Origin of the sequence: Acidisarcina polymorpha, assembly GCF_003330725.1 — a bacterium.
Classification (GTDB): Bacteria; Acidobacteriota; Terriglobia; order Terriglobales; family Acidobacteriaceae; genus Acidisarcina; species Acidisarcina polymorpha.
On record NZ_CP030840.1, the window covers coordinates 3055890 to 3171232 of the forward strand.

General features: G+C 55.9%; 98 protein-coding genes and 3 pseudogenes (1 of these 101 only partly in view). 50 read left to right on the plus strand and 51 right to left on the minus strand.

Features of this window, described 5'->3' with window-relative positions; translation table 11 throughout:
• Positions 1 to 195: 195 nt before the first annotated feature.
• From ACPOL_RS13005 to ACPOL_RS13030, 6 genes and pseudogenes are all read right to left on the minus strand, one after another.
• Entirely contained in the window at positions 196 to 1782 is a 1587-nt protein-coding gene (locus ACPOL_RS13005) for a ParB/RepB/Spo0J family partition protein (RefSeq protein ID WP_114207441.1), read from the minus strand.
• Between the two features lie 83 nt (positions 1783 to 1865).
• Positions 1866 to 2279 (minus strand): DUF6908 domain-containing protein, encoded by a 414-nt coding sequence (locus tag ACPOL_RS13010; protein ID WP_114207442.1) that lies wholly within the window; start codon positions 2277 to 2279, stop codon positions 1866 to 1868.
• Positions 2279 to 2583, minus strand: a pseudogene (locus ACPOL_RS13015) (DUF1738 domain-containing protein); the annotation flags it as partial. The gene ACPOL_RS13010 and the pseudogene ACPOL_RS13015, both read right to left, overlap by 1 nt.
• Before the next feature lie 17 nt (positions 2584 to 2600).
• Positions 2601 to 3026: a winged helix-turn-helix transcriptional regulator gene (locus ACPOL_RS36215; protein ID WP_114207443.1), complete on the minus strand. Its 426-nt coding sequence runs from the start codon at positions 3024 to 3026 to the stop codon at positions 2601 to 2603.
• Between the two features lie 176 nt (positions 3027 to 3202).
• On the minus strand, positions 3203 to 4075 hold the full coding sequence (locus tag ACPOL_RS13025; RefSeq protein WP_114207444.1) for an aldo/keto reductase: 873 nt from the start codon (positions 4073 to 4075) through the stop codon (positions 3203 to 3205).
• Between the two features lie 136 nt (positions 4076 to 4211).
• The gene (locus ACPOL_RS13030) at positions 4212 to 5105 is read right to left on the minus strand and encodes an SDR family oxidoreductase (RefSeq protein WP_114207445.1); all 894 of its coding nucleotides are present in this window, start codon (positions 5103 to 5105) and stop codon (positions 4212 to 4214) included.
• Between the two features lie 322 nt (positions 5106 to 5427).
• Here ACPOL_RS13030 and ACPOL_RS34090 point away from each other — a divergent pair, with 322 nt between their 5' ends.
• Positions 5428 to 5670 carry a winged helix-turn-helix transcriptional regulator gene (locus ACPOL_RS34090; RefSeq protein WP_414633372.1) on the plus strand — a complete coding sequence of 81 codons (243 nt, stop codon included), beginning with the start codon at positions 5428 to 5430 and terminating at the stop codon, positions 5668 to 5670.
• 44 nt (positions 5671 to 5714) lie between these two features.
• Here ACPOL_RS34090 and ACPOL_RS13040 read toward each other — a convergent pair whose 3' ends face one another.
• Positions 5715 to 6620 carry a LysR family transcriptional regulator gene (locus tag ACPOL_RS13040; protein ID WP_114207446.1) on the minus strand — a complete coding sequence of 302 codons (906 nt, stop codon included), beginning with the start codon at positions 6618 to 6620 and terminating at the stop codon, positions 5715 to 5717.
• A 110-nt stretch (positions 6621 to 6730) separates the two neighbouring features.
• On the opposite strand from ACPOL_RS13040, the gene ACPOL_RS13045 reads away from it, so the two are divergent.
• From ACPOL_RS13045 to ACPOL_RS13060, 4 genes are all read left to right on the plus strand, one after another.
• Positions 6731 to 7612 carry an alpha/beta fold hydrolase gene (locus ACPOL_RS13045; RefSeq protein WP_114210812.1) on the plus strand — a complete coding sequence of 294 codons (882 nt, stop codon included), beginning with the start codon at positions 6731 to 6733 and terminating at the stop codon, positions 7610 to 7612.
• Between the two features lie 114 nt (positions 7613 to 7726).
• A complete protein-coding gene (locus ACPOL_RS13050; protein WP_236657451.1) occupies positions 7727 to 8653 on the plus strand; it encodes a quinone oxidoreductase family protein in 927 nt (308 codons plus the stop codon).
• A 59-nt stretch (positions 8654 to 8712) separates the two neighbouring features.
• A complete protein-coding gene (locus ACPOL_RS13055; RefSeq protein WP_114207447.1) occupies positions 8713 to 9417 on the plus strand; it encodes an aspartate/glutamate racemase family protein in 705 nt (234 codons plus the stop codon).
• Between the two features lie 137 nt (positions 9418 to 9554).
• Positions 9555 to 10747 (plus strand): IS3 family transposase gene (locus ACPOL_RS13060; RefSeq protein WP_236656931.1). Its coding sequence is split into 2 segments (ribosomal slippage): positions 9555 to 9807 and positions 9807 to 10747, totalling 1194 coding nucleotides; the frame shifts between segments, so codons are not numbered across the junction.
• Between the two features lie 297 nt (positions 10748 to 11044).
• Here the strand turns inward: ACPOL_RS13060 and ACPOL_RS13065 are convergent.
• Positions 11045 to 11500, minus strand: coding sequence for a GNAT family N-acetyltransferase (locus ACPOL_RS13065; protein ID WP_114207448.1), 456 nt, complete (start codon positions 11498 to 11500; stop codon positions 11045 to 11047).
• Positions 11497 to 11967, minus strand: a complete 471-nt coding sequence (locus ACPOL_RS13070; RefSeq protein ID WP_201759196.1) for a rhodanese-like domain-containing protein — start codon at positions 11965 to 11967, stop codon at positions 11497 to 11499. Before ACPOL_RS13070 ends, ACPOL_RS13065 begins: the two co-directional genes overlap by 4 nt.
• A 74-nt stretch (positions 11968 to 12041) precedes the next feature.
• On the opposite strand from ACPOL_RS13070, the gene ftrA reads away from it, so the two are divergent.
• Entirely contained in the window at positions 12042 to 13031 is a 990-nt protein-coding gene (gene ftrA, locus ACPOL_RS13075; RefSeq protein ID WP_114207449.1) for a transcriptional regulator FtrA, read from the plus strand.
• Positions 13032 to 13080: 49 nt separating this feature from the next.
• On the opposite strand, the gene ACPOL_RS13080 is transcribed toward ftrA, so the two are convergent.
• Positions 13081 to 14043 (minus strand): GlxA family transcriptional regulator, encoded by a 963-nt coding sequence (locus tag ACPOL_RS13080; protein ID WP_114207450.1) that lies wholly within the window; start codon positions 14041 to 14043, stop codon positions 13081 to 13083.
• A 119-nt stretch (positions 14044 to 14162) separates the two neighbouring features.
• Between ACPOL_RS13080 and ACPOL_RS13085 the strand changes: the two genes are divergently transcribed.
• The 3 genes from ACPOL_RS13085 to ACPOL_RS13095 all read left to right on the plus strand — a co-directional run bounded on the left by ACPOL_RS13085 (position 14163) and on the right by ACPOL_RS13095 (position 16662).
• Entirely contained in the window at positions 14163 to 15176 is a 1014-nt protein-coding gene (locus ACPOL_RS13085; protein WP_114207451.1) for a zinc-dependent alcohol dehydrogenase family protein, read from the plus strand.
• Between the two features lie 189 nt (positions 15177 to 15365).
• Complete coding sequence (locus tag ACPOL_RS13090) at positions 15366 to 16094, plus strand: class I SAM-dependent methyltransferase (protein WP_161557327.1); 729 nt, start codon at positions 15366 to 15368, stop codon at positions 16092 to 16094.
• A 358-nt stretch (positions 16095 to 16452) separates the two neighbouring features.
• Complete coding sequence (locus tag ACPOL_RS13095) at positions 16453 to 16662, plus strand: hypothetical protein (protein ID WP_114207453.1); 210 nt, start codon at positions 16453 to 16455, stop codon at positions 16660 to 16662.
• Positions 16663 to 17449: 787 nt separating this feature from the next.
• Here ACPOL_RS13095 and ACPOL_RS13105 read toward each other — a convergent pair.
• Positions 17450 to 18811, minus strand: coding sequence for a M48 family metallopeptidase (locus ACPOL_RS13105; RefSeq protein WP_114207455.1), 1362 nt, complete (start codon positions 18809 to 18811; stop codon positions 17450 to 17452).
• Between the two features lie 577 nt (positions 18812 to 19388).
• Between ACPOL_RS13105 and ACPOL_RS36220 the strand changes: the two genes are divergently transcribed.
• From ACPOL_RS36220 to ACPOL_RS13115, 3 genes and pseudogenes are all read left to right on the plus strand, one after another.
• Positions 19389 to 19571: a winged helix-turn-helix transcriptional regulator gene (locus ACPOL_RS36220; protein ID WP_201759198.1), complete on the plus strand. Its 183-nt coding sequence runs from the start codon at positions 19389 to 19391 to the stop codon at positions 19569 to 19571.
• A gap of 1 nt (position 19572) precedes the next feature.
• Positions 19573 to 19824, plus strand: a pseudogene (locus ACPOL_RS36225) (hypothetical protein); the annotation flags it as partial.
• Positions 19825 to 20614: 790 nt separating this feature from the next.
• Entirely contained in the window at positions 20615 to 21001 is a 387-nt protein-coding gene (locus ACPOL_RS13115) for an HXXEE domain-containing protein (RefSeq protein ID WP_114207456.1), read from the plus strand.
• A 431-nt stretch (positions 21002 to 21432) separates the two neighbouring features.
• Here the strand turns inward: ACPOL_RS13115 and ACPOL_RS13120 are convergent, their stop codons facing one another.
• Positions 21433 to 22071: a TetR/AcrR family transcriptional regulator gene (locus tag ACPOL_RS13120; protein WP_114207457.1), complete on the minus strand. Its 639-nt coding sequence runs from the start codon at positions 22069 to 22071 to the stop codon at positions 21433 to 21435.
• A gap of 113 nt (positions 22072 to 22184) precedes the next feature.
• On the minus strand, positions 22185 to 23096 hold the full coding sequence (locus tag ACPOL_RS13125; protein WP_114207458.1) for a haloalkane dehalogenase: 912 nt from the start codon (positions 23094 to 23096) through the stop codon (positions 22185 to 22187).
• 334 nt (positions 23097 to 23430) lie between these two features.
• On the opposite strand from ACPOL_RS13125, the gene ACPOL_RS13130 reads away from it, so the two are divergent.
• From ACPOL_RS13130 to ACPOL_RS13140, 3 genes are all read left to right on the plus strand, one after another.
• Positions 23431 to 24264 carry an AraC family transcriptional regulator gene (locus ACPOL_RS13130; protein WP_150132993.1) on the plus strand — a complete coding sequence of 278 codons (834 nt, stop codon included), beginning with the start codon at positions 23431 to 23433 and terminating at the stop codon, positions 24262 to 24264.
• Between the two features lie 102 nt (positions 24265 to 24366).
• Positions 24367 to 25326 (plus strand): alpha/beta fold hydrolase, encoded by a 960-nt coding sequence (locus tag ACPOL_RS13135; protein WP_236657452.1) that lies wholly within the window; start codon positions 24367 to 24369, stop codon positions 25324 to 25326.
• A gap of 72 nt (positions 25327 to 25398) precedes the next feature.
• Positions 25399 to 26340, plus strand: a complete 942-nt coding sequence (locus tag ACPOL_RS13140; RefSeq protein WP_114207460.1) for a TolB-like translocation protein — start codon at positions 25399 to 25401, stop codon at positions 26338 to 26340.
• 206 nt (positions 26341 to 26546) lie between these two features.
• Here ACPOL_RS13140 and ACPOL_RS13145 read toward each other — a convergent pair whose 3' ends face one another.
• On the minus strand, positions 26547 to 26924 hold the full coding sequence (locus tag ACPOL_RS13145) for a hypothetical protein (protein WP_114207461.1): 378 nt from the start codon (positions 26922 to 26924) through the stop codon (positions 26547 to 26549).
• A 132-nt stretch (positions 26925 to 27056) separates the two neighbouring features.
• On the opposite strand from ACPOL_RS13145, the gene ACPOL_RS13150 reads away from it, so the two are divergent.
• From ACPOL_RS13150 to ACPOL_RS13170, 5 genes are all read left to right on the plus strand, one after another.
• Complete coding sequence (locus ACPOL_RS13150; RefSeq protein WP_161557328.1) at positions 27057 to 27614, plus strand: TetR/AcrR family transcriptional regulator; 558 nt, start codon at positions 27057 to 27059, stop codon at positions 27612 to 27614.
• 145 nt (positions 27615 to 27759) lie between these two features.
• Positions 27760 to 28959, plus strand: a complete 1200-nt coding sequence (locus ACPOL_RS13155) for a macrolide family glycosyltransferase (protein WP_114207463.1) — start codon at positions 27760 to 27762, stop codon at positions 28957 to 28959.
• Positions 28960 to 29292: 333 nt separating this feature from the next.
• Positions 29293 to 29658: an NIPSNAP family protein gene (locus tag ACPOL_RS13160; protein WP_201759202.1), complete on the plus strand. Its 366-nt coding sequence runs from the start codon at positions 29293 to 29295 to the stop codon at positions 29656 to 29658.
• A gap of 79 nt (positions 29659 to 29737) precedes the next feature.
• Entirely contained in the window at positions 29738 to 29986 is a 249-nt protein-coding gene (locus ACPOL_RS13165) for a hypothetical protein (RefSeq protein WP_114207465.1), read from the plus strand.
• Positions 29987 to 30088: 102 nt separating this feature from the next.
• The gene (locus ACPOL_RS13170; RefSeq protein ID WP_201759204.1) at positions 30089 to 31021 is read left to right on the plus strand and encodes an NAD-dependent epimerase/dehydratase family protein; all 933 of its coding nucleotides are present in this window, start codon (positions 30089 to 30091) and stop codon (positions 31019 to 31021) included.
• Here ACPOL_RS13170 and ACPOL_RS13175 read toward each other — a convergent pair.
• Positions 31001 to 31663, minus strand: a complete 663-nt coding sequence (locus tag ACPOL_RS13175) for a cupredoxin domain-containing protein (protein ID WP_150132994.1) — start codon at positions 31661 to 31663, stop codon at positions 31001 to 31003. The genes ACPOL_RS13170 and ACPOL_RS13175 overlap by 21 nt on opposite strands.
• A gap of 47 nt (positions 31664 to 31710) precedes the next feature.
• On the opposite strand from ACPOL_RS13175, the gene ACPOL_RS36230 reads away from it, so the two are divergent.
• Positions 31711 to 31956 carry an NAD(P)H-binding protein gene (locus tag ACPOL_RS36230; RefSeq protein ID WP_114207467.1) on the plus strand — a complete coding sequence of 82 codons (246 nt, stop codon included), beginning with the start codon at positions 31711 to 31713 and terminating at the stop codon, positions 31954 to 31956.
• 524 nt (positions 31957 to 32480) lie between these two features.
• Here ACPOL_RS36230 and ACPOL_RS36235 read toward each other — a convergent pair.
• Genes ACPOL_RS36235 through ACPOL_RS13195 form a run of 3 tightly spaced genes read right to left on the minus strand, consistent with a single transcriptional unit; the run spans position 32481 to position 34198 of the window.
• Positions 32481 to 32675, minus strand: a complete 195-nt coding sequence (locus tag ACPOL_RS36235) for an SDR family oxidoreductase (RefSeq protein ID WP_201759205.1) — start codon at positions 32673 to 32675, stop codon at positions 32481 to 32483.
• Positions 32672 to 33256 (minus strand): short-chain dehydrogenase/reductase, encoded by a 585-nt coding sequence (locus ACPOL_RS13190; protein WP_201759207.1) that lies wholly within the window; start codon positions 33254 to 33256, stop codon positions 32672 to 32674. Before ACPOL_RS13190 ends, ACPOL_RS36235 begins: the two co-directional genes overlap by 4 nt.
• Positions 33257 to 33274: 18 nt before the next feature.
• Positions 33275 to 34198 carry an SDR family NAD(P)-dependent oxidoreductase gene (locus ACPOL_RS13195; protein ID WP_114207469.1) on the minus strand — a complete coding sequence of 308 codons (924 nt, stop codon included), beginning with the start codon at positions 34196 to 34198 and terminating at the stop codon, positions 33275 to 33277.
• Between the two features lie 99 nt (positions 34199 to 34297).
• Between ACPOL_RS13195 and ACPOL_RS34745 the strand changes: the two genes are divergently transcribed.
• Entirely contained in the window at positions 34298 to 34888 is a 591-nt protein-coding gene (locus tag ACPOL_RS34745) for a TetR/AcrR family transcriptional regulator (protein ID WP_161557329.1), read from the plus strand.
• Between the two features lie 2 nt (positions 34889 to 34890).
• On the plus strand, positions 34891 to 35616 hold the full coding sequence (locus tag ACPOL_RS13205) for a hypothetical protein (RefSeq protein ID WP_114207471.1): 726 nt from the start codon (positions 34891 to 34893) through the stop codon (positions 35614 to 35616).
• A gap of 92 nt (positions 35617 to 35708) precedes the next feature.
• Here the strand turns inward: ACPOL_RS13205 and ACPOL_RS35490 are convergent, their stop codons facing one another.
• The 3 genes from ACPOL_RS35490 to ACPOL_RS13220 form a co-directional block, all read right to left on the minus strand.
• Positions 35709 to 36203, minus strand: a complete 495-nt coding sequence (locus ACPOL_RS35490; protein WP_114207472.1) for a glycoside hydrolase domain-containing protein — start codon at positions 36201 to 36203, stop codon at positions 35709 to 35711.
• On the minus strand, positions 36203 to 37900 hold the full coding sequence (locus tag ACPOL_RS13215) for a glycoside hydrolase domain-containing protein (RefSeq protein WP_275066515.1): 1698 nt from the start codon (positions 37898 to 37900) through the stop codon (positions 36203 to 36205). The genes ACPOL_RS35490 and ACPOL_RS13215 overlap by 1 nt, the downstream gene beginning before the upstream one ends.
• A gap of 444 nt (positions 37901 to 38344) precedes the next feature.
• Complete coding sequence (locus ACPOL_RS13220; protein ID WP_236657453.1) at positions 38345 to 40000, minus strand: alpha-amylase family glycosyl hydrolase; 1656 nt, start codon at positions 39998 to 40000, stop codon at positions 38345 to 38347.
• A gap of 415 nt (positions 40001 to 40415) precedes the next feature.
• Here ACPOL_RS13220 and ACPOL_RS13225 point away from each other — a divergent pair, with 415 nt between their 5' ends.
• From ACPOL_RS13225 to ACPOL_RS13255, 6 genes are all read left to right on the plus strand, one after another.
• Positions 40416 to 40796 carry a DoxX family protein gene (locus ACPOL_RS13225; RefSeq protein WP_114207475.1) on the plus strand — a complete coding sequence of 127 codons (381 nt, stop codon included), beginning with the start codon at positions 40416 to 40418 and terminating at the stop codon, positions 40794 to 40796.
• A gap of 78 nt (positions 40797 to 40874) precedes the next feature.
• On the plus strand, positions 40875 to 42413 hold the full coding sequence (locus tag ACPOL_RS13230; protein WP_114207476.1) for an FAD-dependent monooxygenase: 1539 nt from the start codon (positions 40875 to 40877) through the stop codon (positions 42411 to 42413).
• Between the two features lie 623 nt (positions 42414 to 43036).
• Entirely contained in the window at positions 43037 to 43744 is a 708-nt protein-coding gene (locus ACPOL_RS13240) for an MlaE family ABC transporter permease (protein WP_236657454.1), read from the plus strand.
• A complete protein-coding gene (locus tag ACPOL_RS13245; protein ID WP_114207479.1) occupies positions 43741 to 44481 on the plus strand; it encodes an ABC transporter ATP-binding protein in 741 nt (246 codons plus the stop codon). Before ACPOL_RS13240 ends, ACPOL_RS13245 begins: the two co-directional genes overlap by 4 nt.
• 2 nt (positions 44482 to 44483) lie before the next feature.
• Positions 44484 to 45368, plus strand: a complete 885-nt coding sequence (locus ACPOL_RS13250) for an MlaD family protein (RefSeq protein ID WP_114207480.1) — start codon at positions 44484 to 44486, stop codon at positions 45366 to 45368.
• A 1-nt stretch (position 45369) separates the two neighbouring features.
• Positions 45370 to 45849, plus strand: coding sequence for a hypothetical protein (locus ACPOL_RS13255; protein ID WP_114207481.1), 480 nt, complete (start codon positions 45370 to 45372; stop codon positions 45847 to 45849).
• Positions 45850 to 45957: 108 nt separating this feature from the next.
• On the opposite strand, the gene ACPOL_RS13260 is transcribed toward ACPOL_RS13255, so the two are convergent.
• On the minus strand, positions 45958 to 46884 hold the full coding sequence (locus tag ACPOL_RS13260; protein WP_114207482.1) for a Nif3-like dinuclear metal center hexameric protein: 927 nt from the start codon (positions 46882 to 46884) through the stop codon (positions 45958 to 45960).
• Positions 46885 to 46938: 54 nt separating this feature from the next.
• Entirely contained in the window at positions 46939 to 47802 is an 864-nt protein-coding gene (locus ACPOL_RS13265; protein ID WP_114207483.1) for a Nif3-like dinuclear metal center hexameric protein, read from the minus strand.
• 344 nt (positions 47803 to 48146) lie between these two features.
• On the opposite strand from ACPOL_RS13265, the gene ACPOL_RS13270 reads away from it, so the two are divergent.
• Together ACPOL_RS13270 and ACPOL_RS13275 are read left to right on the plus strand one after the other, a co-directional pair.
• Positions 48147 to 48353, plus strand: coding sequence for a DUF6582 domain-containing protein (locus ACPOL_RS13270; RefSeq protein WP_114207484.1), 207 nt, complete (start codon positions 48147 to 48149; stop codon positions 48351 to 48353).
• A 257-nt stretch (positions 48354 to 48610) separates the two neighbouring features.
• A complete protein-coding gene (locus ACPOL_RS13275; RefSeq protein ID WP_161557331.1) occupies positions 48611 to 49471 on the plus strand; it encodes an alpha/beta fold hydrolase in 861 nt (286 codons plus the stop codon).
• Positions 49472 to 49995: 524 nt separating this feature from the next.
• Here ACPOL_RS13275 and ACPOL_RS13280 read toward each other — a convergent pair.
• The 6 genes from ACPOL_RS13280 to ACPOL_RS13305 all read right to left on the minus strand — a co-directional run bounded on the left by ACPOL_RS13280 (position 49996) and on the right by ACPOL_RS13305 (position 55615).
• Entirely contained in the window at positions 49996 to 50997 is a 1002-nt protein-coding gene (locus tag ACPOL_RS13280) for an SDR family NAD(P)-dependent oxidoreductase (protein ID WP_201759209.1), read from the minus strand.
• A 43-nt stretch (positions 50998 to 51040) separates the two neighbouring features.
• Positions 51041 to 51499, minus strand: a complete 459-nt coding sequence (locus tag ACPOL_RS13285; RefSeq protein ID WP_114207486.1) for a cupin domain-containing protein — start codon at positions 51497 to 51499, stop codon at positions 51041 to 51043.
• 50 nt (positions 51500 to 51549) lie between these two features.
• Positions 51550 to 52935: a PQQ-dependent sugar dehydrogenase gene (locus tag ACPOL_RS13290; RefSeq protein ID WP_114210818.1), complete on the minus strand. Its 1386-nt coding sequence runs from the start codon at positions 52933 to 52935 to the stop codon at positions 51550 to 51552.
• 61 nt (positions 52936 to 52996) lie between these two features.
• A complete protein-coding gene (locus tag ACPOL_RS13295; RefSeq protein ID WP_114207487.1) occupies positions 52997 to 53884 on the minus strand; it encodes an aldo/keto reductase in 888 nt (295 codons plus the stop codon).
• A 55-nt stretch (positions 53885 to 53939) separates the two neighbouring features.
• Positions 53940 to 55091 (minus strand): aldo/keto reductase, encoded by a 1152-nt coding sequence (locus ACPOL_RS13300; RefSeq protein ID WP_114207488.1) that lies wholly within the window; start codon positions 55089 to 55091, stop codon positions 53940 to 53942.
• Positions 55088 to 55615, minus strand: coding sequence for a cupin domain-containing protein (locus ACPOL_RS13305; RefSeq protein ID WP_114207489.1), 528 nt, complete (start codon positions 55613 to 55615; stop codon positions 55088 to 55090). The genes ACPOL_RS13300 and ACPOL_RS13305 overlap by 4 nt, the downstream gene beginning before the upstream one ends.
• A 173-nt stretch (positions 55616 to 55788) precedes the next feature.
• On the opposite strand from ACPOL_RS13305, the gene ACPOL_RS13310 reads away from it, so the two are divergent.
• On the plus strand, positions 55789 to 56043 hold the full coding sequence (locus ACPOL_RS13310) for a hypothetical protein (RefSeq protein WP_114207490.1): 255 nt from the start codon (positions 55789 to 55791) through the stop codon (positions 56041 to 56043).
• A gap of 54 nt (positions 56044 to 56097) precedes the next feature.
• Here the strand turns inward: ACPOL_RS13310 and ACPOL_RS13315 are convergent, their stop codons facing one another.
• Positions 56098 to 56910 carry an NIPSNAP family protein gene (locus ACPOL_RS13315; RefSeq protein WP_114207491.1) on the minus strand — a complete coding sequence of 271 codons (813 nt, stop codon included), beginning with the start codon at positions 56908 to 56910 and terminating at the stop codon, positions 56098 to 56100.
• 335 nt (positions 56911 to 57245) lie between these two features.
• On the opposite strand from ACPOL_RS13315, the gene ACPOL_RS13320 reads away from it, so the two are divergent.
• Positions 57246 to 57866 carry a TetR/AcrR family transcriptional regulator gene (locus ACPOL_RS13320; protein WP_161557332.1) on the plus strand — a complete coding sequence of 207 codons (621 nt, stop codon included), beginning with the start codon at positions 57246 to 57248 and terminating at the stop codon, positions 57864 to 57866.
• 681 nt (positions 57867 to 58547) lie between these two features.
• On the opposite strand, the gene ACPOL_RS13330 is transcribed toward ACPOL_RS13320, so the two are convergent.
• Positions 58548 to 59108 (minus strand): TetR/AcrR family transcriptional regulator, encoded by a 561-nt coding sequence (locus tag ACPOL_RS13330; RefSeq protein ID WP_114207493.1) that lies wholly within the window; start codon positions 59106 to 59108, stop codon positions 58548 to 58550.
• Between the two features lie 85 nt (positions 59109 to 59193).
• On the opposite strand from ACPOL_RS13330, the gene ACPOL_RS13335 reads away from it, so the two are divergent.
• On the plus strand, positions 59194 to 60237 hold the full coding sequence (locus tag ACPOL_RS13335) for an aldo/keto reductase (RefSeq protein WP_114207494.1): 1044 nt from the start codon (positions 59194 to 59196) through the stop codon (positions 60235 to 60237).
• Between the two features lie 509 nt (positions 60238 to 60746).
• On the opposite strand, the gene ACPOL_RS13340 is transcribed toward ACPOL_RS13335, so the two are convergent.
• The 11 genes from ACPOL_RS13340 to galA all read right to left on the minus strand — a co-directional run bounded on the left by ACPOL_RS13340 (position 60747) and on the right by galA (position 80542).
• Positions 60747 to 61892: a two-component system sensor histidine kinase NtrB gene (locus ACPOL_RS13340; protein ID WP_161557333.1), complete on the minus strand. Its 1146-nt coding sequence runs from the start codon at positions 61890 to 61892 to the stop codon at positions 60747 to 60749.
• A gap of 326 nt (positions 61893 to 62218) precedes the next feature.
• Complete coding sequence (locus ACPOL_RS13345; RefSeq protein ID WP_114210819.1) at positions 62219 to 63010, minus strand: alpha/beta fold hydrolase; 792 nt, start codon at positions 63008 to 63010, stop codon at positions 62219 to 62221.
• A gap of 351 nt (positions 63011 to 63361) precedes the next feature.
• The gene (locus ACPOL_RS13350; RefSeq protein ID WP_161557334.1) at positions 63362 to 64897 is read right to left on the minus strand and encodes a family 43 glycosylhydrolase; all 1536 of its coding nucleotides are present in this window, start codon (positions 64895 to 64897) and stop codon (positions 63362 to 63364) included.
• Positions 64898 to 64953: 56 nt separating this feature from the next.
• Positions 64954 to 67308: a glycoside hydrolase family 2 TIM barrel-domain containing protein gene (locus tag ACPOL_RS13355; RefSeq protein WP_114207497.1), complete on the minus strand. Its 2355-nt coding sequence runs from the start codon at positions 67306 to 67308 to the stop codon at positions 64954 to 64956.
• A 5-nt stretch (positions 67309 to 67313) separates the two neighbouring features.
• Positions 67314 to 68327, minus strand: coding sequence for a sugar-binding domain-containing protein (locus ACPOL_RS34750; RefSeq protein ID WP_150132995.1), 1014 nt, complete (start codon positions 68325 to 68327; stop codon positions 67314 to 67316).
• A 285-nt stretch (positions 68328 to 68612) separates the two neighbouring features.
• Complete coding sequence (locus tag ACPOL_RS13365; protein WP_114207499.1) at positions 68613 to 69593, minus strand: NHL repeat-containing protein; 981 nt, start codon at positions 69591 to 69593, stop codon at positions 68613 to 68615.
• 2 nt (positions 69594 to 69595) lie between these two features.
• The gene (locus ACPOL_RS13370; RefSeq protein WP_114207500.1) at positions 69596 to 71485 is read right to left on the minus strand and encodes a PQQ-binding-like beta-propeller repeat protein; all 1890 of its coding nucleotides are present in this window, start codon (positions 71483 to 71485) and stop codon (positions 69596 to 69598) included.
• An 85-nt stretch (positions 71486 to 71570) separates the two neighbouring features.
• Positions 71571 to 74477, minus strand: a complete 2907-nt coding sequence (locus ACPOL_RS13375; RefSeq protein ID WP_161557335.1) for a glycoside hydrolase family 2 protein — start codon at positions 74475 to 74477, stop codon at positions 71571 to 71573.
• A gap of 82 nt (positions 74478 to 74559) precedes the next feature.
• A complete protein-coding gene (locus tag ACPOL_RS13380) occupies positions 74560 to 75666 on the minus strand; it encodes a serine hydrolase domain-containing protein (protein WP_201759216.1) in 1107 nt (368 codons plus the stop codon).
• A gap of 44 nt (positions 75667 to 75710) precedes the next feature.
• Positions 75711 to 77852, minus strand: coding sequence for a GH92 family glycosyl hydrolase (locus ACPOL_RS13385; RefSeq protein WP_114207503.1), 2142 nt, complete (start codon positions 77850 to 77852; stop codon positions 75711 to 75713).
• Positions 77853 to 77917: 65 nt separating this feature from the next.
• A complete protein-coding gene (gene galA, locus ACPOL_RS13390; protein ID WP_114207504.1) occupies positions 77918 to 80542 on the minus strand; it encodes a beta-galactosidase GalA in 2625 nt (874 codons plus the stop codon).
• A gap of 756 nt (positions 80543 to 81298) precedes the next feature.
• On the opposite strand from galA, the gene ACPOL_RS13395 reads away from it, so the two are divergent.
• The 3 genes from ACPOL_RS13395 (at position 81299) to ACPOL_RS13405 (ending at position 85925) form a co-directional block, all read left to right on the plus strand.
• Positions 81299 to 82315 (plus strand): LacI family DNA-binding transcriptional regulator, encoded by a 1017-nt coding sequence (locus ACPOL_RS13395; protein WP_114207505.1) that lies wholly within the window; start codon positions 81299 to 81301, stop codon positions 82313 to 82315.
• A 688-nt stretch (positions 82316 to 83003) separates the two neighbouring features.
• Positions 83004 to 83573, plus strand: coding sequence for a TIM barrel protein (locus ACPOL_RS13400; RefSeq protein WP_236657455.1), 570 nt, complete (start codon positions 83004 to 83006; stop codon positions 83571 to 83573).
• 45 nt (positions 83574 to 83618) lie between these two features.
• Positions 83619 to 85925 carry a GH92 family glycosyl hydrolase gene (locus ACPOL_RS13405; RefSeq protein WP_236657456.1) on the plus strand — a complete coding sequence of 769 codons (2307 nt, stop codon included), beginning with the start codon at positions 83619 to 83621 and terminating at the stop codon, positions 85923 to 85925.
• On the opposite strand, the gene ACPOL_RS36240 is transcribed toward ACPOL_RS13405, so the two are convergent.
• The 3 genes from ACPOL_RS36240 to ACPOL_RS13420 all read right to left on the minus strand — a co-directional run bounded on the left by ACPOL_RS36240 (position 85846) and on the right by ACPOL_RS13420 (position 87657).
• Positions 85846 to 86415 (minus strand): inorganic diphosphatase, encoded by a 570-nt coding sequence (locus ACPOL_RS36240; RefSeq protein WP_414633345.1) that lies wholly within the window; start codon positions 86413 to 86415, stop codon positions 85846 to 85848. The two genes, ACPOL_RS13405 and ACPOL_RS36240, sit on opposite strands and share 80 nt — an antisense overlap.
• Before the next feature lie 165 nt (positions 86416 to 86580).
• Complete coding sequence (locus ACPOL_RS13415) at positions 86581 to 87117, minus strand: hypothetical protein (protein WP_236657458.1); 537 nt, start codon at positions 87115 to 87117, stop codon at positions 86581 to 86583.
• Between the two features lie 153 nt (positions 87118 to 87270).
• Positions 87271 to 87657 carry a hypothetical protein gene (locus ACPOL_RS13420; RefSeq protein ID WP_114207507.1) on the minus strand — a complete coding sequence of 129 codons (387 nt, stop codon included), beginning with the start codon at positions 87655 to 87657 and terminating at the stop codon, positions 87271 to 87273.
• Between the two features lie 5 nt (positions 87658 to 87662).
• Between ACPOL_RS13420 and ACPOL_RS13425 the strand changes: the two genes are divergently transcribed.
• The 5 genes and pseudogenes from ACPOL_RS13425 to ACPOL_RS13450 all read left to right on the plus strand — a co-directional run bounded on the left by ACPOL_RS13425 (position 87663) and on the right by ACPOL_RS13450 (position 92673).
• Positions 87663 to 87938 carry a hypothetical protein gene (locus ACPOL_RS13425; RefSeq protein WP_114207508.1) on the plus strand — a complete coding sequence of 92 codons (276 nt, stop codon included), beginning with the start codon at positions 87663 to 87665 and terminating at the stop codon, positions 87936 to 87938.
• A pseudogene (locus tag ACPOL_RS13430) lies at positions 87886 to 88008 on the plus strand (integrase core domain-containing protein); the annotation flags it as partial. The gene ACPOL_RS13425 and the pseudogene ACPOL_RS13430, both read left to right, overlap by 53 nt.
• A 565-nt stretch (positions 88009 to 88573) precedes the next feature.
• Positions 88574 to 89899, plus strand: a complete 1326-nt coding sequence (gene ltrA, locus ACPOL_RS13440; protein ID WP_114207509.1) for a group II intron reverse transcriptase/maturase — start codon at positions 88574 to 88576, stop codon at positions 89897 to 89899.
• Positions 89900 to 90104: 205 nt separating this feature from the next.
• Positions 90105 to 91133, plus strand: a complete 1029-nt coding sequence (locus ACPOL_RS13445; protein ID WP_114207510.1) for an IS110 family RNA-guided transposase — start codon at positions 90105 to 90107, stop codon at positions 91131 to 91133.
• Positions 91134 to 91564: 431 nt separating this feature from the next.
• A protein-coding gene (locus tag ACPOL_RS13450) for an IS3 family transposase (protein WP_414633346.1) occupies positions 91565 to 92673 on the plus strand; the annotation gives its coding sequence in 2 pieces (ribosomal slippage) (positions 91565 to 91817 and positions 91817 to 92673; 1110 coding nt in all).
• A 222-nt stretch (positions 92674 to 92895) separates the two neighbouring features.
• On the opposite strand, the gene ACPOL_RS13455 is transcribed toward ACPOL_RS13450, so the two are convergent.
• Both ACPOL_RS13455 and ACPOL_RS13460 read right to left on the minus strand, forming a co-directional pair.
• Complete coding sequence (locus tag ACPOL_RS13455; RefSeq protein WP_150132996.1) at positions 92896 to 93246, minus strand: IS110 family transposase; 351 nt, start codon at positions 93244 to 93246, stop codon at positions 92896 to 92898.
• Positions 93247 to 93282: 36 nt separating this feature from the next.
• Positions 93283 to 94191, minus strand: coding sequence for a helix-turn-helix domain-containing protein (locus ACPOL_RS13460; protein ID WP_114207513.1), 909 nt, complete (start codon positions 94189 to 94191; stop codon positions 93283 to 93285).
• A gap of 232 nt (positions 94192 to 94423) precedes the next feature.
• Between ACPOL_RS13460 and ACPOL_RS13465 the strand changes: the two genes are divergently transcribed.
• From ACPOL_RS13465 to ACPOL_RS13475, 3 genes are all read left to right on the plus strand, one after another.
• A complete protein-coding gene (locus ACPOL_RS13465) occupies positions 94424 to 95194 on the plus strand; it encodes an SDR family oxidoreductase (RefSeq protein WP_114207514.1) in 771 nt (256 codons plus the stop codon).
• A 290-nt stretch (positions 95195 to 95484) separates the two neighbouring features.
• A complete protein-coding gene (locus tag ACPOL_RS13470; protein WP_114207515.1) occupies positions 95485 to 96084 on the plus strand; it encodes a TMEM175 family protein in 600 nt (199 codons plus the stop codon).
• A gap of 23 nt (positions 96085 to 96107) precedes the next feature.
• Positions 96108 to 96368 (plus strand): hypothetical protein, encoded by a 261-nt coding sequence (locus tag ACPOL_RS13475; RefSeq protein ID WP_114207516.1) that lies wholly within the window; start codon positions 96108 to 96110, stop codon positions 96366 to 96368.
• A gap of 351 nt (positions 96369 to 96719) precedes the next feature.
• On the opposite strand, the gene ACPOL_RS13480 is transcribed toward ACPOL_RS13475, so the two are convergent.
• On the minus strand, positions 96720 to 97937 hold the full coding sequence (locus tag ACPOL_RS13480; protein ID WP_114207517.1) for a PAS domain-containing protein: 1218 nt from the start codon (positions 97935 to 97937) through the stop codon (positions 96720 to 96722).
• A 625-nt stretch (positions 97938 to 98562) separates the two neighbouring features.
• A complete protein-coding gene (locus tag ACPOL_RS13490; protein ID WP_114207519.1) occupies positions 98563 to 100587 on the minus strand; it encodes a 3-keto-alpha-glucoside-1,2-lyase-like domain-containing protein in 2025 nt (674 codons plus the stop codon).
• Between the two features lie 689 nt (positions 100588 to 101276).
• On the opposite strand from ACPOL_RS13490, the gene ACPOL_RS13495 reads away from it, so the two are divergent.
• Positions 101277 to 102530 carry a multiheme c-type cytochrome gene (locus ACPOL_RS13495; RefSeq protein WP_114207520.1) on the plus strand — a complete coding sequence of 418 codons (1254 nt, stop codon included), beginning with the start codon at positions 101277 to 101279 and terminating at the stop codon, positions 102528 to 102530.
• On the opposite strand, the gene ACPOL_RS13500 is transcribed toward ACPOL_RS13495, so the two are convergent.
• Both ACPOL_RS13500 and ACPOL_RS13505 read right to left on the minus strand, forming a co-directional pair.
• On the minus strand, positions 102459 to 104330 hold the full coding sequence (locus ACPOL_RS13500) for a tetratricopeptide repeat protein (protein ID WP_161557337.1): 1872 nt from the start codon (positions 104328 to 104330) through the stop codon (positions 102459 to 102461). The genes ACPOL_RS13495 and ACPOL_RS13500 overlap by 72 nt on opposite strands.
• A gap of 246 nt (positions 104331 to 104576) precedes the next feature.
• The gene (locus ACPOL_RS13505) at positions 104577 to 105926 is read right to left on the minus strand and encodes a hypothetical protein (protein ID WP_114207522.1); all 1350 of its coding nucleotides are present in this window, start codon (positions 105924 to 105926) and stop codon (positions 104577 to 104579) included.
• Between the two features lie 596 nt (positions 105927 to 106522).
• On the opposite strand from ACPOL_RS13505, the gene ACPOL_RS13510 reads away from it, so the two are divergent.
• The 4 genes from ACPOL_RS13510 to ACPOL_RS13525 form a co-directional block, all read left to right on the plus strand.
• A complete protein-coding gene (locus ACPOL_RS13510) occupies positions 106523 to 110116 on the plus strand; it encodes a carboxypeptidase-like regulatory domain-containing protein (protein ID WP_161557338.1) in 3594 nt (1197 codons plus the stop codon).
• Between the two features lie 385 nt (positions 110117 to 110501).
• Positions 110502 to 112691, plus strand: a complete 2190-nt coding sequence (locus tag ACPOL_RS13515; RefSeq protein ID WP_114207524.1) for an RICIN domain-containing protein — start codon at positions 110502 to 110504, stop codon at positions 112689 to 112691.
• A 190-nt stretch (positions 112692 to 112881) separates the two neighbouring features.
• Positions 112882 to 113298, plus strand: coding sequence for a LacI family DNA-binding transcriptional regulator (locus ACPOL_RS13520; protein WP_161557339.1), 417 nt, complete (start codon positions 112882 to 112884; stop codon positions 113296 to 113298).
• Between the two features lie 255 nt (positions 113299 to 113553).
• Positions 113554 to 115343: the 5' portion of a glycoside hydrolase family 31 protein gene (locus ACPOL_RS13525; protein WP_114207526.1), read on the plus strand. 382 nt of this gene lie beyond the right edge of the window; only the first 1790 of its 2172 coding nucleotides appear in the window; its start codon is at positions 113554 to 113556; its stop codon lies beyond the right edge, outside the window.

A 115343-nucleotide genomic window follows, 5' to 3' on the forward strand; every position in this document is an offset into this window, starting at 1 on the left:
AACTTGTTTCTTGTCACTAAGCGGCGTAGACGCAGCAAAGGGGGAGGTGCAGGAGGGGGAAAGTCTCCTGCCGCGCAGCCGCGGGCGGCACAAGCGGATGAGAGTGCAGGGAGAAACCAGCAAGGTTTCTCCCTGCGCGATTTTTGTGCGAAAAGACGAGGGACGGTGCAGCACCGCCCCTCGGTCGATGGAAAACTAGGCCGCTTTCTTCGCGGTCTTAGTGGGCGGCGGTGGAGTCTTCTTTGCCTTCTTCTTCGCAGCGAACTCCTGCTTCACCTTGGCGGCGATGGCGTCGGTGTCTACCTTGTACGCGGTGGCGGCATCCTTGAGGACACTAGATGGATTACCACGCGAGGACGCAAGCAAAATGCTTGTTTCCACAAGCAGCCGAGAGAGCGTGCCTTCATCCGCACGACGAACAAGCGCAGTCAGCGTTTTGCCGATGCCTCCATCGTCCCGCTTCTGCCGGATGCCATGCTGCCGCGCAAGCATCTCAACGCGGTTCTCGTCCATCACACTAATCAGCTTCTCCATGACGAAAAGCAGGTCACGCTTGAGCAACCGAACGGGGACGGCGGCGCTCACAGCGGCGAGGACACGAAGGCCAGTCGTATTGGCGATGGCCTGCTCCTTGCGCTGCTTGTCCTGCTCGGCCTTCCACTTTTCATCGTTACGGCTGGTTGACTGCTTCGGATGATGAACGGGGCAGGACGGATTGGCACACACCTTATGGATGGTGCCAACGTCCGAGCCTTCGGTGATGATGGCCTCGGTGGTGAATTTGCACACTTTGAATTCGGGCCGCTTCGCGTCGTCTTTCGACTTCGGCTTATCGTCCCGGATCGCTGTGTACTTGTTTCGCGGCAATACAGAGCTGCCTTCTTTCTGTCCACCGTAGGCCGTGCTGACCTGCACCAGTTCCGGCTTCGCGGCGACGGTCTGCGCGACGTGCGCTAAGACTTTGGCAGCGTAGCAATTGGGGTCGGTGCATCGGTCACCCTGTCTTCCGAGGTCATCGCCAAACAGCAGCTTGTTATGGCCTGTCCGCTTGGGGCAATCGGCACAACTGCCAGCGGTCGGGACAAGCTGCGTGTCGCGCTTGTTGAACGGCGCATCTTTCAGGACTAACAGAATGTTGCTGTCTGTCCAGAATTGCAGGTTGCGGACGGGCAGCAGGATACGGGCGGGCTTCGATGCTCCGTTGTAGACCTCTTTGAAGCAAGCCGAGAGCGCCCCTTCTTGCTGATCGGCGGGCAGCTTCGCCAGCAACAGCGCGTGGCCTACGCCAATCTCATCGGCGTAGAACGCATCGACCGCTGCGGGTACGAGGTCGCTCAGTTTCAACCTCGAAGCCACGAAGACGGGAGATTTGCCCACCTTCGCCGCGATCTGCTCGATGCTGTACTTGGGGTCTTCCAAGTCCAGCAAAGCGCGGCATCCCTGCGCCTCTTCCATCGGGTGAATTTCCGACCTGATAAGGTTCTCCACCAATTGAGCCTCCAACGCCGACGCATCGGAGAGATGAACGATGCGAACGGGCACAGCTGGGGCTTCGGCCATCTGGGCCGCGCGGTAACGCCTTGCTCCAGCGATGATCTCGAAGCTGTTCTCGGTCAGTGGCCGCACAAGTAAAGGGGAGAGAACGCCCTGGGTACGAATAGACTCTGCCAGTTCCTTCAAGGCGGTTTCCTCGAAGGTACGGCGCGGGTTGGTCTTGGACTCAGTCAAGAGAGCGAGAGAGACGTTGCGATATTCGGTGGCATTGACGATCTGCGTTTCCATGATGGTGTGCTCCTTTCGAGCGGTTGAGGATTGAAAGATAGCGGAGCGGAGACACGCTGGCTGTTCCACCCCAAGGGAGCGGACTAGCCACGAATGCACTTGTCCGTGAAAGCCTCTGCGAATCCCTGCAAACGCAGGTTGTTATCCCACGTCTCGGCGAAGCGTTTGTGCTGCTCGTGAAGCTGGACGAGATGCACGTAGTGGTCGCGCACGATGTTGCGGCTCCACTGCTCGACGGCAACGTAATCGTTACGCCAGTACCAAGGATCGAGATGCGCTCCTCCCGCCATGCCTAGCTCGAAGCACATCTCGGGATCGCGCATAAGGTCGCCGTTCTGTTCGCCATAGTGAGCAACGGAGAGGGCGGGAAGTCCCATCGGGCCGGACTCGTCCATCGCTTCGATGACAAGCTCCATGTACGGAACGTTGTCGATCTTGAGGTAGAGGCCGGGGTGCCACCCTCCGGCCATCTTGAGGATTCGAAGGATGGTCTGCATTACGCCACCTTCGCCAGTTCTGCATCGGGCATCGTCTCTTCGGCTGCGGACGATTCCAGTGCGGCAAGGATGACGGCGGAGGTTTGCTGAATGACTTCCAGCGATTCAATCAGCAACGAAGCGTTGCCATGATAGAGAGCCATGTAATCGGCGTTATGTTGAGCTCAACATAATCGGCACTCGCGGTTCCAACCTCAAGCCCTACGGCTTTGCCGACAACAAACGCGATGGCTTCGGCTTCTGTCTCGCGCACAACCTTGCTTGTGGTGGTACGCCGCTCGGCCTTGTGCAACATCTCGTGAGCTTATGTTGTGTTCGCAGTTATGTTGCGCGAAGAGGCGAGCGCCTGGGCCGAAAATTCCTTGTGTAGGTATCGCCCCACGATGTCAGCGCGTTGAGAACGGAGTCAATGCTTTCTCGAACGGACGGGTTGAAATCATATTCGACGTGTAACAGTACGTTGCTAAGGTCTCGCCGAATCACGATTCCATCTGCTTCTAACTTGCGCAGGTGCTGAGTCAATAGCTTCTTGGAGGCGCCGGGAATCTGTCGTCTGAGCTGTCCCAGGCGGACAGGTCCGTTCCGCATCGCAGAGAGCAGATGCAGGCGCCACTTGCCTTGCAAAAGTACCTCAAACCCGACGTGTGCGTATCGGAATTCGTTTGCACCGGTTCCTCCTGCAACATCCGACTTGGGGAGGTCTGGCGAAACGTGAATTGCTCTATGTTGATTTGCCACAGCTTTCATTCGCCGGTCATCCTTGCATGTCCGTCAACGTGGGGAACGATGCCCCACAGCCTGAGCGCGCTTCACCATTCACGCCTTCGAGCGCAACACTTGCTGAACATATTCCAGCATCGTGTGCTTCCTCTCCTGAGGTGGCGGGCACCCCAATCTGACCGCATGGGCAGAATCGTTCACCTTCATCTCAGCCTTACACCGAGTTCATCAAGCTCGAACCTGTCGTCCACTGAAAGTTCTAGTTTGCTGGCTGCAACGTTCTCTTCCAGATGTTCGATAGAGGAAGTCCCCGGGATCACCACTGTCACTTGCGATCTCTTGTACAGCCAAGCTAGCGCAACCTGTCGCGTTGAGGCAGACATTCTGGAGGCGATACGACACAAGGTTTCAGACAATGCGAAACCGTCGATATGTAGCGGGCAAAAGGGGATGAAGCCAATGCGGTTGCGCTCACAGTAGGTCAACACATCGTCGTACTGGCGGTGTGCCAGATTGAAGAAGTTCTGAACTGTCGCGATTTCGACGATGGCTCTCGCTCTCTCAATCTGGTTCACCGAGACCTGTGACAATCCAATGTGCCGCAACTTGCCCTCGTCTCTGAGTGCACGTAATACAAGCATGGTCTCTTCTAAGGGCGTCGAAGGATCAACACGATGGAGTTGGTAAAGATCGATGCAATCAACCCCCAGATTTTGCAGACTACCCTCGATCGCGGCGCGAATATGGGATTCGTTACCTTTAATTGAGATGCTGCCGTCTTTGTTCCGAACCATCCCAGCCTTCGTCCCAATCACAAGCGAAGAGGGATACGGAGCAAGCGCGTCGCGAATCAGACGTTCATTGTCGCCTGGGCCATAGACGTCTGCAGTGTCGATGAATGTCACCCCAAGTTCCACCGCGCGACGAAGTAGGGCTTTCGCGACTTCCGGATCGCGCGGCGGTCCCGCAGCCCTCGGTCCCGCAAGCTGCATCGCGCCGTAGCCCATACGATGGACAGGCATATCACCGCCAATGTGAAAAACATCATTTGAATCAGCCACAGTCACAGCACCCATTTCTGGTCCATGCTTCTCACTCGGTCCTTAGAACTAGTGTTGTGCCTCTCCGCCTGGACTGACGCCCTATTCAAATCCGTTCCCAGGCTTGCGTATGGGGCGGGACCCAGGTCCACGGCAAGAGAGGCGATACGGGTCATTGCAAGAACACTGCCCTGTTAGCGACTAGAAAGTCTTCCAACGATAGCGGTGGCCGCTGGATCAACGATTCAATGGTGTCGTTGAGGGAGTCCGCGAGTCCCAGCCGAGCGTTCGCATCCACCGCCGCCGCAAGGATGGCGAAGGGTTCGGGCACTCCGAAGGCCTTCAATTGTTCTGTCAGAGCTTCGTCCGATAGATCGACCAATTCGATGGGCTTTCCGAGTACTCTCGTTGCCAGCTCCGCTACCTCGGCATTGGTGTACGCGATACTGCCGGTTAATTGGAGCGTTTCACTCCTTTTCAAATCTGACGATAGATTTCGAGCGATGGCAGCGGCCATGTCGTCGCGCGAGGCATAGGCCGTGCGTCCTTCACCGGCAGAGGTGAACCAGAAGCCACTCTTGATGACGGTCGGAAGGGCCAGGACGAGATTCTCGTAGTACGCATTGTTTTGGTAGATCGTGTAGCTGAGACCGCTGGCCTTAATTGCCTCTTCCGTTCCGTAGTGATCGTTGGCGAACGGTATGGGTGAGCCAGGCTCCGGATGAATCATGGAGGTGTAAGCAAGATGCGAAGCCCCCAACGCTTTCGCTGCTCTGATTGCTCTCTCGTGTTGTCGCAGGCGCTTGTTGTCTACCAGGTCGAACAGATCGGTTGCGATGATGAGAATCTTGTCGGCACCGACAAATGCCTTCTCCAGAGAGGGCTCATCATCAAAGTCGACGTGCCTTACCGTAATTCCGCGCTCCGCATAGGCTGTAAGAGCCTCCGGCTTCCGCGTGGTTGCGATGATGCGTGACGGATCGACAGTGTTCCCGTCGATCAAGTGATCAAGTACCCGACGCCCAAGCTGACCGGATGCGCCGGTAATTAGAATGTTGTTGCTCATGAATCCTCTCTCCAAACTCTTGCGAAACCGGATTGTCACAATCTCCCCGTAAGGGAATATCCTGATTAGAGCGGGTAGATTCCGAGCCGTAAAGAAGGCAGTTTCCTGGAAGATAGGCAGGTTAAAGGAACTAACTATGATTGGACAGACGACACAATTCGACTCTCAAGTGGATAACAACATTGACGTTGGTGGGTGCCCGAGCGTCTGCCCTACGTTTGACATCGTCCAAGGAATCAGTGGTAAGTGGACCACATTTCTTCTCATGGCTCTCGCGGAACGCACGCATCGCTTTGGGGAGCTGCGTTGACTCTTTCCAGGTATTTCTCAGCGCATGCTCACGCAAACTTTGAATGACTTGCAACGCGATGGTTACGTCAAACGAGTCGTATTGCCCACCAAACCGCCAAGCGTCGAATACAGCCTGAGCCAACTCGGACAATCACTCTTTCGGCAGTTGCAGTTTGTTTTGAATTGGGCGCGGGCAAACCATGAAGAAGTCGCAGCGGCGCGATTGGCGTTTGATGAGAAGCGTGGCGTTGGCAAAAAAGTCTCGCTTCAGTAGGTTCGGTTTCAGACGGAGTTTTCGAGTTGCAGGAGAGTGTCGTTTCAGAGAGACACTCTGCTTGACGCTACTTTGAATGCCTCCAAAGTGACAGCGATTGCGCGGCGGCGCGTGCTTTCTTGCCTCCACAGAGCATAGACATGACGAACGAGTGCCGGCCTCACCGGAACAATCCGGAGCTGTCTAGGTACGGGGTCTCGGCCAAGGCGCGGGATGACGCAAACACCTAAACCTGCAGCTACGAGAGCGAGCTGGGAGGCGTGTTCGTTTGCCCTGTGACTGAAGGTCGGCTCGTGTCCGCACGATCTGAGAGCTTGAACGAGCCAGTCGTGGCATATGGACCCGTTATGCCAACTAATCCAGGAATCTGAAGCCAAGTCTTTGAGCCGGATCTCGTGTTGTTCAGCAAGTCTATGCCGCACTGGCACGGCGATGTCCGCAACGTCGTCCATGAGCGTCGCCTTTGAAAGCCCGTTGACCGTGGGAAGCGGAGCGTTCTTCCAGTCGGTGGCAATGACAAGGTCGATATCTCCACGGTCAAGGAGCGAAATCGCTGACGCAGGCTCCTGTTCGTGAACAATGACCTCTAACTGCGGGTGGTTCTTTTCGAGATACTGGAGTGCTAAGGGAGCCAGTCCGCGAAGCGCTGTTGCGAATGCAGCGACGGATATCTGACCGACGATGGCATCGCGTCGCGCATCGAATTCTGCTTCGGCGCGCTCTAGCATCGCAAAGAGTTGATCCGCGTGAGAGGCCAGCAGGGCGGCTGAGTCCGTGAGTTTCACGCCGCGACCACTCTTCGTGAGCAACGGTTCGCCGAGTTCAGCTTCCAGTTTGGCGATCTGCTGTGAAACCGCTGAGTTCGTCACATGGAGTGCTGCTGCCGCAGCAACGACCGAGCCGTGCTTGGAAACGGCGTGGAGCACTCGCAACCGCTCGAAACTGATCATGTAGCAATCCTACGAGGTTTGCTGCATTAAGTTTCACTTGTACTACTTCTCGATTCAAGGCACGCTTGGGTATGGTGTCGGATGCAATCAGAGTGAGCGAGGTGAAGTGCATGTCAAATGCTGGCGAAGTGTCACATGGGATGGCCCAGATCAGGGCCAACCCTCGCCTCCACTATGTGAGTGCTGGTGAGGGAGATCGAGTCATTGTGCTGTTGCATGGCTTTCCGCAGACCTGGTGGGAATGGCATCGTGTGATTCCATCCCTTGTGAAGGCGGGATACAGAGTGATCGCCCCCGACTATCGTGGGGCAGGACACTCATCTCGCATGCCTGCTGGCTATGACAAACGCACCCTGGCTGACGATGTTCGCATGCTGCTTCAGGATGAGTTGGAGATTCGACAGAAGGTAGTCATGGTTGGCCATGACATTGGACTGATGGTCGCGTATGCGTATGCGGAGCAATTCCGGGACAGCGTGTCGCACCTGGTCGTCATGGACGCCCCATTGCCGGGAACGAAAGTATTCGACGACATCCGGCTGGATCCCCGGGTGTGGCACTTCGCTTTTCACGGAGCGCGAGACATCGCTGAAATGTTGGTCGTTGGGCGCGAGCGGCAGTATCTTCAGGCTTTCTTCAACGCTCGCATCTATGACCCGTCTGCCCTGAGTCAAGATGATCTTGATCTCTATAAGTCCGCTTACAGCGCACCTGGAGCGATGCGCGCGGGTTTTGAACTCTATCGGGCGTTTGATCAAGACGTGCAGGACAACCGCGAAGCATTGGAACGAAACGGAAAGCTTGGTGTCCCTGTCCTCGCAGTGTACGGAGCAATCAGCAACACCGGTGCTCGCATTGAGGCAATGATGCTGGAGGTCGCGGAGGACGTGACGCCACTTCGCATCCCGGCTTCAGCACACTGGATTGCGGAAGAAAATCCTGCAGCGTTCGTTGAAGGCCTTCTGCAATTCCTGAATCAGCCGCAAGACTGAGATGCAAATAGACGGAGTGTGTGGACCCACATCCACTGTATTGAGCCGTGGCACCACAAGCCGGGAGGGCAGAATGAACGCGATTCAGAGAACGAAGTGGGAGGCCCTAACGTATTGCGTTTGGTTGACCTGCCCGTTCCCGCTCCCGCGTCCGGACAGGTATTGGTGAAGGTCACGGCAGCGGGCGTCAACTTTGTCGACACGTATTATCGGGAAGGCCGGTATAAGGCGGGGCTTCCACTGGTCTTGGGTCAGGAATTTGCCGGGACAGTTGAGCGCACAGGACCTGGAGTCGAAGGGCTCTCCCTGGGTGACAGGGTGGCATCCGCTTCCGGAATCGGTGCCTATGCAGAGTACGCGTTGGCCCCAGCCGCAACGGTCGTTCCAGTTCCGGATGGCTTACCACTCGAAACGGCCGCAGCGGCATTGTTGCAGGGCATGACCGCTCACTATCTGGTGTTCAGTACGTGTACTCTTGGGCCGGGAAAGACAGCTCTGGTCCATGCTGCAGCCGGTGGCACAGGCCAGTTGCTCGTCCAGATGGCGAAGCTCACGGGAGCCGCTGTGATCGCGACGGTATCAACTGAAGAGAAGGCAAGAGTGGCTCGGGATGCTGGCGCTGACCATGTGATCCTGTACGAGCAAGAGGACTTCGAAGTTGCGACGAGGACGTTGACAAAAGGCAAAGGTGTCGATGTGGTCTACGACTCAGTCGGCAGGACAACCTTTGATAGGTCTCTAAGATGTCTTCGTCCACGAGGATTGATGGTGTTGTTTGGCGCGTCCAGCGGTGCTGTTCCTCCGCTTGATTTGCTTCAGCTCTCCGCTCACGGCTCACTCTATGTGACACGGCCCACGCTCAAGGACTACGTCGCTTCGAGGAAAGAGCTGGAGCAACGAGCCGGCGAAGTCTTCGACTGGATCGTTGATGGCAGACTGCGGGTCGTGTCCCCCCGGGTATATCCACTCTCGGAAGCGGCACAAGCCCAGGCTGATCTGGCCGCCCGCGTCACTTCAGGGAAATTGCTCTTGTTCCCATAGACAGATGGAACGCAATTCATACTGTCAGTGTTCTGACAAGAAAGAAGGCATCAGCAACGATGGTAAATAAAACTGTTCCGCCCACATTTGGGCTCGTCGCCGGCCTCGGCGTTGGCGCGGGAATTTTCTACTACAGAAGTTTGGTCAAGGCGCTCCTTGCCGACGGCATCTCGCCACGCATCCTCATGGTTCACGCGGACGTAAAACGAGTCATGGCACACGCCCAGGCTCGAGAGACTCATGCATTGGCCACCTATCTCAGAGACCTTTTGCAGCAGTTGGCTGACGGTGGGGTACAGGTTGCAACCATACCGGCGTTCTCGCCACAAATCTGTGCCCAAGAGCTTGCGAACCTCACGCCACTGCCGCTGATTGACCTCTTGGACGCAATCGTGGCTGAGGTCAATCGACTTAATTGGATGAGGCTGGCCATATTCGGTGCGCGAGTCACAATCGAAACAAGACTTTTCGGCAGACTGGAAGCGATCGAAGTCGTTGATCTGGATCCCGCAGAGCTTGACGCTGTGAGCACAATCTACTCATGCATCGTGGAGAACGAACGAGCATCCGCAGAGGAAGAATCGACGTTGCAGACTCTCGCTCATTCGCTGATTGCTCGCCACCGGTTGGATGGAATACTGCTCGCCGGAACGGATCTATCGTTCGTCTTCACTCCTGAAAGGACGTCTTTCTCTCATATCGACGGCGCGCGAGTTCACATTGACGCTATTCATAAATCCCTGATAGCGTATCCCGTCCCGTAGCGTTCTGACAAGGAAGAAGGCATCGATAACGATGGCAAATAGACTGTTTCCCCCAGATTTGGGCTCGTCTCCGTGACCTGACCCCCTGAATTCGTCCAGTTCGGAATACGATTTGGACGAAGGAAAGGGGAAGTGCGATGAGCAAGAGTCGTCATACGGAGGCGCAGATCATCACCGCGCTGAAGCAGGTTGAGGCGGGGCGCACCGCCGAGGATGTTGCGCGGGAACAAGGTGTGAGTAAGCACACGATCTATGCCTGGAAGGCCAAGTACGGGGGCATGGAGGTGAGCGAGGCGGAAGAGGTCAAGCACCTGCGCGATGAGAACTCGCGGTTGAAGAAGCTGGTCGCCGATCTCAGCCTCGACAAGGACATGCTGCAATCGGTGATAAGAAAAAACTCCCTGGGCTCGTAGAACGAAGGGCAGAAGTGAGGCGCTTGCTGGCAGAGTTCAAGGCCAGCGAGCGCCAGGTCTGCGAGCTGATGGCGGTGCCGAGATCGAGTGGCCGTTATCGAAGCCAGAGAGATGACAGCCCGCTTCAGGAACGGCTGCGGGAACTGGCGCGGGAGCATCCGCGCTTTGGCTACCGGCGTCTGCATTTGTACTTGCATGAGGAGATGGGCGTGAACCACAAGAAGGTGCAGCGCGTGTATCGCGAGCTGGGTCTTACCGTGAAGCGGACACGGCGCAAGCATCTGCGGCGGACGCTTCAGCCACGGCCCGTGCTGACGGTGCCCAACCAGGAGTGGGCTCTGGACTTTGCCAGCGACGTTACGGCGGCGGGCCAGCGCATCCGCGTCTTGGGTGTCCTCGACAGCTTCACCCGGCAGTGTCTGGCGTTGGAGGTCGCTACCAGCTTCCCCAGCCGGCGCGTCACCCGCGTGCTCGAACGGGCGATCGCGGCATACGGAAAGCCGCAATCGATTCGCAGTGACAATGGACCCGAACTAACCTCTCGCCACTACCTGGCGTGGGCCATCGAATGGAAGATCGATCTGCTGCACATCCAGCCGGGCAAGCCGACGCAGAACGGAGCCATGGAGAGCTTCAACGGAAAGCTGCGCGACGAATGCCTCAACACAAGCTGGTTCTGGAACCTGTTCGATGCCAGGAGGAAGATCACGGCTTGGAGGACGGAATATAACTCGCGCCGCCCCCACAGCTCGCTTGGCTACAGAACGCCGGACGAGTTCGCGCGGCAGTGGCAGGCTGCTTCGCTTTCAGAAGCAAAGAGTATGGCTGTGGACCAGCCGTATCAAGGCGACCCTGACGGGCTCCGCTTCGCTCCGGCCCTGACACGGCTGCTCCACAGCCAAGAGATCTCTACCTAAGAAAGAAAAGCAGAAAAATGTGAGTTATGATTTCGTACACCAAACTGGACGAAGAATGGGGGCAGGTCATCCGGCCTCGGCGTTGGCGCGGAAGTTTTCAACTGCAGAAGTTTGGTCAAGGCGCTCCCTGCAGATGCGTTTCGTCTATCGCTGTTAATCACAGGTGTCGTCTGAACTCGGAAGGCGAGAGGCCGAAAGTTCCCGTGAAAGAATGACGGAATCGCGGCCACCGCCGGCGGGAATTACAGTGGTTCGACAGCGTGCGAGAGCGTTAGGGAAGAATTCTGGTTCAGGCTCTTACTCTGCTGAGGGCTTCCGGAAGAGCGCCCACTCTTGCTGTTCGTAGAACCCACAGCTCTCATAGAAGGTGCGTGCGGTATTGCTGCGTACGACGTACACATCCGTACGTCGACCGGGGAAGGCATGTGCGGCCTGTTGAAGAAGTTGGCGCCCAACCCCGCGAGATCTCGCGTGCTCTTCCACCCAGAGGTCTCCTATGTGAAGTGTGGGCCCTCCGGCCCAGCTCGAGAATGTCTCGAAGAAGAGGACGAAGCCAACCAATGCCGTGGTGCCTTCTGCCACGAGGACATGCGCGGCCGGCGAATCGCCAAACACATACCGTTGCAGAGATGACTCTGTAAGGGGCGGCGGTGTTGCCGCTCCTTCATAGCGTGCCAGTCGTTGCAGCATGGAGATGATCTCAGGGCCGTCGTTCAAAACGGCTGGCCGAATGTGAATGGATGCCCCGCTCACTCCGTCACCAGTTCAAAACCTTCATCCACCCAGCCAAGCGCGCCGCCGATCATCTCCTTCACCGAGCGGTTCAATGTTGCAAGCCGCAGTGCCGCCTTGTTCGCACCATTGCAGTGTGGGCCGGCGCAGTAAACCACGAAGACAGTATCAGAGATGAACTCACTGAGACGGGCTTCGGTCAGGTTCAGCGTGGGAATGTTGATGGCGCCTGGGAGATGCCCCTTGGCGAAGCTTTGTGCGTTCCGTACGTCCAGCAGCACAAAGTCGACAGTTCCGCTATGCTGCGCTGCATACACATCGGCGCAATCCGTTTCAAACGTCAGCCTGTTGCGGAAGTGTTCCAGTGCTTTGTCTGAGGCAGCAGGTGCTACGTCGCGAATACGGCTGCTTTCTTTGGGCTTGAAGATCGAAGGCGTGTTCATCGTTGTCATCGGTTCCTTTCCATCGGTATACCTAGCATCGGGCATGGTGTCTCGCTTTCACCAGTGGCAAAATAGACTACAAGCACGAAGATTCTGCCAGATTCAATCGAAGGACAACGATGCCGCTCAACAAGGACACTAAAGTCGCCACCGTTGTATACGACGGTCTCTGCACATTTGAATTCGGTGTTGCCGTGGAAGCGTTTGGTCTGCCGCGACCGGAGCTTGATGGCTGGTACGATTTTTCCGTAATGGCTTGTGAACCGGGACCAATCCGGGCTGTTGGTGGCATCGTTGTCGTACCCCAATACCACACGTTGAAGAAGCTTAAAGCCGCGAACATGATTGTGATTCCCGGCTGGCGCAACTTCAGTGAGAAGCCGCCTCAAGCTCTTCTCAATGCTCTGCGGAAAGCGTCCCAGCGAGGAGTCCGCATCGTTTCGCTATGCTCTGGCGTGTTTGTTCTTGCCGCTGCCGGCCTGTTGGACGGACGCAGCGCAACGACGCACTGGAAGTACGCAGAAAAGCTGCAGCGCGACTATCCTATGATCCACGTGAAACCGCATATCCTCTACATTGAAGACCGCGGTGTGTTCACATCAGCGGGCAGTGCTGCGGCAATCGATCTATGTCTCCACATCAGTCGGCGAGACCACGGCACGAAGATCGGCAATGCCGTGGCGCGACGACTCGTTGTACAGCCACACCGTGAGGGCGGACAGAAACAGTTCATCGACAGTCCCATGGGCGACGAAGACAGTCCGTGGTTTGCGGAACTTCTGGTCTGGGTACACAAACGAATCAAACGCAACATTGCTGTGAACGAGATGGCTGCAAAACTTAATATGAGTCCCCGAACATTCGCACGAAAGTTCGAATCTGCAGTTGGTGAAAGCCCCGGCCGCTGGATTCTATCTGTACGCATCCGTAGGGCGAAAGACCTACTGGAAACAACACAACTTTCTCTGGAGGAGGTCGCGCATCGCTGTGGGTTCAGTGATGCCGCTTTGATGCGACACCATTTTGTCCGTCGTGTGGGAACAACACCCAGCACCTATCGGCGAGACTTCAATACAAAGTTGAAGGCACCTGGGCTCCATAAGGAATAGAGTCACTTAACTGAAGCACATCCCACACCGTTACAAATAAGCTCGTCTTCTAGCGTTGCAAAGTCCGCGGGTGAACCTCTCGGCGATACCTGCCCGGTGTGACACCGGTGGTTCTGGTGAATAGTCTCCCGAACGAAGCGACATCACGATACCCGACACGGATACAAATTTCGGAGACGCCGAGTGATGTTGACTCAAGCAGCGTTTTGGCTGTGTTCAATCTCTGCTCCTGAATCCATTTCCCCGGTGAGGTCTGCAATTCCTCGATGAATCTTCGAGAGAGCGTCCTGGGTGAGGTCTTCAACCCATTCGCTAGAAACGCTATGTCCACTTTAGAGAGATTCCCCTTCACGACTCGGCGAAGCTGCTTCTCGAACGATGTTGACTCTTCCAGCCCGGCTATCTCATAAGGGTTTTGAGATGTTCGCGCGGGCGGAAGGACCATCAACTTTCTGACTTGTCCTTCCTCTTTCGCAAATCCCAGGTCGATCAGGAGCTTGCTGATTAGCTCCAGCCCGGCGAATGCTGCGCCCGTTGTGTAGATCCTTCCATCCTTCAGGATGATTTGCGCCGCATCCCACCTGACCCTTGGAAAACGATCACGCACTTCCTTCTTGAGCCACCAGGAGATCGTAGCTTTCTTCCCATCGAGCAATCCCAAGTTAGCGAGAATGTACGAAGCCCCGCACGTTGCGGCGATGATAGCCTTCTGTCTCTGGGCGAGCAACACCAGACTCTTCGCCTCTTCAGTCTGTCGTTCCAGAGCGCAGATCGCCTCAGTGGCGTTTGTCCCGACGCCTGTCAGCAGCACCAAAACATCCATTTGGCGCGTCGGACGCGGCTTGGTTGGATAGGTGATTCCGGACATGGAGCGGGCCAACCGAGCCTTTGACACGAACTCGAAAGTGAACACGTCCTCTCCGCGAACCTGGTTCACCGCCTGTAGGGTTTCGACCAGCGTTGACGCGATGGCGGAATAGAAGGCTGCCGGAAGATATAGAACGACATGCATGTGGCAAGTGTGGCATAAAAATCGTCAATCCTGCCACTGGCGAATCGATAGCTCTGTACCTAAGCTCAGAACAACGCCGCCAAACGCGGCCAACGATAGCTTGTTATGGAGCGTGAAGCGTGAAGGCATGGGTATTGGAAGGTATTGGTCTCGACAATCTGAAGATGACTGATGTTCCTGTGCAGGACCCACGAGATCATGAGGTCCTGATTCGTGTTGCTGCAGTTTCGCTGAACTTCCGAGACAAGTTGCTCGTGGAAGGACTCTATAACCCCAACCTGCAGTTTCCCATGATCCAGGTTGCCGACACCGTCGGGCGGGTCATACAAACGGGAGCGAGCGTCTCGCGCTTCAAAGTTGGCGACCGCGTCATCACGAACTACGCGACGAGATGGATCGATGGCTCTCCGAATGTGGATGAAGTGGTGCACACACTCGGCAACACAATTCCTGGCGGCTTGGCGGAATATCTGACCCTAAATGAAGCCGTTTTGGTTCTCGCTCCCGACTATCTAACAGACGAAGAAGCATCGACGCTCCCCGTTGGGGCCCTCACCGCCTGGAACGCACTGGTCGGGAAAGGAGGTCTTCAGAAGGGGCAGACCGTCCTGGTTCAGGGCACGGGTGGGGTTTCTATCTTCGGATTGCAATTTGCGGTCTCAATGGGCGCGACAGTCTTCGTGACATCCAGTAGTGATGACAAGCTGGAACGCGTCAAGGCGCTGGGCGCGCACGAGGGAATAAATTATGTCCGGACCCCTGCATGGCACACGGAGGCACTCCGCGTGACGGAGGGACGTGGTCTCGACCACATTCTTGAAGTTGCCGGAGGAAAGAGCCTAGGGCAGTCTTTGGAGGCGATCAAGCCCGCGGGAAACATTGCGGTGATCGGCATTCTTGACGGATTCACATCGGAGATTTCGATCTTCCAGTTATTGCAGAAGCAGGCGATCATTCAGGGCATGGTTACAGGCTCACGAGCGTCGTTCGAAAGAATGAACGCATACCTCGCCGAAAGCAAGATACGTCCGGTGATTGACGCCATCTATTCGTTTGAAGACGCCCGCGCAGCCTACGACCACCTGTATCGCGGCGCGTTCGGAAAAATTGTGGTCCGTGTTGAGGGCGACTAGTTGCACGTTGTCGGGACGGTGTCTTGTTATCAGGTTTCCTCGATTGACCTAAGCACCAAGATCTTACCTGCGGGTATGAATTTGCAGAAGCATTGCAGCGGCTTTCACGTCGTCCGTCAACCGCTTCTGCGTCGGCAAGATCACGTTCAGGTTGTTTGCAGCAGTAGGTGGGGTTACGAAGGGGGCATCGTGGCAATTCGAGAGACCTATGGAATTGACGCACCGGGGGTTGTGCGTACGCTCGGGCTGGTGGGCATCATTTGCATCGGGTGTAGATTTGTCCCGACTAGGTTCGCTATGGCTCCCGTCGCACATAACCTCTGGATGACGGGGGTGAGTTCGCTCCTGGCCGCCGCATGGATGCTCGCATCAAGCTTATGGATCAAGAAGAAGGTAATGTGCTCTCTTTTGTCTCAACGCGATTGGCGTGGCGATGAAATAGTTCTCGATATCGGTTGCGGCCGTGGGCTTCTTGCGATCGAAGCGGCCCGCCGTGTTCCTCTAGGGAGAGTCTATGGAGTAGATATCTGGCAGGCAGATGACCTCAGCGGCAATAATCCGGAGGCAATTCGAGTGAATGCTGCTGCGGCAGGTGTCTCGGATCGGGTGTTTGTTGAAACAGAGGACGCAAGACACCTTCCTTATTCGGACCAGACCTTCGATGTTGTTGCCTCCATGACTGCAATCCACAATATTGCCGATGCAGAGGGCAGGAGGCAGGCGATTGCAGAGGCGTGGCGCGTGGTCCGACCTGGTGGGCAAATTCTCATTTTCGATATACGGCACGCTAAATCGTATCTTCAGGATTTGCGCACTTTCGGAGCCATCGACACACAACACTTCGGCCCAATCATCCTATGGGGTCCAGTTGGATGGCGATTTTCAGCGACGAAACCAGTCGAGCTCTCAAGTCAGTGACTCAGCTGGTGTGTAAAGCTCGTTGCGTAGAACAGCAAAGACCGCATCTGCGCTTCCAGTCCGGCCTTCGCATTTCTGATAAACGACTGCGCACTCGAAAGAATGTCGTCGTGGTGCTAGCCCATAAGCAAACCGTTATGCGCATGGCGCTACGATCTTGCCAGGCAGTCCCTACCAGCAGATTCCTTCCGCTTGAACAGCCGGAATAACGCGTTGAGTTCGTGCATCGTTTCCGAGGGCAACATTGCGGTGATCGGCATTCTTGACGGATTCTCATCGGAGATTCCGATCTTCCAGCTACTGCAGAAGCAGGCAATCATTCGGGGCATGGTTACAGGCTCCGAGCGTCGCTCGAAAGATGAACGCATGCCCCGCCGAAAGCACGATACATCCGGTGATCGACGCCGTTTATTCCTTTGAAGACGGCCGCGCAGCCTATGACCACTTGTATCGCGGCGCGTTCGGAAAGATCGTGATTCGCGTTGTTAAAGGACTATCGGTGGGCGCACCCACCGGTGTCGCATTCTCCATGAACGTCGTGATGGGCTGGTACAAGAGGAGCTTTTGAGTACGCCATCAGCATGTTTGGCGCAGAAAGAGTCGGGCGAAACATACGAGATGTTGTACAGCGAATCACTCCACTCCGACATAATCTGAAGGTCGCGTTGTCTTCGCTCTTGCCCTCCGGATATGCCCTCGGCGCGACCCGGTCGCTTGAAGAGTGCAAGGTGCGGTGATCCGGCGAGAGTCGGGCTTCAACGAAAATCCTACCTCACATAGTCGCTTTTCTGATCCTGCCCTCCGGTACCCGCGGCAGGTAGGGTCAAATGACGGCCTCTCGCTCTTAATGCCACGGTGTCTCCGCATCGAGCTGATCTTCGGCGCGCCACCTCTCGTCGCTCAATACAGCGGATGTCTCAATCTGACGGGCAGGGACCTTCCAGTAGGTCATCAGGAGAAGTTCTTTCTCATGGATGAGACGGCTCTAAAACCGTGCTTTCCTCAGAATTGGATGGCCCACGCGTCTGCCCAGGTCCCAATCAGTGTCGGCGTATCGTTAGTGGCCGAAGATGAGAGAGAAGTGCCGAGCCAATTCCACGGCGGTTTAGCGGTACACAGTGACACGTTGTTGCATGTGGTCGGTTTCGTTAGTACGAAACAATTCAGCGCGTTGCCTTGTCAGAAGTGGGTATTTCCTTCGGGTATGAGATAGCGCATTGGTACTCGCTTGCTGAGTAGATCATCTTTAGCGGCTCATCCCAGCTCTTAAGAGCGCAGAGTTGTGGCCTGCTAGACGCCTGAAGTGCCGAACGAGGCATTCTTTCGATTCGAACTCTTATGCAGTTTATGAGGGATCAGTAGCCGGTTGTAGTGTGGGAATTTTCGCTCTTCCATTGCATTGCTGCGTGGATGCGGGCATAGCCGCTGGGGTGGTCGTAGAAGAGGAATTCCTCGATGGGTCCGGGTTCAAGTTTCCTGTATTGCCCGAGTTTGAGAGCTACCTGTGCTCTGCCGTCGGGCTCGCGCGCGGCATTGAGGCCATACATATCGGCCTCGCACTCCATGGTGCGTGTAATGTTGTTGAGGACGGGAGTCAGAAAGAGCATCATCACGGTGTACGCCAGGACGACGGCTGGAAACATAGCTGGATCCGCTGCCCCAGTCGTTCCCCATTTGTCGCCCCAGCGTTCCTGCATACCTTGCAACCATACTCGCAGGAGACAAAAGCCTATGAGGATGAGAAGGGCGAACTGGCAGAGCATCTTCATGATGTGGTTGAGAACGTAGTGGCCCATCTCATGACCGAGGCCGTCCTCGATCTCTTCGATACTGGCTTGGTGGAGCAAATTATCGTTGACGTTGATCCGAGTCGTATCGAAGAGACCGCTGACGTTGGCGCTTATCTGGGTGGTTTGCTTAGAAGCGTTGACCTCATACAGCTTATCTACCTTGATTCCGTTAGCATGTGCCATTTTCAGAACCGGGATGGTTACCTCCGGATCGCTGAGAGGCGTATAGGTGTTGAACAGCGGTGCGATGTAAACAGGAGCGATCATGATCGCGATCATCTGGAAAGTGACCACGAGCACGCTTCCCCAAATATGCCAGGTGTCGAGCAGCCGGCGGATGACTGTATACACCGTCGCGAAGGCAATCGCGCCGAAAACTAAGATGACGAGCGGTCCGATCATCTGTTCTCGCAACCACCCAGCGAAGGGCTGGTGGGACTGGTTGTAGACGTGTTCCCGGTAGAACCCAACATAGATGTTCCATGGGAGACTCAGGATAGTGCTCGTCAGAATGAACTCAGCGAAGTAGATCCAAGCCTGTATCCACTTGTAACGAGTGAGCCTGACCGCGAGGTCGCGCATGCGTTTGGACACGCCAGTGAAGAGCAATAGCAATGCGATGACGACGGTATAAAGCGCACTCCAGAGCATGATCCAGTAGCCGCCCTCGAAATACTTGTTGGAGGCAGCGCGCTTGTCTGCTGGGACCGTGTCAAGGTAGGCGCGGGTTGCCGCATCCACGTCAAGGTGCCCGGTGGAATCGAATTGAGCTGCGGCCGGTATGGGGCCGAGCTTTATGAGGGTTCGATCAGGAGAAATCTTCGCTTGCGCTAACGCTGTTGGTGCGGAGATGACAGTCATTGCGAGAGACATGAGGGCGAACGTTAGTATTCGCGGCCCACCTGCGCCAAAAAAGGAATTTTTCATCTGCTACCTTTATGCGGTTTCCGCGGCTACCACTTGCGGCCGCTAAAAAGAATCGATTTGTCAGACGAGCGGATGCATGAACTTGGGACAAACTGTTAAGGAGTCATTAGTGCAGATAATGAAGTGGGACGTCTTCACCACCGGCCAACCAACTGAAACTGGGGAATCCCATGGGATGCCCAGCGACAATAGCCTCAAACAAATTGCTTCTCACTGGTTTCATGCGGCTCCGCCCGGTACCGATTTGTATGGATGGTTTTAATGCCCTCTACGGCCGCAACGACTCCCGAATTTTCATCTTTGGGGTCATAGACAAGAACCCTGAACGTCTGTGATTCTTTGTAAGATCTCAACGCGATTACAGCTCCCGATCAATCCTCTGGTCAACAGTATCCAAGGCCGTCCCCGCGATGACGGGTCTGGAAAGCAATATCCTGATTAGAGTCGGCAACGCGCCGGCCGTAAAGAAGGCAGTTTATCGGAAGATAGGCAGGTTTAAGGAACCAGCTATGATTGGACCGACGACGCAACTCGGATCGCATCTTCTCGGACACGACGGCTCCAGTCCAGCTAGCATATGCTCAACTGTGTTCGACTTTTTGACATCGTTCAAGTAATCAGCGGCAAATGGACTACGTTTCTCATGATGGCGCTTGCTGAGCGACGGCAGCGCTTGGGAGAGCTCCGCCGGCTTTTCCCTGGCATTCGCAGCGAATGCCGAAGCAGACTTTGCATGACTTGCAACGCGATGGTTATGTAACACGAGTCGTATTCCCGACAAAGCCCCTAGCGTCGAATACAGCCTCAGTTCTCTTGGTCAATCGTTATTCGCTCAATTGCGAGGTGTATCCGATTGGGCCCGAACGAATCATGAAACTGTGGCGGAGGCTCGCGTCAAATTTGACAACGAGAAGCAGTCGACCCCAAGACTTCATTCCAGTAAGAGGTCAACTTTCACTAAGGGTCACCGAGTGAGTCCACGTCTGTGCTCGCGGGTAATTCCTGATTCTTGACTGCCCGAAGACGGCTGGTCGGACTGTCAGGCCGGAGCGAGATCAACATCCTTGTTGAACTAAGGGATACTTCTCCAGCATTCGTCGAATGTTTCCGTGTCACTTGCAGGCCACGCCGGCTGCCGGTTACCTATCTCTGCCTATCTTCTAAAAAGCTGCCATCTTGACTGTTTCGGCTCGTGCGCCTCCAATCAAGAGGACCTCCCTTTGAAGGGCGACGGTCTTGTTGCAAGTGTTCACGGAGCGTGAGTGTTTGATCGGCGTGGAGAAATGCTAAATGCACACAGGGGGCGGATCGCAGAGCCACAGGCGGGATTGCCAATAGAGTTCTTTGGATCGCCTTTATCTGGGCATGGCTATTCTAGGCTGTCGCTTCAACGCGACCATAGATGGCAATGGAATGGACTGAAGCTCGCACAATGGGATGCGGGAGAAATACTGCGCTATCGTCCTCCTGCCATACGCAGCTGCGTAGACATACTGGCTCATTTGTAGTCAACGGACTCCGGTCGGGGATCAGGCGTTGATATAGGGTTCTCGATGTATACAGCAGAGCGGTGTGATTGTGACAGACGAACGCAGATTCTACGAACTTCAACCTGAGGAGATTGACTGAAGATTGCACGCTCTAAACAGGCCATGACCGATCTCGATCCCTGAGCGATTTAAGTCGCGACCTAGAAAGTCTATATGGATGCGTCCGCCCGACTCTGTCGGACGCAGAAGTGGCTAAAGAACGAGGCGGATCACCGCTGAGCCCGACGCCGCAGAATTCGCAGGGAGGTTTGTCATGACGATTCCGCTCGTTGCTTCATTCTGGCTGATGCTGGCCTTTTACCTGATTCACATTCTCGACGAGTCTCTGCTAGGCGGAAGCTTCGTGGAGAAAGTGAGGAAGCACTGGTGGCCAGAATATTCCTGGGTTATGTTCTTCTGGTTCAACGCAGGTTACCTCGTTTTAATGAGCTCTTGCATCGTGCTGTACGACCGTCAAGGCGATCGCTACCTCTTCCTGCCGCTTGCTTGGGCGATTGAGCGCTTCTGCAATAGCATCTGGCACATATGGTGGGCGGTTCGTTATCGCGAATACTCTCCCGGGCTGCTCACGTGCATCTTAATTTGGATGCAGACCTATTTCATCCTTGCATATCATCCCTCATCTCAATGGGGCGATTGACACACCATTGCGTTAGGACTTCTGCTGGGACTTTCCGCTGCAGCTTTCATTAGTTTTTACATTCCACTAGTCAAGGGATCGGCCTACCGATCTCACAGCCGATAAAAAGGGAGACCGCCAATGAAAGAGGGGAAGACAATCGGAAACTGCCAGACGGGGGAGTTGTGAAAACTTATCAACTAGCATACGGCGTCGCCAAGGAAGGAGGTGCGTCGCGGGACGGACTCCCGAAGACTCTTCTTGTGCGATTGCGCTTCATTCAGATAAGTCAGGGTTTTCTAACCCTCGATCCAGCTTGCCCTTCAAAGGGCAATTCTTAGGTTGGCTTTCATCGTCACGAAACGCACCGGTGTCGAGCGGCGCTTACAGCGACACCCCTGACGTTCGTGGCCACAGCCCTCATCGTCGTCGGGAAATTCCGTGGCATTGTGTTACGAGCGCTGCCCCGGGGGGTGGAACTGAGAAAGATCACCCAAGCAGACTGTCCCTGACTTCTTGAGGACCGTTCCGAAAACGATTTGTCGAAATCGGTGCAGGGCAGCCGGGCCTCCTTCCACCTTCATTCTTAGAATGGCGCCTTCCCAAGAAGCAAGAAGAAATTCAGCGAGATCAACCGGCGCAAACGTTGAATCAATCTCACCGCACTCCTGCGCCTCCTGAATGCATGTGGCGAAGGGCTGACGCCACTCCTGAAAGATGCTTTCCAATCGCTTGCGGAGTATTTTGCTTTGACCAGCGGTTTCAAGACTGAAGTCCCCGATTAGACAGCCGCGGCCCCATTTGTCAGCCGCCAGAACATCCGTCATGTTCTCTATGTAACGCTCCAGTCTTTGCCTTGGCGAGAGCGATGTGTCTTCAAGGGCGTTCTTCACATGACGTTGAAGATTCAGGAAGTAGCGGTCCAACACCTCTTTTGCGAACACTTCTTTTGATCCGAAGTGGTTGGTGAACGACCCCGTGGGTGCTCCCGCCGCACTACAGATATCGCGCACCGACGCACCCACATAGCCAAACTGGAACATCAGCCTGAGGCCTGATTTCAGAATCTCTTCGCGCAGAGAAGCTCTCATATCTACCTATTGTCGTACGTACGTCTTGGGAAACCCAAGTTCGACCATATCCACGTGATAACGTGGGCAAGAGCGCAGCCGTGTGAGCAAAAAGTTCGGCTGCGCCGCTGGAATTACTGCAGACTGAGCACTTGCTTTGGACTGGCGCTGATGCCGATTTCCAGTAACCACTCCTTCACGTTTGCTCCGATCACATCCGGATGGTCCTCCTGCAGATAGTGCAAGCCGGACCGGAGCTTAACCAGGCTGGCGTTTTTCAGGCCCTTGACGAATTCCTCGGCAAACGCAGGAGAAATCAGAGCTCCGGGGTCGCCCACGAACAGGAGCTTTGGATAGGTTGATTCCGCAAGGGCCTTATGCGCGATTTCCATCGTGGCATACACATCCTTGGGTTCTCCCGCAATCGGGAGTTCGTTCGGAAACTTCCAGGTGGGCCGACGGGATTCGCGAGTGATAAAAGGTGCACGGTAGACTGCCATCTCCTCCTCTGTGAACTTCCGTACCGTGGCTCCCGGTAGAACGCCCTCGATAAAGAGATTGTTGTCGAGAATCATCTCCTCGCCCACTTCCGGCGTCCTGAATTTCTGGAATGTCTCCACTTGATCGGGATGGAAGTCATCCCAGGTCGGCATGGGACGGATGAACTCCATGAAGGCCAGACCTCGAACGAAGCCCGGTCTACGGGCGGCTAGATGAAAGGCCAGCCCGGAACCCCAGTCCTGGGCCACGATATAAGCTGAAGTGATTCCGGCCTTCTCAAGGAAGGCATCGAGATACCGCACGTGATCGGCGAAGCTGTACTCTATTTCCGGTTTGCCGGACTGGCCGAACCCGATGAGGTCTGGCGCAATCCCGTGGCCAACGGGTGCAACGATCGGCAAGATGTTGCGCCAGATGTAGGACGAGGTTGGGTTTCCGTGCAGGAAAAGCACCACCGGCGCCTCCGCGTCACCGGCCTCGCGGTAGGCGATGCTGGAACCCAGCACCTCAAGTTTGGATAACGACACATCTGCACACACACTCATCACTTTCCTCCTAATGATTTGGGAAGTCCTATCAAGCTCGCTTAGTCGTGAGACGAATGATCCGACGGCGACCTGCCTCCATTATAGACGTACGTACGTCTATAACTAGATGGAGCGAAGACTCAGTTCGGACTACCGAAAGAGGGCCGCGGAAACCAACTTCGTGGCCAGTCTAGTCGGTCTCTTACAGAAGCACTTGGGCAGTCAAGCATTTCAGATCGTGCATCGCGCAACGTCTTGTTTCACGACAAAGAAGACTTCTAGACTTGTGGTCAAGTCGGTTTAAGCTCGGGCGAACATTGGTTCAGGAGAGGCGAAGATCAAGCAGGCTACTGTGATTGTCGCGAGTGCAATTCGTCCGAATGGATTGGTTGTCCAAATACGTCGAGATCCCCCAGGCATCATGGAGATTCCCGGCCTTGAAAGTGTTTTGGTAAGCGTCCATATTGGTGGACCTACCCGCGTGGATTGCCACCGTGCCCGGCGTCACTTTTCTGGAACTGCCGTGCATGGGGATATCGATGTCGTTCCCCGACACACGCCTGCACGCTGGAAGCTGGTCGGCGATGCGGACCGCTCGATTTTGCTGAGTTTGCCCTACTCGCTTCTCCAGTTGGCATCTTCGCCTCAATCCGATCCCGAGATCGTCTCGCTCAATCGCTTTCAGGTGCGCGATCCAGTTCTGGAATCCTTGGCGACAGCAGCGGCACGAGAAATCGAAGATGGCTGCCCGTCCGGCGAGGCCTATCTGGACGGCATCGGATTGTCAGCGGCATCCCGTCTGATGGCCTGTCATAGAGACGAGGATAACCTCAGCGATCCGCTGCACGATGCCCTGACAGGGCATCGGTTGAAAGCTGTTCTCGCGTACATTGAAGATCGGTTAGGCGCCGATATCACTCTTAGGGAGATTGCTGGTTCGGTTGGTGTCAGTTCGTCGCATCTGACGTCGCTATTTCGCAAAACGATGGGCATCACAGTTCATCAGCATGTGGTGAAGCGCCGTGTAGAACGAGCAAAAGCACTTCTTCAGGAGAGCAAGCTTTCGATCGCAGAGGTCGCGCTGGCAGTTGGCTTTGCGCACCAGAGTCACATGGCGCGCCAAATGGGACGCATTCTTGGGCTTAGACCGCGCGAGGTAAAGAAACGGGAACGCAATGCGGTGTAGACATCTTCGTCAGCGGATTGTGCTCCCAGTCGCCGAATGTGCGCGATCTCAAGCAATCGTCCGATCCACACTGAATGGATGAATCGCAGATCGTTCCTTGAAATGTCAGCTTCCTCATTGATGGCTTTGACCATTCCGACCTCTGCCCTAGCTCAAACCAGGTCCATACTGGACACAGAGTGGTACTCGGCGAATCGTCGCTTCGCGACACTGCCCATGGGACGCATCGCATACCTGGAACGCGGCCACGGTCCTCGCGCCGCACTCTTTCTTCACGGTTTCCCGCTCAATAGTTTTCAATGGCGCGGTGCGCTCGAGAGGCTCTCTCCGTATCGCCGCTGTATTGCACCTGATCTGATGGGCATGGGCTACAGTGAGGGCAGTGATGAACAGGACATCACGCCCGCAACCCAGGTCGAGATGCTGGCGTCTTTGCTGGACTACTTAAAAGTGCAGGATGTCGACGTTGTCGCCAACGATGCGGGAGGCCTCGTTGCCCAGCTACTCATTGCGCGCCACCCGAAACGGGTCCGCACCCTACTTCTGAGCAACTGCGATGTGGATACCAACAATCCTCCGGAGAAGTTTCTGCCCGCAGTTGCCCTTGCAAAGCGCCACATGTTTGCGGAGCGCTATGTAACTCCTCAGCTCGCTAATAAGCAACTTGCAAGATCGGTAAAAGGGATTGGTGGTCAGTACACGCATCCTGACAGTTTGACGGACAGCACCATCGACATGTACTTCACTCCATTGATTGCCTCGCCTGCGCGAAAGATCCAGCTTGATCGATACACCGTGGCTCTTGGCGACAGCGTACTTGTCCCCATACGTAGCGATCTGGAACGTTGGAAGAATCCTGTCCGTATCGTTTGGGCGCTGAAAGACAGCTTCTTCGGTGTCGAGTGGGCTGAGTGGCTGGATCATAGGTTCTCGGGCTCCCGTGGCATCCGCCGTCTTGAAGACGCGAACCTCTTTTTCCCTGAGGAGATGCCCGATTTGATTGCGGAAGAGGCGCAGGCGCTGTGGGCGTATCGCCCGAGGTCGCGACAACCTGTCCGCTAGCCACAAAACATACACGTGCAACGCCCCGAATTTTCAACTCAGATCTAGACCAATCGAAAGAGAGTGGAGACGATGAACAGCCACGACACTGCTTCTGGCATTTTGGGGCACAAATGCCGCCTTGGATTAATAGCGTTGGTTGGAAGCTTGATCTGGCTCACTCCTCTCTTGCTGACAGCACAGTCCGCGACGCCCGTTACGCTGGACGGCAATATCCACCCTGACAGCGACGACACGTTGGCGTTTACACCAGACGGAAATACAGTATTCTTCGACCGTAGCGAAGGTCCGCACAAGACCATCATGGTGTCCCATCGACTTCACGGCCACTGGGCAAAGGCAGAGGTCGCGAGCTTTTCGGGACAGTGGTTCGATCAAGATCCCTTGGTCGCTCCCGATGGCAGTTATCTCCTGTTCAATTCGGATCGTCCAGTCAGACCCGGTAGTAAGCCGCTGACCCAGAATTACTTTGTTGGAGGCACTGCACCCGGCTCAAACATTTGGAGAGTGAACCGCATTGGTGCCAGCTGGGGCAAACCTGTCTGGTTAGGTCCAACCATCAATACCGACGCCTTCATCGATTTTGCAAGCCTCGCTGCGGACGGCACGCTGTATTTCATGCGTTGGAACTCAACCGAGAAGGCGATGCACATTTGGCGTTCTGCCTTTAGGGACGGCAGATACCTAGCAGCCGAACTTGTGACCGTTGGTGATCCAACGGTGTCTGTGCATGATCCCGCAGTGGCACCGGATCAATCGTTCATGGTTCTTGACTATGGCAAGGTAAAAGGTGGCCTGGGACGCTTGTGCATTGCCTTTCGTGACGGCAATCACTGGGGTAAACCAATCGATTTGGGCGACACCCTTAATAAGGACCTTCCTTGGGGAGCGCACCTGGCGCCTGATGGACAAACCGTCTACGTCACTGGGCAATCAGGCATCTCACAAATCTCGTTTGATTCAAAGTTTATGGCTCAACTACGTCAGTCGGATGTAGGCCAAAAGGCCGAATGATTGAATGTCCGACACTTTCCCACAGGTCAGCTATAGCTCACTTAAGCAGGTAAGGAGCTGGCGACATGAACCTCTTCTCAAGAGCATTTATGAATTGTCGCCAACTCGCGCAACACGATAAAACGCCCGCACGCAGCAAGGGGCAGTCAAAGCGAGTGGCTCGTTCCACACTGCGGTAATATGCCCCGGCGCCGACCGAGGATTCTCTAAGCAGCCAGAGGAGTCTCGGTTTTCTTGTACGCCGCAAGGAAGAAGCCCAAGAGCACTGCGTCGGGAAAAGCGGTGACGGCTTCCTGCGTGTTGACCATTTTCAGGCCGAGCAGGATGACGACGGCGAGAACGAAACCAAGCTTCTCCAGCACCGCCGCAATCATAATCGGGCGGTATCTGACGGGGTCAGTAGAGAGGATGTAGAAAAGCACCTGCCACGCGAGAGTAACTCCTAGCCAACCGAAGTAGAAGTGCGGGTGCGACAGTGCGGGTGGATCTTGGCGACCGATAAAATTGTAGAGGAAGAACATGGGGGCAATAACAACGAATCCCCAGATAGCAGCAATCCGAAACGTAAGTTTGGCGAACGTCATCTCTTCACCTCATCTTTTGCGATAAACTGAGTATACTCATAAATGAGGTGACTCATCAACAAGCTGAAGACTACTCCGACCCTCTCGCGTCGCGAACGCGGCAAAGCAGAAAAGCGCAGACGGATCATTGACGTGAGTGCTGACCTTTTCTCGAGGAACGGCTATGAGCAAACAACTGTTCAGCAGGTCGCCGATGCCGCAGACATTGCCGTCGGAACGCTATTCCTGTATGTACGCGATAAGAGTGATCTGCTGTTGCTGATCTTCACAGAGCGCCTGGAACAACTCATTGTTGATAGCGCGTCCCAGCTTCGCTCCGGGAGAATCCGTAAGTCTGTACTTGCTTACTTCGGGGCGTTTCTGGAACTGTACGAAGCCGATTCGGAACTGTCACGCCACTTCTGGCGCGAGTTTCTCGCCGGAAAGCAAGAGTCGAGGGACAAGGTAAATGTAGTAGCGGCGGCCATGATCGCAGCGTTGCAGGAGCGTCTTGCACTGGCGCGGCAGAAGTCCGAGGTCGGCGAACACGTTGATCCTAAGATGGCCGCCCTTCATCTGTATGCCCTGTTTCATGCCACGATCTCGTTCCATCTCGTGGGCTGTGCGCCATTTCACTCTTCGCAAAAGACGTTATCGGCGTTACTAGATTCCTTTTGGAAAGGCTTGGGAAAGGCTACAACTGGCAGCTAATGCTTGGCGTGGCAGCAGCCTCTTCTTCCTGTGACCGAGCAAGGGTTTCCAAACCGCATCGCTCGGTTCGAAGCCACCGAACCGCCTAATCAAATAACCGGAACGAGAACTGTTTGTCGCGTACGAACTGGGAAGGATATTTCATATGCCATTGATTGCGTTCTTCAATCTTCCTGCTCAGGGACATCTCAATCCAACAGTTCCCATCGTCGAGGAACTCGTTCGCCAAGGGATCGATGTTCACTATTTCATCGGCGAGAAGTACCGGCAGGACATAGAGCGAGCAGGAGCCACATTTCATCCGCTTCCGCCGTTGAAGCGATTAGGAGGAGGTTCGCCTCAAGCGGTGCCTGCACCGGACGACCGGCAAATCGCTCTGATGCCCTTCGCCATGGGACACCAGGCACCGCAGGTCATCCCCAAACTGGTCGAAGAACTCCAAGCACTTCGGCCTGATTGCATCGTTTACAACACGCTAAGCCTGTGGCCGCGTTTAGCCGCCAACATTCTCGATCTACCAGCGATAGGCTTTCGTCCATTTCACGCGCCTCGTGCTTCAAGACGCGTGGGTCCCCCGTTCTCCACGGAGAGATTAGCGAGACTTGCGGCTGCGACGGACCAAGGATTGTCGTCTCTCATGACCTCCTATGGAAAGTCCGCTTTGGGGTTGAACGATCTTGTCTCGCAAGAAGACGACCGGACACTGATGTTCATTGTGAAAGAGCTTCAACACGATGCGGGATCCTTCGATGATCGATTCCTGTTTGTAGGGCCTTGTCTTGTTAAGCGCCAGAATGAGTCGTGGCCATTTGCAGAAAGCGACATGCGCCGTAGTCGCGTTTACATATCGCTGGGAACCATGAGAAATGACGACCCCGAGTTTTATCGCGATTGCTTTTCGGGGTTTCGAGCAGAAGAGTGGGAAGCTGTTATGTCGGTCGGCAATCACATCGATCTGAACCTTCTGGAGCCGGTCCCCAAAAACTTTATAGTAGCCCGAAGCGTGCGACAGACTGCGATTCTGCCGCACGCAGACGTGTTCGTTACCCATGGAGGTTTGAATAGTGTTATGGAGAGCCTTGCTTGTGGCGTACCGATGGTCCTGGTGCCTTCTATTAAAGAGCAGAGGCTCACGGCAGACCGTGTACAGGCTCTGGGATGTGGAGTAGTGGTAGAACGGGAAGCGATTACAGCAGAATCCTTGTTGCAGAATGCATCGGCAATCGCGGGTAATGAGGATGTCAGAGGTCGGGTCAGCCAGATGCAGGACAACATCGCGAGAGCCGGCGGGTATAAGGGAGCGGCCGAAGCAATCATCGATTATGCGACTCGAAAATCGTCGTGACTCCCATTTCGAGGCTCCGTCCAGACCTCGCCGGGTATCCTGGCTTGTTCCAATGTGCTATGAGCTTTTTCTCGTGGCGAGCCCCATTCAATCAGGAACGAGTATTGTTCGATTTGAATCATTTGAGAAGCGTGCACAACTGGCGATCTCCGAGTATTTAGCATTCAAGGCTTCGCCGATCCCAATATCTTAAAGTGCGTAGAGTAATGCCGATCTTGAAGCTTTCGCCGTCTAGAGATGCTCCCGGAGTGCAAGCGACCGGCTTCAAGGGAATACGGCGTCTTGTTCTTGGCCTTCGTAGAATCAAAAGAAACAGATCTCAGGAGCGTTCGAGTGAGTGACGGCAATCCAATAACGTGCCAGGTACGATACACGCTTGATCTGGGCAAGCGGAATGACTTCGTGAAGTATGCCCAAATGTGGATCAAACTGGTGAACCGCTACGGCGGAACCCATCACGGATACTTCATGCCCCGCACTACTCCTGAAGGCCTTGGCGTGAGTTTCCCGGAGCTGGCCTATGACAGCCCCTCAGACGTGGCCGTAGCCCTGTTTACATTTCCAAGTGAAGCTGCCTTTCGAGCTTATCGCGAGGATGTCAAAACTGATCCCGAGTGTGGCGCCGCTGAAGCCCTGATGCGGGACACGGGCTGCTTTCTCAAGTACGAAAGGCTGTTCCTGGAACGGATTGAAAGGTGATAGAAAGACTTCGCCGAGTCCCACCCCTTCACCATTGCTGACGGTCAGAATAAGCAAGGAATAGCTTGCTGCGCTCCACATGACTCGCAGCGAGCTCCGTAACGACCTCGGAACGTCGACCTGCCGCGCAGCCGGCGAGCTGGGGCCAGAGGCTAAGCGGGATGAGGGCCGGGAGAAACCGAAGGGGGCCCGCGCTTATTGCGAGCCTTCCAGAGACAAAACGACCCCGGATAAATCCGGGCCAGAGTGGATCCATTTAGGCGGCTTTCAGGATGAGCAGAACATTGCTGTCCCCGTAATTGCGGCCCTTGCCGGCAAGCACAATTAACCAGCGGAACCTGAATCCTCTCTTGCGCCGCATAATCTATCAAGATTGCAGATAAGTAAGAGGAGGCACGCGATAACAAACGCAACGCGAACTGCCCTCGTAGTGGGCGCCACGAGGGGTATCGGAGCCGAAACAGCGATCGCGCTCGCCCACCACGGATGGAACATCCGCGCGCTTGCAAGAAACGGATGCCCCAAAGACTCCGCTGACTCGTATGAGTGGGTCAAGGGGAATGCCCTTGACCGGGATTCCGTAGTGATGGCCGCGAAGGGCGTCGACGCCATCGTGCACGCTGTCAATCCTGCCGGATATCGCAAATGGGCAAAGCTTGTACTGCCGATGGTCGACAACACCATCGCCGCGGCTCAAGCCAGCGGCGCCCGCGTCCTGCTGCCAGGGACGATTTATAACTTCGGTGCAGGCGCATTCCCTGACCTCCGCGAAGACTCACCGCAACAGGCCGAAACGCACAAAGGAAAAATCCGGATCGCTCTCGAACAGAAGCTCGAAGCTGCTGGGCGGGAGGGCGTGCGTGCTCTCATTGTGCGTTTCGGCGACTTCTTCGGACCGAGGACCGGCAATAGCTGGTTTTCCCAAGCGCTCGTTAAACCCAACCGGCCTGTGACAAGCATCCTGAATCCTGGAGTTAAAGGCATCGGCCATGCTTGGTGTTACCTGCCCGACGCCGGAGAGGCATTCGCTCAGTTGATGGACCGCGCAGAGGAACTTGCGACATTCGAGAGCTTCCATTTTCGGGGACATTGGGATGAAGATGGCACTCAAATGATAATGGCGATCCGCCGAGCTTGTGACAACCAAAACATCCCCGTGAAAACCTTACCATGGTGGCTCCTCCGGCTAGCGTCTCCGTTCAACGAAACCATGCGCGAACTGTATGCAACTCGGCCACTGTGGGCCGCGCCCATCAAACTGGACAACACGAAGCTGTTGCGCTTTCTCGGCAAGGAACCTCATACGCCGTTGCTGAAGGCCGTGGAAACTACGCTGCGCGGTCTAAGGTGCATTGTGGGATGAGCTTGAAATGTCATGGCGGCACGCTTCCTTACTTCGCGGCGCCGGATCCTCCGCGACGCTGCAGAGGAACCTTGATAACGAAGACCCCGTCCAAGGTCCGTAGGAAAAGTCGAACAAACGAGTTGTAACGGCATCGTGGGGATCCGAGCGCTCGAAATCAGACAGCTTCTCAGGGATTGAACTATCGTCCTTTTCTCGCCGAACAACGTCGAATCGCATGATGTCTGCGCCGTTATCAGTCGCCTGTTTGTTTCTTAGAGTGATACTAGTTCCGATGTTGTATTGCGAAAAGTCCACGATGATATCGAATTTCTCAGCGGGAGCGATCGGCAGAGAGCGATGCGGCACTGGTTTCTCCAACAGTCCTCCGTCGCTGCCGATTTGCAGCAAAACAGGGCCGTCCTTCGGACTAGGTTCGAGCGAGAGTTCCAAATTTCTCGCGTTTGAGGCGTTGAGAATACGGAGACGATATCGAGTGTTGAACACTTCAAGCCGAGGCCACGGCGCACCGTTGACGAGCATCACGTCTCCAAGCACACCCCCCATATATTCATGGCTGACTCCTAGATGTCCCGCCAGAGACGAGTCAATCGATGGATAAAGCAGTGACCCGTCTGCATCGAAGGAACGATCACAAATCATGAGCGCGATCTCTTTCTCACCGGCCGGCAAAGCTACTCTTCCCGACTGTGGTAACCGACTCGGCTGCGTTGGAAGGTATCTTCCAAAAGAGCGATCTCGACTGGACAATCGTCCGTCCCCCGCAGCTCACTGACACACCGTTCACCGGGAATTACCGGGTACGGCTTGGGCATCTTCCTCGCATGGGATTCAAGATTGGGCGGCCTGACGTGGCGGAATACTTCGTACAAGCGGCCGCAGATCCCCCTCATTCGGAAAGTAGTTGGTCTGAGCAACTAGCGATATCTCTCTAATATTTCCGACAGGTATCGATTCTTGCGCATCATGGCGACGCCATCGAGACCGCGCCGACGTGAACCTGTGTTCAGCTACGCCCTCCCTGCCTAGCTCCTACGTGGTTGCGGCGCAGATGGTGACACAAAGGTTGCCAGCGATTTGTACCCGCATACATGCGGGAAATGCCTCACAAGAAGAAATACCAACAACTGCCACTCCCTATTTCGGCTTCGTGCTAGGAACGGACCGAAGTCGGCTTTTTCCGAGGCACTTCGTCGACAATCTGTATTTCGATTTGTCCTGACCGGTCGCAACTGGGGCAGGTCACGATGCCGGTAGTGATTACTCTCATGTCCAAATCCGCCAGGTTGATGACGCGTCCGCAGCCTGGACAAACATGCACACTCTCCCAATTTGGTCTGACGATTTCGTCTTCGGCATCCGATTTCATCATCTACCCTCGAATCCCGGGCGCACTAAGGGCGGTATCCGAGCAAGCAGCCTAACCTCGCCGTGGTTAGCGAACTGAGGCAGAGAAGTTTCAAAATCCCCTTGCACAGAGCCCGCCATCAATCGTGTAAATCACGCCACTCGTGTATGCAGACCGATCGGACGCGAGGAATGCCATGGCATCCCCGATTTCTTTGGGCGATGCTGCGCGTTTCAGAGGAAAGCGCTCGGTAAACTCGGTAAAGCGAGCCTCATCGCCAAACCGGCTTTTCCCTAGCCCCTTCATGAGCGAAAGAGTTCGATCGGTCTCCACAGGACCTGGATTACGCCGACGACGCGCACGCCATCTTCTAAACTTCGTCCACCCAGCGCTTTGGTCAACGCCATCAAGGCTGCGTTTGCCGAACTGCCGACAACGTAATCGAAATCCGGTCTCTCTCCCGAAGCTCCGATGTCATTGATGATGACCCCCGCACCGCGGGCCTTCATCCGAGCGTAGATCAGACGGGTCAAATTGATATACCCAAACACCTTTAAGTCCCAGGACTTGCGCCACAGGGTGTCGGATACATTCACGATAGACCCGACAGGAATATCTCCCGCATTGTTGATTAGTATGTCGATCTCGCCAGCCTCATTCGCGAGCCGTTGGACATCGCTGGTAAGCGACAGGTCTACGACGTGAATGACAACTTTAATGCCGAATTGGCCGCGTATCCTGTCTGCGGCCTCTTCCAGTTCGCTTTTGTCTCGCGCGGCGAGGTGTACATGGCAACCTTCCTCTGCAAACGACTCTGCCGCTGCCAATCCGATGCCTCTTGAGCCACCAGTGATGAGGACACGTTTTCCGTTGAGATGTAAATCCACAAGAACACTCCCTTCAAGCTAACGTTGTTGAAGTGGTGTCGCCTCAGAGCGGACTAGCTGCTCTGCCGCCGGTCGCAAAGCTTTGCTGATTCCCAAAGACGACATCAGCAACGAATCGCGAAGATTGATAGGCAAGTGGCTCAGGAACGCCAATTGGGAGGCTCCCTTGCCGACGAGAATCCGCGGTTTGGGGCCACCGCTGCGGGTAAGACCATCGACAACCGCATCAACGACGACTTTCGGTTGATCCATTCCGGCTTTAGCGAAGGCCGCACGCATTGCGTCTATGGCAGGTTTATAAACCTTGATGAGTTCGCTGGGCTGGCTCTTGAAGCCTTCTGTCTGAAGGGCGGCAGAAGTATTCCAAATTCCTGTCCCGATTCCGCCTGGCTCGACGAGCCCCACCTTGATTCCGAAAGGCGCCAACTCCATTCGCATCGCGTCCGTCAGAGAAGCGAGTGCAGCTTTTGACGCCGCGATGGGCCCAAAGAAGGGTGCTGTTGTTCGCGCGGAGACGGCGCCAATATTGATAACTCGGCCCGCTTTGCGGCGAAGCGAGGGAATCAGGGCGCGAGTTACCGCGAAGGGACCTACGACATTCACTTCGAACTGCAGTCGGAAGTGATCAACCGGAATTAATTCCAGCGGACCATCAACGATGATGCCCGCGCAGTTGACGAGAGCCGCCAAGCCTGCCGGGCTCGCAGCCTCAATCTGACGTCGCATGGTTGCGACGCTTGCATCATCGGTCACATCGAGCAAAACTGGTGTTATCGATTTATGGCGGAGTGCGTCAATTGCAGATGCTGAAGCTTCGCTTCTGACCCCCGCAAACACATTCCATCCAGTCTCGGCCAGCCTTCGTACGACGCCCAGACCGATGCCGCCATTCGCTCCTGTGACGAGGACGCTTCCCCGCTTCTCCTGATCTGCCTTTGCCATTTTCGATTCTCCTCAAGTTTGGCCGCACTATAGCGGTGCTATAGTGGCGAGTGTATAGCAGTGCTATAGTCAATGCAAGTCGAAAGGAGCCTGGTGAAGATGGCCGCCAAATTAGGCACAGAGGAGTCAATCCTGGCTTGTGCCTCGGAGATTCTTGAGCGGGATGGTCCCGCAGGTGTAACCACAAGGGCAGTGTGTACTGCCGCAGGCATAACCGCACCTACGCTCTACCACCATTTCGGCGACAAAGACGGTCTGTTGAATGAGATCGTGTCACGCGGAGTGCGGCAGTTCACCGACCAAAAGCGCAACATTCAGGCATCGAAGGACGCCTTTGAGGATCTCCAACGCGGTTGGCACATGTTTCTCGAGTTCTCTCTCAGCAGACCATGGCTATTCCGGCTCATGATCGAGCGTGCTAATCAAAACCCGGAACTTGTCCGCGAAGTCCATTCCATAACGCGAACACGCCTTGCACGATTGGACGTGGAAGGGAGGCTGACGACGGACGTTGATTTTGCCGCCCAGGTTGTCCTCGCTTCATCGAATGGGGTGATGGGGCTGTTCATGCAGGGTGCTTCCCGCAAGGAGATCGAGGCGACAGGCGCATTCATGTTTGCGGCAATCACAAACCAACTGATCAGACCGCTGAATGGTGCGAAGAAGCCAAAGCAAGATCGGAAGAGCTAGGGATGCGAACGGTTAATTTTCTGAAGAAATCTACGACCCTTGTCGCCCTGAGCTTGGGGGCAGTTGCGGCTCACGGGCAAATCGATCAATCCGTTGCGCAAGCCTACTTCGATGAGGCGAGAGATCTTAGCACCGCTGAAGGTGGTTTGCACTGGGGCCGCTCCCTCTACTGCCCGCTGATCTTCGCAGACCCGATTACTCAGACTCACGTTGCAAACGAGAAGGAGCCGACGAGCAAAAGCCCTGAGACGCTGGGATATGCCAATGCGGCAATTGAGGAATCAATGGGAACCTCGTATCAGAAGGGGTGGGTCATGCTTCGCGGGAAGAAGTGGTACGGATACTTTCGGCGAACGGTGATCGATCCAAAGACTAACGAACCTAAACCAGCCATCACTCAGAAGTCGATCAGTCAGGCCGCCATCGAGGAGACACTACGCACTTTCAGCGGAACGAAAGGCGCACTCGGCTCTCTGGGCGTCTATCGGGCTGCTTTCAAGGCCATCGAGCAAACCACGCCTCTGAAAGAGAACAAGGTGAAGATACCCATCCTCGCCATCGGAGGCGAAAAGGGCCTTGGAGCCAAGGTTGCGCAGATGCTCGAAGCCGTGGCTGAGATGTCACCGGAAAGATTATCGACTCCTGCGGGCATCCATACCGGAAGAGCAGCCAGCGGAGTTCTGCCGGTTTTTCCAAGAATTCGCTGGAAAGGTGTAGCCCGTGGCTGAGTTCGGTCGTTCATGCGCATTTGAAAGCCACAGAAGCTGTCGATGTAATCCGACACTCGTTCGAGCGATCAGTGCCAGGTTTTCAGTCCTGTCTACCTAGTTCTAGTATCTGGAAGGTCACCGAGGCTCTGAGTTCCCCAACTGAGATTCGGCGTAGGTCCCATCTCAAAGACAAGGCTCCCTCCGGCAGTCATATCGACCTGTCTAAAGCGTGGAACGTTAAGCGGCTTGCCATTTAGTTTTGCCGACTGGATATACTTATTCACGTCAGACACGTGGTTGGCCCGGATTGTAAACACTCCGGGTTGTTTACCCGGCAACTTGACCGTCACCTCCGGGAAAAGCGGACTTCCTATCTCGTAATATTCACTTGCGAGATCAACTTGCAGATAACCAAGCGCGCTGGTCACATACCAACCCGTAAGGTCCCCATAATCGTCCATGCCGCAGAGTCCGGCGGGAATCGGACGGTACAACTCCTTCTGAATTCTTCGAACGAGTGCTTGAGTCTTCCAAGGTTCTCCAACATCGTTGTAGAGATAGGGGATGTGTCGATACTGCTCGTTCCCATGGAAATATAAGCCTATTACTCTGTCAGGTCACGCAGCGGCAGCTTAGGGTTGTAGGTGCCGGCAAAGAATGTGTCCAGCTTTGCAGCGAATTGGCGAGGACCACCAAGCAAGTTGATGAGTCCGGGGATGTCCGCCGTGTTGAACCACAGGTAGTTCCACGCATTGCCCTCTCGATATATGTCTTCCGCGTGAGGTTCCACCGGATCTAGTGGAAGGATCCACGCCCCGTCTGCACGACGTGGTGCGAAGAACCCCAGCGATGTGTTGTAGAGCCCTTTATAGCTTTGCGAACGCTTAAGGAAGAACTCAGAATCAGTATCATTGCCAGTCAGCTTAGCCAGCTCGGAGAGAGCGCGATCGTCGACAGATAGGCCTATAGAGCGATTGACGTAATCGTTCACCCCAGAGTCGGCAGGTATGTACCCGTAGTGTCGATAAGCTTGTCCTGCAGCACCCCCTCCGCTCATCGCCTGATTGCGCAGGTCCTGATACGCAGCCTTTGCGTCGATGTCACGAAGTCCCATTTTGTATAGACCCACTAGGCTCGATACGTTTCCTGACCCCCAATATCCCCCGCCCCAGTGCCATCCCCAAAATCCTTTCTTACTTGCTACCCGGTGCGATACCCAATCGTCACCTCGAGCGAGAAGCATTCCATTGGCATCGTAGAACGGGAACCAGGAGTACTTGGGGCCCGCTGCCATGCGATACACTGCGGTGTAGAAATTCGTTCGATCACCCTCAGATCCTCCTGTAACTATCATCCGATCCAGGATCTGGCTCCAGAGTGTCCTGGCCTGTTCTTTAGTGGCATCGAAGTCTGTTCCGCGCGGTATCTCCTTCTTCAGATTGGCCGCGGCATCGGCCAGGCTTATGGTGGACGTGCCTAGTTTGACAAGAATCGGCTCCTTCGCCGTGGCGTTGAAGGTGACGTAAGCTCCGACCGGAGTTCCAGTCACCTCAGAAGAATTGTTGGCCAAGATGCCATTCTTCCAGGTTCCCGAAGACGAGAAGTCCCTACTGAACTCCGCACGAAAATAAACGGTACTGCTTCCGCCTGTTTGAAAGCCTTCGATTGTGTGCGTGTCTACTACAGACACAGAGGCATTTGAAACTGCCGGACGTGAATTACCCAGGTCAATGAGAATATTGGCCTGCCGAGAATCAGGAAATGTGTAGCGGTGAACGGCACAGTGCGCCGTTGCGGTCAGTTCAACTTTTATGCCATAGGTTGTCAGGAATACGGAATAGTATCCTGCTGATGCTTTCTCACTTTGCGGGTCTCGGGCCGATCTATATCCCGAAGACGGATCGGTTCGGCTGCCAGGGTTAGTCTTTACGGATCCGACAGTCGGCATGAACAGCAGCCTGTTTTCGTCACTGTACTCGCCGTTCATTTGCGTGAAGCCCATGATGGTCGCGTCATCAAAACGGTAGCCTGATCCGCGCACGTGATATCCGCCATCGAAACCGGTTACTGGACCAACACAAAGATACCCCGCTGGATCCGGAACCATGGCGCATGGGTTCACGGTTCCGGAATATAGCTCCTCGCCCGGTGCAGGATTACGACCCAGATGCTCCTTGTCGGTGATCGGGGCAGTACCGATGAGCGTATTCACATAGTCTACGGGCAGCCGCTGTGCGAGTGTCTGCTGGGCAACAACTAGCATGAGACACGCAACTGGCAGAAAATTGGTTCGCCATCGCATGTTCACCTCTGCTGTGAACAAGCGTCCTCTAAGAAATCCACGCTTATGTTCCACTTTGCTGAATCCACTCATAGTGACTGTGTCTCCTTGTCCTTCGTGCTGCCATAGATCCATCATCTGAACAGTTGAGCCGATTTCATCTCACAAACACGCACCTCGCAATTGTCACGTGCATCGGGAAATCTCCCGTGGGCTAGGGCGCGTCTGCAAACCTGCTATAGCTGCGCGACGGCCATTAAGTGCGGAGCGACCGCGATCTCAGACTCACTCGATCGAATGCCACGAAATTGGGAAACCTCCGAGAGCATCTGTTGACACCAGGACACGCAAAAATCCCCTCCATTAAGGGCATTTGAGCAATCCACTTCTGATTTTGGACGGACCGGGCTCAAACCTCCCGGCACAATGACCTGATCGCCGAAATGCTCTTCGATAGAGATGATTTCATAGAAGCAAGACTATTCCTTCATTCGGGCGCAGCGTCTCAAATACATCAACCCTCCCCTCCCCGTCGAGATAGGAGGTCAGCAACACTTGCGCGTTGACTGGCGGAATCGCCTGTTTAGAATCTGTCAGGTTCAGGTAAACCTGGATCGTCTTTCCCTCGTTCTGCTCCGGGTATGCCCGATGATACGAGAGAACGCCATTTGCCGATTGCACCTGTTTAATCGCGCCCTCGCTCAACGCAGGGTGTTCGCGCCGCAGCACGAGAAGCTGCCGATACAGGCTGAGAAATGAGGCGCGGTCTGAAGCCTCGTGCTCTACCGTAAATTCTGCTGTGTTATCGACAAACGGCAGCCAGGGGTGTTCCGCAGTTGTGAATCCGAAACCTGGCCCGCTATCCCACGGCATGGGAGAACGCTCGGGGTCGCGTCCCATGCCGATGCCGGGCTGGTTCTTCTCGGCTGGATCCCGGACCTGCCCGGGAGCGATATGGGCGTTCGGGAGCCCGAGTTCGTCTCCGTAATACATCGTCGGCGTGCCGCGCAGGGTGAGCAGAAGAACTGCCGCAACACGCGCCTGGGCGGGTCCAAGGCGGCTGGCCATGCGAGGTTGGTCGTGATTACCTAAGACCCAATTAGGCCAAGCGCCACTCGGCAGCAGCAACTCGTAGCTGGTGATGAGCTGAGCAATGCGGTCTGCGTTCCATTCGGTCTCGATCAGGTGCAAGTTGAAGGGCATGTCGGCACCGTCGAGAGTGTCCGGACGTCCGTAGTAAGCGACCAGCTCTTGAAGCGGAAGGTAGATCTCTCCGATGAGAACGCGCTCCGCGTAGGTATCGCAGAGGGCGCGCATCTCGGCCACGATTTTATGGGTTTCGGGCTGGTCTGCGGTGTAGCGGGGCAGCACGGACCACGATGTGGACTGGCCCGGCTTCCAATCGGGATTGGGCGGGTTGTCGCGGAATTGATCGTCTTTGATGAGGAGCCAAAGCACGTCCATGCGGAAGCCATCGACACCCTTGTCGAGCCAGAACGCCATCGAGTTGTAAATCGCTTTGCGCACCTCGGGATTGCGCCAATTGAGATCTGGCTGCTCCTTCAGGAAAGAATGGTAGTAATACTGCCCGGTGGCTTGATCGAAGGTCCACGCTGGACCGCCGAACTGGCTCATCCAGTTGTTGGGCGGACCTCCGTTGGGACCAGGATCGCGCCATAGATACCAGTCGCGTTTGAGATCGGTCCGGCTGGAGCGCGCGGCCAGAAACCAGGGGTGCTCACTCGAGGTGTGATTTGGAACGAAGTCGAGGATGACCTTGAGATTGCGGCCGTGGGCCGCGGCCAGCAGAGAATCAAAATCGGCGAGCGTGCCGAAGAGTGGATCGACACCGCGATAGTCTGCTACGTCATAGCCAAAGTCGGCCATGGGTGAGGGATAGAACGGGGATATCCAGATGGCAGCGATGCCGAGAGATGCAAGATAGTCGAGGCGACGCTCAATGCCTCGGAGATCGCCGACCCCATCGTTCGTGGTGTCTTGAAAGGAGCGGGGATAGATTTGGTAAATGATGCCATCACGCCACCACAGTACCGGGTTAGTCATAGGAGTTTTGGATACAGCCGCCCCCGCGACGGATTCCTGCAAGCTATTCAGAGGCACGATTATTAGCTCCTTTCTAAGTTTCGAAAAGATGGACTTGCGTTACGTCGTTGCCTACCGACGGCCCGGAGCCGCAAGTCAACGCCATTTGAGACTGCTTGACTGACGTCGTGAGCTCCCTCCGTTTCGAGTTTGGCAAATCATAACCGCTGGTATCATTATAGCTAGTCGAGGTGAGTGGTCCTTTCAGACTTGACGTTTCGGACTGCGGTATTGCTCCCTGCTGCGCCCACGACGCCTCTGGAAGAAAGCCCACAGATGGTTGTGAAGCGAACAAGCAAGAATGTCGGATGCATCGCTTTCCTGTCGGAAAGTGCTTTTAGCAGAAATGCCTGTCCGTCCAGCACTTCATCCAGTGGGAGTCGACGTCCTTCTGTGAGAGCCAGAACTTGTCGTCAGTAGTAAGGAGAGAAAGATGATGAATGCTCATCAGCTTTACACAGTGGCGCGGTGTCTTGTTGCGCTTATGTTTCTAATGTCGGCCGTTGGAAAAGCCAGTAGTTGGCAGGAGACCTCCGGGCTCATGCGGAAGCATCACATACCTTTTGCGACAGTGAGCCTAGTCGCTTCCTTTGTTTTAGAGGTGGTAGGAGGAATCTTTCTCGCGCTGGGACTGTTTATGGTTCCTCTCACTTGGCTACTGATCATTTATGTTCTTGCCGCTACGGTCTCTTTTCCATTACAGGACCTTATGACAAACAACGGACGGGCGCAAGGACTGCAACTGCTTGGATCCAACCTGGCCATAGTCGGCGGTCTAATCGCTCTCGTCGCTTGTGCAATCACAGGTATCTAGAGGCTCCTGCAACAACGTCAGGTCTCTCGAAACCCCCAACCAGCCGTAGTGGATTCCAAGCACACCAGAGGTAAAGCAATGACTGACAAGACAGGCGTCCTAATCGTGGGCGGAGGTCCAGTCGGACTTTCAGCCGCACTTTTCTTACAAAAGTACAAGATTCCTTTCATCTTGATCGAGAAAGATGAGAGCGAATCGATCCTTCCTCGTGCGCGTGGTTGGCATGTCCGGACTTTAGAAATTCTCCGGCAGGTGGGTTTGGAAGATGCCGTCCAGGCTGCAGGCAAAGCTGCGTGGGAACAAGGCGGATTTGGTGGTGCGCGTCGCGGGCGCACCATGCTTAGCTCCGAAGCGCTGAATATGCCCTCGAGGGAAGCCATGATGGCTATGATGGGAAACGATCCGTCACCATCTTCGTTCTGTCCCTGCCCGCAAAGTCTTCTTGACCCAGTTCTGAGACAGGCGCTAAAGGACCGCGGCGCAGACCTTCGTTACGGCTGTGCGCTTAAACGACTCACTCAGGACGATGCAGGCGTTCTGGCCCACGTTAACAATATGCAAGGGGTCGAACTTACCATCTCTGCTCAGTACCTGATCGGGGCGGATGGTGGTCGTAGTTTCGTGCGTCGAGAGCTCGGCATCACGAACAGCCAGACAGCCGTCGAGACACACTACCTAAACATATTCTTCAGGGCCGACCTGAAAGAAGCGGTCAGCAACCGCACCTTCAGCCAATGCGAGATAGCTAACGAAAAGGTACGCGGAATCTTTCTCTCAAAGAACAACACTACGGAATGGTCATTTCACCTGGAGTACGACCCAATCTCCTCAAGCCCCATCGAGCAACCTGACACCCAGATCATCGAGTTGCTACGGTCGGCAATAGGCGAAGAGAACTTACCTATTGAAATCCTTGCCAAAACGACGTGGAGCACCGGCGTCCGCGTCGCACATTCCTTTCGTGCTGGTCGCGTTTTTCTGGCTGGAGATGCCGCACACACGATGCCCCCATGGGGCGGGCTGAATGGGAATACTGGTGTTGCCGACGCACACAACCTTGTATGGAAGCTCGCGGCTGTCATGCAGGAAGGTGCCGATCCCATGCTGCTTGACACGTATGAGGAAGAGCGTCGTCCGGTGGCAATTCGCAACGGAAAACAGGCATCGTTGCGATCCGACTTTGATGCCCGATTCGAAATTCGAACTGAATCAAATCAGGAAGCGTTTCGCCAGCTACAGAATCTTGGCACGTTGCAATTGAAGTACAAATACAGCGCCGCGTCGCAGGAGGAGACTGGTAATGGAACTGTGGAGCAGCTCGCCGGCCAGCCAGGAACGAGGTTTCCTCATGCCTGGATCACACTGGAAGGTGAGCGAATGTCCACTTTGGACCTTTTCGGCAAGGGGTACGTGCTTCTCCAGGGACCCACCTCCACGTTATCGGCTCAGCAGGTTCTTGGGCCCGCCATCACTCGCACAAAGGCCTATAAGGTCGGGACGGACTTCAGTTTCTGTGATGAGAACGTAACCTGGTCTACTCTGACCGCTCAAGCCGGACAGGAAGATATATTGGTTCGGCCTGATGGGTTCGTGGCGTATGGCTTGCAGACACCATAGATCCCCGATCGTCGCGGTTGTCGTCATCTACAGCTACTCACCAGATCGGTAAATTAGAGTCGACCTACAGTGCCGAGCGTACAACTTCCACATAATTGGCGGAACAGGTCACTGCGCATCCATGCTTGTTCGAAAACACGATTCCGTGGACGCCTTGATCGGAGTTCAGCGCGGCCCCTTCCAAGTCTGAGGCAGCTCGACTGTTGTCGGGAGCTTCTTTGTTCAGATTTAAACCAATCATAACGGCTGGTATCATTATAGCTGCACGGTGTGATGAAAACGATGGACATCGACCGTCAACGCGGCCGGTCGAAAATGGAGAGTGCTTTTTGTCAAGTACCGATTCTGCGCTACGCATCGAGCGCTGTTCTTCACGTCGAGGATTGATGTTATCGGTGGTCAACCCGAGCGTTGATTCATTCATCCGTGCACGCCGGCCAAACTGTACCTAGGGCTCCGGCCCAGAGCCACGAAATGCTGTCTTACACATGCGCAGCGAGGACAGCTCATGTTGTTGTGCCTGCCAAGCTGGCGTTCTTACGACGAGAACTGAATGAACGGAGACCGTTCTGAACACTTTTCTTCAGATTGCCGGGGATCTGATCTTTTTCGGATTTGCTGCTTTGATTAGCGGTATTCGCCCTCCTTATGAGTGGCGACAACTGGCCGTTCAGATTGCGGAAATTGGTTGGCGTTCGCTGCCGCTCGTCGTGGCCGCTGGTTTTGCGATCGGCGTCGTCACCACGTTGCATACCAGGAGCACCTTGGTACAGTTTGGCGCCGAAGCACTGATACCAAACCTGCAATCAATGTCTTTCTTCAATGAACTGGGCCCACTGGTGGCGGGACTTCTCGTGGCAGGCAGAGTCGGAGCCGGAATCGGCGCGGAACTTGCCAATATGCGGGTTACCGAACAGATCGATGCCATCGAGACCCTGTCAATCGATTCAGTCAAGTTCCTGGTCGTACCCAGAATTGTGGCCTGTATTATTGCGCTTCCGTTACTCACCCTCTTCGTTGATTTCGCGGGACTGATGGGTGGTTACGCAGCCGAACACTTGAGCTCCCACATCTCGCCCTTGCTCTATACCAGCGAGGCCTTCAAATCAGTACAGATGCCGAACTTTATACCGCCCACTCTAAAAACCGCGGTGTTTGGGCTCATCATCGGTACGGTTTCATGCTTCTTCGGTTACACCATCAACGAGGGCTCATCCGGCGTGCGCCGCGCCTCGACCTCAAGCGTCGTCCTCTCCTCTCTGCTCATCATCTTGAGTGACGTCATTCTGGTTAAACTCATCCTTTTTCTTTTTCCCGAGCAGGCCCTATGAGCGACTCCATCGCAGTAGAGTTCTGCAATGTGTCCAAGCGTTTTCGAGACAGGGACGTCCTCAAGGATATCTCTTTCCAAATCGCGAGAGGCGAAGTGCTTTGCATCCTGGGAAGAAGCGGCGTCGGCAAGAGCATTACGCTCAAACTAATGATCGGCCTTCTCCAGGCAGACAAGGGGGAGGTCCGCATTGGGTCTGAAGACATCTCCCACTTCAACGAAGACAACCTCTCACGAATTCGAAGGAAGATGGGCTTCCTTTTTCAAAGCGCGGCCCTATTTGACTCCTTCAGTGTCGGCGATAATCTAGCGCTGCCGCTCAAACGCCTTGCCAAAGGCAAGTCTCAGGATGAGGTCAACCAGGAGGTTGATGAAGCTCTGCGTCAGGTCGGACTCGAACAAGACAAAGCTAAGATGCCCGCTGAGCTTTCTGGCGGAATGCGCAAACGTGCGGGGCTCGCACGCGCCATGGTTCTCAATCCACAGATATTACTCATCGACGAGCCAGCCAGTGGTTTGGATCCAATTACAGCCTCTGAAATCGACGACCTGCTCCTTGCCGTTAAGAAACAACGCAACACTACGATGGTGATCGTCACCCACGACATCCGCGGCGCACGCAAGATTGCCGACAAGGTAGCTGTTATAGATGGCGGAGCTCTCGTTGCCTTCGGAAGTTTCGCCGATCTTGAACAAAATCAAAACCACACGGTCCGCAAATTGCTTTCGGAGACCTAAGAATGAAACCTTATCGCGGCGCAGTTGCAGCCTTTCTCATCCTCGGCGTTATCTTGTTTGGCATCGGTCTTTTCCTTGTTGGCGACCAGCATAAGGCGTTCAGTCATCATCTCGATTTTTACACAGACCTCGCCGATGTCGACGGTCTCAACTCTGGCGCACACGTGCGTGTCAACGGCTTTGAGGCAGGCGAGATAACGAAGATGGAGATTCCGCAGAAGCCCACGGGCAAGTTCCGACTAAAACTTCACATCGACGGCAAGCTGAAGAGTTTAATTCGCACAGACTCTGTTGTAACAGTTGAAACGGACGGACTCGTCGGGGATAAGTTCCTGCTCATTCACAGCGGGAGCGAAACGGCTCAGCTTGTCCCGGACGGTGGCACGATCCGAGGCAGGGAACCGGTCGAACTATCCGCGATCCTCCAGAAGGTTAGCGGAACCGTCGATCAAGCCAATACGACTATCGTCGACATCAGAACTCGTCTTGATGGCACGCTGGACTCTATCAAAAATACCGTCGATAACACAAACGGGATCGTTACCGGCATCCGCCAGGGACACGGACCCGTCGGCGCCTTGCTCAACGATCAGCAAATAACTAGTGACCTCAAGAGTTCATTGGCCAACACTCGCGTGGTAACGGCAAATCTCAACCAGGTCAGCGTTCAAGCCGGGCAGGTGATGGCTGACTTTCAGTCTCGCGGTCTTATCGCGAAAGCGGATCAAAGTATCGATAATATTCGTCACGCATCCAAAGGAACTGGATCAGGTCAGCCAGCAGGTCAACGTGAATCTCACGCAGGCTTTCGCTCCCGACGCCAGTGGCTATACCGCGGGGGAAAACCTACAGGGAACGCTCTCGAACATCAATACAGCAACCAGTAACATGGCAGACGACACCGAGGCTCTGAAGCACGAATTCTTCTTTCGGGGCTTCTTTAAGAAACGCGGCTTCTACTCACTCGACGATTTGACTCCGACCGGCTACCTTGCCGACCCTTTCTTCCAGACGGCGGCGCATTCACGCGAATGGTTGAACGGCAGCGAGGACTTCGCTGCCGGCAGCGACGGGCATCAGATTCTCACTGAGCGAGGCAAAAAACAGATTGATGCCCTAGCTGGCAGTCAAGGCATCGGCCTACTGAAAAATCCCATCATCATCGAGGGATACTCGAACGATCCTGCGCCCGTCGTGCAACTCCTTCAAGCGAAGGAGCGCGCCGTTCTCGTTAGGCGCTACCTGGAAAACCGCCTCAGAATCGAGGCGAGGGATATCGGCACCATGCCGCTGCAGGCGACTCCGCCCCAGTCGTCCGGCAAGACCATTTTTGACGGTGCCTGCATTGTGCTGCTACGAAAAGCGTAATGAACGAACTATCACATCGTAAGAACACCGCGCCGATGTCGGCGTGAGGTTCTTGCTGTCTCCGTGAATCGACTCGTTTAGTAAATGATATTCGCCTTCTTCACCACTTTAGCTAATTGTTCTCCAGAATGGATCTCCGGATGGGATGAATTGGATGGGCACTTCAGAGATGAAGGTGCGGCACCAGTTAGCGCAGTTCTCCATACCGTATTCCTCCAGTCGGTTGTGGGAGACGATGATAAATCCCCGCATCTGTCCTGACAGCACGCTATCTCTTTCCCATTCGACGTTATCGTTTTCTCTATCTGGTTCGTAAGTGATGGTTACGTCGGCCGAAAGGGGGAAGGCGCCATTCTTAGGTGTCTTATTGCTGCCCTTGCTCACTGTCTTCACTATGAGTTGTGGATCTCCCACGACTCGCACACTATCGCTCTTCAAACGGTGCTTGGTCTCCTTGGCATAGCCTTCCAGAGTCGTGGCGGAAGGTAGCTCAAAGACCTGACGAGCCTCATCAAATTTGTACTTGTCCCAGCCCATGACTTTGATCCAGCCTTCATCGATGCCGTCTGGTTTGCGGGCATGCCAGTGGTCATGAAAACGATGGACAAAGAGGCCGTTGCTCTGAATGAATTCAAGTTTGTGGAGATAGAGCGGGTCAGCCGTTAAGCCGTCATTTCCATCGAGGTTGCTCCAAAATGTCGGTTCATGCGTAAGGACGAGGTTGTTCCCTGCCTTGACAGACTTCTGCAAGACATCAAGAGTTGCCATGAAAGATGTAGTAATCCCGGTGACAATAATGTCGGGGCTGCCGCCGCCCTTGATGGTATCGACCGTGGGCCCCACCCACGGGACATGAACATTTTCCTTTATCCTCTGCATTACCTCGCCTGCTGAGAGCTTCCCCGCTACAACTGCAGGCCTCGCATCCGCGAGGTAGTTGAACGGCGGAAGCCGCAGCCCTATCCCGAAGTTTGACACGACACCCGTTCCCGAAAGACGGACGAAATCTCTCCTGGAAAAATTCTTACTCTTCATCACTCTCCTGTCACACTGCACGGCCAGTCGCTCAGATCATTTACCTTGGCGAGACTAAGGAACCCAGAATGGCTCGCCGGCTGGCTCCCATCTGATAGGGACTTCGGAAATAAACTTCTCCAACCATGATGCCGCCTCGCCATAGCCTGGATCCTCAGACGCTTCCCGGCCGAGAAGGATCATGGCTTTATTCTTCCCTTTCCACGTCAAATAGTCCCGGAAGTATTCACAACTTTCCCACTCGATGGCTTCAGCGATCACGATCAGATCGACGTCTGACTGTTCGTTCAGGATCTGCTGCAATTCTGTGAACTTGAGCATTCCATTCGATATAGAAGCTTTTTGTATTTTGGTTGTGGACTCCCCGATAACGCGCAATGCATGAATATTCAGTGCTTTCTCGATCTCGATAATCCTCTCCTTCAGCGAGGCCTCGGGTAGATGGAAATATTTGTTCTTCCTGGCATAGGGTTCGGCGCCAGCGAGAGAGCCGTTGACGTGGTATTTTTCCCACCCCAAGGCCTTTGCCAGGCCCAATAGCTGTCCGTCTACGCTCCGCGAGTTCCAGTTGTCGTAAAACCTCCAAATCACCAACCTATGTTTCTCGATGTAGTCTCTTTTGTACAGATAGGCTGGATCATTTCGGAAATCATCCTCAACAGACCGTCTGGCAGCATCTGCTCCTAAACTTGCGTGATCATCCCGATAAAAGGCGGGCTGCTGCGTGACAATCATGTTCCTGCCCGCTGCCACGGATCGTTTGAGCACATCGATTGACGGAGTGAACGAGGTCGTAATGCCGGTAACGATCGTGTCAGGACTTCCGGTCTGGAAGACATCGAGCGGTGAATCAATCCAGGTGGACGCGAGTTGTTGTTTTATTCGCCCAGTGATCTGGTGAGCTGTGATCGAAGACATGTGTGCTTCCTGTTTTGGCGCTGGTCACAAACCCAATAGCGATCTGGCCTTTGGGGATCCTTATAGAAGGGTATCTCGGGAGGTGCGTTGGCACCAAGATCGAGAATACCGTCCCTTGGGAGGGGTCGCCAGTTCGGGTTGCGGTCGTCTGCCCAGGAATCTCATTCCCTTTTGACACAATTCTCAAGGTGGGCCTCCGCCCGTGGAGGCCCCGTTGAGAAACATCCTGCGGCGCACGAAGGGCACGGTCAGCGCAGTGTTGAGTCCAACCAGTCGGGACATTGGCTTCCTTCCGATATAACACTTGCCCAGAAATCGCATCTTAGAGGAGCAGGAGGCGGGACATGGCAAAACTAAGCACATCGAAGAAGAACGCCGAGCCAAAGGGCGAATTTGGGCTGCCAGAGGAACGCAAATATCCAATGCCGGACGCCGCTCATGCCAAAAATGCGAAAGCGCGAGCTTCGCAAGCGGAGAATGCGGGTAAGCTGAGTGCGGCTGACAAGAAAAAGGTCGACAGCAAGGCGGACAAAGTTCTCAAGAAGAAGTGAGATCGGCTCCTTTGTACTTGTTTACCCCGTTGGGAGTGAAATCCCTCTTTACTCGCACTGCGCGGACAGTGTTGCGCGGTAAATGGGGTTGAACGACCAGACCACCGAAGCAGATGACAACACTAGCGAAAAGTCGCAAACGTCTCGGTTACCCAACGCCCTCACGAAATTTGATCGCTTCCATTCGGCCATGCGGATTTTTTCCAACATCTATCGTGTCGAATCTGTCTTCGTTCCTAGATGAACAAGGAGAGCGTATGAGCAGTGCCGAAAACTGGGCTAGTGCGACAAATGTCATCGAAGAACACCGCGCCGAGGCGAACGGCCAAACAATCCATTACCTCAGGGCCGGAGTGGGACCGGCACTGGTGCTCGTGCACGGATATCCCGAGTCTTCTCTGACCTGGTACAGGATCATGTCGGAGCTTACGGTGAAATTTACTGTGATCGCACCGGACACCAGGGGAACCGGGCAGTCTTCCTTGGCCGACGGCTTCTCGATCGAAGACATGGCCGACGACATCTATGAACTCGTCAAGTCCCTTGGCTTTAAGGATGTCCGTCTCGTAGGCCATGACTTCGGCGTTCAAATCGTGAGCGCCTATGCGGCAAAGCACCGCGACGATGTGTCGGCACTGGTGGTCATCGAGTCGCCCCTCTCAGGGTTCGGCCTAGAGGAGCTGTTTGCCAGTTTCTGGCACTTCGGCTTCTTGGCATCACCCTTTGCGGAGTTGCTGATTACCGGCAAAGAGAAGGAGTTCTTCAGTGAATTCGCTTTTGGAGACTTCGTCTTCCGCAAAGAAGCCTTTCCGCAGGCGGACATCGATAGGTACATCGCTGACCAGACCCGTCCTGGTCGGCTCAAGGCAGGCTTTGCTTACTACCGCGCTCTGATCGCCGGCAGAGACTTCTTTAGCAAGACAGTGGCACCACCCTGGACCTTCCCGGTACTCGCCATCGACGGCGATCACTCCGTCAACGGACTCACCGCAAAGTCATTCGAACAAGTCGCACCGAAGCTGAGATCGGTCATCGCAGCCGACTGTGGCCACTTCGTGCAGGAGGAGCAGCCGGACTTCTTGGTAAAGACGCTCTTGGACTTCCTTCCCACGGAGTGACGACTACTCTTGGCCAAAACCTTACAAGTTGCGCGGGTCATTGCCTTACTGGAGGTGACCTGAGAACCCCTCACTACGAGAGCAATTTGGAATGTCTTCTCGAGCTGGTCGGGGCCGGTTTCAGTCACCCTCATAGCCTAGTTCCGCACCAGCACCTTGTCCCGACTAGCCTATCGAGAATCGCTGCTCCGAGATATCATCGATCGCGTCGCGGCCATGAGTAAATCTCATTTTGCTCTGACGCGGTTAGGAAACACCCACGGGCGGCTTTTCAGAAAAAGTTGCTCTACCCCAAGAGGACATGGAGATAGCTGAGTCGCCCAATGCACGCGAGTCCAACTCAGACCTCAAATCATCCGCGCATAAGAACCGGAGCATCACGATATGGAATGTATTTCTCCTCATCGCCCGATGATGGGAAATAGGGAGCAAGCGAGCTGATGACGCCGCGGCTCGCGGGCAACCCTCCTTCTGTTGGTCGCTCCCGACGCGCGACATTGTGACTTCCGATCATTGACGTGCCGCTAGACATTGTTGGCGCTGTCACCGCCGGTGACATCGTAGGTCGCGCCTGAAATCATTCGTGCCGCGTCTGACGCAAGGAACACGACGACCGGCGACATCTCTGACGGATCGATCCATGGGACACCGAGAATTGATTTGCTCTGGAGCACCTTACGAGCCGCTTCTTCATCCAAGGCTTTGTCGCCAGTTGGCTCGCGTCCCGCCACTTGCAGAGCTTGCACATAGCGTTCTTCATGGCGCGTGAGCGGTGTATCGATCAATCCTGGCACCAGGCAATTTACGGTGACGCCATGCGGCCCCAGTTCCATCGCCGCAGACTTCATCAAGCCAATGATGCCCCACTTCGATGCTGAATACGCCGAACCGTTCAAGGTGCCGTGTCGTCCCTGAGTTGATGTCGTCATGATGATACGGCCGTGTTTCTGCTGCACCATATACGGCGCAAAGGCACGGAGAGCGTTAGCTGTGCCCGTCAAATTGACGTCGATCTGGATATGCCAATCAGGGTCTTCCATCTGAAGTAGCGGACGGAACGCCTGGATTCCAGCGTTGGCAAAGAGGATATCGATGTGGCCCAACTCCGCGTTCATCTTCTCTGCCGCGATGCGCAGTGCGGGAAGGTCGCGCTGGTCCAGCACGAAGCTTCTCCATTGGACACCTGCGCTCCTGACCATCTCACCGGTCTGATCAAGTTCGGCACGGGTAGCAGGTTCCACGCCCGAACGCGGATCGACGACGGCACAGATGTCGATTCCAACCACGTGAGCTCCGCTCTGCGCCAGAGCCGCCGCTGCTGCGCGCCCAATTCCGCGTGCCGCTCCAGTGACAACAGCTACTCTGCCGTTGAGAATGCCTCCCCAAGGTTCTGTCTTCGCCTGTGTCATCTGACCCTCCATATTGCTGGTGAGTGAAATTGCGCTCAGGGCTGCCGATCCGGCTGCTAGAAAAAACCTGCGCGATATGGCAGCCTTCGCTGCGTGTTGCTTTCTATTGGACGGCATAATCGCCCCTCGTTCCTTGAACATTCGGTTGAGCAGAGATGATTCAATATTCAGATTTCTCGCCGGCAGCAGGAACCGAGGTCGGAACGCCTGGAGTGCCGGCATAGGTAATGAGGAGCACGGTGGGTCCGTCGCCCGACTCGCCTCGGTGAACATCATCCACCGACTCTCCTACGGCTTGCCCCTGGCGAACAACCTGTGTCTTGCCGCTGGCTTTGTCATGCAGCGTAAGAGTGCCTGAGAGCACATAGACGACATTTGGAAATGGATGCGTGTGCCACGGCAGAGCGGCATGTGGTGCTATTGTCAGCTTGATTGTCGTGAGTTGCGGCTGGCCGGTGGGGTAGTGCGTGTAAGGCTTGCAATTCCACGATTGGGTGGTTTGCAGCAAGATTTCCCGGTGACCACTTGCAACGCCATTCGCGCGGGTTTGAGCGAATACCGCTGTGAGAGATGCCAGGACGAGGGCGGTAGTTCCGATCGTGCGGTATCTAGAAATCATGTCGGTCGTCTCCGTGTGGATTGTTCTCTACATAGACTCAATATGTCTCGCTATTTGCCGGTGTAAGATACGCGCCAGACGCTGCGAGAGCCGTCATCTGTAACGTAGAGAGCGCCATCATGACCTACTGCTACCCCTACTGGACGGCCCCATACCTGTCCATCATGGGTGACAAATCCGGTAAGAAAATCCTCATACTCACCAGTGGCTTTGCCGTTTTTCATGGGAACCCGGATGACTTCATAGCCCCCACGGTTCGCACGATTCCAGGAACCGTGTTCGGCCGCGAACCCATCGCCGCCGTATAGGGATGGGAAGGTGGATTTGCTGGTGGGATAGAAGGCCATTCCAAGGGAGGCCATATGGGGCTGAATCAGGACATCCGGAGTAATGACCTTGGATTTGAGTTCTGGATGAGTGCCCATCAATCTCGGATCCTGATGTCCCCCCATATAGAACCAGGGCCAGCCATAGAAGCCGCCTTCTTTGACGGATGTCACATAATCCGGAACGAGATTGTTGCCCAGAGCGTCGCGCTCGTTGGTTGAGCACCAAAGCTGACCGGTAACAGAGTTGATCGCCTCACCGACGCAATTACGAATCCCGTATGCGTATACCTCGACGAATTTGCCTTCTGGGGTGTACTCAAGCACATCGGCCCGATGAAACTCATTGGGATGCGTGTCAGGATCATCGGCATTCGATCCACTTCCAACGGACACGAGCATATGCCTACCGTCGGCGGAGAAGACGACGTCCCGCGTCCAGTGGCCGCCGCCGCGCAGTTGAGCGTAGCCGGGAAGATCGGGCACGATCGTCTCGGGCGCTGTGTTAGCCTTCAGGTCTCCCGGCTTGTAGGCGAATCGGACGACGGTCGTCGCGTTTCCGACGTAGATCCATTGGGGATTCGCGCCTGCGGGATAAAACGCAATACCAAAGGGATGATCGAGGCCGGTAGCGTAGGTGCTGACGGTAGCCGCTTTCCCTTCGGCAGAGACGCCGCGTAGCACCAGTAGAGATCCAGCCTGCGAGTCTGCTACGAAGAGATCGCCGTTAGGTGCAGCATGGATGATGCGGGGCATCACGAAGGTTCCAGAGGTAGGCGCGTGTATCTCTTTTTTGTTTTCGGATCGCTGCATAGGAGCAGCTGCATCGCCACCCGCATACAGCTGAACCGTAAAACCCGCAGGGGCGATCGGCCACGCCCCCTCCGGTCTTTGGACAAGAGAAGGCCCGTTGTCCACTGACTCAGAGGGTTTCGGCTTCGGCAGGTCGGCCACGGTGATCTTCCGTCGGACACCCGGCTTCTGCTGCGTGTAGTCGGCAAAGGCAGCTTGACCGGTGATCGTCTGCTGGGCATGGAGCGCAGACGGAAGAAGCGCTGCGAAGGCGAGAGCAGCGAATGCCTGAAATTTTGCGAAAAGTGGACGTTTCATCATCCTTATCTCCGAATCCGTATTCTTGGCGACCGTCGATCGTGCAATGTTTGACAGTGCCTTAACCACGCAGACTTGCGGGAGGATGGCTTACAGCAGCCAACCTGTCGTATGCAGCCTGAGGAAGCTCGAGGCCGGCGGCAGCGATGTTCTCTTCCAGGTGCTTGGCCGAGGACGTTCCAGGGATAGGCAGGATCACCTTCGAACGCTTGAGCAGCCAGGCCAATGCGACTTGCAAAGGAGTTGCATTAAGATCGTTCGCAAGTTTCTTGATCGCGTCATGTGCCTCCTTTGCCTGACCGAGCGGTGCCCACGGAAGGAAAGCGATGTCGTTCTGCTCGCAGTAATCCACGATGAAGTCAGATTCCGGATCGGCGAAGCTATAACGGTTCTGCACAGAAACAATCGGCACGATCCTGCGTGCCCTCTCCACATGTTCGCGAGTCACATTCGAGAGTGCGACATGGCGGATCTTACCCTCTTCGCGCAGTTCGGCCAGCGCTTCGATCGACGCCTCGAAGGACACGGCATTGTCGGGAGCGTGCAGTTGATAGACATCGATACGATCCAGACGCAGGCGCTTCAAACTTCCCTCGAGTGCTTCGGTGAGGTGTTTTGGGCTGGCATTGTGCGTCCATTGGCCCGGACCCGGTCGCTCCCATCCACCCTTGGTTGCGATCACCAAACCTGCTGGATATGGATAGAGTGCTTCTGCGATTAACTCTTCCGATATGCCTGGGCCATAGGAGTCGGCCGTGTCGATCAGGTTCACGCCGAGTTCGATCGCGAGGCGCAGCGTCGCGAGAGAAGCAGCTTTGTCTGCGGGAGGTCCCCACACGCCTTGTCCTGTAATCCGCATTGCTCCATAACCCATCCGATTTGCTGTAAGATCGCCACCGATGATCAACGTGCCAGCAGCTGCGGCTGAGAGAATCTGTTCCTTATTCATAAATCTGCTCCTTTTTCGTGTCGAAATTTTGAATGGTTGACCTCAGCGCCCGCGCTCAGGCAGGCACTGGCGCATTTTGCTCGATCAGATTCTGAACTTTGAGCTCTGCCCAAAATTGGGCCGGTACCTTGGTCTGCATGGAGGTGTAATCCGCAAGGATCTGCTGCTCACTGCTGGCGCCGACAACAAGAGCCGCAGCGATGTCAGGCGCTGCGGAAAATTGAAGCGCCGCAGTTCGGAGGTCAACACCATGATTACTCGCAACCTCGCGAAGCCTCTTGCGTTTCTCAAGAAACGCCGGCGGAATCTGGTAGGACTCTTTTCCGTAGTTGTAACGCGGACTACCCGAGATAAACCCGGCATTGAGCGATGATCCGATCACGAAAGACACGTTCTTTGCCTTAGCCGCCGGAAACACCTGATCCAATGCATTCTTGTGGTCGATTAGAGAATACTGAGAGGCCAGAAGACATATATCGGGATCCGCAACTTCAAGCAAGCGCATGATTGGCTCTGGCGTGTTGACGCCAATGCCCCAGCCCTTGATCAGTCCCTCTTCCCGCATGCGGGTAAGTTCGGGAAATGCGCCCTTTCGCGCGATTTCGAACTGCTCCTGCCAGGGTGTCGGAAGATATTTGTTATCCGGTGAGATGTCGTGCACGAAGGCAATGTCCAGGCTATCGAGGCCGAGTCTTTGCAGGCTGTCTTCAATGGAGCGTCGCACGCCAGACGCGGTGTAGTCGTAGACCACATCGTTCGGTGACGGAGAAAACGGGAAATACTCCTTATTTTTCGCGGTCTTCGATGCCTTGAGGAGCTTGCCGACCTTCGAAGAGAGGACGAATTCGCTGCGATTCTTATTGTGAAGAAAGTTGCCATACCTACGTTCCGCCAATCCCAATCCGTACCACGGAGCCATGTCGTAATAGCGAACCCCGGCATTCCAGGCGGCTTCGATGGTGGTATACGCATCTCTGTCGGTGACGACCGCGAACTCATTTCCGAGCGGGACCCCTCCGATACCAAACTTGAACGGTGGTTTGTAGTGCCCTTTGTCGGCGCTGCTAACAGTCTGTTCCATGGTGTTACCCCCCTCATTTACGATTAGTGCACTTGCCACTGAAGTTGTTCCGGGCAGAAATACTGTTCCCAGTGCCATGGCACCTCCGTTGACAGCTACCTTCAAGAAGTCTCTTCTCGTGTTCATCGAAATCTCCTCTCTATGTTTTGGGCAGTGGGCTCCCAGAAGTCGTCGGGCAGATTGACAACGATTGGCTCTGGCGTACTTCGCACGACCACCCATCGAAATGAATTCTCTTTCGATGGATTCAGCTCCTGATGTGGCAACCAGCTCGGCACATGCAGAAAGTCACCCGCGCCTACAGCGACCGAGTGCTCCCCGAAGTTGCCCCAGCGCACACAAGCCTCTCCTTCAAGCACGTAAACGACGGTGTCCTGTTCGCCGTGATGGTGAATACCGGTCTTCGCTGAAGGCTCGACCACAAATATGCCCGCCCACAGCGAGGACACGATGCCATTCATTGCTGCAATGGCGGACATCCGTAGCGATCCTGAAGTCTGCTGGGTTTCGCTGCTCAGTTCAGCGGGACGTACGACTCTGATCGCTGAGATCAATTCATATTGAGATCCCATTTGGATTGCGGCTTCCTCTTGCATGACAGCCGGATAAGCGATTGGGGGCGTAAGCGAATCATCGAGTTTGCTTGCCATATGCTCTCCAGGTGGTTCCTAATCTAGCGACGGACAAAGTGTACTGTACCGTACATTACAATCTGATGCGCTTCAAAGGAGATTCGACGCAGCAATAATCCAAGACGTCCGCAAAAAGTCTCAGCAAGTTTTTAAAGTCGGGAGGGGACGCAGCGAGTCGGGGCGATAGTTATTTGATTCTCGAGGGTTTCGCGCCGAAAGTGCCGAAGATCTCGTTCTTAAATCGGATATCTGCAGCTCGCTATCCTTCGGGCAATTTCCACGTCGAACAACCGCCATACGCTACGGATCCTGTGCCAGTTCCAAAAGCGCACCGAATGAAAAATCGCGATTTTGACGCGGCCAAGGAGAACAACCCTCCTGGAAAGGCGAGAGCTGATGTCTTCCTGAAATCACTTGCCGAACTCAAGGGTGCTGAAATTCACTAGTCGGCATGGAGTCCTACCTCGTCAGAAAGACTCTTTGTCGTTACCGAAATCGCCCTAGACCTGCGAACAAGCTAGAGGATGAAGCACGAGGCTTGTCACATTTGACACCGTCGGCGGGTTTAGATTGAACCTCGAATCGGCAGAAAGTTTCTTCCAATCGGGATCGGCGGAGAACTTTTCCCAATCCGCCTCAAGCGACGTCATGTCAGGAAAGCTGAGCATATAGGTAAGATTCGGAAGATTCGGTCCAACCAATGCGTCGGCGTAGAAAACTCCCGTGGCGCCGGCTTTTGCGAAAATGCCGAACTCGCCGTTATGAAACATCTCCACCTTACGGACGTGATCCATGTTTGTAGGCGACTGATACTGGCGAAGGTGATAGATGCGTTTTCCCTTGGCTGAGGCGGACGCTGGCGGAGTGACCTTGGGATATCCCGGGAACGCCCGCAATAGGGTACTTTCGATACGAATGAAGGGGGGCGTGGCTGCGGGAGCATCCCAGAACGGCGCAGCGGCCTTCAGGAACAAGTCGTCATTCGCCAACTCGAGGTCAGCTGTAACCAGGGTCTCGATCTTCAGACTTGGCATCAGCAGGTAATAGGACGGGCTGTCCGGCCCAAAATAAACGGAGAATGCACCGACCGGCCCAATGCCAAGCCGGTTCAGTGCCGGAATGAGTGCATCGGCAAAGAAGTCAGTGGTGAGCTTTACGCCCGGTCCACTCGCCAGATGGTACCGGCGCAGATCCATATATTCCGGGGCAGATATGTTCGCAGCAGGCTCAGTTTGAGCAAGGAGATCGCCCGCAGCGGCAAGCGAGAGGGTCGAAGCCGCGAAAGAACTGGAAAGAAAAGTACGACGGTCCAAATGAAGTCTCCTTGGAATTAGATAACCGCGGTCTGAACAAAATTTTGGTGCGACCACCGACAACGTTCTTCGCGCAGCTAAAAGGAAGGACGGTTATCCGAGAAGTGCCGGCAGCATCGGTCGTATGCCAATTCTCCGTCTGTACCGCCTTTCGTTTTCCTCAGCGTACTGTACAGTACGTTACAATAGAACAGCAGTTTACTGCAAACGTACAAGGCTCGAAGGCCGGATTGGTGAAGCAACAGCTTGTGTGAATACGGCTCGAACGGCGGGATGCAGGCTTAAGACTGCGTGGAACATTTTGGATGCATTCACACTTAAAGCGGGAGAGACGGATGCCTAAGAAGCGGTCGCGAGGGGACATTCGAAGCAGTAAGCTTCAGAACGTGGCAGCTGATTTGTTTTTAGAACGCGGCTATGAGGGCGTCTCCATTGACAAAATCGTCGAGTTGGCCGGCGGTTCGAAGAGTACGATTTACAGCGAATTCGGTGGAAAGTGCGGCCTGTTCATCAGTAGTATCGAGCACCTGTGTCGGGAGGCGAATGAACCGCTCGCGGAGATTGATTACACAGGATTGAGCCTTGAAGCTAGTTTGAAGAAGCTTTCCTTTCATATCCTGAAGCTCATCACCGCGAAGCGGTCCGTGGAACTCCACCGTCTCGCCATTGGCGAGGCCGCGAACTGTCCGGAAGTAGGCGAGGCATGGTATACGTATGGTCCCGCTCGAACAGCCTCATTCATCCGATCGTTGCTGGAAAGCCACAAGGAAGAGTTGCCGAAGACACCGATTCCAATGGAACGGATAGCGGTACTTCTTCATGACTCATTGACAGGAGACGTGCTTTACCGTCTTTTGGCAGGAGTTGGTAAACACGAAAACGATGCCGAACTCGAGCGCTTAGCTTGCGCCGCCGTCGACGTCATTCTCGGAACTGTTAGCCTCCGCAGAATCTGACTCCGCGACAACACGGTCATCCTCGAAGGGGGATAATTATAGGAGGTGACCCTTGCTTATGCAGGTCCGGACGGCTTTTCCGGTGATCGCGCTCTGCAACGCTTCTGAACCTATGGCACTGCTCGCTCGACACGTGCAGAGTCCACTCCAGGGATCTGGCGTATATCGGCTGGCGTAGCCATGGACAAGTATGTTCCGGGCACTACTTCCTATCCGCCGCGTCGCGTCTTTTCAAACACAGGTGGATGCCTGCGCGGAAGCAGTTTCTGCACTCGGCGGCAAGTATGAGCCTACCGAAACTCTGGCTCGCTGGCTGCAGCGCTATCTGGACTTCTTCACGACGAAGCGAGGGCTTGCCACCGCGCTTCATTCAGGTGACCCAGCCTACGCCCCACTGCCGACTTACTTCGAGAAGCATCTGCATCCGGCTTCAAGGATTACTGGACACAACTGTGGGCGAAGGCTCTGCGAGCCGATATCGAAGCCGAAGAACTACTGCGATCGGTCGCAAGTCTCTGCCGAAGCCGACATACCGAAGAGCCCGCCTACGCCCGAAAGTTGGTTGACCTGCTCGTGGATGGCCTGCGCTACCGAGGTGAGTCCGCGCACCGAAAGTCCTAAAGGCGAACACTCTAAATTCCGTGGGCAGAGGCGCGCTAGGCTTGGGTTTTGTGTACGTCTTTACTCACGATTTTGACCCAAGCCACGAAAGGCGAGCGTAAGAATTCTCTTAATCCGCGCCTCTCCGACTGGCGTAGGGGGAATTCGCCACAGCAGTCCTATGAATACTAGGAAGTCTTCGGGGTCGGTTCCAGGATGAATCTCGCCCGAACTCTCACATGCACGCATGAGCTGGCGGACCGCACCCAACATGGGCGTATAGGTCTCTCGAATATCCTGATCTGATTGTGCCGCATGAACGATATCTGCAACTCCATATTTCATCTTTAATGACTGCGCGAACCGATCGCACCAAGTTCGAAAAGCCTTGAGCGGTGTGTGCTTGCCCAACAGCGTCGGAGCAAGCGCCACCAACGTATCAATCTCTTTCCGATACACCCCAAGCACCAAGGATTCGCGGCTCGGAAAGTGACGATAGAGCGTACCGGCTCCAACTCCGGCAGCCTTAGCGATGGAGTTGAGGGATGCCAACGGATCAGCGGCGAGCGAGTCGCGCGCCACATCCAGGATGCGGTCTCTGTTTGCACGCGCGTCGGCGCGCAGAAGTTCGTCGTCGCCCATAACCTTCCTTGACTAATCGGAGAGTTCTCCGTTAAGCTCCACGATAACCGGAGAGTTATCCATTTCTATCCGGTTTGGAGGAAAGATGCAATATAGAAAGCTTGGCAACACCGGTCTGGACGTCTCTCCTATTTGCATCGGATGTATGGGATTTGGTGATCCCGCCCGCGCCTACCCTAGTTGGTCACTCGACGAGGAAGCGAGCCGTGCGCTGATCCGCCACGCAATCGAGGTGGGAATCAACTTCTTCGACACCGCCAACATGTATTCAAACGGGGGGAGCGAGGAGATTGTGGGTAGGGCGCTAAAGGATTTCACCAACCGCGATAGTGTTGTCATCGCCACCAAGGTAGCTCCGGCTACGCATAACGGCCCCAACGCTATTGGGCTGTCGCGGAAAGCGATCATGACAGAGATTGACCACAGCCTGCGGCGGCTTGGCACCGACTATGTCGATCTGTATCAAATTCATCGTCGCGATCAGCTCACTCCTTGGGAAGAAACCCTAGAGGCACTTCACGATTTGGTCAAAATGGGCAAAGTGCGCTACCTCGGCGCTTCTTCCATGAAGGCATGGGAGTTCAGTAAAGCGTTGCACCTCCAGAAAGCAAATGGATGGGCACGCTTTGTATCCTTACAGGACACCTACAATCTCCTCACGCGCGAAGAAGAACGCGAGATGCTTCCGCTGTGCATCGATGAAGGTGTTCAGACTGTCGTTTACAGTCCGCTGGCGCGCGGCCGCCTCGCTCGATCGTGGGGAGAAAGCTCGGCAAGGTCGGAAACTGAAGCCGCCGCCGGTCATAGCGACGACACAAACGCGGAAAGCGATCAAAGGATCGTCGAGGCTGTGGGCGCAGTCGCCACAGAACGTGGCGTGAGCCCAGCGAGCGTTGCATTAGCTTGGCTTCGTACCAAGCCTGTCGTTGCCGCGCCCATCGTAGGTGCACTCAAGATCAAGCACATCGACGATGCCATCGCGTCGCTCGCGGTCAACTTGACGGATGAAGAGGTTGGCCGGCTGGAGTCGCCTTATACGCCGCGTGTGGATTATCAAGGTGTATCTGACCCAGCCATGCTGACCCGTGCGGTGGAGGCGACAACCGGATTTCGGGCATCCGCCCCCTGAAATCGAACGGGTCATCGGTCCTACCCGGACCTGTTTACCGGCGCCAGCACGGAAACAAAGGCGTCTGCTACAGGACACGAACCTGGAAGGAGACATGCTTTTACCAACTACGACGATATCGTCCCGGACCATATCAACCCGAAAGGTATGGGTGGGGCCTGGCGTGACGACCATCGTTCAAACGCGGAGATGCGCAAGCTCCTCAATCGGAAAATCACGGACCAAAATAGGCGGTGCGCACTTATGGGAGGTTCAGGACGGAAAAATAGCAGGACTTAAGGTCTTCTTAGAGAACGAGACCATGAAAGCTTCCGTTTCCTCCTCCACATAGGCCCCCTTCAGTTTCTAGGAAGCGGCATGCCGTTCGCTGGAGGCTCTGAACCAGTGAAGGATTCCAATAAGTCAGAAGATATTTTTTGCGGGTACTTATGCTCTCGCAATGAGCGGTGCGATTCAGTCGGACGGCTTCGCCTTTGAATCCAATTGGCGGTCTGACTTGTTCCACAGATTCACGGTGAACTATTTTCTGATCCGCTGTTCTTGAAGCTGAGCATGCAGGCTGTCCCGCTTCGTTGCGACGTCGTGCTGGTCCTTATGCTGATTGTTCCATCATTCTTGGTGACGAGATCCCTCGCGATCCAGAGTCCTAGCCCCGTTCCACCAATGCCTTTCGTGGAAAAGAACGGTTCGAATACGCGTGACAGAATGTCGGGCGGCATCCCGGTGCCGGTGTCCGCGACGAGTATATGGATTCGGCCACCTGCGATTGATGCGGCCGATACCTCACGAACACGAACGCTCAGCCTGCCGCCTGAACGCATGGCATCGAAGGCATTGCTGATGAGATTGACCAGAATTTGACGCAGTTCACCCTCGTAGCACCTGAGAGTGAGCCCGGACTCGCACTTCACGACCGCCTCCACCCCTGCATTCGCTAGCCGTGCGCGATAAAGGCCAAGGACGGACTCAAGCAACGCTCGAAGGTCGACCACGGTTCGACGGCTGCTCTGTTTATGAAAGCGCAACGTGTGCGTTGCGATGTGCGACACCCTCGCCAACTCCTCCTGTGCCGTATCCACGAGCTCCTTCTGTTTAGGATCTGTGACACTCGACGCGAGGATGTAGAGAAGGTTCGTCACGGCTTCGAGTGGATTGTTGATCTCGTGGGCGATGGAACTGGCAAGTCTACCAACGGAAGCCAGCTTCTCATTCTGGATGAGCGCCTGTTCGGTGCGCTTCCGAGCCGTGATGTCGCGGATGATGGCGGAAAAGGCGACGAGAGTTCCCGGTGCTTCCATATGAGGCGTCAGGCTCATCGATATATCCACCTGCTCCCCTGAAGCGCGAAGACCCATGATATCCAGCATGAACTCGTCGCCGCGTCGCAAGTTTGAGATTCCTTCGCTCACATCAGCGAGAACGTCGGGAGCAAACAAGCAGTCAAATCGGCGTCCCCTGCACTCCTCTATTCGATAACCGAAAATCTGTTGTGCGCCGTTATTCCAGCTCTCTATCAGACCTTCCGCAGAGAACCGAATGATGGCGTCCGACGATCTGCGAACAATCTCGACAACTTGTTCCGATTCTCTACGCGCGCGGAGCAACTCCGCCTCGTACAAGCGGCGTTGCTTTGCGCTGAAGACTGCCAAGAGCATGTCTGACTCTCGAACGACAGCATTAACCAACACTGGTCGGTGCGTATGGTCGGCGAGCAGCATATCAAATGCGATCTCTTCAAGGGAACCGCGCAGGAGTAGGCTAGGCAGGAAGTGGGTTTCGTAGAAGATCGCACTGCCCCGCGTTAGAATCTCGCTGAAATGCCTGCCCGCTAAGCTCGCAATGCTTGGATCGACAGCAAGGATCTCACTTAGCGCCCGGTTTGCGAAGAGTACTTGTCCATTCCGCGAGAGGATGAGACAACCGCACGGGAGAGCGTTGAGCGCTTCACGATCAATACCCGGCCCCTGGGGGAGACCATCTTTCAGGTGAGAAACTTGCGGACTTCCTTGATGACTTCTAGGGGCGCGCTCATGTGCGGACAGTGGCCCGTCGCGTCCATCATCACGAGTTGACTGTTTGGAAGCCATTCGTGAACGTATTTTCCCACGCTCGTGCCTGCAATGACATCCCTCTGGCATTGCAGTACCAAGGTTCTCGTCTTCACTTTGGGCAGATCGGCACGATTGTCCGAAAGAAACGTCACTCGCGCGAAGTGATTTGCCAGGAACGGGTCCATCCGGCAGAAGCTCGCTTCCAGTTCTCCGGCAAGTTCGGGAGTCTCTGGGTTCCCCATAATGGCTGGTGCCATCGTGGCCGCCCACGCGACGTGATTACTCTCCAAGGTATCGAGCAGGCTTTCCACATCGGCACGCTGCATGCCCCCTTGGTAATCGCCCGAGTTGATATAGCAAGGGGACGGGCCGATCATGGTCAGCGTTTTGAAGCGGTCGGAAGCGTCGATGGAGGCCAGGGCGCCAATCATGGCACTTACAGAATGCCCCACGAAATGAGCATCTCTCAAGTTCAGCTCTTCCATGATGTCGAGCACGTCCAACGCATAACCGTGGAGTGTGCTGTAGCGGCTTGTGCTGAAAGCGGTCGCATCCGACTCCCCTGAACCGACGTAATCGAACAGCACCACCTTGTAATCGTCCAGGAAGGCAGGATAAACGTGTCGCCACATGCTCTGATCGCAGCCGTATCCGTGCGCAAACATGATCGTCTGTTCGCCACTACCAAGAACCTTTACGTTGTTGCGGTGAATTGCGGTCATACGCGCCATGTCCCTCATAGTTTATTGCAACGGCGCGACGTCAGACGCCATATCTATGGAAGAAGCTTAACGCTGTCCCGGGAGGCGCCTTGCTAAGGGTACTCCGTGGCTTCATCGATCCGGTATGCCGTTGAAAGACGTAAGGCGGCTGCAGTCAGTGACGAGAGCCTGAGCAACTGTTTCTTCCACGGGCCTGAGGTCCAAAAGGCCTTCAAGTCGGCGCCTGCGTCAACGGGCCCCTCATTGCAATCGCTAAAGTGCATGGACAGTATGCGAGACGATCAGCTAGTCGGAACCTCCGGGCGAATGGGCTCTCTTCGATGTATCGCCACTGAATACGAAAGAATTTTGTTATTCCGGCCAATACTTCCAATTCGTAAAGGTCGCAGATCCTGAGCCGCATGCATACAAGGCAGGCCTTAGATCAAGGAAGCCACCAATAGCGTTCTGCTGGTAACTCGCGACGTCAATTGACTCTCGGACGTGTGTCCATTTGCCTGAAGTCGTTCCGTCGCCAATGCGATAGTAGAAGTCCGCGACCTGATCGATGTTGACGATCCGCACAGTCGCTCGTCGACCACTCAACAGGAACGTCTTTGAATACGAGTTCGCGTTCGGGTCCGAGGTGAGGCGCAAGCCGCAAATATGATTACTGTCATAGAACAGGATCAGTCCGGCCTCGCACCCCTGCGTGACCTCAACATCAACCTCGACAACGTAACTCGGGTGCATGGCAGCACGTGTGAGCGGCGATGTGGTCTGAATGCTGTCGCCGTAAGCGGCGAGTGTAAGTGAACCATCCGAGAGGTGGAAACGGTTCAGATCGTAGCCCTTCCAGAACTGCCATTGAGGATCAAGGTTGGTACCGGCGAACGCGGGAGCTGTGTCCCTTAGCGATTCGGGCTCCAAGTGAGCTTTGTAGATTTGGCCCGCTGCGGAGACACCATCGCGCACCTTGTACCAGCCATCCTCAGTCCAAACGATGGGCAGCAGCAGGACTTGGCGGCCAAGATTCTGGGCGCCGTTCTGGTAGGAATGGAACGTCATCCACCATGAGCCATCCGCGTCGTCGACAAGGCGTCCGTGGCCCTGCGACCACCATTTCTCGGCCCTGCTGCGGGTGTGAATAATGGGATTGTGTGGCGACCAATCCCAAGGGCCATCGATGTTGCGGCTGCGGGCAGATAGCACCATGTGGCTTGTAGCCGGTCCGGAAGTTCCCCCTTCGGCCACGGTCAGATAGTAGTAGCCATTGTGGAAAAGCAGCTTGGGTGCTTCCAGACACTCGCATTCCACCTGCCAGTTGTCCGGTATGGTCCAAGGCGTCAAAACCTTACGCGGCGGTTCCTTCACGGATAGGCCATCATCTGCAAGATCAGCCATCTCACCGCCTGCGAGATAGAGAACACGTCGGCCTTCGGGAGTCGCTCCGTGGGTGGGATCGATCCCGCCCAGACCGAGGGAGATTGGCTTGCTCCATGGTCCCAACGGATGCGTTGCGTGTATGACGAAGATCTTGCCGTCGCAGGGATAGTAGATGTAGAACAACCCCTTGTATTCGCACAGAAAAGGCGCCCAGACCGCACCGTAGTATGCATTGAGCGCTGCGCCCGCAGCCGTCCAGTGCACCAAGTCGCGTGAGTGCCAAATCAGCAGACCGGGCGAATAGTGGTCGGTGGTATGAACCAGATAATAGTCATTGCCGACGCGGATCGCACCCGCATCGGGGTGGTCGCCGGCAATCACAGGATTGACATAGGTCTTCGCACCGTCCGAGGCCAGCGACGAGGCGAGAGGCATCCCTGACCATGTGGATAGAACCCCGCCTGCCGCAGCCGATCCGCCAAGCCTAACAAATTCTCGTCGCGACGGAGAATACCTGCTCATAAAACCCATCCCATAGGCTCATAGTTTGCAGTCTTGACGAACTCAGCTCATCCTACTCATCTCATGCTCTTCGTAGATAGCTGAGACTGCGTTACATTCGGCAGACGCGCCGCATTACGCAAATCGTGGTCGCCGGCAGGCATCAGTCGCAGGACGTAAGAAAATTCCGTTGGATCGGACCAGACCAGGTACTGCGGCAGAGGCTTCGGCCCGCAACTGTTGGAGCCCACGCCCAGCGTACGCGTGTCCAGCGTTAGCACCGTCGATGTGCTTGGCGGCAAATCTTCGGCATGAGCCGGCTTGTCGAGATCTTCATCCCGGAGAGGCAGAGCCGAAACCTGCAGCAACTTACCCTCACTGACGACCACCAGCGACGGAAGGCCGCTGCTACCCAGCGCAGCCCAGCGGACGTCTTCATGATTGCCCGCCTCCATCGGCTTCGGATACGGTGTCAGTTGTTCCTGCACGGTGCTGGAATACAGACCCACGTCCGACCCTCGGTCGCGGTCGGAGTAGTTTTCCATGGGTCCCCGTCCTAGGTAGGTGAATCGGTCATAAGTCTTGTTGAGCATCAGGCGCACGCCGATCCTTGCCAGCGGAATCCTCTCACCCGAAGGCACAAAGTTGCTCTTCACCGCGATCGAGCCATCGCCCGAAACGGTGTACGCAGTTGTGTATGTTACCGACCAATCCTCGTGGCCCTGCTCTAGCAACATCGTCTCCACGAGCACACGCGAATCACTCAGCTGAGTCGCCTTCATGCTCTTCACGGTTGTCTGCATCTCATTGATGCCGTACTTGTCCCATGCCTTTGCAGCCCATTGGTCGTCGTTGCGATGGGGTGCACGCCACAGATGGAGCTTGGGTCCGCCACCCTCCACCAGCAGGGACACCCCGCCCCGCTCGATCTGCGAGATTGTCCCATGCGCCTTGTCAAATGCAACTTGGAACGAGTTACCTGTGACGGTAATAGCCTTCATATCCTCGGCGAGCGTCAAGGATGCAGGTTCGGTCGACTGCGCGATCTCCTCGGTTGCCACGATTGGGACGGGCATCAGAAACTGCTCTGTCGCGACCGGATACCCCGCATCTGCCCAAAGCTCCGGCGTTGCAAGCTCAAAGGAGAGCTGGAGAAAGTACTCGCGCCCCGGCTTCCGGGACACAGGCCGGATCGGCAGCGTCACCTCAGAGCTCGCGCCTGGTGCCACATCGATCGGAGCAAGTGTGCCACCGTCAATCGTCACACCGTCTTCGCTCAAGGTCCAGCGAGGGACGAACTTGTTTAGGTTTGTAAATGCATACCTGTTCCGAATGCCTATCTTCCCGCGATCGAGAGCAATCGGCGTAAAGCTTACCCATTGATAGGCGCGCTTCAGTTCAGGGTAGTGAGGCTTCAGTGTGCGGTCGGAGAAGACAACGCCCTTGTGGATGAAGTATTTGTCGTTCGGGAAATCACTAAATCCGCCGCCATACGCCATGTATTGGTGATTCGGATCGCGACCATTCCAGAGCCCCTGGTCTTCCCATTCCCAGATCGCTCCCCCCATCAACGTCGGATACTTGTCGAAGAGATCGTTGTAATCGCCCACCGATCCCATGGAGTTATTCATAGCGTGCGCGTACTCGCAAAGATAGAGCGGTTTGGTGCGCTTGGGATCCTCACCCGCCGCCTGCAGTTCCTGCGGATTGGTGTACATGTGGCTTTCGATGTCGGTGGGCAGGTTTGCGCCTCCGCCAAATGGCTCATAGTGCGTAGGTCGTGAAGTGTCAATCGCCCGCACCGCCGCGAGCGCGGTACGGAAGCTGCTGCCGCCGCCACATTCATTGCCCAGCGACCAGATAACCACGGAGGGATGATTCTTCAGGTTTTCTACATTCGCCACGTTGCGGTCGACGATACTCGGCTCGTAGCGCGGCTCCCGATCCAGCACGTTCATGTAACCGTGGCACTCGACATTCGCCTCCGCCACAAGGTAAATCCCGTATTCGTCCGCAAGCTCATACCAGCGGGGATCGTCCGTGTAGTGGGAGGTGCGCACGTGATTGGCATTCACCTGCTTCAACAGTTTCAGATCGCGGATCATGCGGTCTTCCGAGACATAGTGACCGGTATCGGGCCAGTTCTCGTGACGATTGGCGCCCTTCAGCTTCACAGGCACGCCATTGATCATGAAGATCGCGTTCTTGATCTCGATCTTACGGAAACCGGTGCGCGCCGAGAGCATCTCCGCAGGCACTGCTTCACCGCTGCTCAAAGACAGCAGCACGGTATATAGATTCGGCGTCTCAGCCGTCCATTTTGCAGGATTCGCCACGGGGAGCGAGGCCGAAACCTGCCGCTCCTCACCTGGCCCCAGCGCGGGAACTTCGACCGTTGCCCGCGCGACGCTGTTCGCCTGTCCACGTGGCATAACCTCTAGCTGCAGACGTCGTGCCGGCTCCGACGCAGCAGAGTAGTTATGAATCTTCGCGGAGACACGGAGAACTCCACGCGATAACTTGGATCCAGGTCCGTTGTGAGAGAGAAATCCCGCACATGAACCTGTGGAGCGCTCCAAAGGGTCACATTGCGAAAGATACCGCTCAGTCGCCACATATCCTGATCTTCCATGTAGCTGCCCGCGCTAAACCGGTACACCTCCACGGCGATCAAGTTCTTTGCACCAGGGGTCACATAGGAGGTTAGATCGAACTCCGCCGGATTGCGGCTGTTCACGCTGTATCCTACCTGCTTGCCGTTCACCCAGAGGAAGAAAGCCGAGTCGACACCATCGAAGGTGACAAAGATACGTCGGCCGTTCCAATTCGCCGGCACATCAAAATCGCGGCGATAACTGCCGACGGCATCGCGCTCCGTGTAGGTGGTGAACTCACGCGGAGGCTCGCCGGTCACCCTGGGCCAGTCCTTTTTGAAAGGATAGGTAAAGTTCGTGTAGATGGGTGTGCCGTAACCCTCCACCTCCATGTTTGAGGGGACCGGAATATCCCGCCAGCTGTTCACATTGAAGCCTGGTTTGTAGAAATCGACGAGACGTTCCTCCGGCCGCGGCGCCCAGTGGAACTTCCAAGGACCGTTCAAACTGCGAGCCCAACTTGAAGCCTTACGATCAGCCGCAAGCGCCTCTGAGCGATCTTTGTACGGCACTAGGGTGGCGTGATAGGGCTCCTTGTGAATACCGACAATCGACTCATTCTCCACCTCGGGCGGTGTTGACGGAACCTGCGCCCGCAGGGTGAGGGTCAGCGCAAAGAGTACAAGGACGGGTAGGAGCCTGTTGTTGTAACGCATCTGCGATGTCTGCTCCCCAAAGCTGTCCGTGAATGGTGACTCCGCCTCCTTGGAGTTCTGAGGGATCGGCTTAGCGAACAGCGTGGTGAGATCTTGGACCCGCGTCGTTCGCTCTTCCATAGCAGAGTATTGTGACTGCACCAGCGCTCCTGTCACCAATGGCGTGCGGCGGAAACGGCGGGCGACTATACAGTGACTCGGCCATTCTCACCAGGGCTACAAAACGTCCTTGTCAACGATCTAATCAATAGATAGTGACAACGTTGTCAATACTGAGGTCAACTTTATTGAAGCCGAAGTTTGCTGTCAATACGCGAACAGGTGGAAGCACAGTGGTGCCTTACGGTGCTGCTTGTTTCGCAACGCGGAGTGAGCGTTTTAAAGAGAGAATAGTTCCAAGTGCTCTCCGGGCTTCAGTCACCCAGCCTAATAAACTGGGCCAAAATGAACGTCTTCCGCCGCCGGGCCGGCGAGGAATTGGAGAGTCGTCGCCGGTCCCAGACTTGCCGGAGGATTCCATGCCTGAAGCACCCAGACAACCTGCTTCGCGGGCGTGACTTCGATGGCCTGCACGGATCCTGGTTCGTTCTCTGGGGTCTTGGTCCATTCATTGATCCAGTTATTGATCACGGTGTTGCCGCTTGGCAGCCGCCACGCCTGCTGCAGGCTGGTGAATGGGTAAGCGGGTGTGTCAGAGGGACGGAAGCTCCAGGGTATGTCTCCGCGGCGCGTGACCTCGCGCACGCCTTCCCGGTCCGTGATGAGAACGTTGCCATTTGGGAGAGGTGTTACGCCCCACGGTACGTCTGCCGGAAAGGACCACAGCTCCTTGCCGTCGTAGTCGTATTCGACAACCTTGTTTGAGTCCATGTGGGCGACCATCAGTGTCCCGCGGTCGGTCAGGCGGGCATGGCGAAACTGCCCATGCGCGCTGTCTGGGTATTTGGTTTGCAGAGTAATCTCGTGCTCGGTCGCATTTGTGACGATGTTGACGACCCGCAACACGGCCGGATCGCCGTTCTGGATGTAAAGAACGCGGTCCCTTCCGATTGGCATGGCCGTATGGACCTCATGGCCTGTAGGAGTGTCATAGTTCCAGACGACCTTCTTGTCGGGAGTGATCTCGGTGACGCCGAACTGGTGGGCGAAGAGAACATTCCCATTGGAAAGCATCACGGCGTCGCTGACTTCGCCCTTGCCTGCAGGGTCGTCGTACGACCATACGACCTTCCCTTGCCGCACTAGAAAAATCCGGCGCTCGTGCGACTCCCCGGCGTATAGGAAGTCGTGTTCCGCCAGCCCCTTGCCGGGCAACGGCGAGGGCGTACGACGACTGCCCTGGGTTTGTGCAACGGACGTGCCCCATGCGACCAACAAGCACGCGAGAAGACGAACTCCTGACGTCATGATCAATCCTCGATCTCTTTGCGTTTGGGCGAAGCGATCGTCGCGGAGCCGGAAACGGGACTGACCCGTCCATCTGCGGCTACACCCACTACCGAATACGACACGGACTCTCCGCGCTCAGGCGCCGGTTCTGTATAGGAGGGCGTGGTAAGTCCCATCGCTACAGTCTTCGCCTTGGGGTCGAGCGTGCTCTGTCTCAGGACACGGTACACAAGCGCACCCTGCACTGGGGCCCAGGTAAGCGTCAAGCGCTTTGTAACGACCGCTGCAGTAACCGCTGACGGCGCAGCAAGCGATGCAGCACCCGCGGGTGGCAGCAGACCATAGACACAGAGCTGACCGGTCCCGATGTTTTCCGAGCCGAAGCTTGCCAGGTATACGCGCCCATTTGCGACGGTGGGCGGAGCCATCTTGGAGTATCTGCCACAGTCGTCCCTGGCTGGAGTCTGCAAGGAGTTCCATAGCTCGTGGCGTATGTTGTCGGCGTCATAGGCATAAACAACACCAGGACGCGACTCATGCCATGAGTCTCCCGTGGCGTGGATTGCCGCCCACAGGATTCCGTCTTTATCGCCATTTGCGGAGAGCGACAGCATGGCACCGGGATGGCCTTCGTTGGGGATGTCTCTCTCGGTCAACGGCGTCGCGGCGACCGTGTTGCCTTCCAGCTTGTAGACCTTGGCCTTGTCTCGTTGGCCCCAGACATAGAGCAGGTTTCCGTTCTTGGCGCTGGTCCAGTACACGAGTGAATGCAGGTGCGAGGCGGTGGCGCGGAAGTGCTGCAACGCATGTTCATCGCCCAGGTGACCCAGGTTGCGGGTGTCCAGCATGTACAGCACTCCCTCTTTACCGCCGCCCAGAACGAGATGTGTTCCCGGAATCAGCGTCGCCCCGGACGAGTCGAGGTCGGTGTCTCCTTTGTCGAGCTCGAAGTGATTCGTCGGCGTGAACCAGTCCAGCAGCTTGAGCTGCGGCGACAATTTCAAGAAACTCTCGCTGAAGTTTGAAACGCCATCCCAGCTTCCATTTCCGGTCACGACAAAGATGTTTCCTTCCGGATCGACTGCTGGCGGCTGGCCGGACTGCCAGATGCTGGCCTCCGATCCGGTGGGCGAGGTGTTGAACACGCCGACCTGCGCCAGCGTCTTCGCGTCATACGCCATCAGGAAGCCGTGATACGGCTCCTTGTCGCAGTGAGAAGCGTAGCCCACGTACACCATGCCGTTGGCCAGCATCAGGCCAGGACGCTGATTCTGCATGAGCGGATCGAAGGCCGAAGCGTTGATGACAGCCGGGCTTCCCGGCACGTCCGCACCGGTCGCCAAGTCCAGCGCGTGCAACCTCTGTGTATAACCTGTCCCCGCTCCCGCAGTCGCGCCTCCGCGGGTGAGCGCGACCACGTAGAGGACTCCGCGTGCTTTGTCGATCACTGGCGTACCGATGATGCCCATGTTTCCGTTGATGTCCAGACACCCAAAGTCGGCGCTGTGTACGTCTGCCGGTGTGCCGAAGTTCACATGCCATAGCGGCGAGGCTGCCTCAGCGTCGTTTGCGTCAAAGGCATACACGCTGTTATTGACGCTTGTGACATAGACAACATCCCTTGTGCCGCCGCCGACCTCTATGCCGGTCGCAACCAGCGGTTGGGTGTACAACTGGTCGTCCACGGCGCGCTTGAACAGCATGCCGAACCCAGTCTGGTTCACACTCCGCGGCGTCAGCGCGGTTTCGTGGAGGTTCGCGCCCGTTCTGGCAACATCGTTGTGCTGTGTGAGTACATCCACCTGCGCAGACGAACAGGCGCATGCCGCTGCCAGGAGGAGACAGAGACGTGCGGGCAGCAAACGGAAAGGCCGCGCCAAGGCATCGCGATGAGGTGCACCAGGAATCATCGGGCAGGAACTCCTTTTTGGGCGTCTGCACTCAAGCATCTGAATGCAGAACACCCGCTACTGTGCTCATTCGAGCAGGTAAACGCTAACGTTTCGGCAACTGTCCGAAGTACAGGCTGATATGGCCCTTGTATTCACCCGTTGCCATGGCGGACTGCCCCATGGGTCCCATGGTTTGCGGCCCGCCAAACTTATTGCCGATAGCCGGGATGGCATTCAGGAATGAAAGTCCGGTGGACGGAAACGGCACGGCGACCTGCCCGAGGAGTTTGGCTGATGCCGTTTTGGGCGCGAAGACCTGCAGGTAGATCGGCGAGTCAGGCTGCTGTTCCACCGCGGCGGTTATCTCCCCCTCAGTGGTGTTGAACTGCACCCAACGCACGCCGGAATAGAAGCCCTTGAACACCGGGTAGTCAAAGTGTTCTCCCGGTTTCAGGTCATCCGGGTCGCCCACCATGGTGTTGTTGTAGGACCTTTGCCAGACATCGAGAGTTCCACCCGCCAGGCGATTCTGGTAGACGGGATCCGGCCCCTGTCCGAAGAACCGCATGCCCTTCACTTCGGCCTCAGGATAGTCGAAGCCGATGCCGAAGTACTCGTGTGGGCCGCTCATGGCGTACACGTAGTCAAGCGAGAGCCAACCGTTGGGCTTCAGACGGTACCGCAGCGTCCTCATGGGGCCGTCGAACGCCGCTGAGATGACCAGATCGTCGCCCTCCATGGCATGCGTGAGAGACACCAGTTTCGAGGGCTCCGCGGTGGATGGTTGCGGCGGAGGCGTAGTTTGTCCGCGCACCGGAACCGGCCGCGGTCTCATGGCAACAACGCGGGGGCCGTTCTTCAGCGAGTACGTGTGTCCCAGCCGCGAGGCGGACACCAGCAGCCCGGTGCTCTTGTCGATCTGCATGGACACATCGCCGGCCTTCGCGGTGAATGCCTCCGGCGTCTCCGTTACTGCGGGCTTTGCTCCGCTGCCGGACTTCGCCGTAGTGTCCGGCGCACTTCCGGCGCTCTCGACGGGCCAGACATAGGTCTGGATTACCCGTCCCGTTGCATCCCGGATGATGAGCCGGGTGGCGTCTGCCTTCGCTTTGCCGCGTCCGGATGCGGAAGCTGGGAGTCCCCATCCATCCCATGCTGCCGATGCGCCGGGCGCCAGCGAGCGGCCATGATCGATACGAGAGGTCAGCACCATGGACCCGGACTGTGCGTCACTGGGACGGCGGAACGCGATGGCCTGCCACTCGTACGTGCATCCGCCCGCATCCAGGAAGCTGTAGCGGTTGGTCACAGTGTAGGCATGCGAGCCGCCGGCGGGAGGCGTGACGATGATGGGTGACCAGAGCTGCTTGATGGTATTGAAGCTGGCCTCGTGCTCACGGTACGGGCCGACGATACCGTCAGGCGCATAGTTGCCTTGAGAGTCGAGGATGCCGCCTTTGTCCACGCGCTTGACGTCTTCATCGACAAGCGCCCACACGAAGCCGCCAGCGCCTGCCTTGCTCTTCAGGATGGCATCCCAATAATCCTGCATGCCAGCTCCCGCACCGCCGTCGTAGAGGCCGTGCAGCATCTCCGTGGGGAACAGGACAGGATCGGCAGCGAGCTTCTGCTGCAGCCCCTGGTACGTGGGATAGTGCTTGGTGTCCGCGATGCCAACGGGAAACTCAGACCAGGGATGCAGGACTAAGCGCGCCTGTGGATCGTACTTCGCGTAGTCGGCGTCAAGGTCGAAGTTGAAACCACCTTCGTTGCCGTTATCCCAGAAGAGGATCGAGGGATGGTTCACGTCATGCTCGACCAGTTCCTTCACCAGCTTCCTGCCGACGCCGGTGTCGTACTTCGCCTGCCAGCCTGTAAGTTCATCCAGCACATAGAGGCCAAGTTCATCGCAGGCGTTCAGGAAGTGACGGTCCGGGGAATAGTGGCTGGAACGGACCGCGTTTCCGTTCAACTCTTTGATCAGGTTGATGTCGTCCCTGGAGATTTTTTCCGAGAGGGTGCGACCGGAATCGGGCCAGAACGAATGGCGATCCACACCTTTCAGGAAGATGCGGTTGCCGTTGACGAACAGGCCGTTACCGGGACGAACCTCGATGGTGCGGAAACCGAATTTCTGGTGCACCGTGTGCACCACGGCGCCGTTTACCTTAAGCCGCACGTCCAGCCGGTATAGATTGGGCGTTTCAGCGGTCCACAGGCGCGGATTGGAGATCGTTCCGGCAAGATGTGCCACGCTGCCAAAGGCGGCGTTCGAAAGGGTGACCGGCTCTCCGACGGGCTTGCCGCCCAGGTCGAACACCTGTGCCTCTACAGTGGCCGTTGCGCCGGACGGTTCCGCAGCGCGCCGGTCGGCGAGCCTGGCATCAACTTCCAGAACGCCTGCCGCGGTGGCGTTGACCGCCAGGTGCTCGATGAACGTCTTTGGCACGGCCTCCAGGTACACCGGACGGAAGATGCCGGCGTAATTCCAGAAGTCGCCACGGCGTTCGGCTCGATTGACAGATGCGTCCGAGGATTCGTCATCGACGTCGACCTGGATCTCGTTCGGCTGACCGGCGGGTTTGAGCAGGCTGGTGATGTCGTAGTGGAAAGCGTAATAGCCGCCCTGGTGGAGCGGACCCGCGGATTGGCCGTTCACCGTGACACGCGTATCGGTCATCACGCCTTCAAAGTTCAGAATGACGGCCTCGTCCCGCCACGTAGCGGGTGTCGTGAAGGTGCGCTTGTACACACCATGGACCTTGGTCCAGCCGCCTACGGGCGTGACTCGGCCGTAGGTATAGATGCCGAAGCCCTGCAGCTCCCAATTGGACGGCACACCGATGGTGGACCAGTGGTTTGCGTGCGGGCCATGGTCGCAGAGGAACTGCCACTTCACCGGATCGTCCTTGCCGAGGCCGGACAGGTACTGAACTTCAGTTTCGACGGCGTGCGCCACTGAAGGCACACACAGCGTCAACATCAGGGCAAAGCGGGCGAGCGAACCCATGAGCATCTCCGAGCAGCGACGAGTACCTAGAACGATTGGCAAGTGCCGGAACCATCAGCACAGTCCAGCGCTTCTGCGCCAGTTACTCTTTCTTCTTTGGGTGAGCGATGAGGTTTGCGATCGTATCCTTCAGCTGCGCTTGTCCGGCAGCATCAACAGCAAGCGGCTTGGACTGAAAGGCGGGCAGAAGATGGTCCCAAATGGCGTTGAGTTCCCCCTGCATGTTGCCGGTATCCGCAGTGATGGCGACAACCGCGTCCTGATCCGGCATGACGACGATAAATTGTCCACCGGCTCCGTCTGCGCGATAGGCATTGTGACGGCAGCGCCAGAACTGAAGGCCATATCCCTCTACCCAGTCGGGGCCGATCTTCGAATGGCTTTCCTCCGCGTTATCGATCTGTTTGGATGTGGCTTGCTCGACCCACTTACGCGGGACTAACTGTTTGCCGTTCCACTTGCCCTTCTGCAGGTAGAGTTGGCCCAGCTTGGCGATGTCCTCCGTGCGAAGGTACAGACCGTAGCCGCCCAGGGAGTTACCCTCAGGGCTGGCGTCCCATCGTGGGGATTCGATGCCCAGCGGGCCGAAAACACGCGGCTTGAGATACTCAAGCGCCGTCTGCCCCGTGACCTTGGTGACGATCGACGAAAGCACATAGGTGCCCATGGTGTTGTACAGGAAGTGGGTACCGGGTTGGAACACGACTGGCTGTGCCACAAATTGCTTTACCGTCGGGCCGCCGTCGCCCTTCGGCTCCACCTCGTGGCCGCCGGACATGGTGAGCAGATCACGCACCGTCATTGCCTGCAGATTGGCCGAAGGGTCCGGGGGAACATCCGCCGGGAAGAACTTCAGTACATGATCGTCCAGCTTCAGCTTGTGATCATGAATGGCGAGTCCCACCGCGGTGGACGTGAAGCTTTTGCTGACCGAATTTAAGACATGAGGAGCATCGGCCGAGTGCGGCTTCCACCAGCCCTCTGCGATCACCTTGCCGTGTCGCAGGACCATGAAGCTGTCAAAGGTATCCACGTTCTTGTCCGCAGCCTGCACAAACTCCAGGATGGCGCTTGATGGGATGCCCTCAGCCTCCGGTGTGCTCCGGGGCAGGCTCTGCGCCTGCATAAGGAGCGTGCATCCCACCAGCGCGCCAACACCCATCCAACTGCGGACTCGATTCATCTTCATGCCATCTCCCATTGCTGTTCTACCTTGTCCAGTTCACTGTGTTGCTACTGCGTTGCGATGACGAGTTCCTTGCCGGCCTCAAGATCGCGGTGCTCGACGAAGTAGCCATCCAGCTTCTTCCCGCCGACCTTAATGCCGGTGATCCGTTCGCCTGCGTTCTTCTTCACGATGGTGAGTGCCTTGCTTTCATTCAGACGGAACGTGGTTGTCTGAAACAGAGGCACGGAAACAATGTACCTCGGATCCGCGGGAGAGTACGGGTACAACCCGATTGCAGTAAACACGTACCATGACGACATCTCTCCGGCATCGTCCATTCCAGACAAGGCTAACCCCTGCTCACCCATGCCATAGAAGCGGCTCATGATGGTGTTCAGGATGGCCTGAGACTTCTCCGGCTTGCCCACGAAGTAATACAGGAAGGGGAAGCTATGGTCGGGCTGGTTTCCCTGGCAGTATTGCCCGATGAACGAGTTGATGTTCTCCGCAATGTAGTTGGGGTTCCAGGGGATGGTGAACAAGGAGTCGAGGTGTTGTTCGAAGTCTGCCTTGCTCTTGTACAGGCCGATCAGACCGTCCGTGTCGTGCGGCGCGAAGAAGGATGATTCCCATGCGTTGGCTTCACGGTACATGTACTCGTAGTACGGGTATTGCGGGTTGAAGTTCTTGATCCACTCGCCATTATCAAGTCGGCCGCGCATCAGACCCGTGGACGGATCGAACATATGCTTGTAGTTTTGTGACCGCTTCATCAGCATGTCGTAGTTCGGTTGGTCGTTCAACTCCTTCGCAAGCAGGGCCACGGAATAATCGTCGTACGAATATTCCAGTGTTTTGGTGACACCTGCTTTGCCCTTGGTCTCCACCACCGGGTTCGCCACGTCCGGATCGGAGATGAACCCCTTCTCCATGTACTCGCCGATGTACGGTCGGGTGCCCCCCTCCACAGTGGCATTGCGGAGCAGCAGGTTGTAAGCGCTGCGGACGTCGTAGCCCCGAAGCCCACGCAGATAGGAGCCTGCAATGAAGGGTGCCGCGTGGTCGCCATGAAAGAACGTTGGAATGAAGCCGGTCTTTTCACCGCGTTCGATGAGAGAGCGGATGACGTCCACCGTCACGTCCGGAGAGATCATGCCAAGCAGGACCAGCTTGTTCCGGTAGTCGTCCCAGAGGGATGGCAGCGTGTAGTACTGGAAGTTCGCCTTGACCACCGCGCCCTTCTCGTCCACGTGATCGCCGTTCACGTCGCTCCGTAAGGCGGGCCACAGGAATGAACGGTACAGGCAGGAGTAGAACAGCTCCTTCTGACGTTCCGTGCCACCGGAAACCTGTATCTTCGACAGGAGTGCCTGCCAGGTGGCGGATGCCTCTGCCTTAACGGTGTCGAAGCTCTTATTGCCAAGTTCCTTCTGAAGATTTTCTTTTGCGTTGTCCGAGCTCACAAACGACAGCCCGATCCTGATCTCCACCGGACCGCTGCCCGCGGCGAAGTCAACGACGGGCAATTGTGCCTTCTCGCCTTTCAGCATCTCGATCTGTTTGATCTTGTAGTTTGACACGGCGTAGAAGTAGACCTTCTCGCTCGCAACCTGAACGCCCTTGAATGCGTTGTCGCCGTCCTGCTCGATCTTCCAGTCGCGGATGCGTTCGTCGGAACGCGCAAGGTTCACGATCAGCTTCTTCGGCTGAGCGTTGTCGTTGTAGGTATAGCGGTGAAAGCCGGTCCTGAGCGTAGAGGTCAGCTCGGCGTTGATGCCGTACCGATCGAGATAGACCTGGTAGTAACCGGGATGCGCCGATTCTTTCGCGTGGCTGAAGGGTGAGCCAAAGTCCTCCGGATTGACGTCGCCGCTGACCGGCAGCATGGGAATGTTGCACAGGTTCCAATGCCCCTTGTTGGTGTGCGCAAAGGCATAGATCACGTTGTTCTCGTACTCGTAACCGGCGCCGCTGCCGAACTTGGTAATGGGACTGAGCTGAAGCATCGCGTTGGGTACGGACGCTCCAGGAAAGACAAGGCCGGCCCACACACGCCATGGCGGTTTGAACCCGATGTCCGCCGGATCGGTCAGCGGGGCGGTCCCAAGAAAAGTGTTGACGTACTCCACGGGCCGCTTCTGGGCGACGACGGCGAGCGCGCTTGAAAGCAGAAGCGGAATCAAAATCAGGAGCTTTGGTATCTTCACGTGTTTTCCCTCCGTGGTGCTCAAACAGTCGTTGCCTGCAAACAGGGCCCGCACGCTCTGACGGCTCAAGCGACTGCCGGCCTGGCCGCGCCCGGCATACTTTGAAATGTCACAATCGACCCGGTTAAACCGTCACAGGAGGCTCGCAGCTCCACGGCTCCTGCCCGCTTTGCCGACTGCACAAAAACCATGCATTGGCCGCTGAATGCGCTTCTCTCCGCGGAGGTTGCCGACGCGGGCCGGTCTGCCTCGCGAGTGCTGGGATCGCCATTACCTACGCCGATGATCCTGCCCGCGCCGGAAAGGAGGAAGCTGACGTTGCTGCAGTGCGTTGGAACCAGGCGCCCCTTTGCGTCCCGCACCTCCACCGCGACGGAGATCACGTCTTCTCCGTCCGCCTGGAAGGAAGTCCGGTTCGGCAGCAGCGCCAGTTGCGCCGGCGCACCGGTCGTCTCCGGCCGTGCGATGAGCACAACTTTGCCGCGCTTCATGCCGCGCGCTTCGATCACGCCGGGCGTATAGACCACACTCCAGTACAGGTGGGAATTACGCTTCGGGGATTGCGCGCCACCGCTAACGCCGTTGACGAAGAGCTCCACGCTGTCCAAGTTGGAGTAACACCGCACATCGATCGCTTGGCCCTCTTTACCCTGCCAGTTCCAATGGGGAAAGAGGTGCAGCACAGAATCCGGACCCCACCACGCCTTGTAATAGAAGTAGATATCCTTTGGAAAGCCGCATATGTCAAGGATGCCGGACTGTGATCCGGTTGCGACATGATCGTACGGTGTGGGCTCGCCGCGGTAATCGAACCCGGCCCAGCTGAAGCCGCCGGCCAGGAATGGCCTCTCGTCGAAGATGGTCCACCACGTTTCGGCGGGAGTTTTGTAGTCCGCACAACCTGATTTGTAGGCAGCCACATAGCCGCGTTTCGGGTCCGTCTCATAGATGCCGCGAACGCTCTTGCCATTCGCCATCTCCGTGCCGATGGTGGGCAGCTTCGGGAACTTGGCGTGGAACTCGTCTATGTCCGCGGCGTCCGGGCGGCCAGCCGGCCGCTTCTCGTCGGGAACACCGCCGTTGAAGTAGTTGAAGCCCTGTACGTCCACAACGTGGGACATGCCCCTACCCCAACTTCCGTTCATGGCGCCGGTGACCGGCCGCGTGGGATCAAGTCCCTTTGTCACGCGCTTCATGGACGCAATGATCCGCGCACCCGTGGGAGTTCCTTGGTAGAAGTATTCCTCGTTGGCGAGGGACCAGAGGATGATGCTGGGATGGTTGCGGTCGCGCTTGACCATGCGCTCCAGTTCGCTGAGGCCCTTTGGTGTGGACGACATGATGCGGGTCTCTGCCATGACCATCATGCCCAGCTGGTCACAAGCATCCAGAACCTCTGCCGCCACGGGGTTGTGCGCGGTACGCCAGCCGTTGGATCCCATCTGCTGCAACAGTGCGACCCGGTCGTAGTGCATGCGGTCCGGCACGCCTATGCCCACACCGGCATGGTCCTGGTGGCTGCATGTGCCCTTGATCTTGACGCTCTTGCCGTTCAGGAAGAAGCCCTTGTCCGGGTCAAAGCGGATGGACCGGATGCCAAAGGTCGTGCCATGTTCGTCCACGGTGTGGCCGCCGCTCTCCACCTGCGTGGCAACCTTGTACAGGTGTGGCTCTTCCACGGACCACAAACTGGCCTCCGTAAGCAGCACCTGGCTTGTGAGCGTTGCCGTTCGCCACGCTGGAAGCTCGAATGGGCGAGCCGGAACTGTTGCCACCAGCACGCCGTCCGCGGTCAGTATCTTCGAGATGAGCCGGCCGTGGGCTGGCGTATCGCTCTCGTTCATCAGCTGCGTTTCCACGAAGACGCGCGCGCCTTTGCCGCGAACCTCACTGCGCACACAGGTGCCCCACTGCGCCACGTGCAGCGGATGAGTCTTTACCAGCCATGTGTGCCGGTAGATGCCGGCTCCCTCGTAGTACCAGCCCTCATTCAGCGTCGCATCCACACGGATGGTGATGACGTTGCTGCCGCCATACTTGACGTAATCTGTCACGTCGAAGCTGAACGGCGCATAGCCGCTGAGATTGCGTCCAATATAGAATCCGTTAAACAACACGATGGAGTCGCGGAACACACCGTCGAACTCAATGGAGATACGTAGCCCCTCGTCCGACGCCGGTATCTCAAACGTGCGCTGGTACCAGCCGATGCTGGTGGAGGGATACTCTCGGCCAAGCGCCTTGCCGCCATGGGCGGCGTGAACAGATCCGTACAGACCCTCGATCGGCTCAAAGGGTAGATCCACTGCCCAGTCATGCGGCACGTCGATCACGGGCCAGGCACTGTCATCGAAGCTGTGCTGCAGCGGACGGTCCTCGGCGTTGTGCAACCAGTTCTGCCCCGCCTTGGCAAAGGTGCCTTCGCGAGTGGGTGCTCCGTAGCGGAAGTCCTTCATGGCCTCATTCGCATCGCCCAGGTGAAAGCGCCAACCAAAGTCCAGGAGCGAACGCTGGCGGGGCGACTGCGAGATACCCGTGGCGGCAACCAGCTGCAGGGAGCCACTGTCTGCCTCAACCGGTTCGCTGCCGGATGTGGGCGTTCCGAAGGCGAGATTGTTCGGACCGATCAAGAAGGTAGAGGCGGCGATACCGGTCTTCATCAGGGTGCGGCGCGTGAACTGCTTATTCATCTCCGGTGTTCCCTCGTACGTGGCTTACGCTACCGTATGCCGGGCGTCTCCGCCCTGCTTGTTATGGTGACAGGGGCCGGCCTCAAGCCTGGCCAGAAGATCGCAGTTCGATGCCTACTGCTTCGACGACGAGCATGCACTGTCCGCCGAACGCGCGGCGGCGATTGTGGAGGCAGGACGATCCGCCTCGTGGGAAGTAAGATCGCCCATTGCCACCTTGGTGATCCTGTCTGGCCCAGAGAATGAGAAGTGGATGGGTCTGAAGTGGTGAGAACCATGCGGCGCTGGGCGGCGCCTATTTCCACCGAGAGGGAGACGGCATCTTCGCCGCTCGCGCAGAAAGCAGCCCGACCCGGGCAGCAGGGCAAAGTTGCGCGGCGCAGCCGATAATCTCGCGGCATGTGGTCGGAACGACCTTGCTCCCTGTCATGTCGCGCGCTTCGATCGGCAACTCGCCATCGCGGGTTGTTCAAACAGAAACGCACCCGATCCGATCATGCCCGCGGAGGGTGTGAGGTTTGCTTTCATCACGCTCCGGCGTGTGAGATTGGTCATCGAACGATACGCCTCCATCAACTATCGAGTTGCAGCCTGCGCGCAGAAGTGCCGCGGCTACCGTATGAGAAAAAATACTTGAAAATGACAACGTTGTCCACCCGGAGGATATCATCATCTCTCACACGGTGAGACACCCAACCGCCCAGTCGTGAGAGACAACCGGTCAGCTATGATTGCGTGCAAAGGTGCAGCTGCTGCATGGATATGACCAAGAGTTCCGGTTCGATCACGTTGGTGGATGTCGCCCGCGAGGCAGGCGTGTCACTCAAGACCGCGTCGCGCGTTCTCAACCGAGAAGTGTCGGTCAGCGGAGACACGCTCGAACGGGTGCAAAGTGCCATGGCTCGCCTTGGCTATCGCCCCAATGAGCTCGCTCGAGGCCTGAAGGCGAAGAAGTCCGCCACGATCGGTATGGTGGTCAAGAACTTGGCTGACCCGTTTGCTGCCAATGTGGTTAAGGCGGTTCAGGACGTTGCTCGCGCCAATGGCTACATCGTTATCCTGGCTAATTCTGGGTGGGATCCCGAGGTCGAACGGTCCGAGGTAGAGAGTTTAATCCGGCACCAAGTTGAAGGTCTTATCATCTCTCCCCTTGGCGGTTCCAAAAGCACCTTTCTGGACATAATCCCTCCGGGCTTCCATGTTGTCACACTCGACCAGCCAATCCGGAAGGCTGCGTTCGATTCAGTGATGATTAACAACCGTCAGAGCGCCAGCGATGCAGTTCAGCATCTCTTGGGGCACGGTTATGACCGGGTCGTTGCGCTTTCGACTCGCCCATGGCTCCACACCTCTATGGAACGGATAGCTGGATACCGGGATGCTATGCGAGAGAGAGGTTTTGAATCTTTGGTTGCGTCTGTAGATCATGAGAGTTTCATCACCAAAGAGTGGCTGGGCGGAGTTCTGAAAGAGCACAAGGCCAATGCACTGATCAGCATGAACTGGGTCTGTACCATTGCAGCCTTGCGCGGACTGAAGCAGAATGGCAAGCGCCCGCTTCGAGACATTGCTTTTATTTCATTTGATGACTTCGAGTTGGCCGATACGATCCAGCCGACGGTATCCGCAGTTCGACAGCCCACTGAGGAGTTCGGTTATGAGGCAGCTCAATTGCTCTTTCAGCGACTCAGGGGTACAAGTCAACAGAGGCGACGTACCATCGCGCTGCCCACCACGTTCATTCCCCGCGAATCCTGCGGGTGCAGGCTCTAAGCGAAAACGACGCACGAAGCCCCGCGGAGAGGGTAGGTTTGGTCGCCAAGTGATAACAATCCGGTTTTTCGCTGTCGTTTAGACACGCTCACCGCATTACTCAGTTTGATTCGCCACAACCAAGTATCCATCGTCCGTCGAAACCATGAAACGACGCGCCTCCGTTCCGTGAATCGGGTACATTCAGCAGCATTCCCGAATTGCGAACAGATTATCGTGACAATTTGACAAAGTTGTCGAGGGTATAAAACCGAACACAAAAAGCCCTAACCCTAGCTGCGTGTAGAGGGGTCTTTGTGACAAAACTCGCTTTTCAGATCGCTCTTACTGGCTTTGTGCTCGCGCTCACCGTTCACGCACAGAACCGGTGGTTACACCACACGCTAAGATCAGGATGACCATCGACCAGACAGCCGCGCTCCTTCCGGCACTATGCATCGAGTTGGCGCGGCCGCAAATCTGGCGAGACCTCGGATGCGGCTAAGGTGCCTTCACTATGGCTCTCGCATGTCTATTAGCTCATGGAAGCACAATTCATGGCGTTGATATGGACCAGCGAACGTGGCGGAAGGTTTCGGAGACGCACGACGGTGTTGCAATACGTACGGTTCTTGTCACGCGCCCAAATATTCGCCTTACCAGATGCGGCTGGGCGCGAAAATCATCTTCTAACCTCGTTTGAAAAAGGGTGGTATGTGCACCGGGCCGGGTTGCACATACCACCCCTTTATCATGCAAACCTGAGCATCAGGAATGCACGATTCCCGACAAACGCCTCACTACGGTCGATTCAAACGTTCAGCTCCAGGCAGCGGTCGATAACCTGAAGCGTGCCTCCGATGTGGCCGAATCAAGCGGCATTAAAATCGTGATTGAGCCGATCGATCTGATCGAGAACCCCACCATCTTCCTTACATCGGTACGCGACGGCTTTGATATCGTGCGAGCTGTCAACCGCTCCAACGTCAAGGTGTTGTACGACTTCTATCACGAGCAACGCGGCGGCGGTAACCTGATCGAGAAGCTGGAACAAAGCATCGAATGGGTCGGCCTGGTACACATCGCAGACGTTCCCGGACGGCATGAGCCGAGCACAGGCGAAATCGACTACACCAACATCTACCGCAGTCTGGGTAAGCTGCACTATGACCGCTTCATCGCCATGGAGTATGCGCCGACATCTGATCCTGTCGCTTCGCTGCGGAAGACCAGGATCGAAGCGCAGCAGGCCATTGCCCAAGGTCGTATCGTCGCCTGACGAAGGGATACTATTGGCTAGATCAAGAGGACGCAAGGCATGAGCATGGCACATCTTCGAAGGATCCTGGCCGTTGTGTTGGGCGTGAGTACCCTCGGCCCTGCAGCGGTCGCTCAACAACGCGGTTCCAAGAGGCCGCTGGATTACGTGAACACGCTGGTAGGCACCGCCCCCCTTGATCAGCAGAAGCTGATTGGCAATGCACCGCCGCCGGGCGAGCAGTTGTACTCAGGGTTCACCAGTCCTGCGGCCACACTTCCGCACAGCTCCACGGAGCTTGGTCCCATCAACGCGAACCTCGACGTCCACTACCTTGCCGGTGTGCGCGCCACGTACTTCTATCCCAACCGTACGATGTATGGCTTCTCCACCGGCGCAGACGGAAGCCCCATACTGATGCCCGTCGTGGGTGACTTCACCGTACCGCCGGAACGCAGTGGTTCTGTCGATGACAAGTCGCGCGAGAAGGCGTCAGCAGGCTACTACAGCGCCTACCTGGACGACTATCGCACCCAGATTGAGATGACGGCTACTACGTGGACCGGCATCTTCCGGATCACCTTTCCAGCCTCAAACAAATCCAACATTCTCCTTGATCTTCGCCGCAGCGGCGGCGCCGTGGAAGTGGTCGGGGACCGTACGCTTCGCGGCCACACCGCGGATGGCAGAAGCTCCTTCGTCGCGGAGTTCTCTCAACCCTTCCAGACCTTCGGCACCTTTAAGCAGAATCCGCCGCGCACGGCGCGCGATCCTCTCATTGGGTTCGATGACGTGAATCCCGGTGACCGGTCCATCACCGGCAACTATGCGGGTGCTTACCTTCGTTTCTCCACCACGGACAAACAGCAGATGCTGGTCAAAATCTCCTCCGGCACAAGTTACGAAGCAGCGGAAGCGCGCCTGAGCACGGAGCAGCCCGGTTGGGAGTTCGACGGCGTACATCATCAGGCCGAAGAAGCGTGGGCAAAAAAACTAAACACCATTGAAGTGAAGGGCGGTACGGAAAAGCAGCGGCAGCTCTTTTACTCCTGCCTGTACCACTCGCTGTACAGTCCGCATCTCCTGGCACGCAAGGGCGAACCGTTCAAGAATGCCCACAACTTCGCGGAGACCGCAACGTATGACCGGTACGGGCCTGTGCCCCTGTGGGACACGGGCCGCAATCAGATTGTGTTACTCACGCTGCTGCTGGAACCGGAAACCAAGACGGACATCCTCCGTTCCGAGCTGGACGATGCGCGCGAACGCGGCTACATGGAAACCTCGTTCCATGGTGACAACGCAGTGTTCATGTACCTTGGCGATTGGGAACGCGGCCTTACGTTCGATTGGTCCGGTGCCTACGAGTTCCTGCGCAAGAACGCCGTGGATCCCAAGGGACCGCGGGGATACTTGGCAGAGTACATGCAGCAGGGCTGGATCTCGGACATCGTTCCCGCCGGCAATCCCAGTCCGCCCTACGCGGGGGGCAAAGCCGGTGCTGCCACCACACTGGCATACAGTTGGGATGACTACGCGCTTGCGCTGTACGCGAAGAAGCTGGGCAAGACAGACGACTACACCATGTTTCTTCTGCGCGCGCATAACTACAGGAACGTCTTCGATCCTTCCGTGGGCTTTATCCGCGGCCGCACACAGGACGGCGCGTGGATCTCCCCGTTTGACCCGCGCGAGCCGTACTACAACTTCATGATGAAGGAAGCCTCGGGATGGTCCACGCTCTGGCTTGTGCCACACGATGTGCATGGGCTTGAGAATCTTCTGGGTGGCCGCGAAAGGTTCGCCGCCAAGCTGGATGAGTTCTTCTCCACGCCTTATACGGCAAAGGGCATCTGCAGGGATTGCACGGGCGTCATCGGCCAGTATGTACACGGCAACCAGCCCGACCAGCAGGCGGCGTATTACTACGACTGGGCGGGCCAACCCTGGAAGACACAGGAGCTCACGCGCAGGATACTCGCAGAGATGTACGGCAGCGGCCAATACGGCCTGGCGTTCCCGGGCATGGACGACCAGGGCTCGACGTCATCCTGGTATGTGATGAGCGCCCTGGGCTTTTATCCCGTGGACCCCTCCAGCCCGAACTACATTCTGGGCAGCCCCATCTTCGACGAGGCCACAGTTCACATGGGCAACGGCCACGACTTCAAAGTGGTTGCGAAGAACAACTCCGCCCGGAACCAGTACATTCAATCTGCAACATTGAACGGCAAGGCATGGAACAAGACCTGGTTCAGCCACGCCGACATTGCGAACGGCAGTGTGCTGGTTCTTACCATGGGACCACAACCGAACCGGCAGTGGGGAAGCGCTCCGGAAGCTGCTCCGCCGTCCATGTCGTCCAGTCGCTGACGAACCCAGGTCGGCTGTGGCGTCCTATACGATCTGAGAGAATTCGCAGCGGTGTCTTGGCTGACGTCCGTTGCCTGACTTGATGTTGATCTGCGGACATTGGAGATCTTTGGCAATGCGGCAGTGTGCGGTGACTCGTGTCGCAAACTCTTCGGTCTGACCGGGAATGGCAAAGCTGGCCATCGTTGTACATGTGATTGGCTTGGGCGATGGCGACTCGCCGGTAATTGCGAACGCGCTTTTTGCCGTCGATCTGCTCGCCCTCGACGATGCCGCCGAGACGGGCCGGAACGGCAAGACCTGGGAAGGCGGGCTCATCCATCAGAAGGAGAACATCGATCGGGTCACCGTCGGGCGCTAGAGTTTGTGGCAGGAAGCCAAAGTCGTAAGGGAAGCACATACCCGCAGCAGCACCTCGGTCAACGAAAACACTTTCTGATCCGGGTCGGAGCCGTATTGAGTTTATCGATGTTCGACGCCACACCTGCATCACCAGTCTCGCCCTGTCAGACAGCGGCGAGACCACCAGCCGTTGCGGAGGCCCGTCGGGAAGCGAACTTCCGTCTGTAGTACGCCGTGGTCAGAATGATGGCGGGCACCCCGATCGCCGCCGGCCAGAGCCACAGGATGATGCCGGCGTGACGGAAGATATGGCTCAGAGTGACGGTCGAAAAGCCGTCCAGGCTGCAACGTAGCTGCCGATGAACTTCGCCAGGTGCGAGTACCACCAAAACATCTTTTCGATCGGTTTCCAAAGAAAGAGCCACATGTCGCTGGCGGTTCCACGCATCCCGAAACTCCCAAGGACGATGGCCACCACCTGCATGCGTTGTACGGCTGAAGGGCGAAACCATCCCATGGCGACGAGCGAGGCGGATGCGATGAAGGCAATGCAGGCTGTTAACCAGTCCACCGGTTGTGCCGAGCCGCCGCGGACTAAGTCCTTCAGCTTCAAAACGCGGTATCCAGAGAAGGCGAGATAAGCGCTGATCATTGAGACGAGTGCCAGAAAAAGCACGGGACGAAGGAACGCCATAGGCAGAGCGGTACACGAGACCAGCCCCATCGCATAGAGATAGACCAAACCCCAGCGCCGGTGCTGTTTTCCGCCCTTTGCTGTTGCCAGAGCTACCGGCGCAAGCACAAACGATACCATGCCGGCGGTGACATGAACGACGAGAAACACTTTCATTCAGAGTGGGTCAGGGTGCATTGTGCGGCTCCTTTGTCTTCTGACAGATCATGACGTGCTACACACACGAAGACCATTGGCAGGTATCAACTCCGAAAGATGACAGGTGTCACCTCTCACTCATGATGGCCTGCGGTTTCGGCCAGCAATCGCCTACGAGATGATAGAAATGTCGAAGGTTAGTCGGAGAGCATGGACCGGAACAGAATGAATCTCGTTTTCAACGCTCCCGGTATGCTCCGCGACGAGACGCGCCTGCTGCGCTAGGGTTCGCTGCTGTACTCCGTCTTCTGGTTCGCGGAGCCCCTTCAGCGTCGGTCTCTTGCGGTATGGGTCATCTTCCTGGTCTTCTATGCAATCTTTCTGACCCGGCATTTGCGCGTACTGCGTGGAAGTAGACAGGGACAGCGCATCTGGCTGTTCGTTCTGTTTCTGCTGGGCTACCTTTACTATCCCTTCAATCCAAACGCCGGCGGCGAGTTCGTCTTCGCTGTCGTCGTAAGCAGCTTCTTCCTTCGCCAGGAAGCACGCTGTCTGCATTTCGAATGTTCGCCGGTATCCTGGTCGCTCAAGCAGCGGGACTTTGTCTTGAAACCTGGTGGCTGCACCTGCCATGGTCAGTTGCTCAATCCGTGGTGTTCTTCATGATGGTCATCGGCATCAGCAACTTCACGTTCGCCCGGCAGGTCTTCATCAGCAACCAGCTGCGGAAGGCCAACCAAGAGATCGAACGCCTCACCCAAAAAGCCGAACGCGAACGCATCGCACGAGATCTTCTACTCGATGAAAGAGGTGCAGGTCTTGGCCGAACGTTGGCGTAGGCACTACAACACCATCCGTCCACACGCTTCCCTTGGCTATCGATCGCCTGCTCCAGAGACGTGGTACCCAGAGATCAAGACAGGGCATGGACAAGTGGAAAGCAAGCTACGCTTCCCACTATTGGAATGGTCCGCGTGGGACGTGGTAGGGTTCTCGTCCACAGTCGATGCACGTCCCCCCGGGAGCTGGTTCGTTCCGCCCGGTAGCAATCGGAGCAGCGGCAGAGGTAACGAAGCTGCTGAAGCCTCCGGTGGAAGAGGGTCGTAAAGGCGACTCTGCAAGCGTGCAGGCCGTAACGTGAGTGAACGCTGAGCAAGCCTCGAAATCCATGATGCAGGAGCCGACCCGCCGCGGACTTGGGGAAGGCCGATGAGGGGGAAGAGTATGAGCGAACAGCTTCCTTCAACCTGCCGGGGTAGTGGCGACGGCATGTAAGCAAAGGGGACTGAAGGCAACACGGGAAGCCCCAGCGGTGATTGTGGTTGGATCAACTGGCAGCTCGCGAGAGACAGGCCGGGCCGTTTGGGGTGGCGGAGAGGCCTGTAGTACCGATGAAGCCGGGTAATGCCGGTGGAGGGAAGAGGCCTCAGTTGAAGGCGAACGTAATAAACGACGAGGGACAACGGGATTGGTGATGAACCTAACAACCCTGATAAGCGTTCAGAAGTTGCAGATGGCGTTACACGCAAAAGCGAAGGAATCGCCCTACTTTCGTTTCCACGCGTTGTACGACAAGGTGTACCGCGCGGATGTTCTGGTGTATGCCTACAAACGCTGCAAAGCCAATGGCGGGGCAGCGGGAGTGGACAATCAGACATTTGAGGACATCGAGCAGTACGGTGTGGAGCGGAGGTTAGACGAACTGGCGCAAGAACTGAAAAGTCGAACGTATCAACCGCAGCCTGTGCGGCGGGTATACCTACCCAAGCCGGATGGGAAGCAGAGGCCGTTAGGGATACCAACAATCTGGGATCGGGTTGTGCAGACGGCGGCAATGTTGGTGCTCGATCCAATCTTCGAGGCCGACTTGCAACCTGAGCAGTATGCCTATCGGGCAGACCGCAGCGCATTGGACGCAGTGCGGCATGTCCACAAGCTGATCAACACTGGCCATAGAAGGATTGTAGATGCGGATCTCAGCAGCTACTTCGATAGCATTCCACATGCCGATCTTATGAGGTCGGTCGCTCGAAGGATCGTCGACGGAGCGATGTTGCATCTGATCAAGATGTGGCTGGAAGCTCCGGTTGAGGAAACCGATGAACGCGGGAATAAACGTCGGAGCCTGCGCAATCGGGACGAAGGTCGGGGCACTCCACAAGGAGCTCCGATCAGCCCGTTGCTCAGCAATCTGTATATGCGCCGGTTTGTGCTCGGGTGGAAGGAACTTGGGCATGAGGCGCGTTGGGAAGCGTATATCGTGAACTACGCCGATGATCTTGTCATCTGCTGTCGGATGGGGGCGGAACAAGCTCTAGCCACAATGCGGAAGATGATGTCGAAGCTGAAGTTGACGGTGAACGACTCGAAGACGCGGGTCTGCTCTGTGCCGGAAGAGAAGTTTGATTTTCTTGGATACACGTTTGGTCAATGCTACAGCCCCAAAACTGGACGGGCCTATCTTGGCACCGTTCCAGCGCGAAAGCGGGTGCAACGCATCTGCCGGGAGATACGCGAAATGACCGGACGGAGTACAACCTCGTTGGATCCAGCGACAATAGTGACGAAGCTCAATCGCACAATGTGCGGATGGGCGAACTACTTTTGTCTTGGGCCGGTCAGTACAGCCTATCGTGCTGTAGATGGTTACGCGACGATGAGGCTGCGTCTGTGGTTGCGAACGAAACATAAGGCCTCTGGACGTGCAAACGGGATGTTTCCGGATACATATCTTCATGGAGCCTTGGGTCTCGTTCGTCTGGACAAACGGACACGCAACTTTCCGTGGGCGAAAGCGTGAGTCTTCTCCGAGAGCCGGATGCGGGAGATCCGCCTGTCCGGTTCGATGAGCGGGATGTGGAAACGGAGCAAGGTGAACCTAGTGAGGCACCGGCAGACGAAAGAGCCGGAAACAGATAGGGATCACCTAAACCACCGCGCCACATCTCGACTCTACCGCCTGAACCAACCCGGACGGATTATCTTAGCTGGCAGGAGGCTTCACCATGGAGATTTCAACGATCGGCATTGATCTGAGCAAGACCACCTTTCACCTGATTGGATTGAGCCCACGTGATGAGATTGTGCTTCGTAAGAAGCTTTCGCGGAAGCAGCTGCTGATCTTCACCGCAAGTCGTACGCCTTTGTTGATCGGCATGGAAGCGTGCGCTGGAGCCCATTACCTCGCACGTGCCTTGAGGGATCAGGGGCACGATGCACGATTGATGCCAGCGCAGTACGTGAAGCCGTACGTCAAGACGAACAAGAACGACTACCTGGACGCGGAAGCGATTGCAGAAGCTGTGCAGCGACCGACGATGCGCTTCGTGCCGATCAAGACCGACGAACAGTTGGATCTGCAGGCGCTGCACCGCGTACGCGACCGCTGGGTGGCAAGACGAACGGCCGTGATGAATCAGATCCGCGGGTTTCTGCTGGAACGTGGAATCGCTATCCGGAAAGGACCTTCTTACCTGGTGAGCCAGCTGCAGGTCATCTTCAGCGATGGCGATTCTTTGTTTTCCGGACGACTGCTGCACCTGATTCGCGAGTTGAAGCATGAGTGGGACGAGCTCGAACGCAAGATCGAAGAAGCTAGTGCCGAGCTTGCCCGCATTGCCAAGCAGGACGACGGATGCTATCGCTTGATGGAGGTTCCGGGCTTCGGACCGATCGTTTCGACAGCACTGGTTGCGGCTATCGGCAACGGCATCAGCTTCAGAAAAGGGCGAGACCTGGCAGCCTGGTTAGGGCTTGTTCCCCGACAACACTCGACAGGCGGCAAGACCAGACTGCTCGGCATCAGCAAGTTGGGCAACGAGTACCTCCGACGCATGATGCTTCACGGCGCCCGATCCGTGGTGATGCAGATGGAACGAAAGCCTTCGGCTCTCGGCGAGTGGCTGACCAGCCTTTCGGCAAGACGCCATCGCAACATAACGGTCGTCGCTTTGGCCAACAAGATGGCTCGAATCGCGTGGGCCATCCTGAGCAAAGGCACACACTACAGCGCACCTGCCTTCGTGGCGGCCTGAACCGAGGCATGGAAAAGACGCCCAAAATACGGGCTTGGAAATCGCTTCGCGATTCCACACTTTTCCACCCCTCCGACGACGATGAATAAGGCTTTCTCCTCAAGTTTGCGAGACAAATCGATGTGTGAGTGAACGGTCACAACCGGCGTTGCTCAAGCCTGTGTGGGAATGAGAACCCTTTGGAGTTCGACCCACTTTGTAGGACAGCGACGCGCGGACTCCATTATGGCCAGGAGCGGAAGCTCCACAAACAGGCCGGATACATTTGCGCAGACCCTAATCACTCGCCACAAAGATTTAGCTTGCAATCCGACGGCGGACCATACATATTCCCACACCCTCGACGGCGGCGAGATAAGTATGATCGGCCCCGGCAATTTTGTACCGGTTGAAATGTTAGTCTTCGGCAAAATCTGAGAGGAGATTTTGCCGTGAAGAAGAAGCGTTTTTCTGTGGAGCAGATTGTGGCGGTGCTGAAGCAGGCGGAGCTTGGTGTGCCGGTCGCGGAGGTGATCCGGAAGGTTGGCATCAGCGAGCAGACCTTTTATCGATGGAAGAAGCAGTACGTTGGTATGGAGACAGATCAGGCCCGTCAGCTGAAACAGCTTCAGGAGGAAAACAGCCGGCTGAAGCAGCTGGTTGCCGACCTGAGCCTGGATAAGACGATGTTGCAGGATGTGCTCAGAAAAAAGTTCTAAGGCCCTCGGGTCGCCGTCCGATGGTCGATCATTTGCGCGATCAGTATCGGTCGAGCGAACGGCATGCCTGCCAGGTTCTTCTTGTGGGGCGAGGCACGTATCGCTACCAGAGCCACCAGGAACCATGGACGGAGTTGCGGATGCGTATCCGCGAGATCGCACAGGGCAGGGTGCGCTACGGATATCGCAAGATCCGTGTGCTGTTGAACCGCGAGGGTTGGAACGTGGGCAAGTACCTGGTGTATCGGCTATACAAGGAAGAAGGCCTGGCCTTAAAGAAACGGCCAAAACGAAAGCGAAAAGCGATGCGGCATCGCGAAGAGCGCTTCATCGCAAGCGCCCCGAACCAAGCGTGGAGCATCGACTTCGTTGCGGATCAGCTCCAGGATGGAACCCGCTTCCGAGCGTTGACGATGCTGGACGTCTACACACGAGAAAGTGTTGCTATCGAAGTGGGCCAGCGCCTGAAAGGAGATGATGTGGTCCGAGTGCTCAATCGAATGAAACAACAGCGTGGAGTGCCGAAGGTGCTGTTCTGTGACAGCGGAAGCGAGTTCACCAGCCAAGCGATGGACCTCTGGGCTTATCAGAACGGAATGAAGATCGACTTCTCGCGTCCTGGCAAGCCGACCGACAATGCCTTCGTGGAATCGTTCAATGGAACCTTCCGCGGCGAGTGCTTGAATGCACACTGGTTCGGGACACTGGCCGAAGCAAAACGGCTGATCGAGGCTTGGCGCCAGGAATATAATGAGAGTCGTCTTCACCGATCTCTCAGTGACCGGACGCCGACCGAGTTCGCCACTGAGTACGCGGCTAGCCGCGTACTCAGTACAACTTAAACCAGCCGAAGACTAACGCTAGGCTCGGTACAAGAAAACTGGTCCGATCAGTACAAAACTCGCTGCGCTAAACTAACAAGCTAACTGGTGCAAAAGATCGGGCAGACCATCTCCTTACGCATGGATGAATTCTTGATAGGCCGCGAGCCATCGAGAGAGGATGTTCACAATGAAACGGAAATCATAACGACATGAGCGTGAGACGGCTCATTCGAAGAGAATCTACTGCCTAATATAGTTATAGAGATCAAGAACGGAAGAAAAGAGGCATGAGCCTACGCTTTTGGTTTGACACTGAGGGTCGTTCTTCTTCTTGGCGGCCGCGATCGCCCGCAGCATCAGTGGATGCGCCACCTTCACAGCTGCCGCATGGGGCAGCAGGTGATTGCAGATCCACCCTGTGAACATCGGCGCTTCCATCGCCACGGTCCACGGTGCCGGCAAAGTCTTCATCCACTGGTCGAGATGAATCCGGGTCGCCGGAACGGTGCCTTCAGAAAGCACCTTGTCGCTTACCTCCTTCACGCAATGGCTGATCGTCTTCTTGTGGATGTCCAACCCGATGAAGTGCATACTGATCACGAGGAGTCTGGGTGCGAATGCTGAGAGCTATGCCTCACCATCAGAATCTCGGTGCGACGCTCGGAATTCGGAGGGGCTGATTCCGTACTTCGAGGCGAATGTGCTGGTGAGATGTGCATGGCTAGAAAATCCCACTTCGGCAGCGATCGTCGCGATGGTATCGTTGCTGCCCAATAATTCCGCTCGTGTACGTCGGAGACGCTGCTCGATGATGTACTGAGCTGGGGTGGACCCGAACGCATGGCGGAACGCCTCCAACAGCTCATGCGAGGTCATGCCGACCAGATCGGCCAACTGCGCGAGCATGATCGGTTGTTGAAGATGATCGGCGATGAACCCGCTGGCAAGTCTTGTTTGTTTAGCACTGAACTGAGTGCGGGGGATCCGCTGGCGAACCCTATTGTGTTTCCCCGGGTAAGTCGTGAAAAAATGAAGCAAAAGCGTATGACTGAGACTTACAGATGCCAAGGCAGAGAGGTCATCTGCATGTTGGGTCAATTCCGCTAACCGTATCGTCGCGCGATGCAAGAATGCGTCGCTGTAGCCAATTTGATGTCTGATCGGTGCGATATCGATATCCCGCTGAATCAACCCTGACAATATCGTCTGGTCAAACTCAAATTCCGCGTACCGGATGGTGCCGCCTAACGCTTCGCTTTGGTATTCATGGCCGGCCGGAATGATCCAGATGTCTCCATCGAGCGGCCGTCCCGGTGAAAGCCCTTTTCCATTCAGCTCGGTCTCAATCTTTCGAATGGGGCCACCCAGATGCACGATGACTGTGTGCTTTTCTCTCTTGATAGACCAGCGGGTCCGTTGAGAGATGTTCTCGACTGTCCATGAGAATTTCACTCCGGGCAGTTCGGATTTCGAAAGAGGTTTTGGTTCCCCGATCGAGACGTCCGGCCATACGGAAGAGCGAGGATCAAAGACCATGAGAGACACCTTCCGAGTGACTTCTCTGACACCACACAATTTTAGCGGAGATTTTGAAAGACGATCCGGAGATCGTGAAAGCTAACCGAACCTTATTTATTGCAGAATGTTTACACACGCGATAGTGAGCGCTAACCGCGCGAAGCGTCCAGGCAAACTACTTCAAGGTCGAGCAGCTACGAATTGAAACAACAGACACTTACCTCATCCCTTAGATAAAGGAATTCCAAGAATGGCTACGCAGAAATTGAATGGCAAAGTTGCCCTCGTCGCGGGAGGAGCTAAGAACCTCGGCGGCCTCGTGAGCAGAGAGTTGGCGAATATGGGTGCAAGAGTAGCAATTCACTACAATAGCGCTTCCGCTCAATCACCGGCTGAGCAGACCGTTGCGGATATCAAAGCTTCCGGCAGTGACGCTTTTTCGATCCAGGCCGACCTCACGAAATCTGGCGAGATCGCTCGTGTCTTTGACGAAACGATAAATCGGTTCGGAGGAATTGACGTCGCTGTCAACACAACCGGAATGGTGATTAAGAAGCCGATCGAGTCTTGCACGGAGGAAGACTACGACAAAATCTTTGCGATCAATTCAAAGGTCGCATTTTTCTTCTTGCAAGCGGCCGGTAAGAAGCTAAACGAACGCGGAAAGGTCATCACCATCGTGACCTCTTTACTCGCGGCATATACGGATTCCTATGCGATTTATCCAGGTAGCAAGGCGCCCATAGAGCATTTCTCGCGCGCCGCTTCCAAAGAATTTGCAGCACGAGGCATTTCTGTAAATGCGATCGGTCCTGGGCCCATGGAGACACCGTTCTTTTATGGCCAGGAGACGAAGGAATCAGCCGCCTACAATCAAAACGCAGCGGCCTTGAGCAAATATACAAAGACGGGCCTGACAGACATTGCGGATATAGCTCCCGTCGTCACTTTTCTGGCTACGGATGGCTGGTGGATCACGGGCCAGACCATCTTTGCAAATGGTGGATATACGACCCGGTAAATGGGCATCAATTCACCGGGTGTGCAACACATCGAGACTTCGAGTCCTCATGTGTCGGTGTATGGCAAATCTGCCGGACGGTGCGCTGCGGATTCGGGCGAAACGGTGATGATGGCCAAGACAGCCTGTGGCGTCTGCTATCGCGCCTTGTCACACGGTTCATGGGCAAAAACTGATCTGTTCGTTATTCATCAAAGCGATCACCCACTTTTCGAAGAAACGCGACATTCGAGCAGCTCGAAACCGGATAAAACTAGCTCTGTCGGCTACCAGACTGGAGGCGTGAGGCTATGTCGGAGAAAACACCAACTCCAGCGCGATTGGAGGCGTTCTCGGACGGTGTGATTGCAGTCATCATCACCGTCATGGTGCTCGAAATTCGTGTTCCACATGCCGACGGATTAGAAGGCCTCCGGGCTCTCACACCCGGTCTTGCGGTGTACCTGATGTCATTTGGCTTCACCGGCATTTACTGGTTGAATCACCAGCACGTCATCAGACGTACGGAGCGCGCTGGCCACTCCCTGCAGATTGCCAATCTTGGATTTCTTTTCTGCTTATCGCTGCTACCCCTCAGCACTGCCTATGTCGTCGACAAGCAGCTTTCGGGTTTCGCGGTCTCGGTGTATGCCTCGTCACTCCTCATTGTCGCGTTCTCTTTCATGTGGGTCCGCCTCGCTCTGCACGGGATATTGCGCGGTCGGGACGAAGTCACTGACGAAGATCAGAGAGGCCTACGAAATCACGTTATCAGCATATTTTTGTACCTCGGCAGCGCCGGCATCGCGCTATTTTTCCCTAGACTTGTCCTTTGCTTTATTGCTCTATTGACGTTCGTCTGGACACTGCCAAATCTCTCGCTGAGCCAAATAAAAAAGCAAAGAAGCTGAACAACCACTGGAAGGCGGCTGGGATGCACACACTGAAGGTTCTTTTGATCGGCTTCGCCGTTTTAGTAGTCTTCCTAGTTGCTGGTCGCTTAGCTGCGTCGTCAAGAGGAATGGCGATTGCGTCTCTGATCTTCATCCCTATTTGGTTTGTCGCAGCCGGTGTGAACCTTTATATCGGAGTGAACGAAGCAGGATATTCGTTCAATGAAGAGCTTCCGGTATTCCTGTTGTCCTTCTTGGTTCCGACGCTCTTCGCAATAACAATCTATTGGAAAGTTCGTTGATTAAAACAAGCGTCATAGACATCGATATCGATGATATCGATCGTATTGGCTGGTGATGTTCTGACCATGTCATTGCTGGGTCTGCTAGCCACGTGGATCCCAGCGCAACGCGCCTTGTCGGTTGATCCATTGATCCTGCCGCGCAAGGAGTGAATCCCCCTCAGCGCAAGAATAGCCCCGTGTCAGTGCAGATCATCGGGCGGATCTGTAACCGAGTCGTCGAGAAGGATGAATGCGGTATGCCCTCCACGTCGCTTTTCTGCTCTCGGATTCCCGTGATCAATGTCAGGTTCGGGCGCGGCCGGAGCTGAGATCGAATTTGACAGCGACATCCTGTCAAGTGATTCAAGCCTAATGGCCGTCCTCCACTCTTCGCAAAGCTTCCTCGGCGCGACGAAGATCGGCGAGGCGGTCTCGTAGTTCTTCGCCGTAAATCTGCGCCCGCTCATAAAGCCGAGCGTTCTCGATGGCAGCGGCGGCAGGAATTGCAAGAGACCGAGCAAGCCGCAAATGCTCTTCTGACAAAGTTTCAGGCTTGGAATGTCCAAGCGAAAGCAGACCAAGGACCTCACCAGCAGCAAGCATTCGAATACCAAGCCATGACCGGGCGGGTGTCGCGTAACCCAGACGCCACGAATCGGGCTCGCGCAAAGTGTCCCGGATGATTATCCCTTCCGGGCTATAGAGAACCGCTTGCAGGATCGGGTGCTCCGACAAACGAAGAGTATTCGGCCATCCTGAACTCCGTTGCTCCTTAGCTAGTCGGGATGCCTCGCGCACCAAGAAAAGCCGCGAGTCGGTCTCGAGCAGCAAGACCTGTACTTCCTCGTATGGGATCAAAGCTGCCAGCGTCTCAAATAAAGTATCGAGGACCGCATCCAGGCGGAGATTCTGCGTGAGTGCGAGCGTCGCCTTGCGAAGCGCGTCAGCTTCTTTCCAAGCAGATTGAGCCACCGCCAGACTCTGGCCGACGGCATCTTCTGCCCGCCGACGCTCTGTGACGTCCCGCAGAAATACCATGTGGCGACCGGGAAGGAAGTCAGCACTTGCGGTCAATTCGACAAAAAGAGCAGGATGATCTTTCCGAAGAAGCTGCAATTGCTCCCGATCGCTCTGCTCCGACAGTAGGCGCGCCCAGCACCGGTCGAACTCATTCGGACGGCAGAAGCGGGCGATGGAACTCCCGAGAATTTCCCTGCGAGGAATGCCGAACAACTGCAGGGCCGTTGGATTCGCGGCGCGGCACCTTGCGGACGCGTCGACAACCAAAATCGCATCCGGTGCACTATCAAAGATCGACCGATATTCGAGGTCCCTTCTCAGAAGGCGTTCATTTGTTTGCATGTACACGGAGCGAGCAAGATGGAGAAAGCGCGCGTGCAAAATGAGAACCGAACAAACGGCAACACCGGCAAGACCGAGCATCGCCCGGCCAAATATCGCTCCGTGTAGTGCGACGGCGGAAAAGAACAGAATGAGGGCGATTGTCACCACAACAAATGAGGCGCTCTTCCACACCCCAGTCGTGCGCGAAGAACCACGTTGATCGTTGGTGGCGATCTGTGCCATATCGCTGAGCCGTCCGATAGCCCTTCTGAGGTGGGGACCCTCCACAGAATGCTTGCTATCCCATTGTCCCACTGCTATTCAGTGCGGCGCATTTCTTTGCAAGCACGACTATTCCGATTTTCCAGCAGCACTTCAACATGCCTGACTTGGCGGCGATTGCAGCACGGGACACCTGGAACTCTCACCGCATTCCCTTGGCGAGCGCCACTCCGATGGCTCTCAGAGATGCGGGTTTAGACACTCGTCGATTATAGAAGGTCCTATTTGTCAAGATGCCTGTCTTGCCCGATGTTAAACAGACGTTTCTCAAGCGGTTAACGGTCTTGGATCGGCGGAGGGTGAAGTCCGGCGCTGCCAACCATACCTACGCCATCTGTCCATTCCGCACTTCAAACCCGAAGTGGCGGAGGCTTTCACGCAGGAAAGCATCACGGCCCGTCACCCAGCCTCGTCGCCGGTTCGCCTACAAGAAAGTCGCATTCTCCGCATTCCGATGCTATGGAGTGACCCCAAACGCATCTTTACCATCGGCGATAGACGAGATTTCTATCCGGGAATGTTGACCACGCGCAAATTGGTCATCTCACGGCCAGATGGCTACAAAAGCAAGTAACCTAGCCGTTGATTAGTTGCTGGTGGGAGTTATCGAGAGATTGTCGAATTGATTAGTGTCATAGTCGGTAAACCCCAGCCCGATCTGACCGGTCTGGTATGGAGTATCGGTAAGCGTCGTCACTTTATCTCCGTCGAGATAAGCCGCGATCTGGGCCTTGTTGAAGGACAAGCGGTATGTATGCCAAGACCCGACACCGATAGGAGCGACCGATCCTTCAGCCAAATCCGTGTGCCTGCCCTGCGTGTCGGTCTTGAAAAGACTCCAACTGCCCGTATCCGACACGCGGAAGTAATAGCCCTGTTGATGGGACTGCGGGCGCTCTTGGATGCCCGCACGGCCGATCAGTTCGACCGTGCCGGGTTTGGTAAGAATGGCATCGACACTTAGCGCGTAGTTCTCCCACGACGGATCGCCGAGCAGCGTGAAAGCGTCGCTATCGTCTTGCCATTCGATCGGCTTGACGCTGTCCATCAGCTGCAGGCACTTGCCCGGCCGACCCGCGGCGCATCGCTGTATCTCAAAAGAGCCCTGCATGTCGGACAGATAACGCGCCTCCTGACCCACCTGATATCCATCGAAGTTATCGGAGTACGGCAGCTTTAGCTCGCTTGGCGGCGGAGTTGTCGCAGCTCCTTTGCCGGCGCCAGTCACGGTGCTAAACGTATAAATGTAGCCGGACAGGAGCTTAAACTGATAGCGGCCCCTCTCGTCTGGATTGAGATCGGGCAGATGAACAAAGAAGTCCTGGTCGGACTTCCCCTGGATGTTCGTCGCCCACACTTGCACGGGCTTCTTCGCCGGATTTCCGCTGACGCTGAATGTCAGCAGCGACGGCCCTTTGGCCGCCGCGGTCTCGACAATGGTGCTGTAATCGGCTCCATCAGGGGATCTCAGTGTGATGTAGCTCCCGTTCGCGCCGTCGCCGCCCAGATAACCGCTTGCGCTGTTGAGGAATTGCCAACCTGGCTGCGTGAATTGAGTCACGTGGGCCGTCGCCCACAGACTCGTTCCGATACTGTAATTCCCCGACCAAGGCTGCGAAGCCACCATCAACCCCACCGTCGGATAGGGCAGATTGGACGTAATCGCGGCGATGAGCGGCCAGTTCAAGAAACCGGTCATCTTGGCATCCACATATCCGCGAATGATCGCGCGAATCAGTGGTCCCGTTCCGCTGTTGTCGTCCTGTGAGCCGCTTTCACTGTCCCACAGCGGCTTGTGCGTCGCGAGGGCTTCCGGGGTGGAATGGCAGTGGTTCGCGTTGCCGCCATCGCCCCCTTCGCAGGAATAATGGGCGGCGACAATGTCGATGGATCTGGCAAACTCCGCATCCCTGACCATCTCTTTGGCTTCATCCCAATCCGAGTCGTCTCCCACCACCTGGGTCGCGTAGTGCTTCGCGGCCAGGGCGGCATGCAGGTCCTCATACCAAAGCTTGTTGAATCCTCTCTCGTTCCAGCCCCCGAGATAATCGATCTTCAGGCCGTGCGATTGCGCGCAATCCATCCAGGTCATAAAGTAGTCAATTGTGTCTTTCGACCAGAAGTTGCTGCCATAGTCGATCCAACCTGGCGCGGTCCAGGCCAGACCGTACAGCTTGATGTTTGGGTTGCGTAACTTGGCCTGCTCCGCCAGCCAGAACTCGTATCCGGCGTTGCAGTTCACCGTGCCGCGCGTGTGTTCGATACTGGGTTCGGAACCGTCTGTGGAGTTGGCATCGCCGCCGATCTCCAACTTTAAGATCTGCAGCGCTGCACCATAGCCGGGCTTGAAGAGGTAATCGAGAATCTGGTCGCGCTGTGCTGGAGGATAATCGATCAGCAACCGAGAATTGCCCCCGCCGCCGCTGATGGCGCCCACCCCCCCGTAGACCTCGCCGCTCTCAGCTGTCTCGACATGGACTTGCGTGCTAACCCGCTGCGCCGTCTCTCCAGCGGTTGGCGCTGTTTGTTGCGAAGTGGCCGCGTTGACCTGCGGCGCAACCGCGATCGCCAGCGACATCACAAGAACAACTCCGGCACGCAGACCTTTCATTGCTTCCTATCCTCCTACCGCATGACCGGCTGCGATTCGACTACTTTTCAGGACAGCTTTAACTGCGAATGTGCGCGTAGTAATGGTCTCGCGTATGTCACCGGCGGCTGCGCAGCCCCCAAGCATTGCGTCGAAGTTTCATCTATTCAACCCCACACTGCTACTGAAGTATTTTCTGGAATGCGCAGCCCATCGCTCATCGGTTGGCGTCTATTGACAACGCATACGGCTCCTTGCTGAAACGATAACGTTTTCACTGAGTCGTAGGTCGAAAGTCCGTTTTTTGGCCCAACTTAAATGACAACGTTGTCTTCTGCCGACTAGACTATCTCTTTTGGTTCGCCGAGATCAATCAGAATAACTAGCTTAACAGCGGCAAGGCGGCCTAACGGCACACCTGGAGGAAAACACGAGAACTCCACCCGGCCCCTCCGGCCCGACGATCCACCCGTCGACAGTCACGATAAAGTGCTTCGATCGAATCTCTGGAAAAACGGGAGGCAGGTCAGCCTTGGGCGGCCAATCCATTTTGATTTTCCCGGGACGGGTGATGAAGACAAGGATGCAACTTGTCTTACGTATACTAAAGTAGTCGATTGTGCTGCCGTTGCGTGTAGGTAGTTCGCAAGTCTTACTCGTATGCACCGAATGCCGCGACTTTCCAAGCCAGTTGGAGGAATCGATCCGGGATGCGAAGTGGAGCAGCCGCTCTCTCGGCCTTCCTTATTTCTATAGCTGCCTGTACTCTGTGCGGGCAAATCGCTCCGCAAAAGCCAGCCTCCGATAGCCTGAGCCTCGCGACTCCAGACAGGCTGGAGGATCCGGGATGGTGGCCGACGAAGGGCGACTCCTCCAGAAGGCAATATGTTGGCGTGGCAACCTGCTCCGGCTGCCATGTGGACCTGGCGGCCATTCAGAAGACGACCCCAATGCATCACGCGGGTGTCAGGGCACTTGATTCGAAAATCCTGCAAGCGCGCCCACCACTAACCTACGAGGAATCGAAGTATCACTCCACGTTATCGCTAGTCCCCGGCGATGGAGTGAAATTTTCAGTCAACGACGGAACCGGTGCGGTCTCTCAGCGTGCGGAGTGGGCGTTTGGGATGGGCAAGGTGGGGCAAACCTTTCTGCTTGAAAAGGACGGAGTTTTCACCGAGGGGCGGTTGAGCTACTATAGCGCGCTCGGTGCGCTCGGGGTGACCACCGGGCAACCACTTAATGCGCCGTCTTCGCTGGAAGGAGCACTCGGCCGCACTCTGGATTCCGCGACGACCCAACGCTGCTTTAGTTGCCACACCACCGCAGCGGTCGCTTCCAACAAATTTGAACCCAACAAGGCAACACCGGGCGTTATGTGCGAGGCCTGCCACGGCGCGGGGGCTCAACACGTCGCGGCGGTGTCCACTGGCCATGCCGACCTTGCCTCGGCGGCAATCTTTAACCCGGCCCGGCTCTCTCCAATTGACTCGGTCGATTTTTGCGGCTCCTGCCATCGCACATGGGCCGACGTAGCGATGGAAATGCCCGCAAATATCGGCCTTATTAGCGTGCGATTTCAGCCTTACCGGCTTGAGGAGAGTCGCTGTTGGGGGGAAAACGGCGATTTCCGCATTACCTGCGTGGCCTGTCATGACCCTCATCGCCCGTTAGAGCGCGAGCTGCGCTCGTATGATTGTAGATGTCTTGCATGTCATGGAACCAAAGGCCACTCCGAAGCGAAGCTGGATAGAGCTTGCAAAGTGAGCGCCGATACTGCGCTTCATGTCACATGCCGAAATACGAGGTGCCGCAAACTCACGCGATTTTCACCGACCATTACATCCGCGTCGTTCGCACCGGCGAAGGCTTTCCGCCTTAGCAATTTCAATCTACTGATCCGCCGATTGCGGAGCCTCCTGAACGGCGATGACCGCCCTTGCCCGATGCTCTTGGGCGAGTGACTTGGCCTGCTCCATAGCCGCCGCCGCGGCCCCGGTATCGCCCGTCTGACGATAAAGACGCGCTAACTGATAATGAAAACTTCCATCCTCGTCCGCATCGAGACCAAGCTTCAGGTTCGCAATTGCCTCGGGGACGCGGCCGAGTCCGGCATAGACCTGTCCAAGCAACGCATGCGCCTGCGGCAACAATTGGGGTTTTCCGCTCAGGCTCTTTTGAAGCGGAGCTTCCGCCTCCTGATACTTACGCTGGGCAACCAGCGCCTCGCCGAACAAGAGGTTTAATTCGGGATCGTTGGGGTTCAACGACAGAGCGGCTGTCGCTGTCTTGACGGCGTCTTCGATCTTCCCGTCAAACAGATAAGCGGATGTCAGTCCATGTAGCGCCGCAGGATCGTTCGGCGCCTCGTCCAGCGCCAACTTGTATTCGGAGATGGCTTCGTCATAGTGATGACGTTGCCGGTCCATATCGCCTAACAGAAGGTGGGTTTGCGGCGAATCCGGGGCAATGCTTTGGAAGCGCTCCAGTGCCTCGACCGCGAGCCGTTGATCCGCGCGGATCGACCAATATAAAACTTCCGGATCAGCGGGTAGTTTGGCTCCCGCAAGTCGCGCTGCCGTTGTCGCTGCGAGGTAGTCTCCGGTCATGTAGGAGCATTTGGCGGCGAGAAGCAATTCGGCACTTGGGTGTTGCCCGGCAGACGAGCCGATCCACCTGGCGCACTCGCGATAATGACCACCCTGATAAGCCGCGAGCGCTTTTCCACGCTGCACCGAAGGCGACTGTGATGGGACCGTCTCTCGAGACCCCCTGTTTTCGGCTCTAGAGTCTTTCTCTCTCAGTTGGCGTAAAAGTGCGTCGAGAAAGTCTCGCGACTGTCCGTCGACCTGAATTTTTCTTGCAGCGACGGCGCTTGCCAGCTCTTCCCTCTGGTCCGCAGAGAGCATTTCCAGCATTGGGGATAGATTCGAGGTTGTATATCCAGGATCGCCGCTCCAAGATTGTTCGAGTTCCTGGAGCCCCTCATTCTGCCGCGACGCAGCGAAGTCTATTTCCGCCATACCCAGGTATGGCGAATTGCATTCGGGATAAAGTTTCTTTTCGGATTGGAATTGTTCCATCGCCTCAGAGGCTTTGCCTTGCCGCAGGTAGACAAAGCCGAGCGCGGAATGAAGGCACGGTGGCTGAGGCTGCACGTCGAGGGCGCCCACGTACTGTGTAGCGGCTTCAACATACCGGCGTTGTTCCGCGAGCGATTCCGCAAATAAAGCCTTGCTATAGCCGCTTGGAGGAGTGATTTCGGCCAGCGTTCGTGAGTCCTTTTCCAGATTTGACAGGTATGCCATTCCTGCATCAAACCATGCCCTGCCGTTTTCCGGGTCGAGCAGCAACGCTTTGCGGTATGCGTTCGTCGCTTCCGCATAATCTTTCAGCGAGACCTCCGCGCGCCCGAGCGCGAGTAGAGGCTGGGGATCGGAACCGTTCAGCTTTTCGGCCTTCTGCAGATATGGAAGTGCTTCCTTGGGGCGGTCTAACCGCAGCTCGTCGAGGCCGAGAAACAAAAAAGGAGAGTAGAGCGACGAATTTAAACGGATCGCAGATGCCAGATCCTTTGCTGCCGCTTGATATTGATGAGCTTCGTACTCCATGATCCCCAAGTTCGCCCAAAGTTCCGGCGTGTCCGGACGGACTTTGACGGCAGCCCGATAGTCTTCTGCGGCGGCGGCGAAATCCTGACGCTCCTGCGCTTCCTGGGCTGAGGTTAAGAGGGGGTCTACATCGGTCTGACAGAAACTAGGCATAACCATCGCCAAGCAATAAAAAGCGAGACAGAGACTAAGCCATCTGGGGGTATTCCGCTGCATGTTTTGGTAAGAAGCCGCTGTTTCGGCCGTCCTCCAGATTATCTCTCATGAAAGACATAAATGTTAGCTCATTACGACAAGAACCACGTCGGAATCTGACGAAAGGAGAGGCTCGCTGGAAGTCCCAATACCAAGTTGGGCGGTCTGCGACCTAACGAATGTCCGACTTCGCAAGTCGCCGGCCTATTTAAGAAAAACAGACTCCACACTCACAACATTCGAAACGCCATAGCCTGCTTTGACGTGAAGTAGTATCTGCATGTTCTTCTGATTCCAGTCAGGTGGCAATCCCTTGACTGCATTTGCAATCTGCGAAGCGCTGTTCAAGAATTCGCCCGCAGCTTGAGTTCCTTCCGGCCCGATGCCTGCGGCGGCGATGACAATGACGCCGGATTCCGGTCGAACCAGTCGGGAAACGATTGCATAGTCATCGACGGAAGTCCCCTTCTCGTTCCGAGACCACGAGAGTTGTGGATTGGCGCGGTCTTTTATCTGGTTTCCTCCAATGAACTCAAATCGAAGCTGATTCGTTAGTTCAAGCGTCAGGTAATTGTTGAAGGCGCCAATCAGGATGACAGGGGCATGCCGAAGGTCCCCCGGGGAAATGTCGTGTCCCCAACGCACATCAAACGGTTTTCCGTGATGGTTCAGGAACGTGACGACTTCAGCTGCCGCCGCAAAATCATTAACCATGACACGATCGTTAGCGTGCACAAGGTCCTTGGCGTCGATCTTGGTACCGGGCGGAAGATCAACAAAAAACTCCCGGCCTTGCTGATCCACGTGATGCGAATCTAGGTAGGAATCAAGATACTCGTTGGAGAGGGAATAAACGGCGTCTGTTCCAAAGTAGATGAGTGCCGGCTCTGAACTCTTCAGAACCGGTTGCCAAAACGTATCCGCTGCGCTCCCTTGCATTCGATGCGCCAATCCTGCCACGGTAAGCGCTACTAGGCAGAGGGCAGCCGCAATCGCAATGACATGTTTGCGAGAGAGACCCTCAGGCTCCAGCGTCAACCCGATTTGCTGCATAGCCGAAGCCGAGGCGGACTGCTGACCGTGAGATGGCGCGCCATCAGAAGCGCTTGCTGGCGGCAGGATGTCCATGGCCTCGTCTGCCCGATCTACTGATTCGTGGCGCGAAGAAAACAAAAAACACGGATGGTACGAACCTGGGTGTAATTCGATCCTTACATGGTCCTCCATGCCGTCAGCGGCGTAGTACTGTGCCAACCGCTTTCTCAGGTCGGAGGCGCGAACACGCACAATTGGATCGTCGCCGGTGTTGTAGTCTGACTGCTTCCCAAAAACCTGAGCGCCGACAATCCGCTCCTTGAGCATTTCATCGTGGCCTTGAAGTGTTTGTTCGACCAAATATTGCAGGAGCCGCTGAGATTGTTTGCTCGTGCGAAAGATAGAACTGAGCAGAATGGAAGCTAGCGCCTGCTCAATCTGAAGGTGGCTCGGTCCTTGAGACGCAATCGGATGAGGCGACCGATCATCGAGAAGCTCAACTTGGCCCACTTCTTCCACTTCAGTTCCTCAGACTTGTCTGCGTGACCGCCAGGTGAAGACAAGGTGCATTTACCTAGTGGTAAACCATATCTGCCAAGCATAGCTCCCTGCAAGAGTGGAAGTCACAGTCGAATTCTAGAATGGAGCGGGCCTAATAGCATTTCCTTTGCCTAGATGCCGTTTGGGCCCGTAGGGTTCCTGCTGCACGCACTGTTCCCAAACCATCCCCGGCATCTTGCCTAATGCCCGCCTTATACGTAACCCTTTTGGCCAGTGAGACTTACGCTGCCGGAGGATCTTGCGATGGCTGCCTTGTTACCTCATACCACGCTCGATCTGGCTAGGCGTTGGGAGTTTGAAAAACACGGTAAAGCCACCCACCCCTTAACCGTAACGATACCGAATCGCGCCTACACCATACCGCACCGTACCTTGTTTGTCGTTGGTGAGCACCTGTTTCCTTAGGGGGCAGTTCGGGAGGGCGACTCAGCGACGCCAAGATGCGGTTCGAGACAGATCCATCGAATTTGCTGCGGAAGCTCAAGCGAATCGACCTTCACCCTTTTTCAGAATCGACAGTCAATACACGCCTTACAAATTCTCAGGAGCGATCTATGACGCATCAAGTTTGCAACTTCAGTTTTCGGACGGCCTTGGCGGGAATACTTCTCATCGCGCTGATAGCTGTGGGGATCTCGGCACGAGCATTTGGCCAGGGCGATCCAACCACAGCGAGCCTCAGAGGAACGATCACGGATCCAAGCGGTGCTCGCATCAACCAGGCGACGATAGTTATCAGCAGTTCCGAGAAGAGCATCACCAGAACGATGCAGGCTGATTCGCAGGGTGGCTTTTCGTTCGGGCTGCTTCCGCCGTCCACATATTCGCTGAGCATAGAGGCGAAAGGCTTCAAGGGGTATAAGCAGACTGGCATCACGCTCGACGCAGGACAGGCGGCGACACAAGACGTGTCGCTGACCGTCGGCGGGCAGCAGGAACAGATCGTGATTACCTCCGAAGCCCCCTTGTTGCAGACGTCCAACTCGAACATTTCTACCGATGTCGATGCGAAACAGATAGTAGAACTGCCCCTCAACCTGCGCAATATCATAGGTTTAACGACACTAAATTCCTCGGTCAACAACACCACTGAGAGTCAATCGCTCTTTGGCGGGAGCGCAGCCACGAACGGAAATGCTGACCAGGACATCTCGTTCTTGAACTTCTCAGGCGGGTTCTTTGGTACCTCGGCCTTCATGCTCGACGGCGTCTGGGATACGTCCGGCGACTGGGGCGCTTCGATCTATGTGCCGTCTGTCGACGCAGTTCAGGAATTCAAGGTTCAGAACAATTCATTTACTGCTCAATATGGTTGGAGCACCGGCAACGTCGTCGATGTTGTGACCAAGTCCGGAACGAGCCAGTTCCACGGGAGCGCATACGAGTTTTATCGCAACTCTGCCATGGACGCCAATTTGTGGTTCGCTAACCACAACGGTCAACCGAAGCCCGACTTCGACCGTAACCAGTATGGCGTGTCCGCGGGTGGCCCGCTCTACCTTCCCAAAATCTATAAACAGACTAACAAGACCTTCATTTTTGGTCTCTATGAGCGGCTCAAGAGCGCCACGCCTTCTTTGTCAACTGACACGGTTCCACCTGCCGCATTCCTCGCCGGGGACCTCTCCGCTTTGCTGGGCGCTCAGGTCGGGGTTGACGGCCTCGGGCGTCCAATCCTCTCTGGCCAAATTTATGATCCCAACAGCGCGCGGCAGATCACGGCAGGAACGGTCGATCCAAAAACCGGATTAGCCGCGACTCAGACTGGATATATCAGAGATCCAGTTCCCGGCAACAATGTTGCGGCGTATACCACATTCAATCCTTTGGCGGTGAAGATGCTCTCGTATTATCCAAAACCCACGGGAGCGGGACTCACTAACAACTACACCGCGTCTGCGAGCGACCCTTCCGCTTCTCGCGAGTATCTGATTCGCGTCGATCATAATTTCACGGGCAACACACGGATATTTGGCCGTTACTCCTACAAGCAGGAGTACAAGACCGGAACCCCGGAGACGTGGGGAGCCGACAATCCGGCCGGTCCGGGTAATCTTCGCCCAAACAACCGCTACAACATCACCGCCGGCTTCAGTCACGTATTCACCCAGACCTTCAGCATGAACTCTGTCGCCGGGTTCGAACACTGGGGGGAACAATCCACGAACCAATCCCTGGGTTTCAAGCCGTCGACACTAGGCTTGCCCAGCTACCTGGATACTAATAGCGCTGAGTTTCCGCTTATCAGCGTCGGCGGCGAGACCACGCTAGGACCGCGCGGGGGGCAAGAGAATACCGCGCTTCGCCCGACCGGTAGCGCCGGAGTGGACTTCCTCAAGATAATCAACACCCACACCCTGTCTTTTGGGTTCATGGGCGTGCTATCAGAACAGAATTACGCCGGTTTGTATCAAACGTCTCTAAGCTTTGGCGGCGGCTTCACAAACGGCCCGGATCCGGACAATCCCACGGCAAACACCGGCAGTGGTGTCGCCCAGGCCCTTTTTGGCGTCCTCGACGGTGGCAATACTGGCGTTCAGTTCAATCCAGCGATCGCCAAAAAATACGGCGGCATTTATATTCAGGACGATTGGCGTTCCACTCCCAAGCTCACACTCAACCTGGGCCTCCGCTATGAAATTCAGTATGCCCCAACCTACCGGCACAATACTGCAGGGTACTTCGATCCGCAGGTGGCAAACCCCATTGGCACCGCGATTGGTACGACGCTTCCCGGCGCGGTTGTCTTTGTAACTCCGAGTCACCGGGCAACCTACGACACCAACTACGCGAACGTCGCTCCAAGAGTAGGGTTTTCCTATAACCCAGAGCCAAAGCTTGTTTTTCGAGGGGGCTTTGGAATCTTCTTCCCACCCTCCGCATACTTGAACCAGACCACAACCGACGGGTTTTCGACGAGCACGAATGTGATCGGCGAACTCAGCGGCAGCCGAGTACCGAATCCGGCAGTGAGCATTTCAAATCCTTGGCCGCAAGGTTTGCGAGCAGTCACCGGAAACTCTCTCGGACTTTTGCAAGATGTGGGCTTCAGCACCGGCGCCTACTTTCACTCGCGCCCTTCCAGCTACGTAATGCAGTTCATGACCGGGCTCCAGTACGCTTTCGGGCCGACAAATGTATTGGACGTCACCTATGTGGGTCTGCTCGGCAGGCATCAGCTTTCTGGCGGCCTCAATGAAACTCAGCTCAACCCCGCCTACCTCTCACTAGGCACCGACGTCCTCAATGGAGGCGTACCCAATCCGTTCAACGGCTACATTGCAACCGGCCAGAGCAGTTGTAGCCTCGATCAGCCAACTGTGGCTGAAAACCAGCTTCTACATCCCTTTCCGCAGTTCTGCGGTGTCACGCAAAACGATGCGCCTGTGGGATTTTCAAACTACAACGCCCTTCAAGTCAACTTTAAGCACCGATTCACTCAAGGCCTTGATGTTCTGGTTTCCTACACTTTCTCAAAGTTCCTCGACAATGTCGAAGGCACGAACAACTGGGCATACTCCAGCAACCAGGGCCCAGCAAACAACTACAACCTTGCCGCCGAGAAAAGCGTTGACTCTGGAGACATCCCACATTCTCTGGTCGTCAACTATGTTTATTACCTCCCGGTCGGCAGAGGCAAGAAGTTCGGGTCGAATCTTAATCGGGCGACCGATGCGGTATTGGGTGGATGGCAGATCTCCGGCATCACCACGGTCAAGAGCGGCCTTCCGCTGGGCTTCTCAGGAAACAACATCAATTCCTATGGCGGCAATCCGCGGCCTGATGTTATCGGCGACCCGAAAGCAGTTCACCGTTCCGTGAACAAATGGTTCAATACGGCTGCTTTCGCGTATGCACCGTATGGAACTTTCGGCACGGCGCCGCGAAACTTCTCCAATGTGCGTGGCCCTTACTATCAGAACTGGGACCTTGCAATCTTGAAAAATTGGACCCTTCCCAAGGAAACACGGTTGCAGTTCCGTGCGGAAATGTTCAATGCTTTCAACCATCCTAACTTCTATACGCCTAATACAGGCTACGGTGGATGCGACCCAAATGCCGGTCCGAACTGCAATTCATCCTTCGGTACAATCACGCAGACGTTTTTCGCCAGGGACGTACAAATAGCAGGCAAATTCTATTGGTAGAGCCATGCAGCGCGTCTTTACTCGTATATCGATGAGGCCCTTACCTCCCGGCCAGCACTCTTTGTGGGCCAGGAACTTCAATTCCACTCCGATTGAAGATATGACTAGTAACATCACTACCGTTGAGCCGACCTCCTTTTGGCGAGCAGTTGTAAGGCTGCATCACGGACTTGTCTGCTTGAGAAGCGACAGAACGAATGACGCAATGATCGACCCAGATCAGTCGTAGCCACACAAGGACTCTTTGGACATTACCTTGTTACCTGCCACAACCCTAGCCATCTATGAACCCTCCAGCGAAGCGGGGCTTCATACGTCGATGCAAGTTGAGCAGCCGGGTGTGAGAAGATGCCACGCTCAAACGCAGCACCACAGGAGACTTTAGATGAAACATATACGCGTGGTACTTCACACCCTGACATTTGCTTGCGCGGCCGTATCGTGCTTGCTCCCGGCTAGGCCCGCGCATGCTCAGATAACTGAAATTCCAAACGAAGCCAACCCAGCTATGGCTGCTTACAATGCCGGTTTCTTGGTTCAGGCCAACGGGCAGACTTTCTATACAAATGGTTACCAGCAAGGCACAGTGGCTGATGTCGAAGGAGGTTGGACAGGCGACCAGGACCTTTATGTGCTTGAAGATCGGTATGAATACACGCACAATATAAACGACTTGAACCTCATCAACGCAGCGTTAACTTCAATGCTTACCAGCCCCTCATGGCTTGGCAACGGCGGCTATATTACCGAGGACTACGAGCCTGCCGGAGTCACGCCGTCCAATCCGTGCACAGCCAACTGCCCCGATGGTTGGAACGATGATATCGGATGGACCACGGCTTTATACGCCCGTGGCTATCTGTATACGGGAAATCAGGCTTACTTAACAGAAGCCGAGAAAGGCTGGACCTTTGTCATGGACGGCCGTCCGGGCGACTCCAACGGTGGAGGGTGGAACTCCCAGTATGGCGGTATTACCGAGACAAACTTCGATCAAGGAAACTGCCAGGTCAGCAATTCGAATTTCGTTTACGCCGGCGTCTGGCTGTACGAGGCCACCGGAAATACGACATACCTCAATGGCGCTGAAGCGATCTACGCTTGGGAGCGCAAGTATCTGGTTAATACTACGGGCAGCACCATCAACAACTCGCAAGGAACCTGGTTGCCATGGCAGGTTATGGGATGTACGAGCGATCCGCAAGGCGATGTGTCAACTTACGCAAATGACAACGTTTTTGATAACGGAGGCGTCATCTACGCGGCAACCGAACTCTACCGCGTGACCGGTAACCAGCAGTACTACAATGATGCGTTGGGGATCATCAACCACGTCTACGGCGAATATAATCCCACCGCGAATCCCCCTCAGCCTCTCAGCACGGATAACCCTATCAGCAACACGGCTAACTATAATAACCAATACATGCCCCAGAACTACGTCTTTACGCGTGCTCTGAGCAACTTCCTTACAGTTGCGAGTGGATGGTGGAGTTCTCCGTACGCCACGTGGGAGCTAAACAATGCCCTGGACGCGTGGAACATTCGCAACAGCCAGGATCTTATGTGGAATACCTGGAACCAGCAGACGCCCGTGCTAAACACACCGACAAGTGGGGAACAAGAGCCTGGCGCTATGGATGTGAGCTCCGGCGACGCTATATGGCAGCAATTTCCTCCTCCCACGATGAACCTGGCCGGCACCTATGAGATCCAAAACGTCAACAGCGGATTGGCGCTCAATGTCTCTGGAGCCTCGACCGCGAACGGAGCGGAGGTGATTCAGTATCCTTTCTCCAGCGGACAGAACAATTCTCTGTGGACCCTTGTCCCGACCAGCGGCGGCTATTACCACATCAACAATGTCAACAGCGGCATGGTTTTAAATGTCTCGGCAGGCGGTCCAGGCGGCTCGGGGATCAACGGAGCGGCAATCATCCAGTGGTCGGCGCAGGGCATGATTCCGGGAAACGACCAATGGATGCCGGTGCAGAACTCGGACGGAACATTCTCCTTCTATAACCTTTATAGCAAGCAGGCCTTGGACGTGCCCGGGGCGAGCACCGCGAGCACAACGCAACTAGATCAGTGGTTTGCCAACGGCACGCCGGCGCAGAAGTTCAACCTCATTCAACCGAGCCTTAACCTGTCTGGAACCTATGAAATCCGGAACGCCAACAGCGGTCTGGCAGTGAATGTTTTCGGCGGCTCAACCTCCAACGGGGCAGAGATCATTCAGTGGCCTTTCAGCGGCGGAGCCACAAACGCGGAGTGGAGATTCGTTTCCGCAAGCCCCGGCTACTATCGGATACAGAATGTAAACAGTGGCCTTTACTTAAACGTGACAGGAGCTTCAACAGCATTCGGTGCTCCCATTGTCCAATGGAGTACGTCGGAAACTAACAACGACCAGTGGAGAATAGTGCAAAACTCCAACGGAACATATTCGTTCTACAACGCATACAGCACAGAGGCGCTCGATGTTCCCGGGGCAAGCACTACAAGCGGCACCCAACTCGACCAATATGGGGAAAATGGCACTCCTGCACAGCAGTTCAACTTGATTAGCCAATAAACAGCGCGCTGCAAGAGGTTATTAGAAACGCTCTCAAGCGCAGAGCTTCACGAAGGGAAGCTCTGCGTGGATCCCGATTTGGTGGTTGTACTTGAAGAATCTCAAACGAGCATATATACGCGGAGTATCTTGAACGAGTTCCATAGGTTCGCAGGAGGGATGATGCCGTCTCCTGGTGGAGGATATAGCCTTGCACCTGTACATCAACGTTCATGATGATCCAGCAAAACCGAAGGCACCCACACTTGTTGATGTTGCTCGAGAGGCGGGTGTCTCATTAAAGATAGCCTCACGCGTGCTCAACGGGTCCGCTCGCGTCAAAGAAGAGGTAGTGAATTGTGTTCGTGATGTCATGAGTCGTCTGAATTATCGTCCTAATGAGCTTGCGCGAGGATTAAGAGCACAGAAATCCGCAGCCATCGAAATGATCGTCGTCGATTCGTCCAATCCGTTCACCGCAAGCGTCGTCAAGGCTGTTCATGAGATCGCCCGGGCCAACGGATACATGGTGGTTCTGGCAAGTTCGGGAGGCTATCCTGCCGCTGAACATTTTCACATCGTCCTGTCTGAGCGGACGCCCACGTTGCAAGATGCAATGGAAATATAGACCGCAATGAGGTTACATGGTGGGAGCAGGATCGCTTTAGCTTCTTTAGCAACCTATCGATAAACGTCCGGTCTGTAAATGATATCGCTTAATGGTCACAAGATGACGATAGGCGTAGGATTGATTGATATGTTTAGTTATCCGTATGTAACTTGCTGTCCATTCAGCTATGGCAGGTTGATGTTCATTGTTTACGGCTTGGACTTACCGTAACTAACGCTAGTTATTACCATACGCATAGTCATCTCAGAAAATATGATCACTCGACGCAGCGCTCGCGAAGTTTGTTTTGGCATTGTCACTTTTTTGGTTGGAATCCAGTTCTCTGCCGCACAGAGCAGCATTTCAAGCAGCAATGGAGCCCGCGATGCCCCTAAGAACGTCCCCGCGCCCCTCGTGATCGTACGTCCGGCCATTGTGCCAGGTGTCTTTCACGTCGTGGTGGATGCGTTGCCCGACGCAGCAGTGCCGCCGGCGAGCCCCTTCGTCGTCGCACCAAGCGAGTCGGTTCCGCCTCTCGTTGGAGACCATTCCTCCGGGACGCTGACGGGTGATCCAGCAGATATATCGAATCCGCTTGTTCTAAAGTCGCCTGCAGGCAACATATTGCTGACGCTGAAGAGCGTCGCCTCGGACAGAGCCTCGACGACCTTCACATTCGAGCACGATCCGCATGACCGATTTTACGGCAATGGCAATGAAAGTGAAAACCATGCCGGGCCGCTCGTTCACACCTCCGGCAAACAGGTAGTCGTAAATGGCGCCACCACCGTACCTTATATCTGGTCGCCGTCCGGCTATGGCATATTGGTGGCCAACGATATTTTCGACGTCAATCGGCATATTGTATGGTCGGATTTCAACGGAACCCTAACCTGGACGGTGCCTGACGAGTTCGCCGACATCTACCTGATTGCTGCGGCGGACAGCGCGGGTGTGCTCGGCGACTACGCCCGTCTAACTGGATCGGCGCCCATCCCTCCCCGATGGACTTTCGGGTTCATGCTCAGCCGGTGGGGATACAAAGATGCCAGCGACGTACAGGACAAATGGCAGGAATTCCGCGACCGAAAAATACCCGTCGATGCTTTCATATACGACTACGATTGGTATGTAAACGACTGGCAGTTCAATCCCGCGACTTTTCCCGACCCTGCTACCAATCTCGCGAAGATGAATGAGATGAACCTGCATTTTGTCGGTATCCGAAAACCGCGCGTCGAGGGCGTCCACGCCGACTACGCCAAGGGCCAGGGTTGGGCTATTCCAGCACCCTTCGGGACGGACGTGCGCTTCGATATTACGCGTGCGCGTGCCTGGTGGTGGAACCATCAACTACCGCTGCTGAAGACAGGTGTCGACGGCTGGTGGAACGACGAGGCCGAACAAGCTTACGATGAATTTTTCTACATGTCGCAGCAGCAGTATCTAGGAGGCCGCGCAGCGAGCTCGAACCGGCAGTGGTCGATCAACCGAGCGTTTTCTCCTGGCTTGCAGCACTATGGCGCAGCGGTATGGACTGGGGACATCAACTCCGATTGGGAGACGTTTCGCGAGCAGCCGGGAACCCTTCTCAACTGGACTTTGGCAGGGATGCCTTACGTCTCCCAAGATTCCGGTGGATTTCAGAGTACCCCCACGCCGGAGCTCTACACGCGCTGGATCGAAGAGGCGGTCTTCGTCCCAATAATGCGTGCGCACGGCACTCACAACTCTCCGCGATGGCCCTGGGCTTTTGGCGACGCCGGGCTCGCGGCGATGACAAAAGCGATCGATCTGCGCTATCGGCTCATTCCTTATATCTACACGCTTGCTGATGCAAACTATCGCACCGGCCTGCCGCCGATGCGACCTCTGTTCCTGGAGTTTCCGGACGACCGGGCAACGTGGTCGTTGAATGACGAGTGGATGCTAGGCGATCGGGTGCTGGCCGCGCCTGTGCTGAAAATGGGCGGCGAACGCAAGGTTTATCTGCCGGCAGGCGGCTGGTTCGACGGAAATACGGGCAAGGCCGTAGCCGGAGGGCAAATGCTGGATCTTTCTCC

Coding starts and splice junctions, on each gene's coding strand:
- ACPOL_RS13005 (WP_114207441.1), bottom strand. CDS start 1,782: ATGGAAACGCAGATCGTCAATGCCACCGAATATCGCAACGTCTCTCTC.
- ACPOL_RS13010 (WP_114207442.1), bottom strand. CDS start 2,279: ATGCAGACCATCCTTCGAATCCTCAAGATGGCCGGAGGGTGGCACCCC.
- ACPOL_RS36215 (WP_114207443.1), bottom strand. CDS start 3,026: ATGAAAGCTGTGGCAAATCAACATAGAGCAATTCACGTTTCGCCAGAC.
- ACPOL_RS13025 (WP_114207444.1), bottom strand. CDS start 4,075: ATGGGTGCTGTGACTGTGGCTGATTCAAATGATGTTTTTCACATTGGC.
- ACPOL_RS13030 (WP_114207445.1), bottom strand. CDS start 5,105: ATGAGCAACAACATTCTAATTACCGGCGCATCCGGTCAGCTTGGGCGT.
- ACPOL_RS13040 (WP_114207446.1), bottom strand. CDS start 6,620: ATGATCAGTTTCGAGCGGTTGCGAGTGCTCCACGCCGTTTCCAAGCAC.
- ACPOL_RS13045 (WP_114210812.1), top strand. CDS start 6,731: ATGTCAAATGCTGGCGAAGTGTCACATGGGATGGCCCAGATCAGGGCC.
- ACPOL_RS13055 (WP_114207447.1), top strand. CDS start 8,713: ATGGTAAATAAAACTGTTCCGCCCACATTTGGGCTCGTCGCCGGCCTC.
- ACPOL_RS13070 (WP_201759196.1), bottom strand. CDS start 11,967: ATGCCCGATGCTAGGTATACCGATGGAAAGGAACCGATGACAACGATG.
- ftrA (WP_114207449.1), top strand. CDS start 12,042: ATGCCGCTCAACAAGGACACTAAAGTCGCCACCGTTGTATACGACGGT.
- ACPOL_RS13080 (WP_114207450.1), bottom strand. CDS start 14,043: ATGCATGTCGTTCTATATCTTCCGGCAGCCTTCTATTCCGCCATCGCG.
- ACPOL_RS13095 (WP_114207453.1), top strand. CDS start 16,453: ATGAACGCATGCCCCGCCGAAAGCACGATACATCCGGTGATCGACGCC.
- ACPOL_RS13105 (WP_114207455.1), bottom strand. CDS start 18,811: ATGAAAAATTCCTTTTTTGGCGCAGGTGGGCCGCGAATACTAACGTTC.
- ACPOL_RS36220 (WP_201759198.1), top strand. CDS start 19,389: ATGCTCAACTGTGTTCGACTTTTTGACATCGTTCAAGTAATCAGCGGC.
- ACPOL_RS13115 (WP_114207456.1), top strand. CDS start 20,615: ATGACGATTCCGCTCGTTGCTTCATTCTGGCTGATGCTGGCCTTTTAC.
- ACPOL_RS13120 (WP_114207457.1), bottom strand. CDS start 22,071: ATGAGAGCTTCTCTGCGCGAAGAGATTCTGAAATCAGGCCTCAGGCTG.
- ACPOL_RS13125 (WP_114207458.1), bottom strand. CDS start 23,096: ATGAGTGTGTGTGCAGATGTGTCGTTATCCAAACTTGAGGTGCTGGGT.
- ACPOL_RS13135 (WP_236657452.1), top strand. CDS start 24,367: ATGTCAGCTTCCTCATTGATGGCTTTGACCATTCCGACCTCTGCCCTA.
- ACPOL_RS13140 (WP_114207460.1), top strand. CDS start 25,399: ATGAACAGCCACGACACTGCTTCTGGCATTTTGGGGCACAAATGCCGC.
- ACPOL_RS13145 (WP_114207461.1), bottom strand. CDS start 26,924: ATGACGTTCGCCAAACTTACGTTTCGGATTGCTGCTATCTGGGGATTC.
- ACPOL_RS13155 (WP_114207463.1), top strand. CDS start 27,760: ATGCCATTGATTGCGTTCTTCAATCTTCCTGCTCAGGGACATCTCAAT.
- ACPOL_RS13165 (WP_114207465.1), top strand. CDS start 29,738: ATGACTCGCAGCGAGCTCCGTAACGACCTCGGAACGTCGACCTGCCGC.
- ACPOL_RS13175 (WP_150132994.1), bottom strand. CDS start 31,663: ATGATTTGTGATCGTTCCTTCGATGCAGACGGGTCACTGCTTTATCCA.
- ACPOL_RS36235 (WP_201759205.1), bottom strand. CDS start 32,675: ATGAAGGGGCTAGGGAAAAGCCGGTTTGGCGATGAGGCTCGCTTTACC.
- ACPOL_RS13195 (WP_114207469.1), bottom strand. CDS start 34,198: ATGGCAAAGGCAGATCAGGAGAAGCGGGGAAGCGTCCTCGTCACAGGA.
- ACPOL_RS34745 (WP_161557329.1), top strand. CDS start 34,298: ATGGCCGCCAAATTAGGCACAGAGGAGTCAATCCTGGCTTGTGCCTCG.
- ACPOL_RS13205 (WP_114207471.1), top strand. CDS start 34,891: ATGCGAACGGTTAATTTTCTGAAGAAATCTACGACCCTTGTCGCCCTG.
- ACPOL_RS13215 (WP_275066515.1), bottom strand. CDS start 37,900: ATGCGATGGCGAACCAATTTTCTGCCAGTTGCGTGTCTCATGCTAGTT.
- ACPOL_RS13225 (WP_114207475.1), top strand. CDS start 40,416: ATGATGAATGCTCATCAGCTTTACACAGTGGCGCGGTGTCTTGTTGCG.
- ACPOL_RS13230 (WP_114207476.1), top strand. CDS start 40,875: ATGACTGACAAGACAGGCGTCCTAATCGTGGGCGGAGGTCCAGTCGGA.
- ACPOL_RS13245 (WP_114207479.1), top strand. CDS start 43,741: ATGAGCGACTCCATCGCAGTAGAGTTCTGCAATGTGTCCAAGCGTTTT.
- ACPOL_RS13250 (WP_114207480.1), top strand. CDS start 44,484: ATGAAACCTTATCGCGGCGCAGTTGCAGCCTTTCTCATCCTCGGCGTT.
- ACPOL_RS13255 (WP_114207481.1), top strand. CDS start 45,370: ATGGCAGACGACACCGAGGCTCTGAAGCACGAATTCTTCTTTCGGGGC.
- ACPOL_RS13260 (WP_114207482.1), bottom strand. CDS start 46,884: ATGAAGAGTAAGAATTTTTCCAGGAGAGATTTCGTCCGTCTTTCGGGA.
- ACPOL_RS13265 (WP_114207483.1), bottom strand. CDS start 47,802: ATGTCTTCGATCACAGCTCACCAGATCACTGGGCGAATAAAACAACAA.
- ACPOL_RS13270 (WP_114207484.1), top strand. CDS start 48,147: ATGGCAAAACTAAGCACATCGAAGAAGAACGCCGAGCCAAAGGGCGAA.
- ACPOL_RS13275 (WP_161557331.1), top strand. CDS start 48,611: ATGAGCAGTGCCGAAAACTGGGCTAGTGCGACAAATGTCATCGAAGAA.
- ACPOL_RS13280 (WP_201759209.1), bottom strand. CDS start 50,997: ATGCCGTCCAATAGAAAGCAACACGCAGCGAAGGCTGCCATATCGCGC.
- ACPOL_RS13285 (WP_114207486.1), bottom strand. CDS start 51,499: ATGATTTCTAGATACCGCACGATCGGAACTACCGCCCTCGTCCTGGCA.
- ACPOL_RS13290 (WP_114210818.1), bottom strand. CDS start 52,935: ATGAAACGTCCACTTTTCGCAAAATTTCAGGCATTCGCTGCTCTCGCC.
- ACPOL_RS13295 (WP_114207487.1), bottom strand. CDS start 53,884: ATGAATAAGGAACAGATTCTCTCAGCCGCAGCTGCTGGCACGTTGATC.
- ACPOL_RS13300 (WP_114207488.1), bottom strand. CDS start 55,091: ATGAACACGAGAAGAGACTTCTTGAAGGTAGCTGTCAACGGAGGTGCC.
- ACPOL_RS13305 (WP_114207489.1), bottom strand. CDS start 55,615: ATGGCAAGCAAACTCGATGATTCGCTTACGCCCCCAATCGCTTATCCG.
- ACPOL_RS13320 (WP_161557332.1), top strand. CDS start 57,246: ATGCCTAAGAAGCGGTCGCGAGGGGACATTCGAAGCAGTAAGCTTCAG.
- ACPOL_RS13330 (WP_114207493.1), bottom strand. CDS start 59,108: ATGGGCGACGACGAACTTCTGCGCGCCGACGCGCGTGCAAACAGAGAC.
- ACPOL_RS13335 (WP_114207494.1), top strand. CDS start 59,194: ATGCAATATAGAAAGCTTGGCAACACCGGTCTGGACGTCTCTCCTATT.
- ACPOL_RS13340 (WP_161557333.1), bottom strand. CDS start 61,892: ATGCTCTTGGCAGTCTTCAGCGCAAAGCAACGCCGCTTGTACGAGGCG.
- ACPOL_RS13345 (WP_114210819.1), bottom strand. CDS start 63,010: ATGACCGCAATTCACCGCAACAACGTAAAGGTTCTTGGTAGTGGCGAA.
- ACPOL_RS13350 (WP_161557334.1), bottom strand. CDS start 64,897: ATGAGCAGGTATTCTCCGTCGCGACGAGAATTTGTTAGGCTTGGCGGA.
- ACPOL_RS13355 (WP_114207497.1), bottom strand. CDS start 67,308: ATGCCACGTGGACAGGCGAACAGCGTCGCGCGGGCAACGGTCGAAGTT.
- ACPOL_RS13365 (WP_114207499.1), bottom strand. CDS start 69,593: ATGACGTCAGGAGTTCGTCTTCTCGCGTGCTTGTTGGTCGCATGGGGC.
- ACPOL_RS13370 (WP_114207500.1), bottom strand. CDS start 71,485: ATGATTCCTGGTGCACCTCATCGCGATGCCTTGGCGCGGCCTTTCCGT.
- ACPOL_RS13375 (WP_161557335.1), bottom strand. CDS start 74,477: ATGGGTTCGCTCGCCCGCTTTGCCCTGATGTTGACGCTGTGTGTGCCT.
- ACPOL_RS13380 (WP_201759216.1), bottom strand. CDS start 75,666: ATGAAGATGAATCGAGTCCGCAGTTGGATGGGTGTTGGCGCGCTGGTG.
- galA (WP_114207504.1), bottom strand. CDS start 80,542: ATGAATAAGCAGTTCACGCGCCGCACCCTGATGAAGACCGGTATCGCC.
- ACPOL_RS13395 (WP_114207505.1), top strand. CDS start 81,299: ATGGATATGACCAAGAGTTCCGGTTCGATCACGTTGGTGGATGTCGCC.
- ACPOL_RS13405 (WP_236657456.1), top strand. CDS start 83,619: ATGGCACATCTTCGAAGGATCCTGGCCGTTGTGTTGGGCGTGAGTACC.
- ACPOL_RS36240 (WP_414633345.1), bottom strand. CDS start 86,415: ATGCAGGTGTGGCGTCGAACATCGATAAACTCAATACGGCTCCGACCC.
- ACPOL_RS13415 (WP_236657458.1), bottom strand. CDS start 87,117: ATGAAAGTGTTTCTCGTCGTTCATGTCACCGCCGGCATGGTATCGTTT.
- ACPOL_RS13420 (WP_114207507.1), bottom strand. CDS start 87,657: ATGCAGACAGCGTGCTTCCTGGCGAAGGAAGAAGCTGCTTACGACGAC.
- ACPOL_RS13425 (WP_114207508.1), top strand. CDS start 87,663: ATGTTCGCCGGTATCCTGGTCGCTCAAGCAGCGGGACTTTGTCTTGAA.
- ltrA (WP_114207509.1), top strand. CDS start 88,574: ATGAACCTAACAACCCTGATAAGCGTTCAGAAGTTGCAGATGGCGTTA.
- ACPOL_RS13445 (WP_114207510.1), top strand. CDS start 90,105: ATGGAGATTTCAACGATCGGCATTGATCTGAGCAAGACCACCTTTCAC.
- ACPOL_RS13455 (WP_150132996.1), bottom strand. CDS start 93,246: ATGCACTTCATCGGGTTGGACATCCACAAGAAGACGATCAGCCATTGC.
- ACPOL_RS13460 (WP_114207513.1), bottom strand. CDS start 94,191: ATGGTCTTTGATCCTCGCTCTTCCGTATGGCCGGACGTCTCGATCGGG.
- ACPOL_RS13465 (WP_114207514.1), top strand. CDS start 94,424: ATGGCTACGCAGAAATTGAATGGCAAAGTTGCCCTCGTCGCGGGAGGA.
- ACPOL_RS13470 (WP_114207515.1), top strand. CDS start 95,485: ATGTCGGAGAAAACACCAACTCCAGCGCGATTGGAGGCGTTCTCGGAC.
- ACPOL_RS13475 (WP_114207516.1), top strand. CDS start 96,108: ATGCACACACTGAAGGTTCTTTTGATCGGCTTCGCCGTTTTAGTAGTC.
- ACPOL_RS13480 (WP_114207517.1), bottom strand. CDS start 97,937: ATGGCACAGATCGCCACCAACGATCAACGTGGTTCTTCGCGCACGACT.
- ACPOL_RS13490 (WP_114207519.1), bottom strand. CDS start 100,587: ATGAAAGGTCTGCGTGCCGGAGTTGTTCTTGTGATGTCGCTGGCGATC.
- ACPOL_RS13495 (WP_114207520.1), top strand. CDS start 101,277: ATGCGAAGTGGAGCAGCCGCTCTCTCGGCCTTCCTTATTTCTATAGCT.
- ACPOL_RS13500 (WP_161557337.1), bottom strand. CDS start 104,330: ATGCCTAGTTTCTGTCAGACCGATGTAGACCCCCTCTTAACCTCAGCC.
- ACPOL_RS13510 (WP_161557338.1), top strand. CDS start 106,523: ATGACGCATCAAGTTTGCAACTTCAGTTTTCGGACGGCCTTGGCGGGA.
- ACPOL_RS13515 (WP_114207524.1), top strand. CDS start 110,502: ATGAAACATATACGCGTGGTACTTCACACCCTGACATTTGCTTGCGCG.